Here is a 115,343-nt window from a genome sequence, read left to right as displayed (position 1 = left end):
ACCCGCCACCCAAAAGTGGATGCAGCAGACTTTTATATGTTCCGCAGCTATGAAGCAAACCGCAGTGCCTTTACTACCCTGATCGCCAATTACTCCCCCCTGCAAGATGCTTACGGCGGTCCGAATTATTTTTCCATGGACCCTGATGCGCTGTATGAAATCCATATCGACAATGTCGGTGATGGCAAAGAGCATCTGACTTTCCAGTTCCGCTTCACTAATACCAATAATGATGCCCAATTCACTGTGGGTGGCAAGAAAGTCTCTGTACCGCTGGTGATTAATGGGGGCGCGATTGATGGCGTCAATGCGGCTGGCTTGAACGTGCGTGAAACCTATACCGTCACCATGGTGACAGGTGACCGTCGTACTGGTACTCGTCAGGCCGTCACCAATGCCACGACTGGCTCTACTACCTTTGACAAGCCTGTCGACTACATAGGCAATAAATCCATCCCTGACTATGCCGGCTATGCGGCCAAGCATGTGTTTGCCATCAACATCCCCGGCTGCGCGACGCCAGGCAAGGTCTTTGTTGGTCAACGCAAGGACCCCTTCGTGGTCAACCTCGGTGAGACTTTTGATCTCATCAATATCAAGGCACCTGCCACGGCATTTGATCCCAATGCAGAGAAAGCCGGGCGTGACGACCTGGCCATGAAAAACGTCACCGCGATAGAAATGGAAGTGCCGACGACCTGCCTGACCAATGGCAAGGAAGCCGTCATCGGTGGCTGGACCACGGCCAGCCTGCGTCAGGGTCGCGCCATCAACCCGACACCGAGCAGCACTGGTGCGGCATCCAAGGAAGGCGGTGCATGGACGCAGGTATCCCGTCTTGGCATGCCGCTGGTGAATGAAGTTGTCATTGGCCTTAAGGACAAGGACCAGTTCAATCACAGCAAACCTAGTGGTGATGCGCAGTTCCTGAACTATGTGACAAACCCGACCCTGCCTGCGCTGGTCGAAGTCTTCTTTGGCAGTGCTGGCGCCAAAGCACCGACCAACTTCCCGCGTAATGATCTGGTCGCGACTTTCCTGACCGGTATCAAGGGTGTTAATCAGCCAGCAACGGTCACGCCATCTGAAATGCTGCGCCTGAATACAACGACGCCTGTCAGTGCTACACAAAATCGCCTGGGTGTCATAGGTGGCGACAGCGCCGGTTTCCCTAATGGTCGCCGCCCTGGTGATGACGTAGTCGATATTGCCTTGCGCGTGGTCATGGGCAGATTGTGCACACTCAGCATAGGCTGCGTACCGGCTGATGCACCAGCTGGCAGCCTTGATTTCACTGACGGTGCCTATCTCGACAGCAGCTATACGGACAATGCCTTCCCTTACCTGAAAACCCCTGTGGCCGGTGCACTGAAACGCTAAGCGTTTCGTTCATTTTGCGCAACATACTGAAGGAGTAATCATGAAAGCAAGACATTATTATCTGATCGTCGGCACTGCGCTGACGCTCATGCTGTCCGCTTGCGGAGGCAGCAGCAGCCCTGCGGCCAGCAATGCGGGCACTGGTACTGGTACCGGAACCACGATACCTGTCACTTCTACTATCGATACATTCACGCAATATGTACTGAATTTGTTCAGTACCAGCGCGGATACGGCAGAACCGCAAGCCATCGATGCGGCAATGGTGACTGCGCCAGAAGCTACTGAACCGGTAACCATCAACTAGCAGATTGCAAACCCCGGCCCGACCTATGTCACTCGCTTTGTCGGGCTGGTTCCAAATATTTTGCCATTTATTTATTCTCCGGAACTGAAATGCGCTCACTACTGAAATCAGGCTTTATCTGCATTACTTTTGTGCCCTTGGTTGGAATGCAGGCGCATGCTGGTGGCGTACAAGGCAATACCAGCGACTCGCTGGCGACCGTCATCATCGCAGGCAGTACGGGCACCCAGATAGGCCTGGCTGATTCAGCGAACCAGGGTATGATCACGGCCGCTCAGCTAGAGAACCGGCCGCTGGGACGTACCGCTGAATTACTCGAAGCCGTACCCGGCATGATCGTCACCCAGCATTCTGGAGATGGCAAAGCCAATCAATATTATTTGCGTGGATTCAATCTGGATCACGGCACTGATTTCCGTTCCAGCGTACTCGGCATGCCAGTCAATATGCCCAGCCATGCGCATGGGCAAGGCTATTCCGACCTGAATTTTTTAATACCTGAACTGATCCATACCATACGCTACAAAAAAGGCACCTACTATGCTGAAGAAGGTGATTTCTCGGCTGCCGGTGCCGCCACATTTGACTACAAACGCAGCCTGAAACAAGGCCTGGCCAGCGTGGAATTCGGGCAAAACCGTTATCGCCGCGCATTGCTGGCCAACTCCATCAACACTGGCCCTGGCGTTTTACTGGGTGGGCTGGACATATCAGGCCAGGATGGGCCCTGGATTACGCCAGAAAACTTCAAGCGCATCAATGCCTTGATATCTTACAGTTGGACAAACAATAAAGATGACTTACGGCTGGCAGCCATGGCCATGCAAGCGTCCTGGCGTTCCACCGACCAGATACCGCAACGTGCCGTGAATGCTGGCTTGCTGGATAGATTTGGCAGCATAGATCCTACAGATGGCGGCAAGACAGCCCGTTATAGCCTGTCGATGAACTGGAAACGTCAGCTCGATGGTGGCAGCATCAAGGCAAATGCCTACCTGATACGTTCACATCTCGACTTACACAGCAACTTCACCTATGCGCTGGACGATGCGGAGAATGGTGACCAGTTCCGCCAGACTGAACAACGCACGGTATTTGGCTGGGATGGCGAACGTCAATGGACACACAAGCTGGCAGGTTTTGACTCTGAAACCAGCATAGGAGTGCAATTCAGAGCAGACCGCCTGTCACCAGTGGGTTTGTACAGTACCAAAGCGCAGGAGTTAATTTCTACCACGCGGGAAGATAAGGTCAAACAATCCAGTTCTGCCCTATACATCTCCAACACCACGGTATGGCAACCCTGGTTACGTACGGTGACTGGCCTGCGTGCAGACAGGTATAGCTTTGATGTCAACAGCAATCTGGCCGCCAATTCCGGCAAACTCAATGCGCATATTTTCAGCCCAAAAATGTCGCTCATCTTCAGCCTGAACAAGGATACGGAAATGTATGCCAACTGGGGCCAGGGTTTCCATAGCAATGATGCGCGCGGCACGACGCAAACTGTGAACCCGAAAACTGGCCTGACGACAGATGCAGATGGCAATATTGTAACCAGGGCCAGCCCATTGGTAAAAGCCACGGGCAAGGAATTGGGAGTCCGCCTCAATGGCCTGGCGAAAAATTTGCAAACCTCGCTGTCCTTATGGCAGCTGGATATAGCCTCTGAGCTTTTGTTCACTGGTGATGCCGGCACGACAGAAGCCAGCCGACCCAGCCGCCGCACCGGTATAGAAATCGCCAACTATTACACAGCGTCCCAGGGTCTTATTATCGATGCTGATTTTGCCATCTCGCGCACCCGTTTTCGCGATCATGATATGGCTGGTCAGTATGTACCGGGTTCCATAGAGCGCACGGCGTCTGTGGGCATCAGCATGAATCACGACAAATGGTCATGTGGTTTGCGTCTGCGCTATTTTGGCGGACGCCCTTTAATTGAAGACAATAGCGTGCGTTCTCCCGCTTCTACGCTGGTCAATGCCAAACTGGCATATGCCATCAACAAAAATGTCAAACTGACTGCAGAAGTGCTCAATCTCCTGAATCGCAAGGCTAGCGATGTTGATTATTATTACGCATCGCGGCTACCGGGTGAAGCTGCTGCTGTCAATGATGTACACAGCCATCCGGCAGAGCCGCGCGCGTTGCGTGTTGGACTGACTCTCAACTTTTAACTTCTAATATCTAAATCAGGCGCATCATGCAATTCAATCGCCCCTTATTCGCCTTGCTGCTCCTGTTGAGCCTGAATGTGCAGGCAACGCCTTTTATTCCGGGTAGCGGCAAACAAGTCCTGGAATATCTGCCCTCACGTAGCGATCCGGCGCAACGTGAATTTGCGCAGTTACGCAAACGCCTGAGCAAAGAACCGGGCAATCCAGTGATTGCCAGCGAACTGGCACAAGCCTATATCAACGCTGCGCGTAATGATGGTGACCCGCGTTATCTTGGCTATGCACAGGCAGTACTGAAACCCTGGTGGGGCCTGCAAAATCCCCCTACCAGCGCACTGGTGCTGCGTGCCACCATACGGCAAAGCACGCATCAATTTCCTGAGGCTTTGCTTGATCTGAACAGTGTATTGAAGCAGGACAGGGACAATGCCCAGGCCTGGCTGACACGTGCCACGGTCTTGCAGGTACAAGGCCAGTTTGCCCAGGCCAAAGCCAGTTGCATGCGCCTGTATCCACTAGCGCCTGAACTGATCACCCTGACCTGCCTGCATAATGTCGGCAGCCTGAATGGTGATGCAGAAAACAGCTATGCATCGCTAGGCACGGCTTATAAAAAGTATGAAAAAAATGCAGACAGTGATGCGGCGACAAAAATCTGGGTCATGACACTACTGGCAGAAATGGCGGCAAGACTGGGCGATGTCAAAGCAGCCGAAGCCTGGTATCAGACAGCGTTGGCACTGGCGTCACCAGACAGTTATCTGCTGGGTTCTTACGCTGACTTTTTACTGGATCAGCAAAGACCTGCAGAAGTCGTCAAGCTTTTGAAAGATAAAACCAGGGTAGACGCCTTATTGTTGCGTTATGCCCTCGCCTTGCAGTCACAAAAGTCAACGCTTGCGGATGCACAAATCAACTTGCTGGATCAGCGTTTTGAAGCCGCCATGCTGCGTGGCGACACTGTGCACCAGCGCGAGCAGGCACGCTATGAATTGCACTTAAAAAAACGTCCGGCAATTGCCCTGAAACTGGCGCAATTGAACTGGGCAATACAAAAAGAAACTGCAGACTTGCGCATCTTGCTGGAAGCTGCTGCGGTACATGAGCCTGAGGCTGCAAGCCCGGCCCTGGCATGGTTGAATCAAAATAAATTGCAGGACATGACCTTGAATCCCGTACTCACCAAACTGGGAGTCAAGTCATGATGCTCAGCACCATCCATCGTCTGGCGTGCAGTCTTATGCTGGCAATGCTATTCAGTCTGCCAGCCCATGCCCACAAGCCCAGCGACAGTTACCTGACCCTGCGGGCAGACCAGACCGGCGTTCACGGCCAATGGGATATCGCCTTGCGTGATCTGGACTTTGCCATAGGCCTGGATGAAGATGGCAATGGTGAGCTGACCTGGGATGAAGTGCGCAGCAAACATGCCGACATCGCCGCCTATGCACTGGCCAGGCTGAAGATCACGGCAGGCGACCAGCCGTGCCCTCTAACTGCTGGGCAGCAACTGATAGACCAGCATAGCGATGGTGCCTATACCGTATTGATGTTCGACAGCACCTGCAATGTTGAAAAAATCAAAGTGCAGTACCAGTTATTTTTTGATCTGGACACCCAGCACAAGGGCTTGCTGCGTCTGGTGAACCAGAAGGATGCAACAGCTACCGCCATATTCAGCCCCGAACAGGCCAGCCAGGAATTTGTCGTAGCTGAAGTCAACAAGTGGCAGCAGTTCAGCGATTATATTTTTCATGGCATCTGGCATATCTGGATAGGCTTTGACCACATTCTGTTTTTATTGTCCTTATTGCTGCCTGCCGTACTGGTGCTAAAAATGGGCAAATGGGATGCTGCCAGCAGCTTTAAAGCAGCCGCCATTGATGTCTTGAAAATAGTCACGGCATTTACGCTGGCCCATTCGATTACCCTGACCCTGGCGGCCCTGAATGTATTAACCTTACCCACACGGCTGGTAGAGTCAGCGATTGCTGCATCTGTCATTTTGGCGGCGCTGAATAATCTGTTCCCACTCTTCCAGGGACGGCGCTGGATGGTGGCATTTGCTTTTGGGCTTATCCACGGCTTTGGTTTCGCCAGCGTTTTGGCCGACCTTGGCTTGCCGCAATCAGCATTGGTGCTGGCACTGCTGGGTTTCAACCTGGGCGTCGAGATTGGACAATTGATCATTGTTGCAGGCTTTTTACCCCTGGCTTACCTGTTGCGCCGCCACTGGCTATACCAGCGCGCCATCTTGCAAGTGGGCTCAGGGCTGATCATCCTCATTGCCCTGGTGTGGTTTATTGAACGCGCGTTCAATATGCGCCTTGTTTCCTAAAACTTGTATGCAACCCCTCTGCTGACTACTTTCATTAGCTATTTGGTTATGAGTGCTGAAGAAAACAGCATAATTTGAATATATTGCGGTGCTAGAATGAAGCTTTCCCCGAGCTGACTGCCGGGGCGGCTTATTAAAGTTCAACCAAGGATATTCATGAAAAGCAAACTGAGTCTTCTCTTGCTCGCCGCGCTGAGTGCCAATGCTGGTTCACAAGAAAATTTGAACTATCAAAAACCACCGCAAGCCATACTGGATCTGGCCGACTTCCAGCGCGCCCCTGTCGTGAGCATGGACAGCAACAGGAAGACACTGCTGCTCAGTTATCGCAATACCTATAAATCATTGAATGATTTGAACCAGACAGAAATGCGCCTGGCTGGTTTGCGCATCAATCCTGTCACAAATATTTCCAGCACGCTGACCTACGTCAATAATCTCAAGCTGCGCAAAGTCGATGCAACTGATGAAGTGCAGGTCAAGGGCTTGCCAGAGAACCCGCTGATCAGTCACCTGGTCTGGTCGCCCAATGAAAAGAAAATCGCCTTTACCAATACCGCTGCCAAGGGTGTGGAGCTGTGGGTCATTGACGTGGAAACAGCCACTGCGAAAAAACTGACCGAAGCCAACCTGAATGCCAATCTGGGCACTCCTTTCGACTGGTACAGGGATAGTGAAAGTCTACTCATCAAGGTCTTGCCCAAGAACCGGCCTGCGCTGCTTGATGCCAGCAAGGATTTGCCTGGCGGCCCCATCATTTCCACCTCCAGTGGCGCCACATCGCAGAACCGCACTTATGCAGATCTCTTGAAAAACCAGAATGATGAAAGTAATTTTGTAAACCTGACGACTTCTGAATTGCATAAAATAAACCTGCAAGGCAAGAGCAGCTTGTTCAAAAAAGCAGACATGTTTGCTGAAGTCAGTTTTTCACCTGATGGCAAATATGTGCTGAGCAGCACTCTGCAAAAACCTTTCTCTTACATCGTTCCGTTGCAGCGTTTTCCTTTAAAAACCATTGTCAGCGATATCAATGGCAAGCAACTTAAGGTCGTCAATGAGACACCCTTGAATGAGGTCATTCCCAAGGGTTTTAATGCAGTGGCTGTCGGTAAACGCTATATGGAATGGCGTGCCGATAAACCATCCAGCCTCAGCTATGTACAGGCTCTCGATGGTGGCGACCCGGCCAATAAAGTGGACTACCGCGATGAAGTATTTTCCTGGGATGCACCTTTCGACAAGACTGCCGTATCACTGATAAAAACTGCCCAGCGCTATGTCGGTATCAACTGGGGCAATGACAAGCTGGCCATCGTCACCGATGGCTGGTATGACACGCGCAATACCAAGGCCTATCTGTTCAATCCGTCCAGCCCGGCGGAAGCACCACGTGTCATCTCTGACCGTAATATGCAGGATATCTATTCTGACCCAGGACGTTTTGAAACAAAATTCAACCAGTACCACCGCAAGGTATTGGCCATAGAAGATAACAAAGCTTATTTGCTGGGAGCAGGTCACACCAAAAAAGGTCAGTTCCCTTTCATTGATGAACTCGATTTGGGCAGCCTGAAAAAGACGCGTCTGTATCAGTCCGCTTACACTGACAAGATAGAAAATATCGTCTCTATAGAAGATGTCAAAAAAGGCGATGTGCTGGTGCAGATACAGTCTAAGACTGAGTACCCGAATTATTACTTCCGCAACATCAAAGGTGGCAGCCAGCTCACACCGGTGACGCAATTCAAGAACCCTTTCATGGGCCTAAAGGATGTCTCGAAAGAAGTCATCAAATACAAGCGCAAGGATGGTGTGGAATTGTCAGGCACCTTGTATTTGCCTGCCAACTACGTCAAAAGCAAGAAAGAGAAACTGCCTTTACTGATCTGGGCTTACCCGGCAGAATTCAAGGACAAGGATTCAGCTGGCCAAAGCAAGCATAATGAAAACCAGTTTACTTTCCCAAGCTCTGCATCCTTCATCTATTGGGTAGCGCGCGGTTATGCCGTACTTGATGATGCTGCCTTCCCCATTATTGGTGAAGGCAAGACCGAGCCGAATGACAACTTCATCCCGCAACTGGTCGACAATGCAGAAGCAGCAATAGACGCAGTCGATGCTCTCGGTCACATAGACCGCAAGCGTGTTGCCGTTGGTGGCCATTCTTATGGTGCTTTCATGACGGCAAACCTGCTGACACATTCAAAACTGTTTGCCTGCGGTATCGCGCGCAGTGGTGCCTACAACCGCACACTGACACCTTTTGGCTTCCAGAGTGAGCAGCGCAATTACTGGGAAAGCCCGGAGGTGTACAACAAGATGTCACCCTTCATGAGCGCTGACAAGATGAAGACACCGATGTTGCTGGTACATGGCGAAGCCGACAATAATCCCGGCACATTCACCCTGCAAACCGAGCGTTATTTCCAGGCGTTGAAAGGCCTGGGCGCACCGGTACGTATGGTAATTCTGCCCAAGGAAAGTCATAGCTATGCTGCCAAAGAAAACATCATGCATTTGTTGTGGGAACAAGATCAGTTTTTGGAGAAGTGTCTGAAAAAATAATCAGGATCACTCTGTAGTTGATGCAGGAAAAACCAAAGACAAACTTTGGTTTTTCCCTTGAGGACAGTCGCTGAATCCAAACATTGCTAGTAAGGGCTGGGCACTTTGCTTTGCAGGTAGCTGGCTTTGATCAAGCTCCACAATACGCTTCTGTCGGCACTTTCAGCGACATTAAAAGGGCGAATTTTCTTTGCGCCCGCTTTTTCTGCGTTGATGTTTCTTGGGACATCAATACTCACAATGTTCGGCTGACCAGCTTCAAATACCAATAACTCTTTGGCAGATTGATCGTCATTCACATCTACGGCAATCACACCTTTATCGTGAAGAAAGCTGATTTTGTCGACGATGGTATGTCCCACTACGATATGGCTGGCATTAAACGCTTTCAAGACTTTTCTGACATCTTCAGTCTTTGCGCTTGGAGAGTCCGTGCTACTTGCTGAAAAATAACCCCGATATCGGCTGACGCCAGTTTGGGCCATCACTATGTCAAAACTGAGTTTGCCCGTTGACTTGCCTTGCCAGTAATCCCACATTGTTTGATTAATGTCTTCTACGCTATTGGTGTGTTGCACAAAGGCGGGATTGATACCACCATGCGCAAACAAGACGTTGCCAAACTTGGCGATCACAGTTTGCTTACGCAGCCAGTCACCAATGATGGTGTCGCTTGCATAGATGTTTGTGTATCCACCTAGTTGTTGTGCGCTATACACATGCTCGGGATGTGCGCTCTTGAGCTTACCCAGTAATAAATACTGCTCATGATTGCCCAACAACATATGAACCTTGCCCCCTGCTGCATGCGCTTGCTGTGACAAGGCATATATGCGCCAAAGCACTGCATAGGTATCGCGTCCACGGTCAACTGAGTCACCAACGAAGATAATCTGGTTATTGGCGAAACGCCAGTTGCCCTGATCATCCACAATTTCCATTTTTTTCAAGGCAGCATCCAGGAATGTGAGATTTCCCTCGATATCACTTAGCACCACTAACCTGGCAGGTAATTCATTTTGCGTTTGTGTTGCGGCTATGGCTGGCCCTAAAGGAAATTGATGCTGCTTTCCGGCACACGTGATATCCAGCTTTGCTCCACGCCCTTCTTGAGTATATACCCGGTCTTCGCAGTACCAGCTTGCTGTCCACTTGTCTTCGCCCTGCCGCCTCACAACCGGACCATCGAGATATCCAGGAATGAAAGCCTGATCACCAGAACCTGCGTAATTGCGGATAGCCATATATGCCCCTGTACCGACAGGCATGAGCAAACGTTGATGCACGCCACTGTGACTCAATTCCAGTTTTGCATTGGCCAGAGAAAATCCCAGCAGAATTATCATCAGCAAAACCAGCAGTGACACTATCGTTAGTATGTAAAACCAGAGCTTTCTTTTCATTTGACCAGCTATCCGAATTGTTTTTTGAGGGCAATATGCATGTATGCATAACGCGTGAATGTGTGCCAGTTAGTAAGCTGTCCAACAAAATAGTTCCTGGTATCCGCCGAGTAGCGGGGATAGACTGTCAGCCTGATTTAGGTATGGTCAGCAGACATGAAAATATGCTGTACCACCAAAAACCAAAACCCCTCCAGCCATCAGCCGGAGGGGTTTTGAAAATCAAACTCAAGTTCAACGACAGGCTGGCAGGCACATAATCAACGCTCTATCGCCAGCGCCACGCCCATGCCACCACCGATACACAAACTCGCCAGGCCTTTTTTGGCATCGCGACGTATCATTTCATGGATAAGGCTGACCAAAATGCGCGCACCAGATGCGCCGATAGGGTGACCAATCGCAATCGCACCGCCATTGACGTTGATCTTGCTGGTGTCCCAGCCCATTTCCTTGTTGACGCCGATGGCCTGTGCAGCGAAGGCTTCATTGATTTCCATCAGGTCCAGATCCTGATGCGTCCAGCCAGCTTTTTTCAGGCAGAGCTGGGCGGCAGGTACCGGGCCAATGCCCATGATGGTTGGGTCGATACCGGCAGATGAATAAGCCTTGATACGGGCCAATACTGGCAAACCCAGTTGCTCTGCTCTTTGGGCTGTCATCATGATGACAGCCGCAGCACCGTCGTTGAGGCCGGAGGCATTACCAGCTGTAACTGTGCCATTTTTGTCGAAGGCCGGACGCAGGGATGACAGGGATTCCAGCGTGGTGCCATGCTTGATGAATTCATCGCTGTCAAACACTGTCGTGCCTTTTTTGCTGACCAGCTCAAAAGGAATGATTTCATCCTTGAACTTGCCTGCTTTTTGCGCAGCTTCTGCCTTGTTTTGTGATGCCAGGGCAAACAAGTCTTGTTCTTCACGGGTGACACCGTATTTCTTGGCGACGTTTTCTGCGGTGATGCCCATGTGGTATTGGTTATACACATCCCACAGGCCGTCAACGATCATGGTATCGACCAGTTTTGCATCGCCCATGCGGAAACCGTCGCGCGAACCATTCAGGACGTGTGGCGAAGCACTCATGTTTTCCTGGCCACCAGCGATGATGATGTCAGCATCGCCAGCCTTGATGGCTTGTGCTGCCAGGTGGGTGGCTTTCAGGCCACTACCGCAAACCTTGTTGATAGTGAATGCCGGAACCATATCTGGCAGACCGGCCTTGATGACAGCCTGGCGCGCCGCATTCTGACCCACACCTGCAGTCAATACCTGGCCGAGTATCACTTCATTGATCAGATCGCCACTGAGTCCCGTTTTTGCCAGCAAGGCCTTGATGACATGCGCGCCCAAGTCGGAAGCAGCCGTTTTTGCCAAAGAGCCACCAAATTTGCCTACTGCAGTACGGCCTGCAGCTACGATTACCACGTCTTGCATGTGAATTCTCCTGGTTTTACCCTTGCGAGGGTGTGGGATGGTCAAATGTTTTGCTGCTTTTAGGATACATCCTCTAGCTTACCACTGCTCGCCCCCGCCTGAGTCTGGGCATGTAAAAAAAGATGGTGTTTTGCCATGCTTGCTATTGCAGGGCGAAGTTCAAACCTGAGATAAGCTGTCTGGGCTGATTGACGGGAAGGGAATGGACGGCTTAAAACCGTCATGTGGCAATCAATGCAAAAAAAATCCCCACATGCTTGCATGCGGGGATTTTTTAATTTTACTTCTGCTCAATTTTCATTGAGTCTGAATCTACAATTGCTAAATTACTTCTTTTTAGCAGTTGCTTTTTCAGCAGCTTGTGTGAATTGCTGGGTAGCCTTGGTCAGGTTTTCTTCCAGTGTTTGCACAGCTTGCTTGCTTGTTTTGGACAGTTGCTCGTAACCTGCGTTGATGTTGCCAACAACAGATTTCAACGCTGTTACAGCTTGTTCGGAACCGGCTGGTGCATTTTTTGTCACTTCGTCGATCAGGGAAATCACTTTAGTGTTTGTTTCAGCGATGTGCGCTTCAACTGCCTTAGTGAATTCTTGCTGAGTTGCTGTTGTGATGCTTGCCAGGTGACGGCCATAAGCCAGTGCTTTTTCAGCGTTTGGCTGAGCTTGAGCTGCAGACAAAGTGAAAAATTCTTGTGGGTCTTTGGCGCTCAACAGTTGCTTGGCAGTGGCAGTACCTTCTTCGAAACTTGCCTTGGCAGCATTAACGTTCAGAGCAAACAACTGCTCCAGACCTTCAAATGCTTTTTTGTTCAGGGCAGTCAGGGAAGCAAATTGGGCTTCCAGGTTAGCTTTAGTAGTAGCGATAAATTGTTCTGGTGTATTGGTAGTCATGGCATTCTCCGGTAGATGGAATCAAGTGGCTTTAGTAATCGGCAGCGCTTTCCAGGAATTCTTGAATGGTGCACCGCAACAAATACGATTTTACACGTAGATTTTAAAAGGTCAAGCACTTTTTGTGCGCCGCACCAAAATTAGCTAAATGATATTTTCGAATATCGGTATGCTTTTCCTGAAATTACTTGCCCTGCCTAGTCTTTAGGCACATGCCTGGCATAGGGGGGATCCATCAAGCTTGCCATTTTGAAAATTTTCTTTCCAGCATCAACAGTGCTTCCTTATTCTGTAAACCGCCTGCATAACCAGTCAGTGCGCCGTTGCTGGCGATCACCCGGTGACAGGGGACGATGATTGATAGGGGATTACGGCCATTCGCCGCCCCCACTGCCCTCATCGCCTTGGGCCGGGCTATGCCTTGCGCCAGTGCCAGATAGCTGCTGGTCTGGGCAAAGGGGATACGGCGCAGGGCTGCCCATACTTCTTGCTGGAAATCTGTTCCGGCCGATAAATCCAGTGGCAAATCAAAATCCTGGCGCTGACCAGCAAAGTATTCCTGCAGTTGCTGACGCGCCTTTATCAGGACATGATCAGATTCATCTTCTTGCCAGCCTGCACTACCCTTGAAGTGTTTATGGTTTTCAAAATATACGCCGCTAAGACCAAGCTCACTGACGGCTAAAAGCAATTGCCCTACCGGGCTGCTGTAATTAATGTATTTCATGATATTTCCTTTAGTCCTTGTTTACTCTTTGCTTAATGATTGCCACAGCAATAAAGCGGCGTATGCCCGCCACGGTGCCCAGGGCTGGGCAATAACCAGCAATTGTTTTTCAGTCAGGCGCTCACTTGCCGGTGTCGCCGGGGTTGCCAGTAATGCGGCGGCTTTTTGCAAACCGAGGTCGCCTGCAGGAAATGCGTCTGAGAAACGCAGGGCGCGCATGGCGATGTATTGCGCCGTCCATTCGCCTATCCCTTTGACCGTCTTCAGCTTTGCCACCATCTCATCCGAGCTGGCGGCCAACTGTTTTTGCAATCCACCATCGAGCGCAAACTGGGCGATGTTTTGCAAAGTGGCAGCGCGCGCACCGGGTATGCCTATGCCAGCAAGCGCATCTATCGACAAGCCGACGATGGTTTGCGGACTGGGGAAATGATGGCTGACAGCCGGAAACGGAGTAAGCACTGGCTGACCATAGCGGGTCACCAGGCGGCCAGCCACGGTAGTGGCCCCCGCCACGCTGACTTGCTGGCCCAGCACGGCACGGATAGCCAACTCAAAACTGTCGAAGGCACCCGGCACACGCATACCGGGCGTGCGCAGGATTTGCCCGGCCAGCAAGGGGTCGCTTTGCAAGTGGCCTTGGATCACGGCAGGATTGGCTTCCAGATCAAATTGCTGCCTGACCCTGGCCATCAAGGGCATGAGTACTGGTGCCAATGAAGGTGATACTTGCAGGCTGAGTTGCTGTTTGGCTGGTAAATGCGCGACTTTGAGCCAGCCTTCCAGCCCATCCATCTGCACGCTGCGGACATAGGCTTTGCCACCTTTTTCGTCGATGACAGCTTCCAAACCGGGCATGGCGCGCCCGGCAAGGTAAGTAATCACTGCGTCCCAGGCATAAGGCGGGCGGTAAGCCAGTTTCAGGCTGACGCCTTCGCCACCACTATCTGTCGCACGCCTTATCGATCCTGGTGCCATTTGATAGCGTTCCGAGAACAAGGCGTTAAAGCGCCTGACGCTGCCAAAACCGGCAGCAAATGCGATCTCTGCCATGCCTAGCTGAGTTTCTTGCAACAGTTTTTTGGCAAACAGCAAACGCTGTGTTTGCGCCAGCTCCACCGGGGTGACGCCAAATTCCTGCAACATCACGCGGCGCAACTGACGCGATGACAGGCCGACCTGACTGGAAAAACTTTCTATATCGGTTTCATTCAGGGCACCGTCAGCGATTCTTTGCCAGATGGCATGCGCCAGATTCTGCTGTATCGCATAAGGTGCAAGCTCTGGGCGACAACGCAGGCAGGGACGAAATCCGGCGGCTTCTGCAGCTGCGGCACTGCTATAGAACTCACAAGAGGATTCGCGTGGCGTCTTGACTCCACACACAGGTCGGCAATACACGCCTGTAGTTTTCACGCCAGTAAAAAACACACCGTCAAAACGGCTGTCCTTGGCGGCCAGGGCGCGGTAATAACATTGTTTTTGTGTTAAGCCATCACTGGCTTCATTGAGCATGAGGCTGGTCGCATCTGGCTGTACAACTGCTTGTTGTTTGCCAGGTGTTGTCCGTATCTGCTGTTCCATAGCCGCCACTTTCTTAGGTTGAATCATTTCCGGGATAGCTAAAGTCATGTACCCGTTTTGCAATCTGCATTACTATCCTTAGAAAACGTTATACGCGACTGCGTATCACACTTCTAGCCATTTTCGGACAAACAAATCGGGAATCATGCGCCAGGCGCTGAATTTGAATCGCAATTTACATCGCATCGTCAAGACCGCGCGCAGGCATCCGCGGCTGGCGACTTGCTTGCTTGGCCAATTGAGTCAGCAAGCCTCTGCAGCCGGCCAAACCGGCTTGCAGCTTGACGCTTGTTACCAGCGCTATCTGATACTGGAAAGGCTGGGGCAAGCGCATACCATGCAAAGCGAACTGGACCACGGCTTGCACATCGCCGAGCAACAGCAACTGACACGCCCGGCTGGTCTGATGCTGCTGGCACTGGGACGTATTAACTATACTCAGGGTGCTTACCGCGATGCCCTGATGTATTGGACGCGTTGTGTAGACTTGAGCAAGTTCAACCGTGATCAAGTGACGCTGGTAGAAGCCCATATCGGTTTGGGGCAAATTTACGATGCCCTCGGTGACCGGAAAACTGCAGCCCGCTTTCATACCGATGCAGGCATCTTGCTGGAGCAATTGAATGAGCCTTATTTGCTTTGCAAGCAAATCATCAATCTGGGTGTCAATGAACTCAACACCGGTGAATTGCAGGCAGCAGAAGCCTGTTTTCTAAGAGCGAAATTATTAGCCGAGCAACATGCTATTCATGAGTACCTGGCTGAGACATACTGGTATCTGGGCCAGGTCTGCAGCAGGAATGCGCAACTGGAGACAGCTGAAAGCCATATACGAACCGCGCTGGACCTGGCAGATGCCTGCAACTATGTATGGCTGAAAGGTGCAGTACTGGATACCCTGGCCGACATCCTGCGCGCTGCAGGGCAATTACATGAGGCGCTGGATGCTTATGGCAAGGCACTGACATATTCAGGAAAAGTCGCTTCACGCCGGCAAAAAGTACGCAGCCTGTCGGCACTGTCAGAAATCCATGAACAACAAGGCAACTGGCAGGAAGCGCTGCACTTTGCCCGCCTGCACCAGCAAACCAGCAGTGAACTCAGTGAACTGGGCACGATGGATAAATTCCATGAATTGCGTGCCTATGACTTGTCGCATAAGTCCCCGGTAGAAGTCTTGCTGGAACTTTCCTCCAAGCGCTTGCTGGAGGAAGGCCAGCAGGACGAAGCACTGCAACTGATCGCGAACACTGCCTTGGGCATTCTGAATACCGAACTGGCGGCGGTGTTTCTGATTGATGGCAATGAAGTAGGCTTGCATTGCCATGCCAAGGCCGGTGCACACCAGGCCAGGGTCAAAGCAGAGATGCCTTGCCAGAGCTTGCCGCTCCTGATGCACATGCTACAACAGGATGAAGTGCCGCTGGTGGGACATGATATGCGCCTTCATGTGGTAGCTGCCGAAATGCGGACACTGCTAGGGCAAGAGCATTTGCATTCAGCACTGGAAATTCCTTTGCGCCTGCATGGCAAGAGCGTGGGCCTGATCTGTTTTGCACAAGTCAGTGGTATGAGGAACTGGTCAAGGGAAGATGTCTTGTTTGGCTGCCATCTGGGTAATTTGATACAGCAGGTGCTCAGCCATGCAGAACATGCGCAAACCCAGAAACGACTCGAAGCCGGGGTGCTGGAACGTACTGCGCGCTTGCAATTGCAGACAGAGCAATTGCAGCAGGCACACAAGCATATCTATCAGCTCAGCGAGATAGGCAAGGAAATCACGGCCAGCCTGGATCGCGATATCATCATGGAAATCGTCTACCGCCATGTGCATGAATTAATGGGGGCAGAAGTTTTTGCCGTTGGTATCTACAGGCCAGAACAGGAGACCATAGAATTCCCCTGCAATATCTTGCGCGGCCACCGCATGTTGCCGTACATACGCGACATCAAGGAAAAAGACTTGCTCTCTGTCTGGTGTGTCTCGCATCAACAGCCGATTTTCATCAGCGACATCTATTCCGAATACCAGCATTACATCAGTGAAGCCGGCTTGAACAAGCTGACTGTGGACAGTGCCTATTTTGCCGATCTGGAAAAAATCATCCCGGTCTCGCATATCTATGTGCCCTTGACGATCAAGGGCCGTACCATAGGCTTGATCGCCATCCAGAGCACGCAAAAAAATGCCTTCCAGCGCATGCATCTGGACATTGCCATGATGCTGGCCGCTTACACCGCCATTGCCGTGGAAAATGCCGAGACGTATCAGCAATTGTTAAAGGCCCAGCAAATTCTGATCTCCCAAGAAAAACTGGCGGCCCTGGGTTCGCTGGTGGCCGGTATTGCTCATGAACTCAATACGCCGATAGGCAATAGCCTGCTGACCGCCACCACCTTGCAGGAACAATCAGCCCTATTCTTGCGCAAGTTGGCAGATAACAGTTTAAAGCGTTCTGACCTGAACCAGTTCTCGGCAACGATCAACAATGCCAATGATTTATTACTGCGCAATCTCATGAATGCCAGCGACCTGGTCAGCAGTTTCAAGCAAGTCTCGGTGGACCAGACCAGCCAGAAGCGCCGCACATTTAATTTGCGCAGAACCTCAATGGAGGTCATCCGTACCTTGCACACCCTGATACACAAGCAAGGCCATACACTGGAAATTGATATCCCCGACGATATGGAATTGAACAGTTTCCCTGGCCCCTATGGGCAGATACTGAATAATTTCATCAACAATGCCTTACTGCATGCCTTCGAAAATCGCGAGAATGGCAAGATGATCTTGCGTGCCTACAAAGCGCCGGACAATCAGGTGCAGCTGATTTTTTCTGACAATGGCAAAGGGATAGAGGAGCAGGACTTGCGGCGCATCTTTGACCCTTTCTTTACTACCAAACTGGGCCAGGGCGGTAGTGGCCTGGGTCTGAGCATCGTCCACAATCTGGTGACCACCATCATGCATGGCAGCATCACCGTCGATAGTACACCCGGTCTGGGCACACGCTTTTGCCTGAGCTTGCCGCTCAATCCCTGAATATTTGACTGCCGCCAGAGACCATACCGTCATGGTGTTTTGGGCAGTCCACATGTCGTCCAGGATTGGCATACACTAGAGTTCATTTTTTAATGAGCAAAGCATCTATCGCCATGACTACTCAACGCGCCCCCGATCTGAAAACCGTGCTGCTGGCCAGCGGTGTCGTTATCACCTTGTCCATGGGCGTCAGGCATGGTTTTGGTTTCTGGATGCAACCCATCTCGCAGGAACATGGCTGGACCAGGGAAACCTTTTCCATGGCGATGGCTTTGCAAAACCTGATGTGGGGCGTGTTTGGCCCGCTGGCGGGCATGGTAATTGATCGCGTAGGCACGATGAAGATGATGGTGCTCGGTGCCTTTCTGTATGCCGCCGGCCTGCTGTGGATGGCCATGGTAAATCAGTCTGGCCTGTTCATCCTGGGGACGGGTATCTTGATCGGTGCGGCGCTGGCCTGTACCTCGTTTGGTGCAGTCAGCGGCATCATAGGCCGTACTGCGCCACTGGAAAAGCGCTCCTGGGCTTTTGGTATTTCATCTGCGGCTGGTTCTTTTGGCCAGTTCATCATGATGCCGATAGAACAGCAATTAATCGCCCACGCAGGCTGGCAAAATGCTTTCTATGTGCTGGCAGCCCTGGTCGTGGTACTGATGCTGCCCATGGCCTGGAAGCTTCGTGAGCCAGCGCTGGAGCAAGTCACAGGCCCGCAGCAAAGCATCATGGAAGCCATACGCGAAGCCTTTGCCTATAAACCCTTTTTACTGCTGGTGGCAGGCTATTTCGTGTGCGGCTTCCAGCTGGTTTTCATCGGTGTACACATGCCCGCCTATTTGAAAGACAAGGGTGTCATGGACCCCAGTGTGGCAGTGTATGCGCTGGCATTGATCGGTCTGTTCAATATCTTTGGTTCTTACTATGCTGGCAAACTGGGGGGCATGTTTCCCAAACCGTATCTGTTATCGGCGATCTATCTGGCGCGCAGCATTGTCATAGGCTTATTCTTGCTGGCACCGCTGACGCCATATTCCGTATATCTCTTCGCTGCTGCGCTGGGCTTGTTGTGGCTCTCCACCGTGCCACTCACTAACGGTGTGGTCGCCGGAATCTTTGGCGTCAAGTATTTATCCATGCTGTCGGGCTTTGTATTTTTCTCGCACCAGGTCGGCAGCTTTATTGGCGTCTGGCTGGGTGGTTATATCTATACCAGAACCGGTAGCTATAATATGGTGTGGGGCATAGTGCTGGCTCTGGGTATCTTTGCCGCACTGGTGAATTTACCCATCAGTGAAAAACCCATCACCCGCGTGGCGACCGCCTGAGTAACTTATGTCGAGACCATTTTCCAAAAAACTGCTGCGCCTGCTCTGGGCCGCAATCATGGCAACGGTGCTGGCCCTGGTTTTCATGGCTTATTTGCGCCCGACTTTCATACTTGATCTGGCGAATCGCTTTGTCATTTGCTGAGCACGAACTCACATTAAGAAATAGCGCCTGCCTGGCGCTATTTTTTTGCCAGCAGTGAACGATATTTCCCTGCTATGGTCTGCTACACTGGGTTCCCTTTTGATCAAAGATTTTGGTAAAACTACATGAACAAACATTTATTGCTCATCATGCTGGGTACGGCACTGGTCAATCCTGCCAGCTATGCCACTCCTGTTGTTGCCGAACCAGGCAGCGCCGTCACCCAGCAAAAATCTGCTGGCAAACTGGTCGACAATCCCTTTGCCCATGCCAGCAAACTGGCTTACCAGTATCCGGCTTTTGACCAGATCAAGAATACGCACTACGCCCCAGCCTTTAGCGAGGGCATGCGTCAGCATGGCCTGGAGATCGTCGCGATTGCCAACAATCCTGCGGCACCTACTTTTGAAAATACCGTCATCGCGATGGAACGTGCCGGCCAGATGCTGAACCGTGTCTCCACGGTATTTTTCAGCCTGACTGCTGCCAATACCAACCCCACACTGGAATCCCTGTCACGCGACCTGGCACCAAAACTGGCAGCGCATCAGGACCAGATTTTCTTGAATGCACGCCTGTTCCAGCGCATCAGTAAATTATATGAAGTTCGCCAAGCACTCAAGCTGGATGCAGAATCCCAGCGTTTGCTGGAACGCTATTACACAGACTTTGTGCGCGCTGGTGCCAAACTGGGTGACAAGGACAAGCAAAAACTGAAGAGCCTGAATGCCCAATTGGCCAGCCTGTCCACCAAGTTCAACCAGAATGTGCTGAAAGAAACCAATGCCTCGGCTATCGTCGTCGATAGCAAGGCTGAGTTGCAGGGTTTGTCTGAAGAAGAAATCGCCAGCGCAGCCGAAGCTGCCAAGGCACGCGGTCTGAAAGATAAATTCGTCATTCCACTCATGAATACCACAGGCCAACCCTTTGAAGCCAGCCTGGCAAATCGTGCCCTGCGTCAGCGCCTGCATGAGGCATCCGTCAATCGTGGCAGCCATGGCGGTGAATTTGATAACCGCCAGGTCGCCATTGACCTGGCACGCCTGCGCGCTGACCGGGCCACACTGCTCGGTTATGCCAACCACGCAGCCTACGGCCTGGAAGATGAAACAGCCAAAACCACCACCGCCGTCAATAAGATGCTGAGTGAACTGGCGCCGGCAGCAGTCAATAATGCAAGAGCAGAAGGCGCGGAGCTGCAAAAGATCATTGATGCCCAGCAAGGCAATTTCAAACTGGCAGCATGGGACTGGGCCTTTTACACCGAGCAATTGCGCAAGGCAAAATACAGTTTTGATGACAGCCAGTTGCGCCCCTATTTCGAGCTGAAGAATGTATTGGAAAACGGGGTCTTCTTTGCCGCCACCAAACTGTATGGCATCACCTTCAAAGAAAGAACTGACTTGCCGGTGTATCACCCCAGCGTCAAGGTCTATGAAATATTTGATACTGATGGCAAGAGTATGGCGCTGTTCATTGCCGACATGTATGCCCGAGATACCAAGCGTGGCGGTGCCTGGATGAATGCCTATGTAGAACAATCCAGCCTGTTTGGTACCAAGCCTGTGATTGCCAATCACCTCAACATCCCGCAACCACCGGCAGGCCAGCCTACCCTGCTGACTTTTGATGAAGTGCGCACCGCTTTCCATGAATTTGGTCATGCCCTGCACGGCCTGTTTTCGAATGTGAAGTATCCACGTTTTTCTGGCACCAATGTACCGCGAGACTTTGTTGAGTATCCTTCACAAGTCAATGAGATGTGGGCAACCTGGCCAGAAGTGTTGAAGAACTATGCCAAGCACTATCAGAATACTCAAGTGATACCGCAAAGTCTGGTTGATAAAATCACGGCAGCCAATAAATTCAATCAGGGTTTTGCAACAACGGAATATCTGGCGGCATCCCTGCTAGACCAGCGCTGGCATCAATTGACTCCAGCGCAGATACCAAAAGATGCGCTGGCCTTTGAAGCAGAGGCATTGAAACAGGCAGGCGTCGACTTTGCGCCTGTGCCACCACGCTACCGCAGTACTTATTTCTCCCACATCTTTGGCGGTGGCTATTCAGCTGGTTACTATGCCTATCTGTGGAGTGAAGTGCTGGATGCCGAAAGTGTGGAATGGTTCAAGGAAAACGGTGGCCTGAACCGCAAGAATGGTGACTGGTTCCGCCAGCAATTATTGTCCAAGGGTGGCAGCATGGACCCACTGGAATCTTTCCGCAATTTCCGTGGACGCGAGCCAAAGATTGAACCTTTGCTGATACGACGTGGCTTGCAAAAACAGTAGCCGGTTTATTGAACAAACTGCCGGCTAACTGCACTGCGCTATTCAATTAGCACAGCTTGCCAACTTGCGACAGATGTAAAAAAAGAGGGGACATGATGTCCCCTCTTTTCATTGATGTATCAAATTCCAGCAGTTGTTATTCAAGCTTCCAGACAAAATCAACTTTTGCCCACACTTGATCAGGTTTGCCGTCCTTGGTACCTGGCTTGAACTTGCATTGACTAAGGGCGCCCAATGCCGCTTTGTCCAGGCTCTTGGAACCACTGGATTTCTCGACTTTGGAATCAACCACTTTGCCATCTGCGCCGACCAGAAAACCCATCGATACTGTACCCGTTTCCTCATTCATCAAGGCAGCTTTAGGATATTTAGGTGGCTCACAGGATTTACTGTCCATGACCGGAGCAGTGTCGGCCGCCATGACCGAAGCACTGGCTGCCAGTAACAACGATGAGACAAGGATAGATATTTGAGGTTTCATAGCGATCTTCTTATTCATATTCTATTCAGTATAAAAAATTTCCAACAGATTTCAAGGCTAGACACTATTCGCAACAAATTGCGTTTTACGTACCAGCCATTACTTTTTCATTGAGGCGCAGTGCCTTGAATATTGCGTCAGAACTCTTCCCATTCATCCTTGCTATTGGCAGCGGCAGCAGTTTTCCTGGGTGCTGCTTTGGCAGCTGGCAAAGATTTTACCTGATTAACTCGCGCTTTAGATTTGATTGTGGCCACCGGTTCGACACGGCGTGGCGCGAGCTGCTGTGCAGGCATTTGCTGGGTGCGTTCACCAGCATGCAGTTTGAAGACGCTGACAACTTTCGCCAACTCGGCAGCCTGGTCCTGCAAGCTTTGGGCGGCAGCAGCAGCTTCTTCCACCAGAGCTGCATTTTGCTGGGTCACGCCATCCATTTCTATAATGGCATGGTTGACGTGCTCAATACCCACGCTTTGCTCCTGGCTGGCTGCACTGATTTCGGCAATGATGTCGGTCACATGTTTCACACTGGAGACGACCTGGTCTATCGTGACACCCGCCTGACCAACCAGCTTGGTACCGACTTCGACTTTTTCTACCGAAGTGCCGATCAAAGTCTTGATTTCTTTGGCAGCCGCCGCACTGCGTTGCGCCAGGTTGCGGACTTCAGCGGCAACCACGGCAAAGCCACGGCCTTGCTCGCCGGCGCGGGCAGCTTCCACCGCTGCATTCAGGGCCAGGATATTGGTCTGGAAAGCGATGCCATCAATCACACTGATGATATCGACAATTTTCTTGGAAGATTCGTTAATCGAACCCATGGTATCAACCACCTGGGCCACCACGACACCACCCTGGCGTGCCACTTCAGATGCCGATGCAGCCAGTTGATTGGCTTCACGAGCATTATCGGCATTTTGTTTAACTGTGGTCGTCAATTCTTTCATCGACGAGGTCGTCTTTTCCAGAGAGCTGGCTTGCTGTTCAGTACGGGAAGACAGATCAAGATTACCCGTGGCGATTTCGCTGGATGCCGTAGCTATCGTGTCAGTTCCGGTACGCACTTGGGCAACGATATTCACCAGACTGTCACGCATGTTTTTCATTTCAAACAACAGGCTGTTAGTGTCACCAGACTTCAAATCGATAGGTGAAGTCAAATCGCCAGCAGCAATTTGACCAGCAATGCTGGCTGCATAATCTGGCTCACCACCAAGCTGTTTCAACAAGCTGCGACTAATCGCAAAGGCAGCAAATATGCCGGCCACCAAGGCCAGGCCACCCAGGGTCAGCATCAGCGTCGTCGCTGCCTTGAAGGCAGCACTGGCTTCTTCTGCAGTCTGTGTATTGAGTTTATCTTCCAGCGTGACGAGTTCATCCAGAGTATCCAGCCATTTTTTCTGTACCGGACGCAGTTTTTTGATCAGCGTAATTGTGGCAGCTTCAGCATTGTTAGCCAAACCCAGTTCCTGGGCTTTGGCCGGCAAAGAAGCAGCGGCAGTTTCTGCTTCCTTCAGCTTGCCAAGCAAGCTTTTTTTCTCACCTGAAATTGCTTCCTCTTCGTTCGCCATCTTGCTCAATTTTTCATTTGCGGCAGCATACTGCTTGCTTTGCTCAGCGATTTTTTTCAGTTCTGGTTCCATGTCTGCCGCATCATTCAACAAAGTCAAATTGCGCAACGACACCATGCGGTCGTACACCACAGCACGCATATCCAGTGCCAGACGAGTCTCGGCATTGCTGACATTGACGATCTTTTCCAGACGCCCCTGAATTTGTGCCATTCTCGAAATGCCGACAACGGTTACGGCAATTAAAAACGCTAAAACCAGAGCAAAGCCCAGCCTTAGACGATTACTTACTGTCATTTTTGATAAATTCATTTGCGTGACTGGTGTGAAAAGAGGTTGAAGAGGGAGAGAACTAAAATCTTAACAAATACTACTCTGCTTGTTTGCCCCTGCACCATTAATTGCCACCAGGACACTTATTTTTACAAATGCGTGACGAAGCATACATTTATTGCAAAAAAGCTGGTCATTCAAGGGAAAAGCAAGGAACAAAGTTAGAAATATACTCGATTTTTGCTCAGTAGCAAGGGCTTTTTACTGGTATTCCCCCCTAGCAAAGCGGGATGGGAAAGAAATTATTTGCATTTATACAGCTCAACAAATTTGCCTGTTTTTTACGCAGAAAAACTATACTTGCCCGCCTTGGCGACTGACTAAATTTTGTTCACATTTTCTTCAATTTCTCCATGGCAATATCGTTTTATTGGCAAATGACTCTCTTATCAAATTGCCTAGTGGTCTTATGGATAGGGCAAGAAAAAATATTTTCAGAATTGATGTTTCATTTAAAAAATTTGAAATAATTTCTAACAAAAAACCCGGACGAGTCCGGGTTTTTTGTCTGTTTATAAAATAATGAACAAAATGATCAATATTTATAGGCAGCTGTAAGGTAGAAGGTACGGCCCAGAGGGTCGGTATAGCGACCATCGTAACCAACTTGATTACCACCACCTGTATTGCGGATAGTGAATGGTGGGTCTACATTGAACAGATTACGGATACCACCAGTAATTGTCAGATTTTTGATAGGCTTGGCTTGCAATTGATAATCAAACGTCATGTAGTTGCTGACATCACGTTCCATATCGACCAAACCACCAACTGAACCATCTGCATTCACGGCGCGAACATAGCCATCACCCGCTTTGGCGACTTTGTCGTGATAGCCAGAACGGTAATTCATGGTCAGGCTATGGGTGTATTGCTCGGACACTTTCAGGGACGTCACCAGTCTGGAAATGATACGGAATGTCACATCATCGTAGGAGTCGAAGCGACCCAGACTGCTTTCTACCTTGGCACCCGGTACATCTTTTTCTGCTGTCAGCATATAAGTGCCTGACCAGTTCATGTTCAGTCTGCCGATAGGCGTAGCAGATTTGAAAGTTGCATCCCAGTCAAGACCAGAATAACGTGAGCTGGCCAGATTCACCGGGCTACGATTGGCCACCAGAACTTTGGATTTCTGGATAGGATCATAGTACAGGGAGATATATTGCTCAGCCAGTGCCGGTGTCGTGAAAATCAAATCTTGAGACAACTTCTGAATCTGGTTTTTCAGCTTTACATCCCACCAGTCAAGACCCAGAGACAAGTTGCTGCTTGGTTCCAGGCGGAAACCGAAGGCTGCCTGTTTGGATTCTTCTGCTTTCAAAGCATCCGAGCCTGTGCTTGGATTACCTTTTTTCAACAGACCATATTCAGACGTACCACGGCAATATGGGAAGCGTGGATCTGTTGCTTTGGTGATAGGGCAAGGGAAGAAATTGGAAGAACCATCATTTTTCAATGGATCAGAAATATCGTTCAGTGTCGGTGCCTTGAAACCAGTGCCATACGAACCGCGCAACATCAGATTTTGCATCGGCTGATACCGTGCAGACAATTTATACGTTGCTTTGGACACAGCGATCCCTTGCGTACCAGGCTGGGAAGCGTTGCCATTGACGTCGTAGCTGACGTTGTCTTTCTTGACTGCGTCATAACTGTCATAACGGATAGCTGCTGTAACATCCATGTTTTTGATGACAGGCATCAGCAATTCGCCGAATGTACCCCAGCTCTTGCGAGAAGCAACCAGGCCTTGTGAGCCAGTAGCTCCACCGATGATCACGTCTGTCCAGGCTGGGTGCTGAGGACCAGGACCTTGTACCAGTTCGGACGGTGCATCATCGAATGACTGCTTGGTCATGTCTGCGCCCAGACCCAGTTGCGCCTTGCCGCCTGCCATTTCGAACAATTCTCTTGAAGCGTTGGCTTTCAGTACATCAATCTTGGATTTGGTAACGCTGAGGTTTTCCTTCAATACAGCAGGTGCCAGGATGGAAGCGGCATTCTGATTCACAATATAAGGATTGTAAGCACCCGATTTGACCAATGCATCGAAGCGGTTGGCGCTCATGTAACCGGAAACCGCATCATCTTTCTCGGTATTTTCAGAATGGGTGTAGCTGGCGCTCATATCCCAGCCCATGTAATTGCTGTCCAGACCCAGTACCAGATGACGGGCTTCGGTCTGGTAATCATCTGCGCGACCGCCCGCATCACGCGCGCGGAAATAGAAGAAGGCATCAGTCACGTCATTGGGGTTGATTCCTTGCCCCGCCAACAGTGGTACTACCGATTTGTTGTAAGCACCAATGTAATTCGGGTTGACGACTTTTTGGCCAGTGACCGGATCGGTACTGAAAGTAGTCAAAGGCTGGGCTGGCGCTGCATAACGTGCCTTGTTGGAGAAGTTGGACATGACCAGTTCACCAAACAAAGTTGTGTCCTTGCCCAATTTCAAATTACCTGATGCAAAGAAGCTATCGCGCTTCAACTCTGGCAGGAGTTGGACGGTAGAAGCATAGTCATAGCGACACACGCCGCCACGCTCGAAAGTGTTAGGACCGTTACATTTGCCAGTATTCACCAGATCGACGGAAAAAGTCGCATTATTGCCCAGGGAATCATAGATGTCAGCATTTGCCGGGATGGAATTGATACTGGTTTGCCAGGTGGCAAAATGCTTGCCATCTTTCATAAATCTCAAGACACCTGATTTGGAAAACTCGCGTTGCGATGCTTCCAGGGGTTTTTGCTCATCATGGCTATAGGCGAGCAAGACATTGAAACCATCTTTATCTGGATCACCAAAACCTTTGGAAATAGAGAAGTTGCTACTGCGGCCCCCTTTTTGTTGAGGGCTGGTCAGGGTGGCTTCTACATTCAGGTCTGTCTGATTCTTTTTCAGGATGAAGTTGATAACACCGGCAATCGCATCTGAACCATACAGGGTGGAAGCACCATCGGTCAGAATTTCGACGCGCTCAACTGCGGACAAAGGAATGCTGCCCAGATTGACTGCACTACCTGTGCCATACGGTGCCATACGGCGACCATTCAACAGTACCAATGTATAGTCAGTGCCAATGGCGTGAATGGAGGCAGACTGACGACCAGCACCGCCACCGTTGACCGATGCCGACGCAGTAATAAAACCTTGCATGGCTGGTAAGGCAGCGACCAGGTCGGCCACATTGTTCACACCACTTTGCTCTATGTCTTTACGGCTCAGGGTTTGCACAGGCAATGCGCCTTCTTGTGCAATCCTTTTAATCGAGGAACCGGTAATTTCCACTTTCTGTACTGCGTCTTGCGACATCGCTGGTTGTGCCAGCAATCCCGCACCGACCGCAAAACCGCCAACAAACATCATGCGTACTGATCGGGCCAACATTTTTTCTACCATGACTAAACCCCCAAAAATGGAACTGATGAGCGATACTACCCAGGCAAGATCCTGACTTTCGCCAGAACCCCCTATTTGCCCTGGTAGCAATATTTTCTTTGGGAATTTCTTTACGGAAACTGCAAAAAGTGTACGCGTCAGTACTTTTTTGTAGATTGAATGAATGCTTCTTTTTTGCTTTTTTGTTCCGTAAAAAAATCTCCTTATTTATGGAACCATTTGAAAACTTTGCTGTCAAGCTTCGCTAATATATTTCTTTTTATCTCACGGACACGCTGCAATGCAGATCATTTTTAATGATTCGGAATGTTAATTAAGGCAAGTAGATATGTTGCTAAATTACGTCGCACCAAAACATTTATATTTAATTTAGCTATTTTTTCATGGCCTGAATTATTGAGTCCTTGATAGTTAATTTTCAGTATAAAAATCGGATGATTTTTTTCTCTGCACAAGTTTAGTGATTTCTCGCCGACGTTTATTTGACTTTCAACGCCTGCCCGCCTTGATTGGCAGTTTGTCAAAAAAAATATAGTCCGATTTATTTTTCTGGACGTCACTAAAAAATTGGTATGTACAACTTTTTCACTTGTCTCTTATGCACAACAAGGGCGATCTTGGCCATGCATGGAAAATTGCGTTAATAACATCTCTTTAAGGCTGACTCCAGCAAGAGTTTGCCGCCGTATCTGATATGAAGAGGGCTGGCAAATTTACTCTTACTACGCTCTTGCAGCCTCAACTGTTCATTGCCAGCAACAACACCAGATATGCTACTCGTGCTCTATACCCGTCCCTAAACCGCTATAGACGCTGCTGCGAAACTGCGCAGTTTCATGTACCGAGTGTACCTCTCAGCTAAATCCAGGTTGTACCGCCAGTGTTCTTCCCTCTGCGGCTGCTGAAAGCGCATGAAAAAAGCCCCGCAAGCAAGCTTGCGGGGCTTTCATTCAACATTGCATTGGCAGTGCCTTTGCCGGGACTACGGATCCGGCGAAGGCATTACTTAAACATGCTGTGCCGCTACATCATCAGAATGTGTAACGAGCACCGATGTTCCAGTAACGGCCAACTGCGCCGGACTGATGCAGGGATGGGTTGTAGTTGATACGGCCATAAGTCTGGACGTCCAGCGGTGCCATCTTGTCAAACAAGTTGGTGATGGATGCTGTGAATTCCAGGTTTTTGGACATTTTCCATTTACCGAACACGTCAACTGTCGTGAAGGCAGCAATACGGCAACCGAGGTAAGGATTGTGGTTTGCATCTGTATCCAGGCACTCGCCACCGATTTCATTGGTGCCGCTGATGCTGGATACATGGTTGATGTTACCGGACACTGTCCAAGGACCACGGTCCCAACCCAGGCTCAAACTAACTTTAGTACGCGGTGTACCGCCGTTACCGGACAGGTTGATATCACCGTGAGTACCAGCGAATTCGTGCGTAGTACCATCAGAATCAGTACGCTTGAATTCATGCATGTAAGTCACAACCACGCCGGCATTTAACTTACCGTTGGCGCCCAGGTCAAACTTGCTGCGCATGTCCAGATCCAGACCGGATGTTTGTGTCTTACCAGCGTTCAGGTAAGGCGCTTTAACCATCAGGATAGGACCAGCCAGGCCAGGGAAGTTGGAAGTTGCTTCGCCACGGACAATTTGTGCATCTGGGTAGCCAGCTGGATTGGCAACAATCGCGCTAGGATCAGAACCACCGATTTCGCCGTCACGTTCAATTTTCCACCAGTCCAGGGAGATACTGAAGTTCTTGACTGGCTCTACGACGAAGCCCAAGCTATAGCTCTTGGATGTTTCTGGCTTGATGTTTTTGTTACCAACTGTGATAGCACCAACTTGTTGGGAAGAACAATCGATAGGCAGTTTAGTTACCGGGCAACGGATAGGATCGTTAGGGATATTGGTAAATGCTGCTACAGCGGAATCACCGTTCTCAGCCGCGCTAGGAGCACGGAAACCTTCAGCATAAGTACCGCGTAATGCGAAGGTATTGGTCGGTGTAAATTTGAAGCCAGCTTTTGGTGTAGTCGAGCGACCATAGTCAGAGTATTTGTCTGTACGGGCAGCCAGCTGGAATTCCAGGGATTTCAGTACAGGGATAGCCAACTCAGTATACAGCGCTGTCACATTGCGGGAACCCTTGGAAGCGGAGTAGCCCAAGCCTGCGATGTCATTGATATTAGTGTATGGAGTTGGATCGCTGTTGGTTTCTTCTTTGCGATACTCTGCACCAACCGCAATGCCCATAGCACCACCAGGCAATTGCATCAATTCACGGGTCGCTTTGAAGTCTACCGATGTGCTCTTGGTCACGCCAGAGTTTTGCAAAGTTGGAGAAACCAATGCCAGCACTTCAGGTGTATTCACACGGCCCTGACCAATACGGAAACTACCATTTGCTACTGCTGCTTTCAGAGCAGATTGGCGATAGTAACCGTTTTGTGTCTTGTCTGTTTTGCTTTCAGCATACAGGAAGCCAGCGTCGTAATCCCACTCAGCAACTGTGCCTTTAACACCAGCCAGGAAACGGGTGACTGTAGTTTCCAGATCGGCGCTACGTGGACGTCCAGCATCTACCCAGCGTGGGCGTGCGCGGTTAGCAGCAAACGGATTGTCCGGATGGCCGATAGGCAGCAACAACTGGTCAGGACCAGTATTGGTGTTGTTAACACGGGCGTTGACCAGGTCAAAGCCAGCGCCAGTCAAACCGGAAGGTGTAGTTTGGGTTTTTGCCTTGCTGTTGAACAAACCCAGTTCTGTGTATGCAGTCGTTTTGTCATTGATGGCAAAAGTACCGCGTGCATAGATGTTCAGGTTTTCTGTTTCAGGCTGAATAGTCTGATATTGAACCGGATCCCACAAACAACCGCCCAAGGCGTTGTCGAGTGAAGTACCGCCAACTGGGTCCAGATTTGCAGCAGAGCATGTACCAGGCAATTGTTTGACATTGCCAGCAGCGCCAGTGAGCGTACCACCAGTAGCGTTCACTGGGCGTACTGTACCCAGGAAGTTGGAACCGCCACCGTTACCGCCTGTAATTTGGCCTGCGCGCTGATCGCGGCCACCCCATGGACGTGCATCGGCTTGGCCGATATAGTCGTCACGGTCTTTTTGCCAGATTTTTTCTTGCTTCTTGGCATCAATCGTCATGAAGACATTGTATTTGTCTTGTTGCAGATTACCAAAACCAAGAGCTGCAGAAGCGCTCATCACGCGGCCATCGCCACGGGAAGATTGACCGATATTGGCAGCAACAGACTGACCAACATAGTTTTGACGCAGGATAACGTTAACCACGCCTGCAATAGCGTCGGAGCCGTAGATCGCGGATGCGCCGTCTTTCAGGATCTCGATGCGATCAACTGCATCCAGAGGAATGGAGTTCAAATCGACGAAGCTGCGTTGACCGTCATCACCGAAGCCATAAGGCGCAGTACGGCGACCATTGATCAGCACCAGCGTGGAGCTAACGCTCAGACCACGGAGGGAAACGCCAGAAGCACTACCGGCAAAGCCGTTAGTGAAAGAACCACTGATACTGCCGTTGTTATCTGCAGAAATACTGCGGACTACGTCAGCGATGGAAGTTTTGCCAGTTTGCTCGATGTCTTTACGGCTCAAAATCTGGGTCGTTGCAACACCTTCAGTTTCAGTACGCTTGATACTGGAACCAGTGATTTCAACTTTTTGTACCGCTTCTTGCGCGAAGCTTGGCTGGGCCAGCATACCCATACTCAAAAGCAAACCACTAGAACAGATCAATCGTACCGATCTTGATATCGTTTTTTCTCTTATCATTATTGCGCTCCGTTATATATATGTTCCTAACAAATTTTGTGACAACTAAACAAAGTTTGTTAATTTGCAAAACCACCAAATAAAAATGGAAATTTTTTTCGGCGTGGGGAAAATTTTGAGAAATTTCTTTCAGAAAATTTGCCTCAGCATGAGAACATTTAAGAGATTCCGTTGTCAATATTGATAAAAAACATGCAGCAAAAAAACAACACCTAGCTACAAAAATATGACATTTGCGTAGAGCCCCACTGGGGTTTGACTATGAAATGTCGCCAAAGTTTCAAAAACGGCTTAAAATTTTTGCGCTTGTGCAGGAAGCTAGAATTTATTGCCAGTGAGATATTATTGATTTTTGCGGAGCATTTGCCCACATATAATAAACGCAAACACTTGCGCACCAAAAAGGAGCAAAAATAAATAATGCCGTCATGTCCCTTGTAATAAATACAGGAAAATATGGGCGCAAGCTTGGCAATCCAGGCCCGTAGCAAACAAAAAACCCCGGATTTCCGGGGTTTTTTGTTTGTCTGTTCAGGCAATACTTACTTTGCAGATGCCTCGGCAGAAGCTGCTGCTGCCGGCTTGACTTCAGGCTCCTTGAATTTAGCGCCTGCAGAATTAGCCAAATGCACTACAGCACGGGCCACTTCGATATCGTCCAGGTCAGGGTTGCCGCCTTTGGCAGGCATGGCACGCAAGCCACCTATCGCATTGGCGAGCACTTTGTCGTAGCCCTGCGCAATACGTGGACCCCAGTCAGCGGCATTTCCAAATTTAGGTGCGCTGGCAGCACCAGTGTCGTGACAAGCAGCACAGATGGTTTTATAGACAGCTTCGCCGGATTGCAGGGTTTTAGGGCCGCTGGCATCCTTGAAGTTAAAACCCTGGTCAGCTACCGGGCTGATACGGGTAGCAATTGCTTCAGGTGTGAGTGCAGAAGAACCTGCACCTACTTTTTTGTCATTCGATACATACTGTACCAGCAAGACAATGGCAATAATGGGTACCAGGAATCCGGCGAGAACTGCAACGATTAGTTGCTTAGGGGTCTTGATCGCTGATTCGTGTTCGTCGTGCGCGTCGCTCATGGTTTCCTCAATGCAAATAAATTAGGTACTGAAAGTCGTTAGCCTATGCAGCTCGGCAACCTACCGCGGCAAGTGCCAAAGCTTGGGATTATAGAGCGAAAGCGCCGTGTTTGGAATGAAAAGCAGGCTGTGTGCGCCAAGAATCAGGAAAATCTGCCCGCTTTAACGACAAATTCCCTGCTTTGATGCGCAAGACCCGCTTGAAATTGAGTTAGAATGTTGCCCTTGCATTACTTAAGTCTCACTTATGCATTTCCATGCATAGCCCACGCGCCAGTAGCTCAGTTGGATAGAGTACAGCCCTCCGAAGGCTGGGGTCGCACGTTCGATTCGTGTCTGGCGCGCCATGATTTTTTCTTATCCCTCTTTATCCCTGCACGGCCAGCTATTCGCAAGTTTGCTTGTCGACCTTGCCGCATTTGTACTAAGCTTGTCCACTTTGCAATTATTTCTGGATTGAACCAGAATCTGATTTGCATGGTCACAGCCTGCGTATTATCTGCAGGCGAATACACTGACATTCACCATTTTGCATTTACCTCATCTATAAAGGTCGCTACATGAAATCATCGCGCATGCAACTCAGCAGCTTGAGCCTCTCCCTGGCATTGGCTTTTACTACCCTGGTCCATCTCCCGCCAGCCATCGCGGCTGAAAATGCAGCGACAGCCAAAGCTGCCCTGCCTGCGGGCGTACAGTTTGTGCGCCAGGTAGAGGGAATAGACGAGTACCAGTTGTTGAATGGCATGCGTGTCTTGCTGGTGCAAGATGCCAGCAAACCGACTACCACCGTAAATATTACTTACCGGGTAGGCTCGCGCCATGAAAACTATGGCGAAACTGGCATGGCGCATTTGCTCGAACATCTGATGTTCAAGGGCAGTAAGGCCCATCCACGTCTGTGGGAAGAAATGTCACAGCGCGGCGTGCAATTCAATGGTACGACCTGGCTGGACCGCACCAATTACTATGAAACCTTTGCTGCCAAGCCGGAAACCCTGGCCTGGGCCATCAGTATGGAAGCCGACCGTATGGTCAACTCACGCATCTCCGGCGAAGACCTTAAGACAGAATTCACCGTCGTGCGCAATGAAATGGAAAAAAATGAGAACTCCGGCATCGCCATCCTGATACAGCGCATCATGTCGGCCGCCCATCAATGGCATAACTATGGCAAGGACACCATAGGCGCACGTACAGATGTGGAAAACGTCAACATCCCGCACCTGCAAGCTTTCTGGCGCAAATACTACCAGCCTGACAATGCCACCCTGATCGTAGCTGGTGCCTTTGATGCCAAACAGGCTCTGCAATTGATTGCGACCAAATTTGGCAAAATACCAAAACCAAAACGTGCGCTGGAACCTACGTACACATTAGATCCCGTGCAAGATGGTGAGCGCGATGTCATTGTCCGTCGCGTTGGTGATTCACAAGCCATCGCAGCTTTGTACCACACCGTACCTGCAGCCCACCCTGATTATGCCGCGACTGAGGCGCTGGCCCTGATCCTGGGCGACACACCCAATGGCCGCCTGTACAAGGCCCTGGTTGAAACCAAGAAAACTGCCGATGTATTCCCGTGGGCCGCAAATCTGGAAGAACCAGGTTTCCTGATGCTGGGCGCCAACTTGCGTACTGAGCAAAACCTGCCAGAAGCCAAGAAGATCTTGCTGGAAACCATAGAAGGCTTTGACAAGGTTCCTGTCACAGAAGCAGAACTGACACGTGCCAAGGCCAAGCTGGATTCAGATATCGCGCAGATTTTCAATGATCCTGAAAAATTTGCCGTGGCTCTTTCGGAAAGTATCGCCGCTGGTGACTGGCGTTTGTTCTTCTTGTTCCGCGACCGCGTCAAGGCACTCAAGGCTGAAGATGTACAGCGCGTCGCCACTACCTGGCTGAAGTCAAGCAACCGCACCTCAGGCAGTTTTATCCCGACAGAAAAGCCGGACCGCTCACCTGCCCCGGCCAAAGTTGCTGTGGATGAGCAAATCAAGCAATTAAAACCTGGCGTGGCCATCGCCCAGGCAGAAAATTTTATCGCTTCGGCTGACAATATCGACAAGCGCACTATCACAGGCGCACTCAGCAATGGCATGCAATACGCCTTGCTGCCCAAGACGACACGTGGCAATACTGTTGTGCTGTCGATGATGTTGAATTTTGGCGATGAAAACAGCCTGAAAGGCAAGGCCGGTGCTGCCGAGCTGGCCGCTGCCATGCTCAACCGTGGTACGGAAAAACTCAGCCGTCAACAATTCACCGAAGAATTGGACAAACTCAAGACCAAGTTGCAAATCAGTGGTTCAGTTTCTACCGCCAACGTACAGGTGGAAACCATACGTGACAATCTGCCCAGAGTACTGGAATTATTGCGCGATGCCCTGCGTCAGCCTGCCTTCAATGAAGCCGAGTTCACACAATTGCTCAATTCTCAGTTGGCACAACTGGAAGAGTCACGCAAGGAACCTCAAGCTGTCGCCGTCGATGCAGGCAGGAAAGCACAAAATACCTATCCCAGCGATGACGCCCGCTACTATCGCAGCATAGATGAACAGATTGCCTATCTGAAAACAGCCAAACTGGCAGATGCCAAGGCATTCTGGAAACAGTTTTATGGTGCCAATCATGCAAAACAGGCACAAATTGCTGTCGTCGGCGAATTTGATGCCAACGGCTTGAAAGCAGAATTGCAAAAAACCTTCGGTGACTGGAACACATCACAAAAATTCACCCGTCTCCCCAAACCTTTCCTGGCAACTAAGGCCGATGACAAGCAAATCATCACACCGGACAAAGCGAATGCCTTCTTCTTTGCAACCATGCTGGTACCGGTCGGTAACAAACACCCTGATTATCCGGCACTGGTACTGGGCAATTACCTCATGGGCGGCAGTGCCAATTCACGCATACTGAACCGCATACGTCAAAAAGATGGGGTCAGCTATGGTGGTGGTTCCAGCTTTAGTGGTTCATCGGTAGAAGAAGTGGGGGCCTTCAATGCCGGTGCTATTTACGCACCGCAAAACCGAGTCAAGCTTGAAACTGGCATACGTGAAGAAATGGCCCGCGTACAGACGGAAGGCTTTACAGCAGCGGAACTGGAAGATGGCAAGAAGAGCCTGATCCAGCAATATCAACTCGAACGCAGCCAGGACGCCGCACTGGCCAATAGTCTGGTCAACAACCTCTATCTTGGTCGTAATATGCAATTCCAGGCGGATATAGAAAAGAAGATACAGTCACTGACTGTGGCTCAAGTCAAAGAAGCCATGACTAAACATCTGGGATTTGAAAAAACCTTGCGCGTGTTTGCGGGCGACTTCAAATAAGCTTTTTCAGTAACGGACAGGCTTGCGCAATATGTTGTGCAAGCCTTTTTTATTGTTTTTTTGATTGCTTGCCATGCTTAACACTAAAGCAGAAGCCTACCAGTTACTGTCATGCCTGGGTGCCTCAGAGCGTTTGCTGACCCACGTAAAACTGGTGGGCGAAGCAGCAGAATTATTGATTTCAAACTTTGAAGACATGGATGTGCAGTTCGATGCAAATCTGATACGTCTTGGTACTGCCATCCATGACGCAGGCAAAATCCTGCACCCTCATGAACTGGATGGCCCTGGCTCAATGCATGAACCTGCTGGTGAAAAAATGCTGCTGGCGCAAGGTGTACAAGCCGCAGCGGCAAGGTGTTGCGTGACACACGCGCAATGGCAACATGGCGACCTGAGTCTGGAAGAATTAGCCGTCGCTGCTGCCGACAAATTATGGAAGGGCAAGCGAGAAGCGGAACTGGAGCTCAAACTAATCCAGGCCATTGCGCTACAAAAACAAGTTGATCACTGGGATGTGTTCACCAGGCTGGACGATGTATTTGAAACAATCGCTGCAGATGGCAGTGAAAGATTACAACGCAGCAGGCTTGTAACTATCTCTTAAAATCTGGGCAGCAGACTTGGGCTACACTGAGTTTTTGCCAACGCAAAGCCACCACCATGAGTGTCCGGGTTTTTCGCTCTCTTGTTATTATTGCTAGCTGCCTTTCTGGTAGCGCATCACTGGCGACCGGCAGACCTGTCATGCAACTGGCTTCGCTGGAATGGGCACCGTATGTTGGCAAACATCTGCCTGATGAAGGATTAACTTCGGTCATCGTCAAGGCAGCTGCCTTGCAAGCGGGGATGGATACCCAAATCAGTTACACCCCGTGGAGCCGTGCTGTGCAACTGGGGCAAAAGGACCCTGCTTACGCTGGATATTTCCCGGCCTTTTATTTGAAGGAGCGGGAAAAAACCTGTTATTTTTCCGGCCCGCTGGGGAATAGCATCGTTGGCCTGGCTGCTGTCAAAAACAGGCATTTCGACTGGAAAAATTACGCCGACCTGAAGGGCTTGACCATAGGGGTTGTGCGAGACTATGCCAATGGCGAGGAATTTGATGCCCAGGTTAAAAAAGAACAATTAAAACTGGATGTGGCACCTTCAGACATCAGCAATTTGCGCAAATTGATGGCTGGACGTGTCGACCTGGTGGTCATCAGCAAGGATGTCTTGCGGCAGTTGCTGATTACCGAACCAAGCCTCAAAAGCGGCCAGGAAAGCATTATTTTCCACCCCAAGGAAATCATCAATTTTTCGTTGCACATTTGCTTCCAGCGCAATGAACGTGGGTTGAAATATCAGCAACTCATCAATCCCTATCTGGAAAAACTCAATCTCAGAAGAATAGAAAACCTGTACTTCCAACAAATGCAAAGTGCCCAGCCATAAAGTTCAATTTATGGATCCTCAAACAACATACCCTGGCTCACCTGGCGCTCATTGATGACGTCTGCTTCTCTCACCAGGGCACTGGCCCTGACTCCTAACAAGCGAAAGCGGTTTTCCAGTGCCACCCGACGCAGACATTCCCCGGCTGCCTTGCGTATGATGGCGGGATCGGCAGTTGCTACAGGGATGGTCATGTCGCGTGTCGAAATACGGAAATCCGTGTAACGGATCTTAATGCCTACAGTTTTGCAGCGGTATCCCTTCACTGTCAAATCCTTCGCCAGGCGATAACAAAGATCGGTGAAAATATCGGTCAATACTGCCTTGTCATGAACGGCATGCAAGTCGCGGTCAAACGTGGTTTCCCTGCTGATGACCTTGGGTTCTGACTCAGTTGATATCTCCCTGTCATCAATGCCACGGGCCGCATTGTATAGCCACCCGGCGTAATTACTGCCGAAGGTAGTTTGCAGCAAACCCAGGTCTGCATTTGCCAGCTCGCCAACGGTGTTGATACCCAGGCTCGCCAGGCGCTCAGTTGATTTTGGACCTATCCCATTCACCTTTTTCACAGACAAAGGCCATATACGTGTTGGCACGTCTTCCAAATCCAGGATAGTCAGTCCATCAGGTTTATCCAGATCGGATCCGATTTTTGCCAACAACTTATTTGGTGCAACACAAATGGAGCAGGTCAGGCCAGTTGCTTCATTCACTGCCTGTTTCAAACTGCTTGCCAGGGCGTGGGTTTCTTGCGGATGATCGGTCAGGTCGATATAAATTTCATCTATACCGCGATTTTCAATTTTGGGAGCAATCTTGCCAACTGCTTCTTTAAAAAGACGCGAATAATGACGATAAGACTCAAAATCTGTAGGCAGTAAATACACATCCGGTGCCAGCTTCGCAGCCTTCATGATACCCATTGCGGAAAATATGCCGAGCGCCCGCGCAGCATAGGTCGAAGTGGTTGCAACACCACGCCCGACATAGTCCTTTATCCGTGAAAATTCATGCGTGCCATCGCCTTTTGGAATCGGGCGATGTGAGGAACCCCCACCTATGAGTACGGCTTGCCCCCGTAGCTCTGGATATCTCAATAGTTCCACAGATGCATAAAAGGCATCCATGTCCAGATGAGCAATCCTGCGTGATTTATTATTCATAGCAATCAATAATCGCCATCCGTCGATCATTTTTTTCAAAAGGTCCTGGCAGGTTCACAAGGAAATACACTATTTTATCCTGAAACAGCGAAATAACTGAATATACATACAGCAAAACAAGGTTTGCCGACAACAAGAAATTACAGCCAGATACGGTTTAAGCTAAGATAGACTGACCATGCATGTATTGCTTTTTCTCTTGAATTTTCTGATGGAACGATGATGAAAAAACTGCTTTCCCTGATTTTCACACTGAGTCTGGCATGGCTTATCAACCCGGCCAGCGCCGCTCCACCGCAAGCTTATGACGAAACGGCCGATGCCAAGGCGGCTGTCAGCCAGGCGCTGGCGGAAGCCAGAAAAGTGGATAAAAAAGTCCTGGTCATCTTTGGCGCAAACTGGTGCAAGGATTGCCTGGAACTCGATAAATCCATGCACGGCAAAAACGAGGCCCTGCTCGCCAGCAAGTTCATTACGGTAAAAGTGAATGTAGGCCAGTTTGATAAAAACAAGGAACTGGTCGACTTGTACGGCAACCCCACCAAAAAAGGCATACCGGCGGCGGTCTTGCTACGCCCTGACAATAGTGTGCTGTATGCTTCCAAAGGCGGTGAATTGTCAAATGCGCGCAAGATGAGTGAGCAAGGCGTCTACGATTTCTTTGATGAAATCACAGCGCTGTATCGCTGATTAACAAGTGAACGGGCATGTCTGAAGACCCTGCAATGTCAGCCAAACTAAAGCCGGACGAAAATGATCTGGCAGCATTGCAGCGCAGTCACGCCTTGTTGTCGAATTTTTCGCGCTGCCTGCCCGGTATGTTTTATCAATTCCGGCGCTACCCTGATGGACGGTTTTGCCTGCCCTATGCCAGCGATGCGGTAGAAGCCTTTTTTGGCGTCAAGGCAGAACAATTGCGTGAAGATGCCAGCTTCATGTTTGCCAAAGTCCATCCTGAAGACCTGCCACGGATGGTGGCAACGGTGCGCAAGTCTTTTGCCGAACTCAGCCTCTGGCATCAGGAATACCGCATCATTTCTGACGATGGCCTGGACCGCTGGGTAGTTGGCGATGCCACGCCTGAAGCACTACCGGATGGCAGCGTACTCTGGCATGGTTTCCTGAGTGACAATACCGAACGCAAACTGACCGAGCAAAGATTGCAGGCCGCCGAACGCCAGCGCCGCCTGGTGATGAAGGCCTCAAATCAGGGTTTGTATGACATCAACCTGCAAACTGGTGCAGGTAATTTCAGTGCTGAATATTTGCAGATGCTGGGCTATGAGCCCGGTGATTTTGACCAGCCCCAGCAGTTCTGGGAATATTTCTGGGGAACGGCGGTGCATCCCGATGATGTCGCTCATCTCAAGCGCGCCTATAAAAGCCATGCCGCAACCCAGGGCAACACCGATTACCACGCTGAATTCAGGCAAAAAAACAAGGCAGGTGAGTGGCGCTGGATCATGTCGCTCGGCAGCATCGTCGAATGGGATAGCAAAGGCAAGCCTTTGCGCATGGTAGGTACGCATATCGATATCACCGAACGCAAACAAACCGAGGAAATGCTCAGGCATAACCAGGAGTTGCTCGAAGCTAACAAGAACCGCTACAAGGAGTTAGCCAGGGAACTGGAAATCCTCATCACCAATGCGCCAGTAGGCATCATGTTTGTCAGCGATGGCGCCATCGTCAGGGCCAACAAGGCACTGGCAGAACTCTGCCGCTTCCCTGACGCCCAGGCCATGATAGGTGTGAAGACCACTTTCCTGTATCAGGGACCGGAAGATTACCAGGCTTTTAGCGCCCGGGTTGTCCCCGGCTTGCAGGCGGATGAATTGGTGGAACTGGAATGGCAGTTGCGACGCTTCAATGGCGAATCTTTCACTGGCCGTGTAGCAGGACGCGCCTTGCCGATGGAAAGCTATGTCCGTGGCGCAGTCTGGATGATAGAAGATGTCACCGAACAAAGATTGACGCTGGATGCCTTGCGCACCAGTGAACAACGCCTGCAAAGGTTGATGAATTCCAGCCTGATCGGCATTATCCAGGGCAATGAAGCCGGCCAGATACTGGATGTTAATGATGTGTTTACCCAGTTCAGTGGCTATGACCGCGACTATTTGCTGACCCAGAATACCGCCTGGGACACCCTGCTGTCCCATCAGGATTTGAAAATCTGCCAGCAGGCATATAAGGAATTGATACAGACTGGCACTACCGCGCCTTTCGAAATCATGTTGCAACAGGGTGAGAATGTTGGTGTGCCTATCCTGGTCGGCCTCAGCCACCTGGAAAACTCTGAACGGGGCTGGGTGGCCTTTGCCATGGATATCAGCGACAGGTTGCGCATGAACCGATTGAAGACAGAATTCATTTCTGTCGTCAGCCATGAGTTGCGTACCCCGCTGACCTCGATACGCGGTTCACTGAGCCTGCTGGAATCGGGTGTCAGTGGTGTGCTGCCGAAACAGGCGGAACATCTGATACGCATCGCCCACAATAACAGCAAACGTCTGATTACCCTGGTCAATGATATTCTGGATATGGACAAGCTGGCCAGCGGCAAGATGATTTTCAAATCAGAAGCCATGGACCTGGTGGCCCTGGTCAAAAATTCCCTGGAATCGAATATGGCCTATGCCGCCTCGCTCAAGGTCGGCCTGCAACTGGAACAACATCCCCAGCAAGCCTGGATACTGGCTGACCATGACAGGCTCATGCAAGTCATGGCCAACCTGATCTCGAATGCGGCGAAATTTTCCAAAGAAGGTGAAGCCGTCGTCCTGCGTATACTCAATACCGAATCCCGCTTTCGTGTCGAAGTCAGCGACTGCGGTGCGGGCATTGCACCAGAGTTTCAAGAACACTTGTTTGAACCTTTCACCCAGGCCGATGGTACCGATACCCGGCAAAAAGGTGGCACTGGCCTGGGCTTATCGATTACCAAGGCCATGCTGGAAAAAATGCATGGACAAATTGGATTCACCAGCGCCCCAGGGGAGGGGACAACTTTCTGGTTTGAGTTTGATGTTTATCGTTAAATTGTTGTATAGTCCTGAAAGATAATAATTATCTTTAATACAATTTAATTTCCAGATATGCTACCAGCTCAAATACGCTGCACACACCATTTAGCTTTCTCTTGCCTGCTCATTGCTGTACTGCTGTCTGCCTGTGGTGGAGGGAGCAGTAACACCGCTACTCATGTAGTCAATGACAAACCTGCCAGTGCGATTTCAGTATTTGCAGGCGCAATTGATGCTCCAGGCTACCAGGACGGGGCTGCCAGCAATGCCCGGTTTGCGCACGACTCCCTCTCAGGGATGGCAATCGATATTGCCGGCAATATCTATGTCGCAGATCGTGGCAGCAACACAATACGCAAAATTACCCCAGGTGGTAATGTGACAACGCTGGCAGGTACCGCAGGTATGAGGGAGGGAAAAGACGGCAATGGCGCTGCGGCTGGCTTTTTTGACCCATCTGGAATAGCTGTTGACCGTAGCGGTAACGTCTACGTCGCTGATTTTTCGATTCGTAAAATTACCCCTGACGGCAAGGTAAGCACCTTAGCTGACAGCGGTGCACCGCTGGGCTGGGATGGCATGGGCAACACTTTTGGAACGCCTTACCGCGCCAGAGGTGTCGCTGTTGATAGCAGCGGGAACGTCTATGCCAGCTACACCGGTTACACGAATACCACGATACAAAAAATCAGCCCTACTGGTGTCGTCACTACTTTTGCAGGCATGCTCAAGGCATCTGGCTCAGAAGACGGCACAGGCGCTGCAGCAAGATTTTCAGGCAGCAGTTTTCTGGCCACTGACAATAACGATAATGTGTATGTCGCTGAAACAAATTCCCTACGCAAGATCACTCCTGCCGGAGTGGTGACGACTGTGGCAGGCAGTAGTGGCAATTACGGCACAACTGATGGCACAGGAGCGGCAGCAAGATTCACACGTGTGAACCAGCTGGTGCTGGACAAGGCTGGCAGTATCTATGTCAGTGACGAGAATGTCATACGAAAAATCAGCCCGAATGGGACTGTGACCAATCTGGCAGGTACACGTGGCAACAGCGCTACACAGACAGGCAATTTGCCGGGTTCTTTCCAAAACCTGGGTGGTCTGGCAGTCGGGCCAGACAATCAGTTATATGCCGTGACTACAGGTGCGATCCTGAAAATACCGACTCAATAAAAATGCTGGAAAACAGACTTACTGCTGCCTGAATTCCGAAGGCGTCATATGTACTGCCCGTTTGAACGCACGGCGAAAACTGCGGCTGTCTGAATAATGTAATAGCGCTGCAATATCGTCCAGGCTGATGCTGGTATTGCGCAGAAAATGCTTGGCTTTCTCCATGCGCAGGCTTTCTGCAATTTGAAAATAAGAGCAGCCTTCGCGCACCAGCAGACGGTGCAGGGAACGTTCGCTGATGCCCAGTGCTTGCGCCAGTTCAGGCACGCTGCGGTAATCGCATTGCAGGTTGACCAGCTTGTGCAAGAGGCTTTGCCTGCCTGTCAGACCGACTGCGGCCAGCTCTGCATCACAGCGCATTTTACTATCTGCCGCAAGCTCTGGATCAGGGTTGATCAACAAGGTGGAGAGTGCGCTGTTGTTGACGATGATGCGACTGACATCGGCACCATAGACAACCGGGCAGCCAAAAAAATCTTCGGCAACTGAGCGGCTGGCCTGGTGCTTGCCACGCAACTCTACCCGTTCGATTTGCAGGGCATGGCCACACAGTGCTTGGCTGACATTAATGGCAGTTGCCAGGTGGTCGGTATCGAGGAAATCCTGTAACTCGCTATCATCAAACAGCGGGCGGGCTGTCAGTATCGATGTGCGCTCACCGGGTTCCAGTTGTAATTGCACCATGGCACCGGCGATCAACTGGTATTCCAGGCCGAAGTGCATGGCGTCTGACAGTGTTGCCTGGGCCAGCATGCCGCTGCCCATCGCTCCCAGTGCGGGCAGGGATTTGCGGGCGCCGGACAATATCCCCAGGTCTGCCCCGCCATGATGAAGCGCCCTCAGCAAACTCTCCCTGGCTTGCATGTAGCTGATGCGTACATCGCCGCATGTCTGTCCTTCTGCATCCAGCTCAAGCGCCGGGAATATCTCTTGCAAACGCCAGTCACGCTCGCGACCTATCGCCAGCAAACCCGAGAACGGGTGAGCCGGAAATACCGCATCCTGTACTGAAAGCACCTTGTTGTTCATCCTTGCTTTAGCTGCAACCTGGCAGTATTTGTCCTTACTTTCTGGAGCCTGAAGATTTAATATCTTAAGCTACACCGGAATATAAAATTCGGCAACACTGTAAAAACTAAAAATACTTAAGAGACAATATGACAACAACACCTGACTACATCGTCGTCGGTGGCGGTTCCGGCGCTTGTGCCGTGGCTGGCCGCCTGACGGAAGACCCCGATCTGCATGTGACCGTACTGGAATCCGGTGGCAAGGGTGACAGTTGGGTGGTGAATACACCGGCAGGTGTGGTGGCGATGTTGCCGACCAAGCTGAACAATTGGGCTTTTGAAACCGTGCCGCAGCCCGGCCTGAATGGCAGGCGCGGATACCAGCCGCGCGGCAAGATGCTGGGTGGTTCGTCGGGCATCAATGCCATGGTGTATATCCGTGGCCACAGGCAGGATTATGATCAGTGGGCGGCGCTCGGCAATACTGGCTGGTCTTTCGATGAAGTCTTGCCTTACTTCAAAAAATCAGAAAACAATGAAACCCATGGCGGCCATTATCATGGCCAGTCTGGGCCGCTGCATGTCAGTGAATTGCGCAGCGACAATCCCTACCAGAAAATTTACCTGGAAGCAGCCCGCCAGGCTGGCTTCAATATCAATACCGACTTCAATGGTGAAGAGCAGGAAGGTGTAGGGATCTATCAGGTGACCCAGCACAATGGTGAACGCTGGACAGCCGCACGCGGCTACCTGCACCCACACATGGGCAAGCGCAATAATCTGCAAGTGGAAACTGGCTGTCATGTGACGCGCATTCTGTTTGAAGGCAAGCGTGCCATCGGCGTTGAATACCGGCAAGCTGGGCAAGTCAAGACCCTGAAAGCAGGTAAGGAAGTCTTGCTGGCGGCGGGTGCTTTCCAGACTCCGCAATTACTGATGCTGTCTGGCGTGGGTGATGGCAAGGCTTTGCAAGCGCTGGGGATACCGGTAGTGCATGACCTGCCCGGAGTAGGCCAGAATTTGCAGGATCATCCTGACTTCGTCTTCAAGTACCGCGCCAAGAGCCTGGACTTGCTGGGCGTATCTGCTGGTGGCAGCTTGCGTATGGTGAAAGAATTCAGGCGCTATCAAAGCCAGCGACGTGGTTTGCTGACTTCAAACGGTGCAGAAGGCGGTGGCTTTTTAAAAACTGATCCCAGCCTGACTGCGCCAGATATACAACTGCATTTTGTCCTGGCCATGCTGGATGACCATGCGCGTAAGCTGCATCTGGGTCATGGCTATTCCTGTCATATGTGTTTGTTGCGGCCTAAAAGCGTGGGTGAAGTAACGCTGGCCAGCAAAGACGCCATGGCTGCCCCCTTGATCAATCCGCGCTTCCTGGAACACCCGGACGACATCGAGAACATGGTCAAGGGTTTTAAACTCACGCGCAAACTGATGGATGCACCGGCACTGGTGGCGGCACGCACCAGCGATTTCCAGACTGCCAATGTGCATACCGATGATGAGATACGTGCCGTCTTGCGCCAGACCAGCGACACCGTGTATCACCCCATAGGCACCTGCAAGATGGGTGTGGATGCCATGGCCGTGGTCGACCCGCAATTAAAGGTACATGGCATGACAGGTTTGCGTGTGGTGGATGCCTCCATCATGCCTACCCTGATAGGCGGCAATACCAATGCCCCTACCATGATGATAGGCGAAAAGGCGGCGGATATGATCAGGGCCGGCTTGTAGTTGACAAGACAGCTTAGCTTACTTGGCCGCCGCAGTCGCCGTAGTAGTCAGGCTGGGTGCAGGCAGGGCTGGCCTGGCCTGCTCAAAGGCATAACCCATGTTCAGCAATTTTGCTTCTGACCAGGCACCGGCAAACAGTGACAAACCAACCGGCAAGCCCCGGACCTGGCCCATGGGCACGGTCAGGTGGGGGTAACCGGCAATCGCCGCCGGGCTGCTGGAACTGCCTTCGACAATATCACCAGCCTTATAGTCGATCAGCCAGGCTGTGCCTGTGGTCGGCGCGATCAGGGCGTCGAGCTTGTATTTTTTCAGCACGGCATCTATGCCCTGTTTGCCGGCACGCAGCTTGACGCGAGCGCTGGCCTGGCGGTAGGCGGCGTCGCTGAGCTTGCCTTTGGCCTGCGCCTGCTCCATCAGTTCCTGGGCGAAATAAGGCATGACAGTATCGGCATGCTGCTGGTTGTAGGCAATCACATCAGCCATGCTACGGGTCTTGACGGTTGCGGGCGTCTTGGCCAGATAGGCATCCAGGTCAGCCTTGAATTCATAGAGCAAGACAGTCAGTTCATCCTTGTCAAGTTCTTCGAGATAAGGCAAGTCTATCTGGTCTACTACGGTTGCCCCCTGGGCGATCAGGATAGCCAGGCTTTTGTCGAACAAGGCTTTGGTGTCAACATCATAGCCATCCACCATTTTGCGTACGATGCCCAGACGCTTGCCCTGCAGGGCCGTAGCTTGCAAGCCCGCCGTATAGTCCTTGCTGCGGCGCTGGTCTGCCTGGCGGGTGGCAGCATCTTGCGGGTCACTGCCTGCCATGGCATTCAGGAGCATGGCGGCATCACGGACATTCAGGGTCATGGGCCCGGCGGTATCCTGGCTATGGCTGAGTGGCACTATACCGGTGCGGCTCACCAGGCCCAGGGTGGGTTTCAAGCCAACCAGGCCATTGACTGATGCGGGGCAGACGATCGAGCCATCTGTCTCCGTGCCTATCGCTGCCGGGATCAAACGCGCGGCCACCGCAGCGCCAGAGCCTGAACTGGAACCGCAAGGGCTGCGCTCAGGCGCATAGGGATTGCGGGTTTGTCCACCCGCACTGCTCCAGCCGCTGCTGGACTGGCTGGAACGCAAGTTGGCCCATTCACTGAGATTGGCCTTGCCCATGATAATGGCACCAGCCGCTCGCAAGCGGGCTACCAGCGGAGCATCTTGTGCTGCCCAATTATCTGCCAGCGCCACTGAGCCTGCCGTAGTAACCATGCCCTGGACGGCAATATTGTCTTTCAAGAGCAAAGGCAAACCAGCCAGGCTGCCGTGTGGTGCTTTTTGCTGGTCTGCTGTCTTTGCATCCTGCCTGGCATTCGGATTACGCGTAGTCACCGCCTGTATGCCGGGGTTATAGATATTGATGCGCGCATCATACAAGTCATAAATCTGGCTGGCTGTGGTCTTGCCCGCCTTGATATCTTGCGCCAGCTCATGCAGAGTCTCGCTGGCACAGGCGTGTCCTGGCAGCACAAACAATGCAGACATGACAGCCAGAGTGCTGAAACTGAGAACAGGTGATTTCATGTGCTTGCTTTCCTTCAATCAAAATGGAATTGGCTGGCGGCTCAGGGCCACGCTGATGATATAAATAAAAGTCAGGATGGCGGCGATAAAGGCAGCCATCCGTATGGCCGGGGTCTTGCCGCGCTTGAGGGCCAGGGTGCCAAAAGCGATATAGACCAATAATGCCAGCAGTTTGGCGGTCAGCCAGTTTTGCTGGAAGGGGTATTGCCCGCTCCACCAGGCCAACGCTATGGCACTGCCCAGCAAGACAGTATCGACAATATGCGGCAAGATTTTTACCCAGCGTTGTTGCAGCATGGCTGAGTCTCGTATCTTCCAGAAGCCGCGCAACAGGAACAAGCTGCCGCTCAATCCTACACAGGTCAGATGCACATGTTTGATGGCGAGATAGCTGAGGGACATGTTGGTTTCGATATCTGAGTAATTTTTTTGTGTCTGCAATACTAACCGAAAGCAATTGTTTTTTGTCGTAGCAAATTGATGCTAAAGCAATACCGTTTGCACGACTATCCATTACACTGATGGATATCAACATTTACTGAAAGAAAGCCTGCATGAATTTTCTCAGTCTCCGGTCACAAGACGGTGCTACCGCAAAAATTGCCAGCCAGGGTGCGCATGTATGTTCCTGGATACCTGCCGGTGGAGTGGAGCAATTATTCATGAGTAAAAGCTCGGCTTTTCAGGATGGTGTCGCCATACGTGGCGGTGTGCCGGTGGTGTTCCCACAGTTTTCCAATCAGGGCACCTTACCCAAGCATGGCTTTGCCCGTACCTCGGAATGGAAGCTCTTGCAGTCTGGCCTGGCAGAGCATGGCGCAGCGGTTGCAGTCTATGAACTCAGGGAAAACATTGCCCGCCTGACGATATGGCCGCATGTCTTCCGCGCCCAGTTGCGCATCAGCATACTCGCTAACGCCTTGCAGATGGCACTGGAGGTAGAAAATACCGGCGACACCAATTTCAGCTTTTGCACTGCCCTGCATACCTATCTGGCCGTACAGGATATTACCAGCGTCAGCCTGCACGGGCTGCAGGGCCTGCGTTACCGCGACACTGTCAGCGGCGCAGATCATTGCCTGGAAGCCGATTCTTTCCTGCGCATCAATGGCGAGACTGACCGCATCTACAGCTATGCCCCGGCGCAACTGGAGCTCCATCAGCCACATCAGCGCACCCTCATACGCAGCAATGGTTTTGACGATGCCGTGGTCTGGAACCCTGGTGCTGGTGCATCAAAGATCAATGATCTGCATGCGGGAGGCGAGCAACACATGCTATGCGTAGAAGCAGCAACGATATTGCGCCCTGTCAGCCTGGCACCCGGTGAAAGCTGGGGGGCCACCCAGACACTGGAAGTTGTCGCCACAATTGATTGACAAATAACTACATTTAACAGATAGTGACAATCTAACTTTTTTTGCAGATACGGCGATTATCACCTATCCATATTACAAAATAGCTGCAACTTTCATTATTTCCACCAATCATATCCGTCGGCGCACTCCGCCTGACGGATTTATTATTTTCACAACCTGAAATCATAAAAGGATTTTATGCCTCAACTACGCACCGGTAAGCAGCTTTCACTCAAACCCGTCTTGCGCGCCCTGGTTTTGGGTGGCGTGTTTCTGTTCACTGCGCCGGTTGCGCTGGCAGACAAGCTGCCCAACGGTGTCAGTCAGGTTACCAGCGTGGAAGGGATTACAGAATACCGTTTGCCGAATGGCTTGCGCGTTTTGCTGATGCCGGATGCATCCAAACCTACCGTTACTGTCAATATCACTTATCTGGTTGGTTCACGTCATGAAAGCTATGGTGAAACCGGTATGGCGCATTTGCTTGAGCATTTGCTTTTCAAGGGCACGCCGACCAACCCCAAAATTACTGAAGAATTCAATAAGCGTGGCATGCGCATCAATGGCACCACGTCCATGGACCGCACCAATTATTTTGAATTGTTCCAGGCCAGTGATGACAATCTGAAATGGGCGCTGGAAATGGAAGCCGACCGCATGGTCAATTCCAATATCGCAAAAAAAGATCTCGACACCGAGATGACGGTAGTGCGCAATGAATATGAAAGGGGTGAAAATTCACCCGGCGCAGTGCTGATGAAACGCATGCAGAGCGTGGCCTTTGACTGGCATAACTATGGCAATTCCACCATCGGCAATCGCAGTGATATAGAAAACGTCAAGATAGAAAACCTGCAAGCCTTTTACCGCAACTACTACCAGCCAGACAATGCCGTGCTGTTAGTAGCAGGTAAGTTTGAAGCTGAAAAAGCCTTGCAATGGATTAACGCCTCCTTTGGCAAAATCACCAAGCCAACGCGCAGTCTGCCCCAGTTCTGGACCACTGAGCCAACCCAGGATGGCGAGCGCAGTTTTGTCGTGCGCCGCAAAGGTGATGTACAGATGGTGATGATCGCCTACAAGGTGCCGGCTGGCTTGCACCATGACCGCGATGCGCTGAACTATGCTGGTAGCATACTGGCCAGTGCACCGCATGGTCGCTTGCACAAACAACTGGTGGAAAGTGGCAAACTGGTGCAAGTGTTTTCCACCAGCCTGGGCCATGTTGAACCTGGGCTCGCCATCATCGGTGCCGTCGTCAAGAAAGGTGAATCTGTCGATGCTGCCAGGGATGCCCTGCTGGCAGGTATAGAAGACTTCAAGAATAACCCACCGACAAAGGAAGAACTGGAACGCCTGAAACGCGACAATGCCAACTTCTATGAAAAGCTGTTGAACAACCATGAGTCCATAGGCGTCAGCATGTCTGAATATATCGCCATGGGTGACTGGCGTTATCTGTTCAAGGACAGGGATGATGCAGGCAACGTCAGCTCTGAAGAAGTCACTGCTGCGGTGAAAAAGTATCTGGTGCGCGACAACCGTACTGTCGGTACGTTTATCCCGGAAGACAACCCGCAGCGCGCCGAAGTACCTGTCGCACCAGGCATTGCCGAGGCAATGAAAGACTTCAAACCCAAAGCAGCGACACTGACTGGCGAAGTGTTTGACCCGTCACCGGCAAACATAGACAAGCGTACGAAAATAAGTAATATCGGCAATCTGCAAGTGGCGCTCTTGCCCAAAAAGACCCGTGGCGAAACTGTCAATGTCTCGCTGAATTTGCATTGGGGTGATGAGAAAACCCTGTTTGGCAAATCCACTGTCATGGGCTTTACGGGCGGCTTGCTGAGCACAGGTACCAGCAAATATTCACGCGCCCAGTTGGCAGATGAAATGTCCAAGCTGAAAATGAGCGGGGGCCTGTATTCATTCCAGACCACCAAGGCGAATTTGCCAGCAGCATTGGAACTGGTGGCGCATGTATTGAAAGAAGCCAACTTCCCGGAAAGTGAATTCAAGCAACTGAAAGAAAGAGCTTTGGTCAACACTGAGGCTTCACGCAATGAGCCTTCTGCCGTTGCCAGCCGTGCGATGGCGCAGCATTTCAATACCTATCCAAAAGGCGATGTGCGCGCCTCCATGACGCTGGAAGAAACACTGGATGCCTTGCGCAATGTCAAGCTGGAAGATATCAAGGCTTTCCATAAAGATTTTTATGGTGTTTCCAAGGGTGAATTGTCCATTGTTGGTGATTTTGATGTGGACAGCACCAAACAGACTGTCGCCAAGGTATTTGATGGCTGGGCCAGCAAGGCTCCGTTCAGCCGCCTGGTCAGCAAGCGCGAAGAAATTTCTGCGATACGCAAGACTTTCAACACACCTGACAAGGAAAATGGCGTCTATTCCAGCCGTATGAATCTGAGCTTACGCGAAGATGATGCTGACTTTGCCGCACTGCGTGTGGCCAATTATATTTTTGGTGGTGGCGCAGGCATGAACTCGCGCGTGATGGAGCGCATACGTCAAAAAGATGGTCTGTCTTATGGCGGTGGTTCCAGCCTGACTGCAGGTGAAATTGATCCCGTAGGTAGCTTCAGTATCAGTGCTACGGCAGCACCGCAGAATCTGGAAAAACTGGAAATCGCTGTCAAGGAAGAATTGACACGCGCACTCAAAGAAGGTTTCACTGCCGACGAACTGGCCAAGGCCAAATCCGGACTCTTGCAGCAGCGCGTACAGGGCCGCAGCAGCGATGGTGCGGTTGCCAGCGGCTGGAATAGCAATCTGTATCTGAAACGCACATGGGCCTGGTCACAAGCCATGGATGACAAGATACAGACGCTGACTGTGGAGCAGGTCAATGATGCCTTCCGCCGCTATATAGAGCCGGCCAAAATGAGTGTCTTTATTGCAGCGGATGAAGCCAAGGCCAAAGCTGCTGCAAGCAAATAAGCTGCTTTCCATAAAACCGGAAATCTAAGATTTCCGGTTTTTTTATACCCATTTTTTCAGACATCATGCCTCACATCAAAACCCCGGCTTTAGCGATTGTTCTTGCCATACACCTGCTGTTTTCCAGCAGTCACGCACAGGCAGCAACAAGCTTGCAGGCAAATGTAGAAAAGCTCAGTACCGTAGAAGGTATCAGTGAATATCGTTTGCCAAATGGTTTGAAAGTCTTGTTGATGCCAGACACTTCAAAATCGACGACAACAGTCAATATGACTTATCTGGCAGGTTCAAGGAATGAAGGTGCAGGACAAACCGGTCACGCCCATTTGCTGGAGCACATGCTGAGTAAAGGTAGTAAAAAATACCCGGAAATTTCCAGGCAATTGACTGCAAAAGGCATGCGTTCGAATGCATTTACTTTTCCTGACTATACGCAATATTTTGCCACATTCGAGGCCAATGAGAGTGAGCTCAACTGGGTCTTGAGTATGGAAGCAGACCGCATGCTAAATGCACGCTTCCTGAAGTCTGAGCTTAATACTGAAATGACGGTAGTACGCAACGAACTGGAACTCAGGGAGAATAATGCTTATAACACTTTGGTACGTCGCGTGCAGGCCGTGGCTTTTGACTGGCATGGTTACGGTCATAGTGTGATTGGTGAAAAAAGTGATATCGAGAACGTCAACATAGAGCAATTACAGCAGTTGTGTCGTCAATTCTACCGTCCAGATAATGCCGTGTTGATGGTTGCAGGAAAATTTGATGCCAGCATAGCCTTACAGGCAATCACGCGCCAGTTTGGCGCGATTCCCACACCAAAATCTGCCTTGCCCAAAATACCTACCGTTGAACCTGCACAGCAGGGAGAACGCCTGGTCATCCTCAGGAAAAAAGACAATGCCAATCCGGTGATATTGGCCTATCACAGTCCCTCCTTATTACACCCTGACTATGCTGCCCTGCAATTCGCAGCAAACATGCTGACTTCCGGAAGAGAACTGCGTAGCCAGGCAGGTGACTTACTTCCTGTCAATCAGGGTCTGGGATATCACATTGAAGGCATAGCAGACAATGGCCTCATCTTGTTAGGCTACAGCAATTTGGCTGGAAGTACCGATGAGAATACTCCCAAGGCTGTAGCAAAAGCGATAGAAACTTTTGGAAAACATGCATGGACTGAGCAAGAACTGGATTTATTTAAAAGCAAATATGTGAATGTTTTTTCCAGCGTCATGAACAATCCGCATGCATTGAGCATGAGGATGTCCAGATACATCGCTGCGGGCGACTGGCGTTTGATGTTTCTGGAAAAAGACCGTGTCGCCAGCATGAAAACTGAGCAGATACAACAAGCTGCCCAGCGTTATTTCGTCAGAGAAAACCGCACCACAGGTATCTTGCTGGCAGAACAAAAAAATGTCGACACCAGCATGCCTGCTGAACCTCAAGTCAGTGACATCATGAAGGATTTTTCTCATGTTGATGAATATGCTGCCGTTGCTGAATTTAATACTTCGCCAGAAAATATTCAGCAAAGCACGCGCAGGATCAAGATAGGAAATATAGAAACAGCCTTGCTGGTAAAACCCACGCGCGGCCAGGAAGTCGTAGTTGACCTGGTTTTGCACTGGGGCGATGAAAAATCACTCGCCAACAAGCGCTGGATAGAACGTCTGACCAGGCAAGTCTTGCTCAATGGTACTGGCCGCTATGGCAAGGAAAGCCTGGAAGCAGAACGGGAAAAAGCACGCATGCGAGGTCGCGTCACCAAATTCATCACTGACAAATCACATCTGAAACAAGCGCTGAAACTGATGATGCTGAACTTAAAAGAGCCCAGTTTCGCCCAGGCCACCACCGCGATCACGAGCGAAAGAAACTCCTGGCGAAATGCAGGCAATACCCCAGAGGGTATGGCAAAGGATGCGCTGGCCCGGCATTTCAATAGTTATCCCATGGGCGACATACGTGCGCTGGAAACTTCGCAGCAAGTCATCTCGGAACTGAATGCCATCAAGACGACTGACCTGATTGATTTTCACAAACAGTTTTATGGTGCCAGCAATGGCCACATGGCGATTGTCGGTGATTTTGATATAGAAGAAGTCAAGGCCGTACCGGAAGAAGAATTCAAGGGCTGGGAAAGCAAAGCCGCTTACCAGCCAGCTCCATTCAAATTTGTTGACCGTTCAGCATTGCGTAAATTTCTGGATACGCCTGGTAAAGAAAACGGGTATTTCCTTGGGCAACTGGACTTGCCAGTCGGTATTAACGATGCAGATTTTCTTGCCTTGAACATGGCCAGCTATTTGCTGGGCGGCCATCCCATAGAATCAAGACTGGGCAGGCGAGTACGCCTCAAAGAGGGATGGAGTTATGGCGTGACTTCAAGCCTGTCTCCTTATTCCACCGATGCTGTCAGTAGTTGGGAAATCACGGCAAGTGCTGCCAGCCCAAATATCGACAAGCTCCAGCAGGCGGTGCTGGAAGAAATGCAGTTATTGGCCGCAAATGGCTTTACACAAGGCGAACTGCAAGCTACCAAGTCTGCTTTAAGGCGTTTAAAGCTACAGGCCAGACACAATGATGACTATCTGACGACCGAATGGAATGCCCTCATGCACAAGGGTGTGGACTACTCCTGGCAAATCAGACAGGACCTTGCACTGCAAAACCTGAGCCTGGAACAATTGAACCAGGCGGTCAAAAAATATCTGCAACCTGAACGCTGGAGCATAGTGACGACTGGTGATGCCAGTAAAATCGCCAAAAAACAATAAGCGCCATGTCTGGGGTCTGCCAACCAGGCAGACTCAGCCCTTCCAGCTTCTCTGCAAGCCTGTGTCAGTATGTATCCAGCCACCATTGGCGGTCTGGCGATAATAAAAACCGACGCCGCCCTGACGGAAACTCTGTATCAGTTCACCCAGAATTTCTTCATGCAACTGGGGAATGCGTATGTCGGCGGCCTTGCCTTCCATATGCAGGGATTTGCGGGCTGCTGGTACGCCTTGTTCTATCAGGCGCATATTGGATGCCTGGGTACGGTAGCCGGACAGAATCTCCAGGGGCTTGGTCATGCCCAGGCGCGAAATATAAGCCTGGGTGGCCCACAGGGTTTCCAGCAATTTGGGGTCGATAGGCGCGCTTTGCTTGCCATTCACATCGCGCAGCAAGTGGCATAGTTGCTGGTAAGCTGATTCCAGCACTTCGCCATCTTTCCAGTACAGAAGTTTGCTTCGCTCACCGGTAGCAGGACGTATCAGGTCCAGGGTACGTGGCTTGACCCAGAACTCTATGTCCAGCGCCTGAGAATCAAACAGATCAGGCGGTGGGGTTGGCTGTGCAGGTTTTTCATTGCTGCTATCGGCGGCATGCAGAAGGGTATGCGGAGCAGCCATGCCGGCGGTACCGAGCAAAAGCCCTCTTTTTAATAACTGGCGGCGCGTAGGTATCATTCTTGATTCTGGTTTGTGCGATGAAAACAGCTTAGTGTACATCTTGGCGAAAAACAAATGCTGGCTGTTGCAAAGGCTTACGTTTCATCCGGCAAATTTGCAGTTGATGGCTAGGAAATTACATTCTGTCTTGTAGACCGGTGAAATCCGGATAAAAGAACATTACACTGGGCACCTGTTTACTCTTTCCCATACGATATCATGTTTAAATCATTCGGATACCTTGCACTGGCGACTGTTTTACTTGGCGCTTGTGAGGTCAAGGTTAATAGCGATGCCATCAAGGGCAGTGGCAAACTCCTTACCGAGCAGCGCGCCGTAACTGAATTCGATGCCATAGAAAACTCTGGTTTTTTTGACGTAGTCGTGACGAATGGTGCCACCGCTGCAGTAGAAATCAGCGGTGATGATAATCTGGTGCCGGAAATAGAAACCGTTGTGGAGAACAAGGTCTTGATCATACGCAGCAAGCGCAAGTCGTATAATTTTACCTGGAATGACAGACCCGGCACGGTCAGGGTCACTGCCGCTGGCCTCACTCGTATCAATAATAATGGCAGCGGTGATATGGATGTGCGCAGCGTGCAGGCTGACAGTATGGCACTGAACTTGAATGGTTCTGGTGATGTCAAGCTCAGCGGCAAGGTAGCGGCCTTGAAACTGATCTCGAATGGCAGCAGTGACCTGGATTTGCAGCAACTGCAGGTAGCCAGGGCCGATGTGGAAATTCACGGCTCTGGTGATACCCATATGCACACCATCAGCCAGTCACTTGATGCCAGTCTGAATGGCAGCGGTGGCTTGAGAGCCGACAATTTGCAATCTGCCAGCGTCAAGATGACACAGCATGGGCCCGCCGATGTGAAATTATCGGGCAGCATCAAGGCACTGGAGCTGGATATGTCTGGTTCCGGGGATATCCAGATTGAGGATATCAAGGCTGATCAAGTCACTATCCGCAGCAATGGACCTGGCGAGTTAGTGCTCAGTGGTGAAACAGGCACGCTGGCCATCAACAGTAACGGTTCAGGCGATATCAGTGCAGAACATTTGAAGATCAGGGACCTGCAAGTAGTCAACCACGGGCCGTCCAACCAAAGTTACCGTGGCATCTCTGGCATACTGAAACTGGAGAATTCTGGTTCTGGTGACTTTAGTGCAGAATTGCAATCCGGGGCCGCGCTGGAAATTACCATGAATGGCCCAGGTGCCACCAGTCTGAACGGCAAGGCCAAAAGCCTGAATGCCAAATTGCTGGGCAGCGGTGATTTGCACGCCAAGGAATTATTGCTCGACAGTGCCAGCATCAAGGTCACGGGCCCTGGCGAAGCTGAAGTCAATGTCAAAAAAGCAGGTGGCTCGCGCATAGTCAAAATAGACAGGAATGGTGTGGCGAATTAGTCATCCATCACCACAACAAAAAGGGTTCATGTCAATAAGGCATGAACCCTTTTGTTTTTTTCATATTACCTGACTACGCGTATTTGCCATATTTAACAGAGATTGTGGTGTGTAGACCTGCCTTCACCCGAAGGGCAGCAGCCAAAGCAAGTAAATTGCGCTAAGATAAAGTGACAGATATCAGCCCGGAAATACAATGCTACGCTACTTGCGCTTACTTGCCTGTCTCATGCTAGTAGGCACATGCTGGGCCGGTTTGGCCCATGCGCAGGCCAGGCAAAAAACAGTATTGCTGATGAGTGAAGAACTGGATGGCAGAGGGGCGGTGATTCCCCTGTCAGCAGAAGTCACAGAATTGCTGCGTTACCTGGAACAGCACAGCAAACTCACATTCGAAGTAAGACGGTATCCCTGGAAGCGGGCAGTAGAAAATGCGGCGAATGGTGAAGGCCTGATTTTTGGCATTTCAAAAACCCGCGAACGCCAGCGCCTGTTCAAATTCAGCCTGCCCATTTTTTCCGATCAGGCCTTGCTGGTCACATTATGCAGTGCAAAATTCAGTTATAACACCGTGAATGATTTGAAGGGCAAGACCATAGGCATAGTACGCGGCACCAGCTATGGCGAAGAGTTTGACCGCCTTAGCAATGTCGTGTTCAAGGTCGAGGATGACACCAGCAACAATTTAGGGCGCTTCAGAAAATTATTCCTGCGCCGCATGGATGCCTTTTTGTTGTACAGCTCGGTGGCCAATACCAGCCGGCTGGAAAATTATGTCAATCAACAATATGCTGCAGAAATAGCTGGTAAATCACCAGGCAAATTATTTTGCATATTGCCCAAGCCAGTTTCTTCTGTGGATATCCACATTGCCATAAGCCAGTCTGGCGGGCTTGCTGAGGCGAGCCAGTTGCAAAAAATAGACCAGGCTATCTTGCAAGCACGCCATGATGGTGCGCTGGCGCGAATTTATTCCCCCAGGTGATCAAGCAGTAGCTACCCTGGCACCCTTGTATTGATGCCGCAAAACCAGGCGGCTGCTGGCGATCAGGGTATTCAGACCGAGTATTAACTGTATCAGCACATGTCCAGGCAAACCCCAGACTTGCCCCTTGGGTGGTGTGCTACGGGTGACTGCGGTCAGCACAGGTGCCACCCATTGCGCTTCTTCTGTCAGGTCCAGCAAGACATCGCCATCCGAATTGGTATGCAGGTAAAGCTCGCCGCCATGAACCAGAGTCAGGCAGATGCCCTGGCCAGTCGTCGGCTTGTCCCCCAGGGCTTGCTGCAGTTCTCGATGTTGCAAATCCATCCACGCCTCTACATCAAGCGCGGTTTCCAGGGATATCCATGGGTGCTCTTGCAAATCAGGAGCTGAATCAGATTGCTGGTTTTCATTAAACATTATCTTGCTTGATTACTTTCTTTGCCGCTGAATTTCTTGCACATGCTTTGCTAAAGCCGCATTCTGACACAAATATCCACTCTCCAGCCTGATCAGATAATTTAACCTTGGACAAAATTTCGGCTCATTACGCCTGAATATCTGGCGCGCTTCATGCCTGAGTAAATATTCAATCTCAGCAACCCTGCTGTAGTACAAAAACGACGGCAGGGCTGCTTCAGGTATCTTTCTGTTGCTGGCGCTCTTACGGAGAGCTTACGCAAGCACGATAAAATCACTTTCTTTTACATCAATCGCGCTGCCAATGTTGCGTTTGTAAACTATTCTGCATATTGGTGTCTGGCTCAGCTGCCAAACTCACCAACTGAACAATAGGCAATACGCTGGTATCCATCTTCTCACGACAGGATAATGTCAGCACCCGGCATTGACAGCAACAATGATTTTTTATTCAATTTACTTGGGAATAACATCATGACCACCACTGTCTCCACCCAAAAGGAAACCGTCATCGTCAATCCTTACAGCGGCGATTACAGGGTAGATGTACTCCTGCCCTCGGCCACTGCCCGCTGGAACAATGGCAGCGCCGTCGGCACTGCTGTGGAAGTCACTTACAGCTTCATGAGTGCAGCCCCCAGTTACGCACAAGACGCGGACAAGAAAGGCTTCAGTGTATTCACTGATGAACAAAAAATTGCTTGCAGAAAAATTTTTGATTTGATTTCCCAGCAATTTGGCATCACTTTCAAGGAAGTAACGGACACCGAGAGCAATTACGGCTACATACGCCTGGGCAACAATGCCCAGGGCGAAACCAGCGCTGGCTATGCCTCGTATCCGGATACGACAGACCCCAAGGCCAGCGGAGATGTCTATATCAATAATGAAGCCAGTGACAATCTGAGCAATCTCGTCCCAGGCACCAATAGCTGGGCCACGCTGGTGCATGAAATCGGCCATGCCATAGGACTCAAGCATCCGGGCAATTACAATGCCGGTGAACCGGCATCAACGGCTGCTGACAATTTCCTGGCGGCGGCAGAGGATAGTGAAGCCAATACCGTCATGTCTTATGCGAAGGCCCCGCAAGGCCAGGAAAGGGATTTCTTTGGCAAATATGACTACCTGGCCCTGAAATACTTGTACGGCAGCAAGGCCTATAACGCAGAATCGACAAATTACCTGATCAATGATACGGATGGCCGTTTACTGAAGCTCATCCATGATACCGGCGGTATCGACACCATCAACTTATCTGCACTGAGCATTGCGGCCAGCATCAACCTCAATCCTGGTGCCAATAGTTCAGTCGGGAGACTGGCCAGTGATACGGTATCGCAAAATAATTTATCGCTGAGCTTTGATACCGTCATAGAAAACGTGGTGGGCACACGCTACAGTGATGTCATGACAGGCAATAGCGTCAATAACCGTTTTGACAGCAATGGCGGCGGCGATACGGTGGACGGTGGTGCCGGTTTTGATTTGCTCGTCATCAAGGAAAACCGCGCCACATTCAGCATACAGAAAAACGCTGCTGATGTGAGTTTTCGCAACACGACAAACAGTGAGATCACGTCTGTCGTAAATGTTGAAAGAGTGCAGCTGAATGATGGCATGGTCGCTTTTGACCTCGAAGGCAATGCCGGACAAATGTACAGACTGTACCAGGCAGCTTTTGACCGCAAACCGGATGCGGCAGGACTGGGTTACTGGATCGCAGACATGGACAAGGGTTCTAGCTTGCTGACTGTGGCCGCAGGTTTCTTTCAATCGCCAGAATTCCAAAAACTGTATGGCGCCAACCCATCAACGACGACATTGATCACCAATTTTTACCAGAATGTTTTGCACAGGGCACCAGACCAGGCGGGTTTTGATTACTGGAACAAGGAGCTCAGTTCTGGAGTAAGCACTCCTGCAAGTGCGCTTGCCAGTTTTTGCGAAAGTGCAGAAAACAAGACTCAGGTGCTGGGGTCCATACAAAATGGGATTGAATACACACTTTGGTTAGGGTAAATGAAACCAGAAAAAACGCAGAGATGATACTCTGCGTTTTTTCGATTGAGGCTCTGGATTTATTTGATTTGCCTGACTTCCAGCCCCTGTTTTTCCAGTAATTCGGTAATGCTGTTGGCGCCGGTCAAATGCCCTGCACCTACGACGATGAATAATTTCTTGCCTTCCTCCAGCATGGACAGGATTTTCTTGGTCATGCCCATATTGCGGTCATCCAGCAATAATTTCATCAGCTTTTTCGAACCGGCATCCTTGTTTGCGGCATCTTGCAGGATTTTCGCCAGTCCTTCTGCATCGCCGCCTTTCCAGGCACTGATCATCCCGGCTGTTTCACGCAGGGTGTCACCACTCTTCAAGCCTTCCAGGGTTTGCGCCAACATGGCGTCGCCATCTTCATCAGGCAAGCCGCCAAGTACACTGGCTTGAAATGCCGTGCTTTCCAGTTCGACGATGTCTTTTTTATCCTGCTTGGCGCGCAGGACATAATGCAAGTCCACGCCCTTGGAGGCATCATAGCCCTGCTGCCTGAAGACGCCGATACTGAGTGCCGTGGCAACGATGGTCGGTTTCAGGCTCTGGAATTGTGCGGCAGCCGGGCCAACCAGGGATTGCAAGCTTTCCCAGGTGGTTTTTTTGATGTGATTTTCCAGCTTGTCGGGTGCAGTGTAGACAAAGTAAGGCATGGCTTTTTCGCTGGCCTTGGCATCGGTGGTATCGACTTCCACGACCAGAGTGTCGGCCTGTTTATAGGCTTTTTCGACTGCTTCAGGCAAAGGGTAGAAACTGGCTTTGGCGAGGTGAATCGAGCCAAACAGATAAGCAGTATTTTTTTCTGATTTAACTTCCCACATTACACCTTTGGCCGGAGTTTCCGCCTGGGCAAATGCCTGGCTGGCAGCCAGCGCCAAGCCTAATGCGGTCAGACACTGGAGTGCCAGCTGAGAAAGCGAAGTCTTCAATTTCATTATCAATATTTCCATGTCAATAGTTGGTCTGCCAGCTAAGCTGATGTAGCATCAAGCGGCACAGGATACCAGAAAGTGGCTGTACAAAAGCGTTAATGCAATAGCTTCAATACAGCGTGGCGCGCTGTCTGGCTGGCAATTCGCTATCGTATTTGTCACCGCCGATCTCAGCGTTGCTGAGTGCCGCGAGGATAGTACCGGGACTGGGTAGCTGGGCCAGCTCACCAGCACTGGCGCACTGCCATAACCGGGAACGCAGGATGGCGCGGGCGCACTGAAAATAGACAGTATCGACAGAAATGCGCAACACGCATTTGGGCGCTTTGCCATCCACTGCCAGTCTGTCCAGCAAGGCAGGATCGACAGAAATCGTGGCCCTGCCATTCACGCGCAAGGTCTCACCTATGCCGGGGATGAGGAACAAAAGGCCAACCTGTGGATCAAACAAAATATTACGCAGACTGTCGATGCGGTTATTGCCGCGCCGTTCGGGCAAAAGCAGGGTCTTTTCATCATCAACCACGATGAAGCCGGGGGCATCGCCACGAGGCGAGGCATCCAGGCCATCTGGCCCACGAGTAGCCAGCACCGCAAAAGGCGAGGCCTCGATCATGGCACGGTAATGAGCATGTATATACGGTACTTCCTTCCTGATGGAAGCAGCGCCAACGGCATCAAACATATTTTCCAACTGTTCAGTGCTGGTAATCTGGTGTGGAGATGAAGAGTTTGACATAGGGATAGCTGACGAATTTGATGACAGTGATATGTAGAGCGGCTTATATGCCTGCGATATTAACATTCCCTGCCCTCCTGTTGCTGCCAGCGCCTATTCTCTGGGCTTGCTCAATAATGCTTTTAAACCAGCCAGTCTTTCCTTGGGTGTCATGACTTCGCCTTCGGCAGGTACAGCATCGCCTTCATCAAGTTTCATTTCCTTGATAAAGCGGGAAGGATCGCAATGCACTTGCACACCCGCACGTTTGCGTTTTTTGCACCAGGTAATATGCAGGCTGCGCTGGGCGCGGGTAATGCCTACGTACATCAGACGGCGCTCTTCTTCTATGCGCGCGGCAAAAGTCTCTATTGGCGCATCAGGGTCACCCTTGTGCGGCAAGATACCTTCTTCGACGCCTACCAGAAATACATGAGGATATTCCAGCCCCTTGGATGCATGCAGGGTGGACATGCGCACGGCGTCCGGCTCTTCATCCTTGCCTTCCATCATGGTCATCAGGGCGACCATCTGGGTCAGGTCGAGCAGGCTGCGGTGATCGTCATTGCCGTCCTTGCCGCCACTGCCCTTGGTTTTCAGCCACTGGGTAAAGTCGAGCACATTCTGCCATTTGTTTTGCGCAGCACGGTCTTCAAAACTGTCGTAGAGATAGCCTTCGTAATTGATTTCTTTCATCAAGTCATCCAGCAATTCGCTGGCATGACTTTCCCTGTGGGCATGGGCCTCAACCTGGTTGATGAAAGTACAGAAATTCCGAAGTGGCCTTAACTGTTTATCAGGTAACTTGGCTTCTATGCCGCCTTTGAAAACGGCGGCGAACAGCGAGCATTGCCATTGACCTGCAAATTCGCCCAGCACTTCCAATGTAGCCAGGCCGACACCGCGCTTGGGTGTGGTAATGGCGCGGATGAAAGCCGGATCATCATCTTCATTGGCGATCAGACGCAGGTAGGCAATGATGTCTTTGATTTCAGCGCGGTCAAAGAAACTCTGACCGCCAGAGATAGTGTAAGGAATACGCTCACGCCGTAGCGCCTGCTCAATGACGCGCGCCTGGTGATTGCCACGGTACAAAATCGCATAATCAGAATATTTGGCCTGGCGCTCGAAGCGATGGGCAGAGATCATGATGGCGACTTGTTCAGCTTCCTGTTCATCATCCTGCATGCCCAGTACCTTGACTGGATCACCCAGGCCATGCTCTGACCATAGTGACTTTTCAAACAGCTTGGGATTGTTGCCGATAACGGAGTTCGCTGCCTGCAAGATACGGGTACTGGAACGATAATTCTGTTCCAGCTTGATGATTTCCAGATTGGGGAAATCCACCTGTAAAGTCTTCAGGTTTTCTATGGTGGCGCCACGCCAGGCATAGATAGCCTGGTCATCATCACCCACGGCGGTGAACATGGGCTTCTTACCTATGCCACTCACCAGTAATTTCACCAGTTCATACTGGCAGGTATTGGTATCCTGGTATTCATCGACAAGCAGGTAACGCAGGCGGCGCTGCCATTTGTCACGTACCTGTTCATTGCTGCGGAAGAGTTCTACCGGCAAGCGTATCAAATCATCAAAGTCCACTGCCTGATAGGCTGAGAGGGTGGCGACATAGCTGCGGTAAACCCTGGCGGCAATCGCCTCGTCTTCATCCTGAGCCTGCTTTAATGCTAACTCTGGGTCGATCAGACCATTTTTCCACAGTGACATGGCAGTCTGTATGCGCCGTATCAATTGCTTGTCAGTGGTAATTGCCAGATCCTGCACTAGAGAAAAACAGTCATCGCTATCCATGATGGAAAAGCGGTCTTTGAGGCCCAGGGCTTGCGCCTCCTGCCTGAGTATCTTGACCCCCAGCGAGTGAAAGGTGGACACCGTCAATTGCCTGGCCTGGCGCGGCTCGGCCAGCAGTTTGCCTATGCGCTCCTGCATTTCCAGCGCTGCCTTGTTGGTGAACGTCAGGGCGGCAATATGTTTTGGATCATAGCCATGCAGCTCGATCAGGTTGACGATTTTCTGGGTAATCACGCGCGTCTTGCCCGAGCCAGCCCCGGCCAGCACCAGGCAAGGGCCGTCCATATAATTGACTGCATTACGCTGGGGAGTATTCAGACCATGAGACATAGGGAAGACGGAGCTGATCCGCAAAAACTTGCAGGCGCTATTGTAGCCTGCAATACACAGAGAACCGGAATACGCCGGTGGATAAGTGCATATCCACTGAGATAAACGCGCAACACATCATAGCCTGTGCAAATCCTGATGATTTATCTGTGAAAACAAAGATTTTGTTGCCAAAAAGATAGAAATAAAGGCTAGACAATTGGACAAGCTGGGACTATTCTCTTACTCAGGAGGATGCCTTTTATGAAAGACCAGAAACCTGCTCGTATCCTGCTGGTGGACGACGAAGAAAGAAATATTAGACTGCTGGAAGCGTTGTTACATTCTGAAGGCTATTCTACTCTGAGTGCGAGTAATGGGCGTGATGCCCTCAAAGTTGCAGCTTTCGCGCAACCTGATCTGATTCTGCTCGACATCATGATGCCAGGCATGGATGGTTTTGCCACTGTCGCAGAACTCAAGGCAAATCCCCTGACGCAACCCGTACCGGTCATCATGCTGACGGCGCTGGATGACCGCAACTCCAAACTACGCGCCCTCGAAGCGGGTGCCGAAGAATTTCTGACCAAGCCGATAGACCGTGCTGATCTCAGCGTGCGAGTGCGCAATCTCTTGCGTCTCAAGGAATATGGCGACTTCCTGACTGATCATAACCGCATACTGGAAAGTCAGGTAGTACAGCGTACGGCACAATTGGAAAACGCCTACCGCGATACTGTATTTACCCTGGTGCGCGCCGCCGAGCACAAGGATGAAGAAACTGGGCATCATGTGCGCCGTATCAGCTATTACTGCCGCACCCTGTCTGAAGCCATGGATTTGCCTGCTGATTTTCATGATGCCATCTTCCAGGCCAGCCCGATGCACGACATAGGCAAGATAGGCATACCTGATCATGTGCTGCTGAAACCTGGCAGCTTCAATCTTGATGAGTGGAATATCATGCGCACCCATTGTGCGCTTGGTGCCAGCATACTCTCCAGCGGCACTTCCCCCTATACAGAAATGGGCGCGGAAATTGCCCTGAATCATCATGAACGCTGGGATGGCACAGGCTATCCGAATGGTCTCAAAGGTGCAGCCATTCCCATCGCTGCCAGAGTCATGCAAATCTGCGATGTGTATGATGCCTTGCGCAGTCGCCGTCCGTATAAGCCCCCACTTGATCATGAGCACAGCATGAATATCATCATCGAAGGGGATGGTCGTACCCAGCCTGAACATTTTGATCCTGAAGTATTTTCCTGCTTTGTCGCACAGGCCGGACGTTTTGCTGCTATCTACGACCAGCATACCGATGCCTGATGCCCAACACCCCGGTATTTTGCTGATCGATGATGAACCAGATCTGCAGCAAGCATTAGTGCGTTTACTCAGGCCTTTGCAGCATCCCATGTTCACCGCCAGCAATGCAGGTGAGGCGCATACCCACATGGCTGCGCAACGCATAGGTGTACTAATCTGTGAACCGCGGGATGAACGCCTGGCTGCTTTCCTGATCGCGGCCAGGGAAAAACATCCCGACGTGGTACGCCTGATACTGACAGGCTATCCAGATTTGGGCAGCGTTTTAAGAGCAGTCAACCAGGCTCATCCTTTCAAGTTATTGGTCAAACCCTGGCTGAATGAAGAATTGCTGGCGACAGTTCGTCTGGCACTTGAGCAATATGTATTGAATCACGAACGTGAGCGTTTGCTAAAGGAATACAACGGTATCCTGAACAATGCAGAAGGTGCACATGCTTTCCGCACGCTGGATGCACTCATGCATTCGATACACAAGGACATGGCGGTGGATGCCATACACCATCTTCCCATGGGCGCTTGCCTGCTGGTGAATGGAGTGGTCAGTTTATGTAATGCCAATGCCCATCGCTTTCTCGGGGAACTTGATCAAGTGTCACTCACTACCGGTACTTTAGCGGAGGAATTGCCGGCAGCACTCAAGCCAGCCTATAGCGCAGCACGCAAGCAACGCATACGGTTGCATTTGAATGAACAGCAAAGGCTGGATTATTTTGTTCTGGATCTGAGCATAGGCACCCTGATTGCGTTTGCTCCTGAACCCAAACTCGGCAGGCCGCCGGACCCGGCATAATCATCGCCAAGGCTGTTTCAATTTGCATGTATTCAACAGGAAAATTGCATATGAAAAAACTCAGTACCGAATTCAGACTGCTCGCAGGGCTTATGTTCGGGCTGGCGCTACTTCTCTCAGCTGGCTGGCAACTGTATCGCTCGCTGCAAGACTATCGTGAGAATTCACTTCTGGTGACGCATACTTATCAGGTCCTGGATCAGTTATATGAAGTCAAGTCTGGCGTACTTGAGCTGGAAAGCATACAACGCCTGTACTTTATCACTGGTGACGACGTCTTCACCAGCCAGCGCGACAGCAAATCAGCGCAAATACGTCAGGCAGAAAAAAAGATCGCCGAACTGACGGTGGATAATCCACGCCAACAATTATTATATAAAAATCTGGCACTGAAACTGAACGAGAGATTAATTGCTCTCGACAAAGTCCTGCAAATTTACCAGGCGGAGGGTTACCCGGCGGTGCGCAAGCATCTGGTCAGCGGCACACCACGCATTGTCATGGAAGGTCTGCTGGTGCAAATCAGCAGCATGGAAGAAGAAGAACGAGTCTTGCAGCAACAACGCCGGACCCAGGTGGAAAACAGTTTCGTGCAGGCGCGCCATATAGGCATACTGGTACTCATCATCACCCTGGCTGGCGGTGTCTTGCTATGGTGGCAATTCAGGCGTGACCAGATCCAGCGTGCTGAAGCTGAAACAGCGGTACGCGATAGCGAGTCACTGCTCAAACAAGTTTTGGATATCCTGCCGGTCGGTGTCCTGATTTGCAACCGCGAAGGCTCACTGACCACGATCAATCCTGGTGCCAAGCTCATCTGGGGCGGTAGCCGCCAGGTCAATATGGACCAATATGGCGAATATGCAGGCTGGTGGCCAGATACCGGCAAACGCATAACCTCGGATGAATGGGCGCTGGCACGCACCATGAAAACTGGCGAAACCATACTGGCTGAACTGGCAGACATACGCTGCTTTGATGGCAGCCGCAAAACCATCACCAACAGTACCGCTCCTTTACGCGATGACAATGGCAATATCGTCGGTGGCCTGTCTGTGAATGTGGATGTCACCGAATTCACCATGACAGAGCGCAAACTCAGGACTGCGGCCCATTATGATGATACCCAGGTCAAGGCACAAATCCTGTTCACTGCAAGTTTTGAACGCAACAAGATTTTCGACAGCCTGTTGACCTTGCTGGCAGAACGCCATGGTTACCAGATGTCGGCGCTGTATAGCTTTGATGAATGGTATGCGCGTTTTCGTTGCGAAGCCAGCCATGGTCTGGGGCGGGATATTCCGCGTGAATTTGAACTGGGCGAAGGCTTGCTGGGGCAGGCCGCCCTGACTGGAAAAAGCAATTCCCTGGATACCAGCCGCCTGAGTCTGCAAACCGGACTGGCAGATTTCAGCCCCAAACATGTCTTGATGATACCCGTGATGTATCAGGAACACCGCCTGGCCGTCATGGTGCTGGCCACCACCAATAATGTGATTTCTGGTGAACAGGCATTCCTGGAAAGACTGGCTGGCCAGCTTGGCGTTGCCCTGCACAATCTGCGTCAATACAATGACCTGAAACTACTGGCCGACCAATTACGCACCAGTAGCGACGAAATCGCCGCCAAAAATCAGCAACTGGAACAAGCCAGCCGCATGAAATCAGAATTTTTGGCGAATATGTCGCATGAATTGCGCACACCTTTGAATGCCATCGTCGGTTTTTCAGAAATACTCAAGGATGGTTTGATGGGAAGTTTGTCCAGTCAGCAAAAAGATGCTGCAGTGGATATCTTCAATAGCGGCAAACACTTGCTGGCTTTGATCAATGACATTCTCGATCTGTCCAAGATAGAAGCAGGCAAGATGCAGATCAACCTGGAACCCACCGACATTGCCAGCCTGGTGCAATCCAGCCTGCAAGTCATACGTGAACAGGCGACCCTGCAAAACCTGCAAGTCACTGCCAAAATCCAGGAAGGCATGGGCGAAATCTGGCTGGATGAAGTCAAACTGAAACAAATTATCTACAACCTCTTGTCGAATGCCGTCAAATTCACTCCTGAGGGGGGCAGGGTGCATCTGTCAGCACGCCGCATTGATGGCTATCAGGCGGCGGGGGGGCGCTTTGAACATTATCTGGAAATCACGGTCAGCGACAGCGGCATAGGCATACCGCAAGAGGCACAACCACTATTATTCCAAGCCTTTACCCAGATAGACAGTAGCCTTTCGCGCAAGCATCAGGGCACGGGCCTGGGACTGGCCATGGTAAAACGCATGGCAGAATTGCACGAAGGCAGTGTCAGCATGAGCAGTATCGTTGGCAAGGGTTCGACTTTCTCGATCTTGCTGCCCTGGCGCACTGCCAATCTGCCAGGCAAGTACGGCACTGCGCCAGCGACTCCGTCAGTTGTTAACAGTGTAAGTAGTGACAATAGCCTGGCGAGTGGCGAGTTGCTGGCCCTGATCATCGAAGATGATGACCAGGCTGCTGAAGTCTTGCGCGTACAACTGGAGAGCGAAGGTTTTCGCATTCTGCGAGCCAGCACAGCCGAAGCTGCACTGAACCTGGCCGAAGAAACCCATCCTGACCTGATTACCCTGGATATATTGTTGCCGGGCATGGATGGCTGGGAATTTCTTGAGCGCTTCAAACAACGCCCACTGTTTGCATTTACCCCTGTGGTCATCATTTCCATCGTCGCTGACCGGGGCCGTGGCTTGTCACTGGGTGCTGCCCATGTCATGCAAAAACCCATCGCCAGAGAAAACCTGACCACGGCCTTGACGGTGCTTGGTTTTTGCAACGACCCGAAGGCGACGCAAAAAATTGCCCTGGTCGTCGATGATGATCCCAAAGCAGTGAAACTGGTCACTACCCAGCTCGATTCATTTGGCTATCGCACCCTGGGCGCACTAGGAGGGCAAGAAGGTATAAATATGGCAAGGCAATATACGCCTGATCTCATCGTACTGGACTTGATGATGCCTGAAATCAATGGTTTTGATGTGGTGGAAGCCTTGAAAAGTGATACAGTCACTGCAAGTATTCCGATTATTGTCCTGACTGCAAAACAAGTGACCGCCGAAGACAGGGTACGTCTAAGTGGCGATGTCAAAAAAGTCATGGAAAAATCCGATTTCAATCATGGCAGATTCATCGGCGAAGTCAGACGGGCCATGACCGGCAGGGGTAAATGAAATGACGCGCGTACTGATCATAGAAGACAATCCCGTGAACATGAAGCTGGCCGCATTTCTATTGCAAAATGCTGGCCATGAAGTGCTGCAAGCCGTAGATGCAGAGCTGGGCTTGCAAGTTGCCAGGGAAGAATTACCTGAATTAATCCTGATGGATATGCAGTTGCCAGGCATCGACGGCATCACCGCTACTCGCCAGCTAAAAGCTGACGCAGCAACCAAGCATATCAAGATCGTCGCCCTGACCGCCTTTGCCATGAGCGGCGATGAAGAGCGTTTCCGTGCTGCAGGTTGTGATGCCTATATGGCAAAGCCGATACGCTATCAGGCATTCTTGTCCCTGGTTGAATCCATACTCAAGACTTGAACACCCGCTGACAGCATGTGGTGTGTAGAGTAAACTGACGGCATCAGAACAAAGGTGCTCCATGAAATTTGAACATTTAGTTGAAATCAACGATCTCAGCAATCCCACGATAGAGGTCATCAGCCGCGAACAGTTGTGGCGCGGCCTGGTCTTGCGGGCAGAAATGCCAAAGCTGTTTGTCTCTTACCTGGATGACGCCAGCATCATGGACCGTACTGAGGCAAGCATGACACGCACCCTGAAGTACGGTACGCTGGAAGTCACCGACCGGGTCAGCTTTACCCACCTGGAACACGTGCATTATGATGTAGCAGCCCAGAAGGACATACCCCAGTCTTCCTTGCGCATGAGCATAGAAGAGCCGCAACCAGATGCGCTGTTTGTCCGTTTCGCCTATGACAGTGGCAACGCTGAGCCAGAAGATGCGGAAGCGAAAATGTATAACGAATACCGCAAATCTGCCTATCAGGAAGCCGATGTGGAAACCGTGCGCATCATCCGTGAACTGGCAGAAAGCGGGCGGCTGGATGCACTGCCGTCCTGAACAAGATTAACAAAGGCACAAGGATTGCTGAGCCGCCTGCATTTCGAGGATAATGCGGCTCTGTAATTCCATTCCTCATTTAGCCCATCTATCACTACTCCAAGGTTCCCATGACCAAGCGCACTACTCCTGCTACAAAGAAGCCTGTCCTGGCTGCTCTGGACTTACCTGCTCCGGTACAAACCACACGCTTGAAGCGCAAGCAGTTTGCCAGCACTGGCGACGTGCATATCCAGGGTGATGCCGTGATTGCCACCCAGTTCATCGTCGGCGGTGATTGCCTGATTGATGGCGATTTAGAGGCGGAAGAAGTGTTTTGCCTGGGCAAGCTGACTGTCACTGGTGATATCCGCGTGCAATCCCTGTATGTCGGCCATGCGCTCGACGCCGGTGGCAATATTGACGTGGAATACCTCATCAAGACTGGTTGCAGCGCTGACTGGATGGCCCGCATGCTGGAACTTGACCAGCGCAAACCCGCGGCAGATGGCAGCAGCTATATGGACATACTGGTACATCCCGCCATCCTGGCGCGCTATGACCATCATGATGCCTTTGGCGGCTTTGGCGATATCCAGGCACTGGGTTATGTTGCCTGTGCCGACCTTGATTGCCATGGCAATGTGCAACTCGATGATGTGCTGGAAGTCGGTGAAATCCAGTTTGTTGGCGGCCACTTGTCGGCGGCAGCCATCCATGTTGCGGGTGATTGCAATTGCCAGGGCGAGTTGTTCAGTGAAACCGATATCCAGGTCGAAGGCGCTCTGTTTGCTGCCAACCTGATTTGCCAGGGTAATCTGGATGTGGCCAGTATCCACAGCCAGGGCGACATCAGCAACTGGGGCTATCTGCGTGCCACCGGCGAAATCAGCAGCTTGCGCGGTGAAATCCACAGCGGTCGCTGGATCGCCACCAAGGGCAGCATTTATGCCGCCAAATACATCAAGTCTGGTGAATCCATCGTCGCCGAAAAAGGCATTAGCTGCGGCGCGGATTATGGCATCCTGGCAGCCACCAGCCTGCCACGCTCACGCTGGGCAACTCATGGCTTTGTGTCTGCGGCAAGCAAACCGCGCCTGCTCTTGTCTGGCCAGTTCGTTGAAGGCAAAAAACTCAAGCATATCGATGCACTGGAAAAAAAGCGTGAGACCGAACTCGACTGGGAAGTGCCACGCCGCCTGAAGCGTGAAATGCAGCCCGTTTGAAGCTGATCCTTTGATCAGGTAATGATGAAAAAAGGCGCTGCAAGCAATGGCTTCCAGTGCCTTTTTGGTGAGCACCTACAAACCAGGATCGCTGTCGCTCGCCCACAAGCGTCGCAATAAGTATATTCCCAGAGCGGCAGACAGCAAGGCCGCCATGTAGGCTCCTGCAGTGGGTTGCCAGGCAACATTTCCCCCCTTTGAAACCGTCATTCTGTAAACGCAGATGGCAGCGCCATTAGAAGCCGAATGCAAGATGATGCCCGGCCACAGGGAGCGTGTTTTCTGATACAGCCACGCGCACAATACGCCGACTATCGTGGCACAAAGAAACTGGTAGATATTCATATGTGCCAGGCCAAACAGGCAGGCGGAGCCCAGGATTGCTACCCAGCGCGAATACTGTTGCAGGAAACTGCGCAGGATAAGGCCGCGAAACAGCATCTCTTCCAGCACCGGAGCAACCAGGCAGGCCGTGATGATGGAGTGCACACCATTGGCCATCATGTCGTCGAATATTCTTTGCTGGCTATCAGGCACTGGTTGCCAGGCTTCCAGCCAGCCGCCCAGAACACCCAGCACCATCTCCAACCCCGGCACCAGCAATAGTACCGGCACGATCAATAGTAAGGTCCTGTTCCTGGAAACAGCAGAGGAGTGGAACAATTCTGCATAACTCATGCCCTTGTAGTGCAATACGCCTGTGAACAACACGGCATTGGACAAGACCATGATGACTGCATCGACTTCATCCGGGCTTATGCCGGTCCAGCTGCTGCTGTCCTGTACCAGAAGACCGACCATGAACTCTATCCCCAACAAGAAGACGAGCAATAAGCAGGCTTCCAGCCCTGAAGGGAAATTTTCGTGTTTAGGTGTCATTGCTGTTGGCCAGCTTCATCTGGCCTGGAAACCAGAACAATGCAGACCTGAACTTGAGCCAGCATCGGTACACACAGGCGCATTGTCTTGTCATCAGGGTTCATCAGTTAAGGCCAGGCTTTCATGGGGAGTTCATTATATTCGATGCGCTGGCCTAAGCATTTTCCGCATATTTGCCGCATATCACTTTTTTCAATACGGCAAGATTAATCTTCAGGTTACAATTACTCACATTTTCTGTCCCAGACAACCAAACTGCTTTACTTCCCTGAATTTCATTGAATTTGTGCAAACATTACAAGATTTTTTACAGCGATGGCAGCAGCGAGGGGTCTATACCCGTTTATTCCTCCCCATCTTTGTATTGATCGTCTTAGTCAGTGGCTTGCGGTACTACCTGATGATCAATGCAGAAGTCAGCGATGCCAGACAAAGACTGACTACAGAATTACGCCATACCGCGCACTATCTGATCCCTGTACTCAGCAGCTTGTCCATTCAGGGCAATACGGCTGCGATACACAAACTGCTGGTACAAGAGGTGGAAGTCAGCCCGGCACTCTCACGCATCAGTTGGCAATACAGCCAACATCAAATCCAGGCTGAGGATGCCCGCGCACCGGCATCCGGTGCCCCAGCATGGTTTGTCAAACTTTTATCCTGGGAGGCTGAAAATTCAGCCAGGGAAGTCCGGTTGCAGGATGGGAATATCGCTGTCTTGCATTTAGAAACCAGCATTGCTGGTGAAAACCGGCATGTCTGGCAAAAAGTCATGGACCAGGCAAAAATTTCGCTACTCACCATATTTACGATTTATTTCCTGCTGGGTCTGTTGTTGCGCTCGAATGCTCGCAGCATGCACAGTCTGGCTGAGGCAACTGACAAGTTCAAGAGAGGCCAGCATAGCGTACGTATGGCCATCACCGGTACGGCAGAAGCGCGCGCCCTGGCGAGGACTTTCAACAGTATGGCTGATGAAGTGCAAGCCTTGTTACTGAGCTTGCAACGCAGCCAGCGCGCCAATAGCGAGCAACTCCACTTCACCTGGCAATTGATACATGCCTTGCCGATACCAATTTTTTTTCAGGACCAGTATGGTATTTGCCAGCGCATCAACCACGCCTGGGAAGAACTGTTCGGCTTGCGCGCTGCCGATGTGGTTGGCAAACCCATGCCTGTACTGGCACTGCATGCCAGCAAGCGACCGCAACAAGAAAGCGGGCAAGACAAGCTGGTCATGGAAATGCAGATACAGGCAGCCGGAAAAATTCTGGATGTGATTTACTACCAGGCCAGTTTCACCAATGTCGATGGCAATGCCATAGGCAGCATAGGTGCACTGATTGATATCAGCGAGCGCAACCAGGCACAAGCAACACTGGCTGCGGAAAATGTCAGGGTAGAAACCACCCTGGCATCCATCGGTGATGCTGTTATCAGTACCGACGTGCATGGACGCATACTGATGCTCAACAAGGTTGCTCAGCAGATCTGCGGCTGGAGTCGCAAAGAGGCACAGTCGCACGCACTGGCAGACGTGTTTTCCCTGACAGATAGCCAGCAACGCAGGCAGTTACAAGAATTCTTGCAGCAAATTTGCCAGGGCACCGACATCTTGCAGGCAAATAATCAGATCTTGAGCGCGCGTACAGGTCAGCGATTTGAAGTCGACTTTACGGCAGCGCCAATACGGCAAAAGAATGGCAAGGTCATGGGTTGCGTGCTGGTGTTTCGTGATGTGAGCGAAAAACATCAACTCATGCAACAACTGCGCTGGCAAGCTGGCCATGATGTGCTGACTGGACTGGAAAACCGTGCCGCCCTGAGTGAAAGGTTCAGCGCAGCGATACAAACGGCGCACACTCATCAACAATGGCTGGCTGTATGCCTGCTGGACCTGGATCATTTTCAGGCCATCAATGAAAGCCATGGCCAGGAATTCGCCAACAAATTATTGCAGCAGGTAGCCCGCCGTCTGGAGAGCAGTGCAGGTACTGAGCACCATGTTGCACGCCTGGGTGGTGATGAGTTTGTGGTGCTGCTGCAAAACCAGCAAGATGTCGCAGGCGTGGAATTGAATCTGGCCCTGCTGCTGGCTGAGCTGGCGCAGCCGTATGAGATAGAACTGCAAAGCATCAGTCTGTCTGCCAGCATAGGCGTGGCCATTTATCCACGCGACGATGTCAATGCTGACACCTTGCTGCGCTGTGCCGACCAGGCAATGTACCAGGCCAAACTGAACGGCCGCAATCAATTTCACTTGTTCGATGCCGAGCAAGACCAGCAATTACGCACCCATCATAATCAGCGGGCGCGCATACGCCAAGCCCTGCAACAGGATGAATTGCGGCTGTATTTTCAACCCAAGGTGAATATGCGTCAGGGCCGTATCATAGGCATGGAAGCCCTGTTACGCTGGCAACATCCCGAACAGGGCATCGTCGGGCCGCTGCAATTCTTGCCGCTGATAGAACATACCGATCTGATTATTGACGTCGGTGACTGGGTCCTGCATCAAGCCATGGCACAATTGCGCGCCTGGACCGCCCTGCATGCAGAATGGGTCATCAGCGTGAATATCGCAGCCCGCCATTTTCAGTGCAAGGACTTCGTCGAACGCCTGCGCAAGATACTTGCCGCTTACCCTGATGTTGCACCAGAAAGGCTGGAAATCGAGATACTGGAATCTGCCGCCATCCAGGATATCCAGCATGTACGCGAAGTCATGCTGGCTTGCCAGAAAATCGGCGTCAGCTTTGCCCTCGATGATTTTGGCACTGGCTATTCATCCCTGTCTTACCTGAAGCGCCTGCCTGCCGATACCCTGAAAATCGATCAGAGCTTTGTACGGGATATGCTGGAAGACAAGGATGACCTGGCGGTCATCAGCGCCATCATCGGCCTGGCGGATGCATTCAATCGCGCAGTGATAGCCGAAGGCGTGGAAACTGCAGAACACGGTGTCGCGCTCTTGCGCCTGGGTTGCGACCTGGTACAAGGTTATGGCATAGCCCGCCCCATGCCAGCCACACAGATTGAGGCATGGGCAAAAAATTATGTTGCCCCCACCGTCTGGGACCATGGTAAGGATCTGGAATGGGAAGGTGCGTGACAGCTGGCCAAAGTTAACCTATCGGAGACTTTATGAAAACAATATCCGGGCAATGCAGTTGTGGAGAAATTGCCTATCATTACCCTGCTCCGGCAGTACAAATCGTTGCTTGTCACTGCAGCCTGTGCCGCCGCATGACAGGAGCCGCATTATCTTCTTATGTAGTCGTGAAGTCTGCTGAGCTGGTCTTCACTCAGGGCCAGCAACTGTTGAAAACCTACGCCGTTACCTCACATACCCAGCGCCATTTTTGTACAGCCTGCGGCACATCCATCTATAACACCAATCAGGAAAAATACACTGGCCTGAGCATGCTGTATCTGGGTACTGTGAACCTGCATGAAAGCTTGTCGCCACGCATGGATATTTATTGTGAAAACAAACTATCCTGGTTGAGCATTACAGATAGCAGCCGGCATTTTGAAAACACACCCACCAGGCCTTGAAAAGAAAAAAGCGTATCAGTTGCAGGATACGCTTTTTTTCATGGCTACTGATCGCTTATTTTTCAGGATACCTGATCGTCATTTCCTTCAACAAATTATCGGCATGATCAACTTCTTTCATGACCCATAACATGTAGCGGATATCTACCTGGATAGCGCGTGTGATGGCGGTATCGAAATACCAGTCCTTGGTGATGGACTCATACGTGGAATCAAAATTCAAACCCACCAGTTCACCATTTTTATTCAAGACGGCAGAACCGGAATTACCACCGGTAGTATCTGCACTGGACAAGAAATTGACGGGCACGGTTTGCAAAACTGCGTCCTTGAAGACGCCATAGCGTTTTTCTTTTACTGCAGTCAACAAACTTTCCTGCATATTAAATGGTGACTTGCCGGTGTGCTTCTGGACTATACCTTCGACTGTCGTAAATGGGCCTTTGCTGATGCCGTCACGTGGTGAGTAAGGCGCTACCGTGCCGTAAGTCACGCGCAGGGTGGAATTGGCATCGGGGTACACTGGCTTGCCCAGGGATTTTTTCCACTCGATAACAGCTTGCATATACTGGGGAATGACGCGCTCCAGATTGCCATCAAGTTCCTTGCGACGGTTTTCCAGCGACATTGCAGTGTCATGCAGTTTCACTGCCAAGCGGATGAAGGCGTCATCTGACTGTTCGAACGCTTTACGGTCCTTACTCATCCAGCCCAGGCGTTTCGCGGTTTCATTCAAAGAACTCTGCTGATACAAGCCAGCGACGCTTTCCGGTGTGGGCAACAATACATCCAGGCCTTGTATGTGGGACTTGGCAGCTAATTTATTATATCTTTGCAGCGCAGCAGTGAACCTGGCCTGATCCACATTCGGCAGATACGATTGTTCCAGACGGCTGAGTTTGCCAGCAATGATAGTCATGTCCCGCTGCTGATAGCCGGTATGGCGCTCAGCATCCGGTTTTTCAATTTCAATGGCGAGGCGATACAGGGTACGCGCACTCTTCAGCAACTCACTGGTGCTGGCTACGGACCAGGCGAACTCTTCCTCCGACATGGCCATGTCGGCCGTGATCAGAGTATCGAGTTCCTTGAGCAAATCCTGCTTGCTGCCATGCTGAGCATACCAGCGACGGAATTCAGCATCTTGCCCATCCTTGATGGCAGCAATGTCTTTACGTGCAAAACCATCAAGCAAGCCTTCGGTCTTTTTCAAACCATTGCTGATTCCCTTGACCACACTGGCATAACGCACAGCGGCACCGGCATTGCCTTGGGTCGCTGCGGCGATGACGGCCAAGTCTGCCCTGGATTCTGTTACTTTGGCAGGGTAGCTGACGTCACGGGCAAAGCGTATCTCTGCTGGCAATTTATAGCGGCTGGTACGGCCTGGATAACCGGCCATCAAAATCGGGTCGCCATTTTTTAAGCCCTGGGCAGATACCACCAAAAAGTCTTTTGATTGATAAGGTACATTGTCAGCAGAAGGGTCGGCAGGGCGGCCATCCTTGCCTACATAAGCACGCAGGAAAGAGTAATCACCGGTATGACGCGGCCATTCAAAATTATCGACGTCACCACCAAAATTGCCTATCTTGTCTGACGGCGCATAGACCAGACGCACGTCACGTATCATCATCTGGCGTATGCGGTAATACTCCAGGCCACGGTGAAAACTGGGAACGGAACAACGGTATGCCTTGTCTTGTTCACATTCAGCGACCAGGGCCTTGATGCGACTTTCCACATGTTCTGCCCTGGCACGGCCTGACATGGCAGCAGTCAGGCCCTGGCTCACCAGTTCCGTCACATTTTCGACTTTGTCGGTAATGTACATGCGCGCATCGGGGCCAGCAGGCAATTCCTCAGCCAAGGTTTTCGCCAAAAATCCATTGGCGATGTAATTTTTTTCTGCTGTCGAATTTCTTTGTACCGCACCATAAGCACAATGATGATTGGTCACCACCAGACCGGTACTGGAAACAAAACTTGCCGAACACCCACCCAGCGACACCATGGCAGACATGGGATGCTTGTTCAAGTCTGCCAGTTTTTCTGCTGGCATATTGATGCCTATGCGTTTTAACTCAGCCTTCAGTTGTGGCAATTGATACGGTTGCCACTGACCTTCGTCAGCATGAGCAAATGAAAAAACGCCCGCAAGGGCCACAGGAAAAGCAAGGGTTTTAAACAAAATACACTCCAAAATGAGTTCTGACAGTACGGTATGACATCAGGCCGCAGTATAGCTGCGCCCATCAGGCCAGTCATCGCCAGTGGTGGGATTTTTATGAGATTTCTCTAAAAATTATGCTGGTCTATTGGCTATTTATTATTAATTCAGCACAACTAGGCTTAATTACAGACAAATCTACTGGCAATTAGTTCATGCTGTTTTTCATGGCGGCCACGGATAAGCTTTTTATTATTCCATTTTACGAAATAATCAATTCAACATGAAGGCTATTCTTATATTTCAATGAAAGGCTCAAACTAAGCACTGCGCAATAGGGCGCTTTGAATACTGATACTTAACACTTAGGAAAAATCATGAGCCGCATCAATCTCGTCACTAAAGAAACTGCCAATGCTGAACAACTGGCCTTGCTGGAAGCAATACAAACAAAACTGGGCATGGTCCCAAATTTCTTGAAAGCATTCGCCAATTCACCTGCTGCCTTGCGCGCTTTTCTCGGCTTGCACGGCATCGCTGGTGAAGGTAGCCTGGACCCGCAAACCCGCGAACGTATCGCCCTGGCTGTAGCACAAAAAAATTCCTGTGAATATTGCGTGTCTGCCCATACCGCCATTGGTCGTGGCACGGGCTTGAACAATGAAGAAATGGCGGCCAATCGTGCTGGCAGCAGTCAGGATGCCAAAGCAGCCGTCGCCGTGAAATTCGCCCGTTCGCTAGTCGAGCACGGTGGTGAAGTCACTACAGCAGAAATTCTGGAAATGCGCGACACGGGTTATAGCGATGCAGATATCGTCGAAGTGATCACCCATGTGGGTATGAATATCCTGACAAATATCCTGGGTAAGGCCAGCCGCCTGGAAATCGACTTCCCTAAAGTCAATCTGTAATTGCAGTCAGAAACCCGTCCAGTAACAGCAAGGAGATCACCATGTCACGCGCATTCGCCGATATCAGTTTTACCCCCAGCGTAAAGGCAGCACAAAGCCTGTATGGCAGCCGTGAGGCCAATCGTGGTTTTGAACTGGTGGAAGAAAAACGTGACTACTTGCTGGAACGGGACACGGAATTCATTATTGCCCGCGACAGTTTTTATCAGGCAACAATTTCGGAAAACGGCTGGCCCTATGTACAACACCGTGGTGGCCCAGCCGGCTTTCTCAAAGTCATTGATGAAAAAACCATAGGCTATGCCGATTTTTCGGGCAATGCCCAGTACTTAAGTGTAGGCAACCTGTTTGCCAGCGACAAGATTTCTTTGATACTCATGGATTATGCCAACCGCCGCCGCTTAAAAATTTGGGGCAGGGCGAAAATCGTTCATGAAATTGAAGACCCACGCCTGATCGCCAGGCTGGAAATGTCCAGTTACCGCGCTCGTGTCGAACGTGCCGTGGTCATCACGGTGGAAGCCATAGAATGGAACTGCCCCCAACATATCACACCCAGGTTCACCGACCAGGAAGTACAAGTCATGCTGGCTAGTCTTCAGGCTGAAAACCATTTGTTGCAAGAGCAATTAAAGCAACAGAATGTGCCTGTAAAACCAGCCCGTCTTGGCAATGGCCCATTGGAGCTGGTCATTACTGGCGTGCGCCAGTTGAGCCCGCGCATACGCGCATATGAGCTGCGTGATCCGGCAGGTAAAGACTTGCCTGCCGTGGGTGCTGGAGCACATTTGCGCGTGCCAGTTTTGCTGGCCAATGGACAAGCTGGCACACGCCAATATTCCATCAGCTCCGCCGCGAGCAAGTCTGACGTATATGAAATTGCTGTACTGGCCGAACCTGAGGGCCGCGGTGGTTCGATGGCCGTACATGAACTGTATGGGCTGGGCATGCATCTGTATTGCGATTTACCACGCAATGACTTCGAGCTGCTTGCACATGCGGCACCAACCATACTGATTGCCGGTGGCATAGGCATCACGGCCATCAAGCCCATGGTTGAGCAATTGAAGGCCCAAGGGCAGCCATTCACATTGCATTACGCTGGTCGTCAACGCCAGGCCATGGCATATCGAGCAGAGTTGCAGGAAAATTTGGGCGATGCCTTGCATCTGTATGCGACTGACCATGCCCAACGACTGGATATCCACCGGACGGTGGCTGAAGCCAGCGAAGAAAGCCTGATCTATGTTTGTGGCCCTGCCAGCATGATCGCTGCCGTGCTGAATGCGGCAGCAGCATTGGGCATGGACAGGGAGAGAGTGCGCTATGAAAGATTTGTCGCACAAAAATCAGCAGATGATGAAGAAATTCGGGTGGAGCTGGTGCGCAGTAAAAAAGTTATCCAAGTCCGTGCCGACCAAAGTATCTTGCAAGCAGTACGTGCGCACGGCATCACTGCAGATGCCGAATGTGAAACTGGAAATTGCGGTACATGCGCTGTGAAGCTGCTGGGCGGACAAGCCCAGCACAGGGACTCGGTGTTGACAGAGGCAGAGCAAAAAGACCGCATCTGCATCTGCGTTTCACGCGCACAGGCTGGAGAACTGGTGCTTGACCTGTAAATTTATTCTTGCAGAGATAAGAATATATCGGTCACCATCTGATGTTCAGGCACATCTGGGAAAATACTGATGCGCTGAAAAAACAAGGGGAAGTCACGCAGACTACGCTGGCTTTGCGGCAGCCAGCTGCTATACAAAAAGCGCACAGCGCCAGCCAGTTGCGCATCGCTGCCAGTGTGTCGCAACACAGCGCACTCCCCGGCTGGAATAATTTTGTTGACGATCCCATATTCATTCTCTGCCACTGGCGCAGTGACTGCGGCCGCGAGATCAAAACGAAAATCGGCTGCGGGCGTTTGCTCAGGATCGTCATAGATGAGATTAAAAGTCGCACTGACGCTGGGTGGCAGTTTGTTGAGCTTGCGCCAGGTTATGAAACGCAGAATGCTGTTGGGCAGCAAACCGGGGGCACCGCGATGTTCCAGCACGGCGATACGGGTTTCCGGAAAATTAACGAAGCGTACATCGCTGTTTTGATATGTCATGGGCATATACTGTTCTCTCCAATGGTTGATGGTCAGATTGCTGTTCTGCCAGTTGTCCCACTGAGGCTGTTTCCTGAATTGTGCCGGACTTAGACCCAGGCTTTTTTTAAAAGCGCGTGAAAAAGCTTCGCTGCTTTCATAGCCATTATCCAGGGCAATATTGATGACCTGCTTATGGTGACGAAAAGCCAGTTCATACATGGCCTTCCTGAGTTTCAATAGCTGCACATAGCGAAATGCCGCGACACCAAAGTATTCAGAAAACTGTCTGTGGAAATGAAATTTTGAGAAAGCAGCAACTTCACTTAAACAATCAAGCGTCAAGTCTTCATCCAGATGTGTATCGATGTATTGCAGCACCCTTAGCATACGCGTTTGATAGCAGGACTTGCTCAATGATTTCTCCCTGGCAGGCTGCAGAATAAACAGTCTTGCGTCATTCCGCATGATAGTTCTTGCTCAGTATTGTTCCGCTGTGCTCAGTCATGTTGGTGCCGCATGCGTTCCAGCAAGGCCTGTTCACACAGTTTGAATAGCATATAGGCAGCCATGGCAGCACAGGCTGAAAGTATCAGTTCCAGCAATTGTTGCAAGCCGCCATCGACCATGCCTGCCCAGCCATTGTCGAGCAAGTATTCTGCATTTGCACTGAACAGGTGGACGATATCAAAAGACAGCTTGCCAAACACCACAAAACTCAGCGTCAGTAAAAGAAAGCTGACAAGACTATGCTGACATAGCCAGGTAAACATTTTTCGCTGTCTTGCCATTTTTCATCCTTTCGACAATGCATCCAGATTCGTCTGCTGTGGTTTCCATCGTCTTGTCAGCCATAGCCTGGCACGCATTGCAGGTTCTTCTATGACATGCCATGAGCTAATGGAAAAAATCATGGTAAACGCTGTCGCAAAAACTGTCAGTATCACGACTGGCATCTGTGGCGCAAGGGATAACAGGGCTTGCTGTATGGGGAAGGCATAGATATACACGCCATAAGAGTAATCACCGACTCGGTTATACATGCGCAGTCTGCCTGCCGGTATATAAGCAAGATACAATAAAAGATAGGGCAGGCTCAGATAATAGGCCAGGGTGAATACTTGCGGATTGATATAGTGACTGAGGACGAGTGCAAGCATGGTGCCTATGGCAAATCCATGCTTCAGCTGTATATGTTTACGCAAAAGAAAATACGCGGCACCGGAAAAAAACATAAAGAACATCCGGTCAAATTCAGCCATGTTCAGTAGATAATGATGACGCACGACGTAGATCGCTAATGCAGAAAAAGCCAGCACAAGCACGCGCGCTAACCAGTGTCTGTAGCGCTTCCAGACATAGGCATGCAAGCCCCAAAATACCGCCAGCAAGGCATACATGACCAGTTCATAGAGTAAAGTCCAGAGCGAGCCATTGACAGCAGCAGGGTAGGGATTGTGCTCAAACAAGCCGGGCAGGGTGTACCAAATACCTGTGACGATGCTTGCACACTTGAACAGATATTGATAGGTAGCAGAACTGGAAAAATAACTGGTCGCAGGCAAAGAAGTGAATACCGCACCGAGCGCAAACACGCTCAATAACACCATGCAGATCAAACCAGGAAATATTCTCATTACACGCGCCAGGAAATAATCAGGCAATTTCTGCCGTGTAATGAGGCTACCTGTCACCAGGTAACCGCTGGTGACAAAAAACAGGTCAACCGCAATACTGCCTATGCTCATGCCCAGGCTGGCCCCCAAGGGTTCGGGTTGGCGCAGCAAGGCATAGCTGTGTCCAAACAATACTGCCAGCGCTGCCAGCAGGCGTATCAGGTTGAAATTATTATCTCTGCTTTGGCTAAAGTCAGCCAGATACTTCATTTGTCGCATATTCAAAAAGATTCAGGATTTCTCGACGATGTTTTTCAGACTGAGCAAGCCCTCATCGAACTTTGTACCGACCATCTTATCCATGCTGAAAAACAGGCTCATTAATTTGGACATGAAATTGCAGGGACCGATCATGGCTTGACTGATTATAGTTGTCGCCCCCTTGTCTTCGAGACGGAATTCGATGATGTTTTGTGCTGCAAAAGGCTTGTAGAAATTGATTTGTATGCGTAAACAGCTAAAGGGCTGGATTTCAAGGATTTCCATCCTGCCTTCACCAAGTTGCTTATTGCCATTCCATGCATACACTGCCCCCTTACCCTGCGCGGGGCCGTCATAAGTGCGCCTTACTGCCGGATCGATCTTTTCCCAGGATGACCAGGCTTCCCATTCGTGAAAGTCATTGATCAATGGAAAAATCTGTTCAGGTGTAGCCCGCAATGCCAGGGAACGCTCAACTCGAAACTGATCAGGCAGTGCAGCAACATATAGCAAGAAAGCAGCAAGCAAAAGCACAATGATGGCGATGATCATGGTATTTCTCCTGTAGAGACTCACAGCTTAATTTGCCTGGCGCATATTTGCCACTCCTTATTTGCCAGTAAATCATTGCCCATATAGCAACAACCAAGCACCTCTGGTTCTCGTGTTTGCTGTTTCTCAGGCATTAATTGGCTATACTGGAGCTTATCAGTCTTACTTACGATCATTCTTATGCCATTACCCAGCGATGCAGGTCAAGTTACCGTTTTCAATATCTCAGGCGTCACCCTGATAGACGCCCTGCTGCATGGCATTAAATGGGGAGGGCTGAACGAGGCTGTTGTTACTTACAGTTTTCCATGGACAAATGGGGATTCGTATTTTTATGGCCGTAACAAGTCCAGCGATTACACCTCAGAGAATGAACCCACTGCGGGAACCCACTATGCCCTGAGTACGGAACAGCAAAATGCGACTAAGGCTGCCTTGCAGTCATGGGCCAATGTTGCCGACCTGCAGTTTATCCAGGTTGCAGACAATAGCAGCAGCGCGGGGACTATACGGGTGGGCTGGACTTCGATAGCAGACACCACCTCAACTGGAGGTAAAGCCTGGGGCTGGGCCTACAGACCTAGCAGTGTCAGCCCTTCTGGCGGCGACATCTGGCTTTCTGGCAATGGCAATAAAGCCAATACCAACTGGAATGCAGGTTCCTTCAATTATTCAGCATTGATCCATGAAATTGGACATGCGCTTGGGCTCAAGCATACTTTCGAGGGTGATGTGAGAATGCCCTCGACTTACGATACGGCGCAATATTCCATAATGTCTTACACTGAACAGAGCAATGACTTGTTCAGAACCATTACCTACGATACGTCTGGAAAGCCGATATTCATCTTTAAAAGTATCGTGCCGGAAACACCCATGGTGCTGGATATCGCTGCCATGCAATATGTTTATGGTGTCAATAAAACCTATAGAACTGGCAATGACGTCTACACATTTGACCCAAATACGCCCTTTTTAAAGGCCATCTGGGATGCCGGTGGCAATGATACGATTTCTGTCGCCAATTTTACCCTCGGCTGTATGATAGACCTTACCCCTGGTGCTTATTCTGATATCCGCATGGTCTCAGCGCCAAATCCACCTGGCTATGCCGGTGGCACCGTGCCTACCTATGATGGCCGGGGTAATCTCGGTATCGCTTATGGAGCCTACATAGAGAATGCCATCGGGGGTGCCGGCAGTGACACTTTGTATGGCAACAAGCTCAATAATAGCTTTACCGGCAATGGCGGCAATGATGCGATCGATGGAGATCTGGGCCTTGATACCGCCATCTATAACGGCCTGCACACAAATTACAGCGTCAGCGTCAAAAGCGGCACTGCCGTCGTCGCCGCCAGGAGTGGTACCGAAGGCACAGATACCCTGATCAATGTAGAACGCCTGCATTTCACAGACGAAAACATCGCTCTGGATATCAATGGGATAGCAGGGCAGGCTTATCGCCTGTACCAGGCGGCTTTTGACCGCAAGCCAGACTTGAAAGGACTGGGCTACTGGATCAATGACATGGATCAGGGCTCCAGCCTGACAACGGTTGCCGCTGGCTTCATGTTGTCACCTGAGTTCCAGAAACTGTATGGCACCAAACCAACAAATACCGTGCTGGTGACCAATTTTTATCAAAACGTCTTGCACCGCACCCCGGATCAAGCTGGCTTCAACTATTGGCTGGACCAGCTCAATACCAATAAAATCACTGCTGCCGGCGCACTCGCCAGCTTCTGCGAAAGTGCCGAAAACCAGGCTCTGGTCATAGGTTCTATACAAAATGGCATTGAATATCTGGTCTGGCCTGCATAAATACCTGGTTTCAGTCTTTCCTGCACCAAAGCACGCCACGCTGGCGGCAGCTTACCCTACAATGACGACATATCCGCCAGGCTGCTCAGAAACTAAGCAGCCTGTTGTCGCCATCATCATACAAAAATACACCCCATGTCAGAATCCACCGCCTTCAATACCCTGCCGCTATCCGCGCCCATGCTTGCCAATCTGGACAGCCTGGGCTACAAGGAAATGACGGCGATACAGGCAGCCAGCCTGCCCATCATCCTGCAACAGCAAGATCTGATCGCGCAGGCCAAGACCGGTAGCGGCAAGACTGCGGCCTTTGGCATAGGCATACTAGCCAAGCTCAATCCCACTTACTTTGCAGTGCAGGGCCTGGTGATTTGCCCTACCCGTGAGCTGGCGGATCAGGTCGCCAATGAATTGCGCCGTCTGGCCAGAACCATGCCGAACGTCAAGGTTGTCACTCTGTGCGGTGGCACCCCCATGCGCCCACAGATTGCTTCACTCGAATATGGAGCACATATCGTAGTTGGTACGCCTGGCCGCCTGATCGACCATATCAGCCGTAACACGATCAACCTGAAAACCGTACAAACCCTGGTGCTGGATGAAGCCGACCGCATGGTCGACATGGGCTTTTACGATGATATCTACGACATTGTCGCCGCCACACCAACGCGCAGGCAAACCCTGCTGTTCTCGGCCACCTACCCGGATGATATCCGCCAGGCCAGCGAGCAACTGCTGCGCGACCCGGTTGAGATCAAGGTTGAATCCCAGCATGCAGCCAATCACATAGAGCAATTGTTTTACCTGGTGACACCAGAAGGACGCAATATTGCCGTCGCTACTCTGCTGCATCACTACCAGCCCACATCCACCATTGCCTTTTGCAACACCAAGATTCACTGCCGCGAACTGACAGAAGAATTGCACGCCCAGGGCATCAGCGCCCTGGCCCTGCATGGCGACCTCGAACAGCGCGACCGCGATGAAGTCTTGATACGCTTTGCCAACCAAAGTTGCTCCGTCCTCGTCGCCACCGACGTCGCCGCCCGCGGCCTGGACATACAAACCCTGGGTGCTGTCATCAATGTCGATGTCTCGAAAGACACCGAAGTCCACATCCACCGCATAGGCCGCACTGGCCGCGCTGGCGAAAAAGGCCTGGCACTCAGCCTGGCCACACCCGGCGAAAAAAAGTGGGTGAAACTCATCGAAGAATATCAGGGCGAGCCAGCCCACTGGGGCGACATACACGCACTTGAAGCCGGCCCGGAAAGAGACTTGCAAGCCCCGATGATGACCATTTGTATCATGGGCGGCAAAAAAGACAAACTCCGCCCCGGTGATTTACTCGGCGCACTGACTGCTGACCTGGGTTTGAAGAAAGAACAGGTAGGCAAAATCAATGTCTCGGAATTCGTCACCTACGTCGCCATAGACAGACAAGTTGCAGAAAAGACCGTGGACAGACTGAGCCGTACCAACATCAAGGGCAGGCAATTCAGGATGCGGATTATTGATTGATAGTGACATCATGGAATATCAACAGCAGACGGATTGATGGTGCTGTAGGGTAGGTTTTGACTTTGGGGGTTGCAGTTGCAGTTGATTTTGACTTCCCGCAGTTCCCATGTGTCGATGCCTTTGCTGCAAGGCAGAAAATGGAAAAAGAAAGGTCGATGTTTGAGCGAAGCGAGTTTTCGGACTTTCCCATTTTTTGACTTGCAGCAAAGGGGCCCCCCTTTAGGGGGCAGCGACGCCTGGGTCGCCTTTTTGGCGCACCTTTTTGGCGAAGCAAAAAGGTGTGTAGCCGCCGGTCTACCACCGGCCGGCAATCTTAAATTACGTGTTTAGGTATTTAACTGCACAGACGCATAAAACACAATAAGTCTGAAACTAAGTCACTCGATAGTTTGCCACGAACACCACTAGAGTCCTGCCGAAAGCTCGCAGGAATGACGTTAATGAGTCTGTAAAAGTTTGAAGAAAGTTACGTCCTAAACATGCCTCAAAAATAGCTTGCCAACATCCACATCCCCCGCCAAGCGCATTCCAAAATACTTCAGCAACAAGGCCCTGTATTCACCTTCACCATGTATAGTATGCACATGCCGCCCGTCTCTATCAGTGACTATGCACTTGTTATTCGACATACTGACACGCCCCGCGACAGTCGCGATAGAACAAATCGACTTCTGCGTAAAATGCGATAAAGGCGACGTCTGCTGATACTCACACATTTCAAAAAAATCTTCTATCGCATGAGCTTGCAAACTGAATCGATATTGCGCATGCCCTGTACCACCATCCTTGCCCTGCATGAGCACATAATGCTGCTCACCATCTGCAAGCAGATAATAATGCAGACCGAATTCATGCACACCATCTCCTCCTAATTGCAGAGGGCTACGGAAGCAATCACCAAAACCCACATCGGCCAGATAGTCTTTTCCATCCACATCTACCAGCAACAACATATGGTCAAAGTCTGGCCCAAAGTCCTTGCCATTATGTACGCGCGCCGACAAGCGGCTGACGGTAAATCCCAGTGCTTCCAGCAAGAGCGCAAAAGCCTGGTTCAGCTCATAGCAAAAACCGCCACGGCCCTGCCGCAGTAATTTATCCAGCAAGGCATCCGTCGACAGATCCAGTTTCGTGCCCAGACTGATATCGAGGTTTTCAAAAGCAATCTGCTGCAGATGTGCCTGATGCAAAGCCGTAAGTGTCGCCAGATCCACCGCGCGTGGACCACTGTATTCCAGTCTGTGCAGATAGGCATCGATTTGCGTTTCATTCAGCATTCAAGACCTCCGTAAACCGCTCTATGGCAAGCAGATGCTCGCCATGGATAAATTCATCCTCACAACTTGTATACAGCATGCCCTGATAGGCCATGCCGAGATAATCAAAAGTAAGCTGGAACACTTGCTCAAAACAGGTGGCAGGTATGGCATCTGAACCCGTGCCCAACAACGCCGCCTTCTTGGTACGCAATTGCCGCCCCAGGTCTTTCTCGACCTTCAGCAAGTCAGAAATTCTGTCCATGAAAGTCTTCATGATGGCGCTGGGGGCATACCAATACATGGGGGTCGCCAGTATGATGCGGTCAAAGCTGAGTACCTGCTTCATCAACGCCAGGAAGTCATCGTCCCGATTCTTGAATTCATAATCAAAGGGGGCGATCTGGTATTGATTCAGGTCGATGACGCTGGCCTGGAGTTTGCTGGCAACAGCAAGTGCTAGTTCAGAGGTATTGCCTTTGCTTCTCGAACTGCCAACAATGATGACGGTGCTGAGTTCAGACATGGATACAATGAGCAAGTTAGAAAACCTGAATATACTCCGCTACGGCATTTCTTGCAGATCAGGTCAGCATGGCCTTGTGCAGATTACAATGCTTGGTATCTACGGAAATGAAATGTGTCTTACTTTACCCACTGGAAAAACATGTCCAAGCTCGCATTCGACCCCTCCCAGACCGATTGGAACCTGATACGCAGTTTCGTCGCCGTGGTCGAACATGGTTCACTGACCCGTGCGGCAGAGGCCATGGGCCTGAGCCAGCCCACCCTGTCGCGCCAGATTGCCGAACTGGAAAGCAGTTTAGGGGCAGCCTTGTTTGAAAGAGTAGCCCGCGGCCTGAAGCTGACACCCACGGGTGAAAACCTGGTTGAACCTGCGCGCTACATGATGGCAGCGGCGCGCTCGCTCGGTATGGCTGCAGCCACGCAAAATCATGATATGCACGGCACTGTCAGGATCACCGCCAGTGAAATGGTTTCAGCCTTTGTATTGCCAGCCCTGCTGCGCCAGTTGGCGCAACTGCATCCTGAAATCCAGATAGAACTGGTCGCCAGCAACCAGATCAGTAATTTGCTGGAGCGCGAGGCCGACATCGCCATACGCATGGTCAGGCCAGCCCAGTCTGCCCTGATCGCCCGCCATCTGACCGACTGGCCCATAGCCATCTATGCGCATAGAGATTATCTGGCGGAATTGCCCAGCCGGCCAGAACATGAGCAGGTCACTTCGCTGGCAATGATGCAAAGATTTCGCTGGCTGGGTCTGGATCAGTCCGAACAGTTTATTAGCGGCTTTCGTGCAGCAGGCTTACAGATAGACCGCAGCTTTTTTGATTTCCGTTGCGATAACTACCTGGTCAACTGGCATGCCTTGCAGCAAGGTCTGGGTGTAGGCATTACCATGCGCTGGCTTGCAGAGCGAAGTCCTGACCTGGAACAAATCCTGGTCGAGCAAGACTTACCATCTCTACCTGTATGGCTGACCACCCACAGAGAACTCAAGTCCAGCAAACGTATCAGGACAGTGTTTGATTTTTTGGCTGAGGGCTTGCAGCACCACCGGTTTTAGCAACCGCAGATGCTATATCGATCAATATCAAATATATACCAACGACCGGCTGCATTGACAAAGATCACCCGGTAAGCGGGCTGATCAACGGCGCTATCAAGCCCGGCATTACGGTGCCAGGCTTCAGCTATGGCAAAATCAGCGACGCCATCCTTATCCAGGTCTATGCTGGTCATGCTTGCCTGCGAAAAATGCTCAAAGATATTCCACTTTGCCTTGGTATCGTATTGCAATTTGTATGGTGCTTGCGTAGTCACCTGCGCCGCGCCATTCAATGCAGGCAATTCACCAAGAGTATAAAAATGCAAAACTGCTTCATCTCTCGCTTTAGGCGCCAGCCTTCTCTGCGCCAAACTCTTAACAGGTTCGGTTTGCACATCCAGGCCGACAAAACGAAACCCCTCTTTGCAGTTATCCGTGCCTAAGCTGTATTTCAAATTCGAATTGCTGGATGTGAAGCGACCACTCAACATAAGACTGTGTTTCATGACGGGCTTTTGCAGAAAAACATCGAGCTTGCCCAGATCCCACCAGCCAATGACACCAATACCTGCAGGCTCATACTCATTCCAGTAAGGCCCACCAAGCGGTTTGATCGCGTAGGGAATTTGATACTGCCTGGACAGCTCTTCAGGATTGGCCGAGGGCCTGCCGAGATCAGGCAAAGACTTGAAGTAAGAGGGGGCTGCTGCGGGCAAATTTAGTTGCCGCAACATGACCAGCACACCAGGATAAAACAGGGAGCCATTCAAGTGACTGCTAGCTTCCGTCACTTTTTTGCTGGGCAATTCCTCAGCCTTCGCCAGCTTGAGAATATCATCCCACAAGGCGGGAGGCTTATCATAAGCTGATGCAGGTTCAATGACACCGGCCATCATCAACTGTTTCATCGCTTCAAATTCCGGTATGGGAAAGCGCTTGATGGCTGGCCGCTTGTCCCCATCAGATTTATTATCTGCCGTTTCCAAAGCCTTTTGTTGGGGACTAAGCGTGGTTTCCTGGAAATACAAACCCGCTTCTTGCAAGCGACGGAAACTGGGGGCCATCCAGAAAGTGCGCGCCGGAAAATAATTGCTGCTTTCGCTAGTCCGGTTATAACTATCAACAAAGTCTTCCAATCGCAAAGCCTTGTCACCCAATAAATTGCAGGCAATAAAACCTTGCTGCCCCTGTCCCCAACTGATGGCGCAATATTTGCCACTGGAAGCAGCGACATCCAACTGGACAGGAGTATTCGCCACCAGATGCGTCAGCACCGCTGCATTGACTTCCGGTTTGGCTCTGACATTTACCCAGGAACCGTGGACCCAGCGTGCTGAGCTATCAGCTTGTGCAGCCGGAGAATAGCAAATAAATGTGGCAGTAAATAGTGCAGCCAGGTTCAACGGTGAGGATATTTTTTTCATGAGAAATTCAGGCTGGTAATGACAGCTACTGTAACCTAACAATTATCAAACAAGGTAATTTTTACGCCAGGAGCCTGCATGTGCTGAGCTAGTCTGGCCAGGATTTTTTCCTGAAAATCCGGAAAGTCGTCCAGCCAGTAAGGGCTGCCACACTGCCACCGAATAATTGCGCAACTGGCCACATGGATGCACCGCCACTTTGAACTGGTAATACATATTCAGAAAACAATAGCCATGCCAGCAAACTCGTCCATGGCAAGAAAGCGGCAAGCACAGCAGGAAAATTACCGCGGTAGAAACGGGCAACTGCAAAACCCATGAGTGCTGATGCAGATATGATAATTAGCCACATAAATTATCAAAGTTATTGATCATAAAGAAGTTTGACACATATTTCAGATGCACTAATCAGTGCAAGCACAAATCAGCGCGCAACAATACTTAAGTATGTAAACGTTAAAAGAGCTGCATGATCACTCATGCAGCTCTTTGCATTGACGAGGCTTCAACTCAGCCAGCACCCAGATAAATAAACTTGAACAGGAAAACTGCGGCGATTGCCCAGACGATTACTTTCACTTCTTTGGCACGACCAGTGAACAGTTTCAATGCCGCATAAGAAATGAAACCAAAGGCCACACCATGTGCGATCGAATAAGTGAAAGGCATGAACAGGGCGGTGATACCTGCTGGTATGCTTTCGGAGGTATCGCTCCAGTCTATCTCTACCAGTTCGCGCAGCATCAGGCAGGCAACATAGAACAGGGCTGGTGCTGTTGCATAGGCTGGCACCACCCCAGCTAGTGGCGCAATGAACAGGCAGGCCAGGAACAACAACCCCACCGCCACGGCTGTCAAACCTGTGCGACCACCAGCTTGCACGCCAGCCGCACTTTCTATGTACGCTGTAGTGCTGGAGGTACCCAGGAATGAGCCTGCAACAATCGCCGTACTATCTGCCAGCAAGGCGCGGTTCAGGCGTTCCATCTTACCATTCACCAGCAAACCCGCACGGTTGGCAACGCCCATCAAGGTGCCTGTCGCATCAAACAATTCAACCAGGAAAAACACCAGCACTACGTTCAAAATACCTACTGACAAAGCACCCATGATGTCGAGCTTGAACAGAGTAGGATCAAGAGAGGGTGGCATGGATACCACGCCATTAAAAGTATTCCCTCCAAAGAAAAAACTCAACACCGTTACTGTCAAAATACCGATGAGGATGGAGCCACGTACCTTGTATCTGTCCAGAGTAACGATCAGGAAAAAACCCAGTGCTGCCAGGATAGGTGGCGCCTTGTGCATATCACCTATACCCACCATAGTGGCAGGATTGGCAACCACGATACCTGCATTTTTCAGTGAGATCAAACCGAGAAAAAGCCCTATGCCAACCGTGATGGCCGTGCGTATGGATTGTGGTATGCCATTGACGATCATCTCGCGCAGCTTGAAAATACTAACGGCGATAAACAGGCAACCAGAGATGAAGACCGCACCCAGCGCCGCTTCCCAAGGGACGCCCATGCCCTTGACGACTGCATAGGTGAAGTAGGCATTCAGGCCCATGCCTGGTGCCAGCGCCATAGGGTAGTTGGCATACAGGCCCATGATCATGGTGCCTATCGATGCAGCCAGGCAGGTCGCAACAAAGACAGCATCCTTGGGCATGCCAGCGTCACCCAATATCGACGGGTTGACGAAAATGATATACGCCATGGTCAGGAAGGTGGTCAGCCCTGCCAGTAATTCTGTGCGTACGTCGGTATTGTTTTCTTTCAGTTTAAAAAACCGGTCGAGAAAGGAAAGCTGCATAGGGTTGGCACTGACGGGCCTGGGGGCATCTTTTGCAGCCGGAATTTGCTCGGAAGTTAACACGTTTTGTCTCCTTAATTATGGATAATCCAATTTTTTTTAATTTGTGAAAAGACGATAGCTCAATTATTTCCATATCAAGGCTAAGGAATTTCTATAGATGCTATTTGAATTTGAATATGTGTAGCCACATCCGTCAGTTTTTCAGCCAGTAGTCTGGCTGCGCATAGATGGCTTTCAGGGCATCGATAAAGAAGCGCGTCTTCACCGGCAAATGCCGTTGTTGCGGGTACACAGCGACGATGTCGTACTGCGGCAAGGCATAGTCATCCAGCACGGTAATCAGTTCGCCAGAGATCAGTTGCGCCTGTATCTCCCATGAAGATCGCCAGGCCAGGCCCAGGTCTTCACAGGCCCAGCGGTGTAGCAATTCGCCATCATTGCAATCCAGATTTCCAGCCACCTTGATGGTCACTGGCTTGCCGTTTTGCTGGAAATACCAGCCACGCTGTTGCCCACCCTGCAAATTGAAGGCCAGGCAATTGTGCTGTGCCAGGTCTTCCAGCGTGCGCGGTATGCCATGTCGCTCAAAATAGGCGGGCGTACCACAAACTACGCGGCGGTTGCTGGACAGTTTTACGGCAACAAAATTGGGATCGATATTGCCACCTATGCGTATGCCCAGGTCATAACCTTCCCGTACCAGATCGACCACCCGGTCAGTCAGGTTGAAGGATATCTGTACGGCAGGATTGGCCTTCACGAATTGCGGCGCATGCGGTGCCACATGCTTGCGCCCGAAAGCGGCGGGAGCTGATACGATAAGGTGGCCAGTGGCCTTGTGCCGCCCCTCGGACACCAGTTGATCGGCATAACCAAGGTCAGCCAGCAATTTGCGGCAGTGATCGAGATAGACCGTACCCTGTTCAGTCAGCGTCAGGTGGCGCGTACTGCGGTGCATGAGCTTCACGCCCAGACGCTTTTCCAGGGCGTCTATGCGGCGACCCAGCATGACAGGGGTGATATTCTGGCCCAGTGCGGCGCGTGCCAGGCTGCCTTTTTCAACGACATCGACGAAGGCTTCGATTTGGGTGAGTTTGTCCATGGTTTATCCATGTGAATTTGGCATGAAAACCCCTCACCACAGAGACACAGAGGGGCACAGAGTAAAACTTGAGGCTTATCTATTATTCCATACTTGAAGTATCGAATACAGCGAGAATTTGTCGTCTTATCAGCCATCCATTTTGCCATTAGCATGTGTTTCAACATCTGCATACACACGACTAATAGCAAAACTGGAGAGTAAAATGGCTAAGATGACGGCTGCGCAGGCGGCGGCTTATGTGTTGGAAAAAGAAGGCGTGCATCAGGCGTTTGGGGTGCCAGGTGCTGCGATCAACCCTTTTTATGCTGCGCTCAAGAAGCAGGGAACGATTAAACACATACTGGCGCGCCACGTGGAAGGTGCTTCGCATATGGCGGAAGGCTATACCCGCGCCCAGGCTGGCAACATCGGCGTTTGCATAGGTACCTCCGGCCCAGCGGGCACAGACATGATTACCGGCCTGTATTCTGCCCAGGCAGATTCCATACCCATACTCTGTATTACCGGGCAAGCACCACGGGCACGGCTGTACAAGGAAGATTTCCAGGCTGTGGATATTGAATCCATCGCCAAGCCTGTCACCAAGTGGGCGGTGACTGTGCGTGAACCGGCGCTGGTGCCCATGGTATTTCAGCAAGCTTTTCACATCATGCGTTCTGGCCGCCCTGGCCCGGTACTGATTGATTTGCCATTTGATGTACAGATGGCCGAGATAGAGTTTGACCCCGACACTTACCAGCCGCTGGAAGCGTATAAACCCAAGGCCAGCCGCGCCCAGATAGAAAAAGCCCTGGCCATGCTCAATGATGCGGAGCGTCCATTGATTACCGCTGGAGGCGGCATCATCAATGCCAATGCTGCAAATTTGCTGGTGGAATTTGCCGAGCTAACTGGCGTACCTGTGATACCTACGCTGATGGCCTGGGGTACGATTGCTGATGACCACCCGCTGATGGTAGGCATGGTCGGTCTGCAAACCAGCCACCGTTATGGCAATGCCACCATGCTGGCATCTGACTTTGCACTGGGCATAGGCAATCGCTGGGCCAACCGGCATACGGGTTCCATTGATGTGTTTACCAAGGACAGGAAGTTTGTCCACATCGATATAGAACCCACCCAAATCGGGCGCGTATTTGGCCCTGACTTTGGCATCGTCTCTGATGCAGGCGCCGCTTTAAAACTGCTCATTGATGTCGCGAGGGAGTGGAAGGCGGCAGGCAAGCTCAAAGACCGTTCTGCCTGGGTGGCAGAATGCCAGCAACGCAAACGCACCATGCTGCGCCGCACGCATTTTGATAATGTGCCAGTCAAACCGCAACGCGTCTATGAAGAAATGAACAAGGCCTTTGGCCGCGAAACCTGCTATGTCAGCACCATAGGTCTGTCGCAAATCGCCGCCGCACAATTCCTGCATGTGTATTACCCGCGTCACTGGATCAACTGCGGTCAGGCTGGCCCACTGGGCTGGACCATACCAGCGGCACTGGGCGTTTGCGCGGCTGACCCGCAGCGCCAGGTGGTTGCTATCTCTGGCGATTATGACTTCCAGTTCATGATAGAAGAACTGGCCGTCGGCGCGCAATTCAAGCTGCCTTACCTGCACGTGGTCGTCAACAATTCTTACCTGGGTTTGATACGTCAGTCGCAGCGTGGCTTTGACATGGATTACTGCGTGCAACTGGCGTTTGAAAACATCAATGCACCAGAACTGAATGGTTACGGAGTAGACCATGTTGCCGTCGTCGAAGGCCTGGGCTGCAAGGCCATACGCGTGACGGAGCCTAGTGCCATTGCTGACGCCTTTGCCCAGGCCCAGCGCTGGATGCAAGAGTTCCGCGTACCTGTCGTCGTAGAAATTATTCTGGAACGCGTCACGAATATCGCCATGGGTACCGAGATCAGCAATATCAATGAATTTGAAGAACTGGCGACGGAAGATGCTCATGCACCAACTGCCATTGCCGTGCTCGATTAACTAAAACCGATACAAAACTTTCAGGCACCGGGCCTCCCCGCCCGATGCCCCGTAGACTCCCGTAGCCTGGCTGCGGGAGGCTTACGGTCACTCATCTACAAGGATATGCGATGACCAGACTGGCCGCCAATCTCAGCATGTTGTTTACCGAACATGCATTTCTCGACCGCTTTGCCGCTGCTGCGCAGGCAGGTTTCAAGGCTGTGGAATTTCTGTTCCCCTATGCATTCGAAGTGAAACAGATCGCAGAAAAACTGCAAGAAAACAATCTGCAACTGGTGCTGCACAATCTGCCTGCAGGTAACTGGGAAGCAGGGGAACGTGGTATCGCCTGCCACCCTGACCGTGTCGATGAATTCCGCCAGGGTGTGGATATTGCCATCGCCTATGCCACGGCACTGAAGCTCACACAACTGAATTGCCTGGTCGGCATACGCCCAGCAAATGTCAGCGCAGAACAAGCAGAGCAGACCCTGGTCAGCAACCTGCGTTATGCGGCTGACAAACTGAAGGCAGCGAACATCAGCCTACTCATCGAAGCCATCAATACCTTCGACATACCCGGCTTCTTTTTATCCAGCACACAGCAGGCACTGGGCCTGATACGCGCCACCGGTTCAGACAATATCTTCGTGCAATACGACATCTATCATATGCAGCGCATGGAAGGTGAACTGATCAATACCATCAAGAACAATCTGGCGATGATCAGGCACATACAACTGGCCGACAACCCGGGCCGCTTTGAACCCGGCACGGGTGAAATCAATTACCGCACTATCTTCGCCGCACTTGACGACATGGGCTACCAGGGCTGGGTGGGCTGCGAATACAAACCGCAGAACGGCACTGTCGCTGGACTGGGCTGGATTAAATCGCACGGCCTTTAAATATCGTAAGACCTCTCAACACAGAGACACGGAGACACAGAGAAAGGCATGAGAAAAACTTTATTCTTTCATGCTATCTCAAAAAAATGAATTCTCTCTTTTGTTTTTCCTCTGTGTCTCTGTGTCTCTGTGGTTAATGGTCTTCATTAAACAAAAAAGAAACTATCAGGAACTATCATGGCTAAAATTGGATTTATAGGTTTGGGTATCATGGGCGCACCTATGGCTGGGCATTTGCAGGCGGGTGGACATAAGCTGTATTTGCACGACATCAAGAACCCGCCGTTTGAATTGATAGAGCGCGGTGCCACGGTGTGTACCACGGGTGAAGAAGTTGCCAAGCGTGCTGACATCATCATCATCATGGTGCCGGATACGCCGCATGTGGAAACTGCGCTGTTTGGCGAGAATGGCGTTGCTGCTGGACTCGAAGCTGGCAAGATCGTGGTGGATATGAGTTCCATCTCTCCGATTGCCACCAAGGACTTCGCGAAAAAAATCAATGCCCTGAAATGCGAATACCTGGATGCACCGGTGTCCGGTGGTGAAGTCGGAGCCAAGGCAGCCAGCCTGACCATCATGGTCGGCGGCCCGGAAACTGCTTTCGACAAGGTTAAACCCCTGTTCGAGTTGATGGGCAAGAACATCACTCTGGTCGGTGGCAATGGCGATGGCCAGACCACCAAGGTCGCCAACCAGATCATCGTCGCCCTGAACATACAAGCCGTGGCCGAAGCCTTGTTGTTTGCTTCGAAGGCTGGCGCGGACCCAGCCAGGGTCAGGCAGGCACTGATGGGTGGCTTTGCCGCATCCCGCATACTGGAAGTGCACGGTGAGCGCATGGTGAAACGTACCTTCAACCCTGGCTTCAGGATAGAGCTGCATCAAAAAGATTTGAACCTGGCCTTGCAAGGGGCAAAAGCTTTGGGTGTCTCTTTGCCAAATACCGCAGCGGTGCAGGAATTGATGAATGCCTGTTCGGCGAATGGCATGCGCGGCCTTGATCACTCGGCCCTGTGCCGGGCGATAGAGATTATGTCGAATCATGAGATTGCCAAGGCTTGATCGTACTTAGCCTTCAACGGTGGATGCACGAAAAAGATTCACCTGGCGTAAAGCTGTTTGAAGGCATACTCGAATTTGAAAGAATTTCGATTTGTAGGTTGGGCCGGGCCCAACCTACAAAGTTATATAAGCAACGCAAAGTTTTCAGGAAAGCCCCAAATGACCACCCTAGCCCCACGCCAGTTCTTGCTCGATCTCTACTCCAGCGCCATCGCCGCCGTCAGCGCAGAGAAATGCCTGCCCGAGTTCCTGCCACCACCTCCGGCAAAAGGCCGCACCCTGGTCATTGGTGCCGGTAAAGGCGCAGCAGCCATGGCCAAGGTGGTGGAAGATCACTGGCAGGGTGAGCTCACGGGCCTGGTGGTCACACGTTACGGCCACGGTGCAGACTGCCGCAAGATAGAAGTGGTGGAGGCCGCCCACCCTGTGCCGGACGAAGCAGGCAAGCAGGCAGCAGCACGGATACTGGACATGGTGCAAGGGCTGGGCAAGAATGATCTGGTACTCTGCCTCATCTCTGGCGGCGGCTCAGCCTTGCTGGCCCTGCCTGCAGATGGCATCAGCCTGGAGCAAAAACAGGCCATCAACAAGGCCTTGCTGAAAAGTGGTGCAGCAATTTCAGAAATGAATTGTGTGCGCAAGCATTTGTCGGCCATCAAGGGCGGCCGCCTGGCACTGGCCTGCGCCCCGGCACAGGTAGTGACTTTGCTGATATCGGATGTACCCGGTGATGAACCCGGCATCATCGCCAGCGGCCCTACCTTACCTGATGCCACGACTTGTGCAGAAGCCCTGGCAATCTTGCGCAAATACGAGATCGCTATTCCAGCAGAGATTTTGCAGCATCTGGAAAGCGGGAAAGGCGAAACACCGAAACCGGATGATGCGCGTTTTGAAGGCCATAGCCATCATGTTATCGCCACTGCACAGGAGGCACTGGAAGCCGCCGCAGCTACCGCACGTGCAGCAGGTATCACACCCTATATTTTGTCGGACGGCATAGAGGGCGAAGCACGCGATGTTGCCCTGGTACATGCAGCGTTGGCAAAGCAGGTGGCCAGACATGGCCAGCCATTTGAAAAACCCTGCGTACTGATTTCTGGCGGTGAAACCACAGTCACCGTGCGTGGCACAGGACGCGGTGGCCGCAATGCAGAATTCTTGCTGAGCCTGGCAGTAGCACTCGATGGTCATGCTGATATCCACGCCATCGCCTGCGATACTGATGGCATAGATGGTTCGGAAGATAATGCCGGGGCACTGTATGCGCCAGATTCAATCGCCCGCGCCGCTGCCAGGCAGATACGCTCCCGTAGCCTGCTGGAAAACAATGATGGTTATGGATTCTTTAGCGCACTCGATGACCTGGTCGTCAGTGGCCCGACACGCACCAACGTCAACGACTTCAGGGCCATCCTGATCTTGTAAGACGTAATCCAAATATTCAAAGGCAGCAAGAACACGACGCATCGCGCCGTGATGGCTGCCGCCTATAACAAATGAAAGCATACTATGCACCGCAGCCGCAAAGCTAAAATTGTCGCCACCCTGGGCCCTGCCAGCAGTAGCAAGGAAATGATAAAGGCGCTGTTCAAAGCCGGTGCCGATGTATTCCGTTTCAACTTCAGCCACGGCAGCCATACCGACCATCAACTGCGCTGCAATATCGTGCGTGAGATCGAAGCTGAGTTGGGACGCCCCATCGCCATCCTGGCAGACTTGCAAGGTCCGAAACTGAGAGTAGGGCAATTCAGCGCAGGTCGGGTGATACTGACAGCGGGACAGGATTTCATACTCGACAGCGATAGCACACCTGGCGATGCAAACCGGGTCTGCCTGCCACATCCTGAACTGTTTGCCGTCATCACCGCCGGGCAAGCATTATTGCTCGACGATGGCAAGCTGCGCCTGCAAGTCATGGACAGTGATGCGCACAGCATACGCACCCGCGTCATCAATGGCGGCGCACTGTCGGACCGCAAAGGCGTGAATGTGCCGGATGCCGTCTTGCCCATACCTGCACTGACTGAAAAAGATAAACGCGACCTGGCATTTGCACTCGACATGGGCGCAGACTGGATAGCCCTGTCCTTTGTGCAAAGACCAGAAGACGTGGCAGAAGCCAAAGCCCTGGTAGCAGGACGTGCAGGCGTACTGGCCAAGCTGGAAAAACCGGCCGCACTGGACAGGCTGGAAGAGATCGTCGCGGCGTCAGATGCCATCATGGTGGCACGTGGTGACCTGGGTGTGGAACTGCCACCAGAGCGTGTACCCGGTGTGCAAAAACGCATATTGCGCGTTTGCCGCAGCCATGGCAAACCTATAGTCATTGCCACCCAGATGCTGGAGTCCATGATAGCTGCCCCAGTGCCTACCCGAGCTGAAGCATCTGACGTAGCCAGTGCAATTTATGATGGGGCAGACGCAGTCATGCTGTCGGCAGAATCTGCCAGTGGTGCCTACCCGGTTGCTGCAGTTGAGATCATGGACCGTATCATCAGTGAAGTCGAACGTGATCCCCTGTATAAAAACATGGTCGCCGCCCAGCATGAAGCGCCGCAAAATAATAAGGGCGATGCCATTTGCGCCGCGCTGCGTTCGGTCACGCAAATTGTTGGTGCGGTTGCTACGGTTACCTATACCACGTCTGGCCATACCAGCCTGCGTGCTGCACGTGAAAGGCCAATGGCACCCATACTCAGCATTACCCCAACGATGAATACCGCCCGTCGCCTGGCCCTGGTATGGGGCGTGCATTCCAGTGTCAGCGATGTTGTGTCCAACGAAGACATACTGGTTGCCACCGCCTGCCGTACTGCATGGCAGGAAGGCCTGGCGCAAGTTGGCGAACAGATTGCGATTACAGCAGGTGTACCTTTCGGCCAGCCTGGCTCTACAAATCTATTGAGGATAGCCGAGATCTGGCCGCAACATTAGCAGATAGCCTCATCACTCCCAGACGTTGACATCGCTGGCAGTATGAAAATCTGGCCGCTGGGGATTAACGACGCAAAACCGGTGTCCCGTCGGTGCTTCCATGACGACCCAGTGCTCCATTAGCTTGACGACTTTGGCACCGAGTTTTTCCAGGCGCTGGACCTCAGCTTCCTTGTTATCGGTTTCTATGTCGAGGTGTATGCGGCTTGGGTGCTCAACCTTTTGCAGCAACATTTTCGGGCCAGTAGGTGTTGCCTCAAGGACGACGTATTTGTCATCCGCATCTCCGGCAGGGTAAGCTAAGGCTGCAGCCCAGAAATTGACTCCTGGCTCGATATCATCCACCTGGCAATCAATCACAAAACATGCCAATCTACTTTTATGCATATTGAGCTCCGTTCATTGCGTGGATGTACAGAATATCAAAAAAACAGCTTTAGCGAGTTTATTGCATAAAAAAGGGGCAGGCATTTGCATGCCTGCCCCAACAGCTTGTTACATTTTTCTTATACAGACTGGTTTGCGCTTAGCAAGCAGCCAGTTTGGCTTTATCAGTCATACGTTGCCGACACATTCACACCAGCAAAACTCTGTCTTGCGCTGAGTACGATGTAGTACCAGCGGTTGGCAGTAGGATTGCTGATCGTGACGCTCTCATCATTACCGCTCTTGACGGAAGCATAGTCATAGATACCTGTACTTGGATACTTGTCCACGGATACATACATATCCACATCACCAGTACCACCGCTAGTGGTCAGTTTGAGGTTTTTCGCACCGGCTGGCACCATGATGTAGGCGTAGGTTTGTGTGCTGGATACATAACCGCGTTTCACGCAGTTTTTACCCAGGTAGCTACCGGCTGGACAATCAGGCAAGCTGTTATCAACTGGCAGTGGTGGTTCACCTGCAGTAGTCACCGTAGTAAGCCAGCTTGCAAACTCATTGTCGTAGCGTGTGCCTATATTGTTCATATAAGCTTGGTAACCATCATAATCACCAGCACGGAACTTGGCGAGGACGACATCGACATCACTGCGATGTTTTTCCATCATGAAGCGGGTTGCCATGTAGCCCCAGTTATAGGCACGTGCCACATAATCAGGCATGGAATAAGTGTTGCCAAAAATCTGGCTGAGCTTGTATGCTGTACCTGATCTGGTTGCGTCTATGGCTTTCTGGTTATTGTTTTTCAGGGACAGATATTCGGCAATACCTTCTATCCACCAGACTGTAGGTTTGACTGTACCGTCACCAAAATCGCCTTTCATGTCGTAACGGCCATCAAGGTAATGGACGTATTCATGCTGCAAATTCCAGACATGGAAAGCTGGACGCAGCCAGGAAGCTTCGTGCGCAACAAAGCGCGCCTGGTTACCTGCAACACTAGGGTCACCTTCCAGATACATGCCACCATTATTGGTGTCGATACCGTACAGCAGCGATGCATACTTGCCATAGTTGGTATAGTCATCAAAGACCACCACTTCCAGTGCCGAATTATTGTCAGCAGCTACTGGCTGACGCTTACTTTGCACCATGGTGTGGAAATATGTTTCTTCTGCCGCCAGCATGGCACAAGAATCCTGCATCTGCGCCGTTGTCATGTCCTGAGCACGAATCTTCAAGCTGGGGCTGCAAGTGTAGTTGTTTTTCAGTATGGTATTGGCCAGTGTGGTCTCGTAATTGCAAGTACCGTATTCTGCGCAATTGGCATTGTCATAGTATTTGACTGCAGAGGCTGCATTCAACCACATCATGGCATCTGCACCTGTCATGGTGGAATGACTGAGCTGGTACTTGACCATGGGCTTGACCGTAGACAACTGGTTAGGATATTGCATGAAGCGGAAGGCTTCATTCTCGGTGTCGCTGAGTTGATATTCCCGTGGTGTGCCCAGTAAGGCTGCCTTGTTGTTGACGATAAAATTGTTCAATGTAGTCGCATACGACAAATCATTGCGCAACAATGGCAATGCATCTGGCCTTGAATGACCGTAGAACAGCACCGTCAGCGCAGCTGTAAAGCCATCCGCCACAGTATCGGATTTCAAGGCATCACTCGCTGCTGGATTGGAAGGCGTGTTTGTATAGCGCGTGATGATATTTTTTACGCTCGACAAATAGTAAGCTTCATCATGCAAATTGGTCACCAGCTTCAAAGTCTCTGCTGCTGTGCTTGGTCCTGCGGTATTGATCTTGAACAGTTGATTACCATCGACCAGTTGTTTGATAGGGCCGCGCATGCTGGTCAGCAAGCTGGCAGCCGGTGCCGGGATGGTATTACCGCCAGCCAAATAATAACCGGCGCGCAAGTAAATGATCAGATTGACCAGATTCATATTGGTCGCATTGTAGTTCGACGCTTCTTGTGCAAAGCGGTTAACCACAGCTGTGAAATTTGCGGGAGAATAAACCTTTGCCGCTTCAGTTGCATTCAATGAGAACAAGCCGTAATGGCATTCATAGCTGGGCAAATTAACGATGTAAGTTGCTAGTGCATCGCCGCTGTAGCCAGCCAGGGTCGACATGTTTTTGCAATCAGCCGATGGTGGTGGTGCCATCAGATTTTTCTGCTTGTTGACGATGCCCAGATCCAGGCGTGGTGCATTTGTCGGCGGCAGATTGAATTTCTTTTGTTCTGCTGTCGGCGGCAAACTTTGCCTTTGATGCGGCATCGGTGCTTGCTTCAAGCGCGTATGCTCTTCTGTTTCTGCAGCTTGAACAACTTGCATAAAGCCTGTCAAACTGAGCGCCAGTAGTCCGGCCACGCTTGCGATTTTGTTTGGATATAACATGAATTACGTCTCCCTGATTGTTGAAGAGTTCTAAGCAATACCGCCCCCTTCAGGCTTTTTCATTCGTCAGTTTGTAGACTGACGCCGCCTGAATTTCTTGAAGCAGGTATTTACCGACTCCCTATGTGTGAAAGCAGCAGACATGCATTTGCATGCCGCTGCTTCCTTGTATCAATGCCTGAACAAACCTATTAAAAACATCGCCAGACATTGTTTTTACCAAATGCAAATGTCATCTGGTGGAAATATATTAGTAATATATTTTATAAATATCTAGATCAAATTTCACAAAACCAGAAAATTGGGTGTTTATTAAGCAGGGCGGAATTTTAAGTTTAAAAATCCAAAGCGGAAAGAATAAAGTTTTGAAAAGTTGTAAAAATACGTAACAAAAAAATCCTTAAATTCATCAAGAAATCACATTTCTGTATTTTGATGTTCTTGATTGACAGAAACAGCCAGCGAATTTATGATCAAGCCATGACTACTTTCGCCATATCTTTTCTGCACGCAACTTCACATCAGTCACATCGCTGGCTGGGAGAGCTATTGCTTGGATGAATGTTAAGCCCCATCACTAAGAAAGCCCTCTCAGCCTGCACAGAGGGCTTTTTTATTTCTGCTGACAGCAGGGCCCAGCCCATGCGCAGCAGCTATGTTGCAATGCAATGATGGAGTCAAGTATGGAATTAAGAATAGATGAGCAGTGCCGCGGCGTCCGCATCCTGGTTGGGGAAGAAGTTAAAGAGAGGCGTCGCCTACTGAATGCCCTGATCGGTATCGCCGAAGCGTATGGCTTTAACGAGATCATGCTGCCATCGCTGGAACCAGCGAATATCTATGTCAACAAGGCAGGTACTGAAGTGCTGTCACAGATGTATGTTTTCCCTGATAAAAAAGGCAGATCACTATGCCTGCGCCCCGAAGCTACGGCCACTGTGCAACTGCTCGCTGACAAGCACTTCAAACAAAAAAGAAATCAAAAGCTCTGGTATTTCGAACGCTGCTGGCGTTATGAAAAACCGCAGGAAGGACGCTACCGGGAGTTCTACCAGTTTGGGGTGGAAATCATCAATCCTGATAGCCCTTCCTGTCGGGAAGAACTGCTGTCCATGGCAACACAAATGGTCGCTTTAAAAACGAATGCCTATGAAGTTGCCACCGCTGTCAAACGCGGCCTGGACTACTAGAACTCATTTCATAAATAGGGTGAGTGCGAACAAGACGATTTGGGATGCAGTGCAAGGCGTGACCTGCAGCTAAGGCTCCTGCCTTAGCAAAGGGCGCAACGCTGCAATGCGCCCAAATCGTTAGTTCCCGAAGGGTTTGCCTCATAACGCGTGCTGGACTGCGTTGGACTCGTTATCAATAGCACCGCTATTGACTGCCTCGTCCGCCTTGCCAGCCCACGTTATGAGGCAAACGCATCTCACCCTATTTATGAAATGAGTTCTACACAGAGGCGGGTTTTGAAATCTCTGTCCCTGCCCTGGGTGCGCAAAAGCAGGTAGTCGGTGGCGGCAGTTATAAGCAAGGCATAGGTTTTGGCCTGGGTTTTGACAGACTGATGTTATGTAAAAAATAAAACCTTCTTTTGGAAAAAAGCTTGTTTGCCACTTGCGCAGCGAGCTTCTTCAGGCCAGGACTTGCCTGGTCTCCCATTCATCCTGAAAAACTACCGTTAAACCTGATCAAGTTACTGTTAGTCGCAGCAGACTATTGCCTTATAAGAGTGCCTGCTATTCTGCCTACATGGATGCAGTGAGTCATCCAGCAAACAGGAGAAGAAAATGAGTTCTCAAACTGAAAACACTACTTTGGTCACCGTTGAAACAGAAACTAACAGGAGCGATAACATGAACAACACAAACAACCCTATCCTTGCCTTTGTAAAAAACCTGGCTGATGCATTCAAATATGTAGGCCGCCATGCCTTTACCTGGGTAATGCAGGCTTCATGGAAAAAACTGTTGCTGACTTCTGTCCTGACTTTGATCGCTGGTGGCATTCTGCATCTCTCAGCATTGGCGAATGGCGCAGTGTTTGGCGCTATCATCGTCAAATTGTTTGCCGACAAAGACAAGACTGAAACAAGCCCACAAACTGAATAAGCCGCTTTGACATTTAAGCAGCGAACGGAAAACTAGTATGAAGCATCGCGACGATAACAAGGTACTGAACTTCATCATGGATGTCACCGACACCGTGACCGTAGTCTGGTGGAAGTTCTTTGACTGGCTGGCTGTGGTTCCCTGGTCATCCTTACTGGGCATCTCGCTGGTGGCAATGATCATAGGAGGCGCACTTGGTCTGGGTGGCCTGATGCCCATGCTGGTATTTGCCTCAATCATCATCAAAAGCCTGGCAGGCGGCAAGCGCCGTGCAGAAATCGCCGCCACTGCCGCTGCCACCCGTGCCGATGTCGAAGCGCTGGAAAGAAGAGTGCTGGAAGCAGAAATGGCCGCCTTGCAGGCACAGATAGAACCACATTTCCTGTTCAATACCCTGGCGCTGATCGGCCAGTTAATAGAAACGAATCCGGCACAGGCCACGGTAGTGCACCAGCACTTGATCAAATACCTGCGCTCTGCCATGCCGCAAATGCGCGACAAAGGTAATGGCAAACTGGGCCAGCAAATGGACATGTGCCGCGCCTACCTGAACATCATGCAGGCTCGCATGCAGGAAAGACTGACTTACGATATAGACTTGCCATCTGAACTGGAATTTTTGCCCTTCCCTTCGATGATGATACAAACTCTGGTCGAAAATTCCATCAAACATGGGCTGGAACCCAAGACTACAGGCGGCCACATCAGCATCACGGCCAAGAAAGTAGACGGTCAATTGCTGGTAGAGGTCAACGACAATGGCATGGGCTTTGACCTGCATGCCGACGATGGCATGGGCCTGACGAATATACGGGAACGCCTGAAAGTCCTGTATTCAGGCAAGGCGCAACTCGTCATTGAAGCACCGCAAACTGGTGGCGCTATCGTCGGCATACTCGTGCCTGTAGACACAAAGCAGTAAGAACATTATTCTTACTCATTCCACAATCCAACACCAGGTAAGAGCATGTCCGCCACTGCAATGATAGTCGATGATGAAAGCCCCATGCGCGACCAGTTACGCGCACGCTTGCAACAAGTATGGCCAGATTTGTCCATTATTGCGGAAGCGGCTAATGGCATCGTCGCGATAGAGCAGGCTGAAGAGCTGCGTCCCGACATCATCTTCCTCGACATACGCATGCCCGGCAAGAACGGCATAGAAGCCGCCAGCATGTTGGCTAAACAGGCACTGGTAGTATTTGTCACTGCCTACGATGAATACGCGATACAGGCATTCGAGCGCGGTGCCATGGATTATCTGTTGAAGCCAGTAGAAGCCGACAGGCTGGCTGGCACATGCCAGCGCCTGCAAGAGCGATTACAACAGCGCCAGCAAGAAAAAACAGCGCCAGCCGCCACCAATACCGCCAGCGACCAGGCAAAGCAGGTCGAACAAATGCTGACGCAATTAATGCAGCAGCAAAGCCAGAAACGTGAATACCTGCGCTGGATACAGGCCAGCGTAGGCACCAGCCTGCGCATGGTCAGCACCAAGGAAGTTTTGTTTTTCCGCTCCGACGAAAAATATACCCTGGTGCAGGCTGAGCAGGCTGAATACCTGATACGAAAATCACTGAAAGAGCTGGAAGACGAACTCGATCCCAAAGAGTTCTGGCGCATACACCGCTCCACCCTGGTGCGCGTCTCTGCCATTGCTGAAGTCACCCGCGATTTCCGTGGCCGTCAGTTGATAGGCTTGAAAGGCCATGCAGAGAAACTGGAAGTCAGCCGCAATCACACCCATCTTTTTCAGCAAATGTAGTTCTGCCCTTTGCCCACCTTCACGCGCTGGCAAGGCATGGCCTATCCAGTTGAACAGCAGCGAGGCGGTTTATAATCAGGCACCCGGGCAATCATCTGGTACTTAAGTTGCTCTTGCCACCCATCCTACTATCAAAGCACATTCACCCATGCAAGAGTCAACAGCAAGTTTGAAAGAAAGAATACGTGAAGCAAGCCAGGAAGCTTCGTCGCGCATCAGGGACGCCATAAGGGAAGCCACCACAGGTTTGATCGACCGTGAGCAACTGGCAGAACTGATGATACTGGGCGCGGTGGCACAAGAACATTTGCTGGTCATCGGTCCACCAGGTACGGCAAAAAGCGCGGTTGTGCGTCGTGTTGCACAAAGCCTGGGTGGGCAATATTTTGAATATCTGCTGGGGCGCTTTACTGAACCATCAGAATTGTTTGGCCCCGTCAATCTGACAAAATTGCGTGAAGGCACGGTAGAGACCGATATCGCCGGCATGTTGCCAGAAGCAGAGATTGCCTTCCTCGATGAAGTCTTTCTCGGTTCGACGGCCATTCTCAATACCCTGCTAGGTGTGCTCAATGAGCGCCAGTTCAAGCGCGGCCATACCCGCATCAAATGCCCTTTGCGTATTTGTGTAGGTGCAGCCAATGGCTTGCCGGAAGATGAAGGCCTGGCCGCTTTTGCTGACCGTTTCCTGTTGCATGTGTTTGTAGAGGCAGTGCCAGATGCACGCCTGGAAGACTTGCTGGAAGGGGGCTGGCAAGTCAATCACCGTACTGTAGTACCCAAGGCAGACCTGGGCAGTCTTGATATTTTGAATCGTGCAGTGCCTTTGGTAGACATGGCAGAAGTACGGAGTGACCTGGCACAGGCAATACGCCAATTGCGCGAGTCCAATGTCTTATTGTCCGACCGCCGCATCGTCAAGGCGCAGCAATTGATCGCCGCCGCCACCGTGCTGGCTGGCCGCCAGGTCGCGACCAGGGCAGACTTATGGCCGCTGGTCTACGTCATTCCTACCGCAGCAGGCCAGCGCAATGCCCGCGAAGTATTGCGTGACTTGCTGGCACAGGCCCGCCACCCTTTACTGCAAGCCGTAGTGGAAGAAGCCGTGCAACAGCCGCTGGCACGCATAGCACGCCTGGCAGAAACAGCAGATAGTTTGCTGGCGAATGCTGATAGCGATGATTTCCAGAAATCAGCAGAAGCCTTGCTGCGCGAAATTGATGCCAATTTTGTCAAGACAGGCTTGCCGGCAGAGCTGGAAGAACGACGCGAACAACTGATCGCTGCCCTGGAATCAGACTGATGGCAGTATTGGAATGGGTAGCCAATGAACAAGCGCCCGCACCGGCAGGTCTAATAGCGCTTGCCGGTGTCGCCAGGCAGTTGCTGCACAAGCTGCAAACGCTGGCGGCAAATGAGCTGAGCCGTTTGTCTGTCGTCGCCAGCCGCGACATGCTGGTCGTGCTGGGGCCACCAGATATCTTACCATGGCTGGATGGCGTGCAGTATTGCGCACCGCATCCCCAAGCACGCGACCTCTGGCTGCCTACGCATACTGGTCCCAGTCTCTCTGCTGATCTGGTGCAGGCAGCACTTGCCAGGCGGCTGGGTGCGCACCCCATACTCTTATTGAACCAGCCAGAACAAATCATCCCGCTGGCAGATGCTGTCTACCTGTCTGCTGATTTGCTGCTCTGGCTATTGCAGGAACTTGAATGAACCCGCTTGTCCAGCAAGTTGATTTGCAAGCACAACTACAACCCCAGTTGCCTCTACCCAGGGCGCTGGAACCGTGGCGCGACTGGCTGACGCTATTCCCGCCCGAATTGACCGAAGCTATCGGGCAAATGCTGTTACGCCTTGATCCCTTGGTCGGGCGTCTGAAATTCGCTTCACAACGGACTAATGACGAGCCCGTGGGCATAGGCAACATCGTGCAGCGAGGGAATTATGATCGGCTGCTGATGACAGAGTGGCTGTTTGCCGATGCCGAGCCTGATGAATTCATACGACGTGCAGCAAGTGGTGAATTATTATTCCTGGGAACAGAACCAGATATACGTCTGCGTTCACAAGTTTGCATTGCCTTGTTTGATGCCGGGCCCATGCAATTGGGTGAACCGCGCCTGGCCCATGTTGTACTATTCATTTTGTTGTCACGCCGCGCAGAAGAAGCTGGCGCGCATTTCAAATGGGGGATATTGCAAAACCCCGGCGTCTTGCATGAGACTCAGGGGCGCGAGGCCATCAAGGCTTTGCTGACCAGTAAGAGTTTGCGCAACGCCACAACCACTGAGCTTGATGCCTGGGATACCCTATTAAAAGAACAGGATAAAAATAGCTGCGACTGCTGGCAAATATCAGCTGCCCACACTGCACGCATCAAACGTGCCAGCAGCCTGCTCAATATCAAGCTTGATCTGTTCAACAGCAGGGCAGACAGTAGTTTGCAGCTGCTACAAGTCTTACTCAGCCAGCGCAATAATGAGCGGGAAATCTCGCTGGAGTTGCCCGCCAGCGACGTAGCCATACGCATCTTGCGCGAACCCTTCAAACGCCTGGATGGCCTGGCTCATATAAGAAACGGCAAGAACCGGCCTTCATTAAAACAAGCCCCACGCTTTGCCAGTAAAGGCTGCTGGCTGGCAGTACCGCAACTGGATGGTGGCATCATCATTTACAACGTGCCGCAGTCCGTGCGTGCGGCACCAGGAAAATTTCGCCATGTCAGGTTGCCGTCCAAGGGCAGTATCCTGGCGGCAAGTGTTATGGGGAAGAACCTGGCATACATTGCGGCTGACGGGCTGGAACTAAGTTTTCATGGCTTCCCTAGCCAGCATTTCTCTTCTAAAAAAGTAGTGGTACAAAGACCTGAAATGAAATACTTCAGGGCTTCAATTGGTGGCACGCGCTGGTTGCCAACTTACTTCATGGAATCCAGAAAAAATACACGCAGCGTCGCCAGGGTGTTCGTGCAGGACATAGACCAGCATCTGGTGTGCTGGGAATCACTGATTGAATCAACAAATGTGGTGGGAAGCCGTAAGCTTGAACCCTCAGAGCCACGCTTCAAATCCATAGCCAGCAATGTCATCGGTTCGGATTTTCTTGCTCAACGTCTGTTGTATTCAGTGGCTGAAAATGGCGGTACAAAAATTTTCCGCTGGCACGCTCATGAAGATACGCCTCTATCAGTGGCAACTATCCCTCATGTGGGACAACGCATTTTATTCGGCAATGAATATTCCTGGTCCTATGCCACCAATTTCGAACACGGGCTGCTGGCATTGCAAATCAGTGAAAATGAATGGTGGATAGGGACATCGAATGCCCATGTCGTGAAGACCATTCCTTCTACTCTGGAAGTCGTGGGTGTCACCAGCATGCTGCACCATGGTGAAGATGACTTTGGCCTGGTGGTGTTGAGCCAGGACAAACACAGCATACAATTCATCGGCCAGACCAAACAGTCTGATTTGCATAAGTCAGCCGAAGCTATCGCCAAAATCAGCATGGATGCAGACAGTGGCCGCCTTGCATGGGTCTTGCAAAATACCCTGACTATCAAAGTACGCGGACTGAAAGAAGAAGCGCTGTTACTCAATGTGACAACGGATGGAGTGTTAACATGAAGCCCGCTGTACGGCGCCCCCTGTTTGATGGCACACGCGAATTGCGCGGCATCTGGTTTGACCCTGACCTGATAGGAGAAGACCGGGCACGGTCACGCATCCTGCAACACTGGCAGCCAGGTTCACGACTATATAAAGTATTCAAGGGATATTTCCTCGAATTTCCCCAAAAGCGGTACCTGCATTGTGCCGGGCTGGACGGCCTGGCCATCGCTGAAGTCAATGGGATTTTGACGAGCGCACCTCTGCATGCAGATGAATTTGCGGCGATTTCCAGCAATAGCTTTTGCCTGGTAGCTGGTGCGCAAATTCAAACAACAACACTGACTCTGACTGACAGGATAGATCCGTCTGCATGGCTGGACCTGAGTGCAATTAGCGTGCGCACGCCACTGGCGTTTCCTAAAGCAGGGCAACAATCCACCATCGAAGAGCCAGCACCAGGCAAAGACATACGGGACATACTTGGGGACGCGATTCCACCAGCCAGTGACAAGCAAAAAGCATTTCTGGATGAAACCGCCGAGCTCATTGAAGGAGGAAAGCTACCTGAGGATGCGTATCAAAAAAACCCCTTGTCACAAAGAGTCGGGTCTGTTGCACTCAGTGCGCTGGGCTTGATGGCTAGTTGGTTAAGCAATCTTGTCGATTTCCGCCGAAAAGGAAAAGATCAGGCATGGGGAGCATCTGCCAAGTCAGAAGAGCTGTCCCCTTTGGCACAAAAGCTGGCAGACTTTGCCGAAAAAATAGCAAGCATGTCCAGCATCTCCAAATTGCTGGGGAAACGCCAGGCCAAATTCTTGAGCGAGATGATGGACATGTTTGAGCGCGGCGACTTGAACGAAGCATTGCGTCACGCCATACCACTGGATTCCTTGCAAAAAAAGAATACGCGCCAGGCTTTCGGCATACCCAGAAGGCGCGACAATCTCAGCATCAGCAATGGTAGCGGGATGAGTTCCAGCATCAATTTTGGCGACAGTGTGCAAGAGCATTTGCGGCAATTGTACCGTCGTACTTTCGAGCGCCTGGACAGGGAAGGCAAGATTGATGAAGCAGTATTCGTGCTGGCAGAGCTGCTGAAGTCAGGTACGGAGGCCGTCACTTACCTGGAAAGCAAAGATAGGATAAAGCAAGCCGCAGAACTGGCTGATACGCTGGAACTGGCGGCAGAAATACGCGTGCGCCTGTGGTGGCTGGCAGGTGATTTTGAACGGGCAGCCAGCATTGCCCGTCTATTCAACAGCTTTGCAGAAGCCGTGCATCTGCTGGATAAAAAGCATGCAAAAGAAGGCCGCGAGCTGCGCAAACATTGGGCGCAGGCCGTGGCAGCAAGAGGTGACCTGGCTGATGCCGCTGAGATATTGTGGCCACTGGAAGAAGAGCGCGAGCAAGCACTGTCATGGTTGTCTCAGGCTGAACGGGCGGGTGGCATACTGGGTGTACGTGCACTGACCAGAAAGTTGTCCCTGCAAGTGTCAGACCTGAAACAGAGTGAAGCCAGCATCAGGCACATCCTGGATATGCCAGGCGAATCTGGTGCACAATTGCGCGCCAGGCTGGCACTGGAATTGATGACTCTTAAAGAGCGTTCACCTGCCAGCACCAGGCTGGCGGCTGAAGTCTTGCGTCATGTACTGGCAGAACGTTCTGCTGGCCTGAATCAATTGCAGAAACAGGATATCACCCGTCTGACTGAATTTGCCGACGCCGCTGTTTTGCGTGCCGACCTGCCTGCCCTGAACCTGCCTGTGGATACGGCAACCATAGCCTTCATCGCCAGGAGAGATCCGCTGGAAATGCTGTTTGAAGAACGTGGTCTGATGCGTATCCATGATGCCTGCCGTTTGCCAGATGGCCATTACTTGCTTGCCCTGGGGGAAAGCGGCGTCAGCATAGTCAACCAGGTCGGCAAGCAACTGGCACACTACCCCATCCCGGCACACCACCTGGTATTGTCTGATAATGGACAACGCGCACTGGTGCTGGCGAAACGGGACAGCAGCATGCGCATCAGCCGCATAGACTTGCAGAGCCGCAGCGTCGCTGACTGGCTCAACATGCCGCTGACATTCTGGTCGCGCCGTTATGATGGCCTGCACTGGAACGTGGTGATGAACAATCGCCTGCTGGCGATAGATACCAGTGTCGATAAATTGTATGTGGTCTGGCAAATTGCTGACTTGCCCGGGGAGATATTCGCCTACGCGGAGAACAACCATGCACAAACCCTGCTGATCGGTACAGACGACGGCTTCGAGCAATGGCGTTATCTGCTGCCCAGCCGTCGCCTTAATCAGCGCGATTCATGGGTTTTGCCAGACTCAGATGTATGGCGCATACTGCCAGTCGACAATGCCGACGAGCCCGCCAAAATCTATTTGAAAAGCAATGGTGACAGCAATGCCATCTTGCTGGCGAAATCCAGTCTGGTAGCTGGTTTCGAAGTGAACACGGGTGTTTCACAACAAGCCCCGGAAGTTCATCTGGAAGATGGCATGATCTTTGTCGCATCGACCAATGACGGGATCACGCTCTGGGAAGTAAAAAATCTGGCGTTGGGAAAAACTTTGCTGAAATTAGCTTTACCCTCTGCTGACCATCCTGGCGTACATGTGCAGCGCGACTTCATCATGCTGTTCGACCGTGCGGGACGGCTGGTGGAAATTAACCGTTCAAATGGTCTGGTCAGGGCCATGACGGTTAATTGAAGATGGAGTAGCTCGCCTGCGTTTTATCTGACGAAATAATTTTCGTATACCTTTGTGCGAGTCGTAGGCAAGTTCTTCCACTATTTCTTCGGACAGGACTGCATTCTGGACAAGAATTTCTAACAAATCCCGTCTATGTATAGAGCAATTCATGCTGTAGTACATTGCTTCCAGAGGTGCCTTGCAATCAGTCCCTGGATTAGCTTTAAATATGGCGATGATGCCCTGTACAAGAAGATGCACTTCATCAAAATTCTTTGCTCGTCCTATTACTTCCAGCAAGATTTCTGCATCCCCTGTCTGATAGTTACTAACCAGTAGATGTAAGTACTCACGGGGGATACGCTCTTCCCGAATTTTCTTCAAGGCCAGAGCGCGTATGTCATCTCCAGAAAAATGGCTAAGCGCGAGCACGGCATTATTCACTGCCACAGTCTGATGATTTTTTTTACCGCTCGCAATTTTTAGTAAAGGCGCATAATCAAAAGGAAATTTCGTCGCGTAGAAAAAACGTAGATACTTGAATTTTCTGAGTTTCTCTTTTTCATCCAGAAAATTTCGGGCAACTGTGATTATCTCTTCCGGGTTCATCTTCAAAGTGCGTACACTTCTAAACCCGGCACGTTTATATGGACGATTGATAATTTCCTCCACATCTTTAACCGTGTAGGCTGAAGGCTCTTTCCGGCGTGAGTGTTGGAAAGGCTCTATCGCAGATATCAATTTGAAATAGTTCTGGATGTAGGGATTTTCCTTAGCTGCAGACTCAAATTCTTTAAAGACATCCAGCGCAGGATTAGCGTCCTGAAACTCGTCTATATCCCAGCGATATTCATACCATGCCCATTCTTCTTCAGGGAGCCTGCCTATCTTTTCCGCTAGCTTGAATAATCCCTGCAAACCATCCATCTTCAAGATCCGTTCATTTCCACAAAGCTCATAGCCATCTTCAAAAGATTTCTCGAATCGCTCAAGAAAAATATCGCGTGCATGAAGATTTCCATCCTGATAGAAATGCAGGGCAAGGTCACACAATTGATTCAGATCAGAGACGTCGGATTTTTTCTTTTTGAGTTTTTGAAGTACTGCTTTTTCTATCAAGGCTCTATTCTTAGCCCGCCTGATCATCGGGTATAAATAATCGGCTCTGCTACCTTCAGATTGAGCATCATTTGCGAGATTCTTAACGGATGCCGCAATGAGTTCTTTGGAAAAATCCAGCTGTGGATGTGCTTTCATAAGCAGCATTGCTCTACCTGTACCCAGGTTCAAGGAATGAAAAAACTGCTTTTGCAATTCGGCAATTTCAGGTAATTCTAAATAGCTATTTTTAGCCATGCAGTATCAATATATATTCTGGTTTACAAAGAAATTCGTTCAAAGTTTTGGATGTATAAACCACTCATAAATAAACATCACTAAGCTTTCATTTTTGAACGCGAAAGTTTTATATTACGGGATAATTTTCGTAAATCTTCATCCGCATCATAAGCGAGTTCCTTCACAATTTCCTCTGACAAGACTTCATTTCTATTTAGCAGATCTATCACGCTCCATCTATGGATTGCACAGTTCATGCCATAGTACATGGCTTCCAGCGGTGCCTTGCATTCCGGGTCTGGATTGGCCTCAAAGATATCAATAATACCCGCTACCAGTTCATGCATATGATGGAAATTATCTGAACGCTGTATGATTTCCAGCAGAATTTTTGCATCACCGGTTTGATAATTATTGACCAGTAATCTCAGGTAATCTCTGGGCGTTTTTTCACTGGAAAATTTTTTAAGTGCAAATGCACGGATTTCATCGCCGCTGAAATGGCTGAGAGCATCCACAGCATGCATTATCCTGCGATTTTTTTTACCATTTTTTGCGCTTGCCAATGCCAGCAAGGGAGCGTAGTCAAATGGGAATTTAGTTTGGTCGAAGAAGCGTAAGTATCTATGTTTTCTCTTCTTATCTTTTTCATTGAGAAAACTTCTGGCAACTTGCTCTATATCTGCCTGGCTCATACCTTCAATATGAGATGTCCAAAATCGTATATACCTGCGATCTTTGTTAACAATCTCTTCAACGTCAGCGAATGTATAAGGTTTGATCTTGCCGCGCCTATAATTTTTTCTTGGTTCAACCGATAATATCAAATCGCGAGTTCAAATAAGAAGTGCAACAGAAGCTAAATTGGTTTGAATGGGAAGATGCGGTAGCATCCGAACTTCCAGACCTCCAAGTCAAAGTTGCCCGAAATGACATACACACATCTTACCCAAGAC

Annotated in this window: 84 protein-coding genes and 1 tRNA gene (1 of these 85 running past the window's edge); 50 read left to right on the top strand and 35 right to left on the bottom strand. The window is 50.9% G+C overall.

Annotation, left to right across the window (positions count from 1 at the left end; all coding sequences use genetic code 11):
• The 6 genes from H8L47_RS22225 to H8L47_RS22200 form a co-directional block, all read left to right on the top strand.
• On the top strand, positions 1-1,380 hold the 3' portion of the coding sequence (locus tag H8L47_RS22225; protein ID WP_186955791.1) for a DUF4331 domain-containing protein. It extends 123 nt beyond the left edge of the window; 1,380 of the gene's 1,503 nt are visible here — the last part of the coding sequence; its start codon lies beyond the left edge, outside the window; its stop codon occupies positions 1,378-1,380.
• A gap of 40 nt (positions 1,381-1,420) precedes the next feature.
• The gene (locus H8L47_RS22220; RefSeq protein WP_186955790.1) at positions 1,421-1,687 is read left to right on the top strand and encodes a hypothetical protein; all 267 of its coding nucleotides are present in this window, start codon (positions 1,421-1,423) and stop codon (positions 1,685-1,687) included.
• 89 nt (positions 1,688-1,776) lie between these two features.
• Complete coding sequence (locus tag H8L47_RS22215; protein ID WP_186955789.1) at positions 1,777-3,867, top strand: TonB-dependent receptor; 2,091 nt, start codon at positions 1,777-1,779, stop codon at positions 3,865-3,867.
• Between the two features lie 26 nt (positions 3,868-3,893).
• Entirely contained in the window at positions 3,894-5,072 is a 1,179-nt protein-coding gene (locus tag H8L47_RS22210) for a tetratricopeptide repeat protein (protein ID WP_186955788.1), read from the top strand.
• Complete coding sequence (locus H8L47_RS22205; RefSeq protein ID WP_186955787.1) at positions 5,069-6,205, top strand: HupE/UreJ family protein; 1,137 nt, start codon at positions 5,069-5,071, stop codon at positions 6,203-6,205. Before H8L47_RS22210 ends, H8L47_RS22205 begins: the two co-directional genes overlap by 4 nt.
• A 156-nt stretch (positions 6,206-6,361) precedes the next feature.
• Positions 6,362-8,773 carry an alpha/beta hydrolase family protein gene (locus tag H8L47_RS22200; RefSeq protein ID WP_186955786.1) on the top strand — a complete coding sequence of 804 codons (2,412 nt, stop codon included), beginning with the start codon at positions 6,362-6,364 and terminating at the stop codon, positions 8,771-8,773.
• A gap of 86 nt (positions 8,774-8,859) precedes the next feature.
• Here the strand turns inward: H8L47_RS22200 and H8L47_RS22195 are convergent, their stop codons facing one another.
• The 5 genes from H8L47_RS22195 to H8L47_RS22175 all read right to left on the bottom strand — a co-directional run bounded on the left by H8L47_RS22195 (position 8,860) and on the right by H8L47_RS22175 (position 14,861).
• Positions 8,860-10,176 carry a metallophosphoesterase gene (locus tag H8L47_RS22195; protein WP_186955785.1) on the bottom strand — a complete coding sequence of 439 codons (1,317 nt, stop codon included), beginning with the start codon at positions 10,174-10,176 and terminating at the stop codon, positions 8,860-8,862.
• A gap of 260 nt (positions 10,177-10,436) precedes the next feature.
• A complete protein-coding gene (locus tag H8L47_RS22190; RefSeq protein ID WP_186955784.1) occupies positions 10,437-11,612 on the bottom strand; it encodes an acetyl-CoA C-acetyltransferase in 1,176 nt (391 codons plus the stop codon).
• Positions 11,613-11,938: 326 nt separating this feature from the next.
• Positions 11,939-12,502: a phasin family protein gene (locus H8L47_RS22185; protein ID WP_186955783.1), complete on the bottom strand. Its 564-nt coding sequence runs from the start codon at positions 12,500-12,502 to the stop codon at positions 11,939-11,941.
• A 235-nt stretch (positions 12,503-12,737) separates the two neighbouring features.
• On the bottom strand, positions 12,738-13,229 hold the full coding sequence (locus H8L47_RS22180; protein ID WP_186955782.1) for a methylated-DNA--[protein]-cysteine S-methyltransferase: 492 nt from the start codon (positions 13,227-13,229) through the stop codon (positions 12,738-12,740).
• A gap of 21 nt (positions 13,230-13,250) precedes the next feature.
• The gene (locus H8L47_RS22175) at positions 13,251-14,861 is read right to left on the bottom strand and encodes a DNA-3-methyladenine glycosylase 2 family protein (RefSeq protein ID WP_230413865.1); all 1,611 of its coding nucleotides are present in this window, start codon (positions 14,859-14,861) and stop codon (positions 13,251-13,253) included.
• 115 nt (positions 14,862-14,976) lie between these two features.
• Between H8L47_RS22175 and H8L47_RS22170 the strand changes: the two genes are divergently transcribed.
• From H8L47_RS22170 to H8L47_RS22155, 4 genes are all read left to right on the top strand, one after another.
• Positions 14,977-17,856, top strand: a complete 2,880-nt coding sequence (locus H8L47_RS22170; RefSeq protein WP_186955781.1) for an ATP-binding protein — start codon at positions 14,977-14,979, stop codon at positions 17,854-17,856.
• Between the two features lie 92 nt (positions 17,857-17,948).
• Entirely contained in the window at positions 17,949-19,178 is a 1,230-nt protein-coding gene (locus H8L47_RS22165; RefSeq protein ID WP_230413864.1) for an MFS transporter, read from the top strand.
• A gap of 7 nt (positions 19,179-19,185) precedes the next feature.
• A complete protein-coding gene (locus H8L47_RS22160) occupies positions 19,186-19,323 on the top strand; it encodes a hypothetical protein (RefSeq protein WP_186955780.1) in 138 nt (45 codons plus the stop codon).
• 125 nt (positions 19,324-19,448) lie between these two features.
• Positions 19,449-21,614, top strand: a complete 2,166-nt coding sequence (locus tag H8L47_RS22155; protein ID WP_230413863.1) for a M3 family metallopeptidase — start codon at positions 19,449-19,451, stop codon at positions 21,612-21,614.
• Positions 21,615-21,750: 136 nt separating this feature from the next.
• Here H8L47_RS22155 and H8L47_RS22150 read toward each other — a convergent pair whose 3' ends face one another.
• The 5 genes from H8L47_RS22150 to H8L47_RS22130 all read right to left on the bottom strand — a co-directional run bounded on the left by H8L47_RS22150 (position 21,751) and on the right by H8L47_RS22130 (position 32,308).
• Positions 21,751-22,035 carry an energy transducer TonB gene (locus H8L47_RS22150; protein WP_370868602.1) on the bottom strand — a complete coding sequence of 95 codons (285 nt, stop codon included), beginning with the start codon at positions 22,033-22,035 and terminating at the stop codon, positions 21,751-21,753.
• A 197-nt stretch (positions 22,036-22,232) separates the two neighbouring features.
• Entirely contained in the window at positions 22,233-23,978 is a 1,746-nt protein-coding gene (locus H8L47_RS22145; RefSeq protein WP_230413862.1) for a methyl-accepting chemotaxis protein, read from the bottom strand.
• 556 nt (positions 23,979-24,534) lie between these two features.
• The gene (locus H8L47_RS22140) at positions 24,535-27,390 is read right to left on the bottom strand and encodes a TonB-dependent receptor domain-containing protein (RefSeq protein ID WP_230413861.1); all 2,856 of its coding nucleotides are present in this window, start codon (positions 27,388-27,390) and stop codon (positions 24,535-24,537) included.
• 1,043 nt (positions 27,391-28,433) lie between these two features.
• On the bottom strand, positions 28,434-31,148 hold the full coding sequence (locus H8L47_RS22135; RefSeq protein WP_230413860.1) for a TonB-dependent receptor: 2,715 nt from the start codon (positions 31,146-31,148) through the stop codon (positions 28,434-28,436).
• Between the two features lie 614 nt (positions 31,149-31,762).
• Positions 31,763-32,308: a c-type cytochrome gene (locus H8L47_RS22130; RefSeq protein ID WP_186955777.1), complete on the bottom strand. Its 546-nt coding sequence runs from the start codon at positions 32,306-32,308 to the stop codon at positions 31,763-31,765.
• 270 nt (positions 32,309-32,578) lie between these two features.
• Here H8L47_RS22130 and H8L47_RS22125 point away from each other — a divergent pair.
• The 4 genes from H8L47_RS22125 (at position 32,579) to H8L47_RS22110 (ending at position 37,080) form a co-directional block, all read left to right on the top strand.
• Positions 32,579-32,655: transfer RNA gene (locus H8L47_RS22125), tRNA-Arg, on the top strand.
• A 213-nt stretch (positions 32,656-32,868) separates the two neighbouring features.
• Complete coding sequence (locus H8L47_RS22120; protein WP_186955776.1) at positions 32,869-35,643, top strand: M16 family metallopeptidase; 2,775 nt, start codon at positions 32,869-32,871, stop codon at positions 35,641-35,643.
• A 73-nt stretch (positions 35,644-35,716) separates the two neighbouring features.
• Positions 35,717-36,250 carry an HD domain-containing protein gene (locus H8L47_RS22115; RefSeq protein WP_186955775.1) on the top strand — a complete coding sequence of 178 codons (534 nt, stop codon included), beginning with the start codon at positions 35,717-35,719 and terminating at the stop codon, positions 36,248-36,250.
• 56 nt (positions 36,251-36,306) lie between these two features.
• A complete protein-coding gene (locus tag H8L47_RS22110) occupies positions 36,307-37,080 on the top strand; it encodes a substrate-binding periplasmic protein (RefSeq protein WP_222616647.1) in 774 nt (257 codons plus the stop codon).
• Positions 37,081-37,088: 8 nt separating this feature from the next.
• Here the strand turns inward: H8L47_RS22110 and H8L47_RS22105 are convergent, their stop codons facing one another.
• Positions 37,089-38,246: a DNA polymerase Y family protein gene (locus tag H8L47_RS22105; RefSeq protein ID WP_186955773.1), complete on the bottom strand. Its 1,158-nt coding sequence runs from the start codon at positions 38,244-38,246 to the stop codon at positions 37,089-37,091.
• 222 nt (positions 38,247-38,468) lie between these two features.
• Here H8L47_RS22105 and H8L47_RS22100 point away from each other — a divergent pair, with 222 nt between their 5' ends.
• The 3 genes from H8L47_RS22100 to H8L47_RS22090 are packed head-to-tail and all read left to right on the top strand — an operon-like array spanning position 38,469 to position 42,448.
• Positions 38,469-38,936 carry a thioredoxin family protein gene (locus tag H8L47_RS22100; RefSeq protein ID WP_186955772.1) on the top strand — a complete coding sequence of 156 codons (468 nt, stop codon included), beginning with the start codon at positions 38,469-38,471 and terminating at the stop codon, positions 38,934-38,936.
• A 17-nt stretch (positions 38,937-38,953) separates the two neighbouring features.
• Positions 38,954-41,287 (top strand): PAS domain-containing sensor histidine kinase, encoded by a 2,334-nt coding sequence (locus H8L47_RS22095; RefSeq protein ID WP_186955771.1) that lies wholly within the window; start codon positions 38,954-38,956, stop codon positions 41,285-41,287.
• A 57-nt stretch (positions 41,288-41,344) separates the two neighbouring features.
• Positions 41,345-42,448, top strand: coding sequence for an NHL repeat-containing protein (locus tag H8L47_RS22090; protein WP_186955770.1), 1,104 nt, complete (start codon positions 41,345-41,347; stop codon positions 42,446-42,448).
• Positions 42,449-42,466: 18 nt separating this feature from the next.
• Here H8L47_RS22090 and H8L47_RS22085 read toward each other — a convergent pair whose 3' ends face one another.
• Entirely contained in the window at positions 42,467-43,465 is a 999-nt protein-coding gene (locus H8L47_RS22085; protein ID WP_186955769.1) for a helix-turn-helix transcriptional regulator, read from the bottom strand.
• A 140-nt stretch (positions 43,466-43,605) separates the two neighbouring features.
• On the opposite strand from H8L47_RS22085, the gene H8L47_RS22080 reads away from it, so the two are divergent.
• Positions 43,606-45,201 (top strand): GMC family oxidoreductase, encoded by a 1,596-nt coding sequence (locus H8L47_RS22080; protein WP_186955768.1) that lies wholly within the window; start codon positions 43,606-43,608, stop codon positions 45,199-45,201.
• Positions 45,202-45,219: 18 nt separating this feature from the next.
• Here the strand turns inward: H8L47_RS22080 and H8L47_RS22075 are convergent, their stop codons facing one another.
• Both H8L47_RS22075 and H8L47_RS22070 read right to left on the bottom strand, forming a co-directional pair.
• Complete coding sequence (locus H8L47_RS22075; protein ID WP_186955767.1) at positions 45,220-46,776, bottom strand: amidase; 1,557 nt, start codon at positions 46,774-46,776, stop codon at positions 45,220-45,222.
• A gap of 18 nt (positions 46,777-46,794) precedes the next feature.
• Positions 46,795-47,178: a SirB2 family protein gene (locus tag H8L47_RS22070; RefSeq protein WP_186955766.1), complete on the bottom strand. Its 384-nt coding sequence runs from the start codon at positions 47,176-47,178 to the stop codon at positions 46,795-46,797.
• 152 nt (positions 47,179-47,330) lie between these two features.
• Between H8L47_RS22070 and H8L47_RS22065 the strand changes: the two genes are divergently transcribed.
• The 3 genes from H8L47_RS22065 to H8L47_RS22055 all read left to right on the top strand — a co-directional run bounded on the left by H8L47_RS22065 (position 47,331) and on the right by H8L47_RS22055 (position 53,872).
• Positions 47,331-48,155 carry a D-hexose-6-phosphate mutarotase gene (locus tag H8L47_RS22065; protein ID WP_186955765.1) on the top strand — a complete coding sequence of 275 codons (825 nt, stop codon included), beginning with the start codon at positions 47,331-47,333 and terminating at the stop codon, positions 48,153-48,155.
• Positions 48,156-48,332: 177 nt separating this feature from the next.
• Complete coding sequence (locus tag H8L47_RS22060; protein ID WP_186955764.1) at positions 48,333-51,089, top strand: M16 family metallopeptidase; 2,757 nt, start codon at positions 48,333-48,335, stop codon at positions 51,087-51,089.
• A gap of 65 nt (positions 51,090-51,154) precedes the next feature.
• A complete protein-coding gene (locus H8L47_RS22055) occupies positions 51,155-53,872 on the top strand; it encodes a M16 family metallopeptidase (protein ID WP_186955763.1) in 2,718 nt (905 codons plus the stop codon).
• 33 nt (positions 53,873-53,905) lie between these two features.
• On the opposite strand, the gene H8L47_RS22050 is transcribed toward H8L47_RS22055, so the two are convergent.
• Entirely contained in the window at positions 53,906-54,547 is a 642-nt protein-coding gene (locus H8L47_RS22050; RefSeq protein ID WP_329605482.1) for a YcbK family protein, read from the bottom strand.
• Positions 54,548-54,751: 204 nt separating this feature from the next.
• Here H8L47_RS22050 and H8L47_RS22045 point away from each other — a divergent pair, with 204 nt between their 5' ends.
• Positions 54,752-55,951 (top strand): GIN domain-containing protein, encoded by a 1,200-nt coding sequence (locus H8L47_RS22045; protein ID WP_186955761.1) that lies wholly within the window; start codon positions 54,752-54,754, stop codon positions 55,949-55,951.
• A gap of 229 nt (positions 55,952-56,180) precedes the next feature.
• The gene (locus H8L47_RS22040) at positions 56,181-56,936 is read left to right on the top strand and encodes a substrate-binding periplasmic protein (protein WP_186955760.1); all 756 of its coding nucleotides are present in this window, start codon (positions 56,181-56,183) and stop codon (positions 56,934-56,936) included.
• Here the strand turns inward: H8L47_RS22040 and H8L47_RS22035 are convergent, their stop codons facing one another.
• Positions 56,937-57,356 (bottom strand): hypothetical protein, encoded by a 420-nt coding sequence (locus tag H8L47_RS22035; protein ID WP_186955759.1) that lies wholly within the window; start codon positions 57,354-57,356, stop codon positions 56,937-56,939.
• A gap of 474 nt (positions 57,357-57,830) precedes the next feature.
• On the opposite strand from H8L47_RS22035, the gene H8L47_RS22030 reads away from it, so the two are divergent.
• Positions 57,831-59,378, top strand: coding sequence for a DUF4214 domain-containing protein (locus H8L47_RS22030; protein ID WP_186955758.1), 1,548 nt, complete (start codon positions 57,831-57,833; stop codon positions 59,376-59,378).
• A gap of 59 nt (positions 59,379-59,437) precedes the next feature.
• On the opposite strand, the gene H8L47_RS22025 is transcribed toward H8L47_RS22030, so the two are convergent.
• The 3 genes from H8L47_RS22025 to H8L47_RS22015 all read right to left on the bottom strand — a co-directional run bounded on the left by H8L47_RS22025 (position 59,438) and on the right by H8L47_RS22015 (position 63,203).
• Entirely contained in the window at positions 59,438-60,343 is a 906-nt protein-coding gene (locus H8L47_RS22025; RefSeq protein WP_186955757.1) for a TraB/GumN family protein, read from the bottom strand.
• A gap of 106 nt (positions 60,344-60,449) precedes the next feature.
• Positions 60,450-61,079, bottom strand: coding sequence for a pyridoxamine 5'-phosphate oxidase family protein (locus tag H8L47_RS22020; RefSeq protein WP_186955756.1), 630 nt, complete (start codon positions 61,077-61,079; stop codon positions 60,450-60,452).
• Between the two features lie 93 nt (positions 61,080-61,172).
• Positions 61,173-63,203: a UvrD-helicase domain-containing protein gene (locus tag H8L47_RS22015; RefSeq protein ID WP_186955755.1), complete on the bottom strand. Its 2,031-nt coding sequence runs from the start codon at positions 63,201-63,203 to the stop codon at positions 61,173-61,175.
• A 243-nt stretch (positions 63,204-63,446) separates the two neighbouring features.
• On the opposite strand from H8L47_RS22015, the gene H8L47_RS22010 reads away from it, so the two are divergent.
• The 6 genes from H8L47_RS22010 (at position 63,447) to H8L47_RS21985 (ending at position 70,623) form a co-directional block, all read left to right on the top strand.
• A complete protein-coding gene (locus H8L47_RS22010; protein WP_186955754.1) occupies positions 63,447-64,508 on the top strand; it encodes a response regulator in 1,062 nt (353 codons plus the stop codon).
• Positions 64,501-65,301 carry a response regulator gene (locus H8L47_RS22005; RefSeq protein ID WP_186955753.1) on the top strand — a complete coding sequence of 267 codons (801 nt, stop codon included), beginning with the start codon at positions 64,501-64,503 and terminating at the stop codon, positions 65,299-65,301. Before H8L47_RS22010 ends, H8L47_RS22005 begins: the two co-directional genes overlap by 8 nt.
• Positions 65,302-65,351: 50 nt before the next feature.
• Complete coding sequence (locus H8L47_RS22000; protein ID WP_186955752.1) at positions 65,352-68,507, top strand: response regulator; 3,156 nt, start codon at positions 65,352-65,354, stop codon at positions 68,505-68,507.
• A gap of 1 nt (position 68,508) precedes the next feature.
• Positions 68,509-68,874 carry a response regulator gene (locus tag H8L47_RS21995; RefSeq protein WP_186955751.1) on the top strand — a complete coding sequence of 122 codons (366 nt, stop codon included), beginning with the start codon at positions 68,509-68,511 and terminating at the stop codon, positions 68,872-68,874.
• A 61-nt stretch (positions 68,875-68,935) separates the two neighbouring features.
• Positions 68,936-69,418 carry an SRPBCC family protein gene (locus H8L47_RS21990; RefSeq protein ID WP_186955750.1) on the top strand — a complete coding sequence of 161 codons (483 nt, stop codon included), beginning with the start codon at positions 68,936-68,938 and terminating at the stop codon, positions 69,416-69,418.
• Positions 69,419-69,528: 110 nt separating this feature from the next.
• Positions 69,529-70,623: a hypothetical protein gene (locus H8L47_RS21985; RefSeq protein WP_186955749.1), complete on the top strand. Its 1,095-nt coding sequence runs from the start codon at positions 69,529-69,531 to the stop codon at positions 70,621-70,623.
• 75 nt (positions 70,624-70,698) lie between these two features.
• Here the strand turns inward: H8L47_RS21985 and H8L47_RS21980 are convergent, their stop codons facing one another.
• Positions 70,699-71,502: a CPBP family intramembrane glutamic endopeptidase gene (locus tag H8L47_RS21980; RefSeq protein WP_186955748.1), complete on the bottom strand. Its 804-nt coding sequence runs from the start codon at positions 71,500-71,502 to the stop codon at positions 70,699-70,701.
• Between the two features lie 286 nt (positions 71,503-71,788).
• On the opposite strand from H8L47_RS21980, the gene H8L47_RS21975 reads away from it, so the two are divergent.
• Positions 71,789-74,614 (top strand): bifunctional diguanylate cyclase/phosphodiesterase, encoded by a 2,826-nt coding sequence (locus H8L47_RS21975; RefSeq protein WP_186955747.1) that lies wholly within the window; start codon positions 71,789-71,791, stop codon positions 74,612-74,614.
• A 32-nt stretch (positions 74,615-74,646) separates the two neighbouring features.
• Complete coding sequence (locus tag H8L47_RS21970) at positions 74,647-75,060, top strand: GFA family protein (protein WP_186955746.1); 414 nt, start codon at positions 74,647-74,649, stop codon at positions 75,058-75,060.
• A 55-nt stretch (positions 75,061-75,115) separates the two neighbouring features.
• On the opposite strand, the gene H8L47_RS21965 is transcribed toward H8L47_RS21970, so the two are convergent.
• Positions 75,116-77,251, bottom strand: a complete 2,136-nt coding sequence (locus H8L47_RS21965) for a S46 family peptidase (protein ID WP_186955745.1) — start codon at positions 77,249-77,251, stop codon at positions 75,116-75,118.
• A gap of 356 nt (positions 77,252-77,607) precedes the next feature.
• Here H8L47_RS21965 and H8L47_RS21960 point away from each other — a divergent pair, with 356 nt between their 5' ends.
• A complete protein-coding gene (locus H8L47_RS21960) occupies positions 77,608-78,141 on the top strand; it encodes a carboxymuconolactone decarboxylase family protein (RefSeq protein WP_186955744.1) in 534 nt (177 codons plus the stop codon).
• Positions 78,142-78,182: 41 nt separating this feature from the next.
• A complete protein-coding gene (locus H8L47_RS21955; protein ID WP_186955743.1) occupies positions 78,183-79,763 on the top strand; it encodes a 2Fe-2S iron-sulfur cluster-binding protein in 1,581 nt (526 codons plus the stop codon).
• A 2-nt stretch (positions 79,764-79,765) separates the two neighbouring features.
• Here H8L47_RS21955 and H8L47_RS21950 read toward each other — a convergent pair whose 3' ends face one another.
• The 4 genes from H8L47_RS21950 to H8L47_RS21935 form a co-directional block, all read right to left on the bottom strand.
• Positions 79,766-80,644, bottom strand: a complete 879-nt coding sequence (locus tag H8L47_RS21950; RefSeq protein WP_222616645.1) for an AraC family transcriptional regulator — start codon at positions 80,642-80,644, stop codon at positions 79,766-79,768.
• An 83-nt stretch (positions 80,645-80,727) separates the two neighbouring features.
• Positions 80,728-81,018, bottom strand: a complete 291-nt coding sequence (locus H8L47_RS21945; protein ID WP_186955741.1) for a hypothetical protein — start codon at positions 81,016-81,018, stop codon at positions 80,728-80,730.
• Between the two features lie 3 nt (positions 81,019-81,021).
• The gene (locus tag H8L47_RS21940; protein ID WP_222616644.1) at positions 81,022-82,113 is read right to left on the bottom strand and encodes an acyltransferase family protein; all 1,092 of its coding nucleotides are present in this window, start codon (positions 82,111-82,113) and stop codon (positions 81,022-81,024) included.
• 21 nt (positions 82,114-82,134) lie between these two features.
• Positions 82,135-82,656 carry an SRPBCC family protein gene (locus H8L47_RS21935; protein ID WP_186955739.1) on the bottom strand — a complete coding sequence of 174 codons (522 nt, stop codon included), beginning with the start codon at positions 82,654-82,656 and terminating at the stop codon, positions 82,135-82,137.
• A 180-nt stretch (positions 82,657-82,836) separates the two neighbouring features.
• On the opposite strand from H8L47_RS21935, the gene H8L47_RS21930 reads away from it, so the two are divergent.
• Both H8L47_RS21930 and dbpA read left to right on the top strand, forming a co-directional pair.
• The gene (locus H8L47_RS21930) at positions 82,837-84,480 is read left to right on the top strand and encodes a DUF4214 domain-containing protein (RefSeq protein ID WP_186955738.1); all 1,644 of its coding nucleotides are present in this window, start codon (positions 82,837-82,839) and stop codon (positions 84,478-84,480) included.
• Between the two features lie 135 nt (positions 84,481-84,615).
• Positions 84,616-86,001 (top strand): ATP-dependent RNA helicase DbpA, encoded by a 1,386-nt coding sequence (dbpA, locus tag H8L47_RS21925; RefSeq protein ID WP_186955737.1) that lies wholly within the window; start codon positions 84,616-84,618, stop codon positions 85,999-86,001.
• Positions 86,002-86,474: 473 nt separating this feature from the next.
• Here dbpA and H8L47_RS21920 read toward each other — a convergent pair whose 3' ends face one another.
• Entirely contained in the window at positions 86,475-87,278 is an 804-nt protein-coding gene (locus tag H8L47_RS21920; protein WP_186955736.1) for an arylamine N-acetyltransferase family protein, read from the bottom strand.
• Complete coding sequence (locus tag H8L47_RS21915; RefSeq protein WP_186955735.1) at positions 87,268-87,783, bottom strand: flavodoxin family protein; 516 nt, start codon at positions 87,781-87,783, stop codon at positions 87,268-87,270. Before H8L47_RS21915 ends, H8L47_RS21920 begins: the two co-directional genes overlap by 11 nt.
• 141 nt (positions 87,784-87,924) lie before the next feature.
• Between H8L47_RS21915 and H8L47_RS21910 the strand changes: the two genes are divergently transcribed.
• Positions 87,925-88,848 (top strand): LysR family transcriptional regulator, encoded by a 924-nt coding sequence (locus tag H8L47_RS21910; protein WP_186955734.1) that lies wholly within the window; start codon positions 87,925-87,927, stop codon positions 88,846-88,848.
• On the opposite strand, the gene H8L47_RS21905 is transcribed toward H8L47_RS21910, so the two are convergent.
• From H8L47_RS21905 to H8L47_RS21890, 4 genes are all read right to left on the bottom strand, one after another.
• On the bottom strand, positions 88,845-90,254 hold the full coding sequence (locus H8L47_RS21905; protein WP_186955733.1) for a hypothetical protein: 1,410 nt from the start codon (positions 90,252-90,254) through the stop codon (positions 88,845-88,847). The two genes, H8L47_RS21910 and H8L47_RS21905, sit on opposite strands and share 4 nt — an antisense overlap.
• A gap of 88 nt (positions 90,255-90,342) precedes the next feature.
• Positions 90,343-90,606: a hypothetical protein gene (locus H8L47_RS21900; protein ID WP_186955732.1), complete on the bottom strand. Its 264-nt coding sequence runs from the start codon at positions 90,604-90,606 to the stop codon at positions 90,343-90,345.
• A 158-nt stretch (positions 90,607-90,764) separates the two neighbouring features.
• Positions 90,765-92,072, bottom strand: a complete 1,308-nt coding sequence (locus tag H8L47_RS21895; protein ID WP_186955830.1) for an NCS2 family permease — start codon at positions 92,070-92,072, stop codon at positions 90,765-90,767.
• Between the two features lie 196 nt (positions 92,073-92,268).
• Positions 92,269-93,177, bottom strand: coding sequence for a LysR family transcriptional regulator (locus tag H8L47_RS21890; RefSeq protein ID WP_186955731.1), 909 nt, complete (start codon positions 93,175-93,177; stop codon positions 92,269-92,271).
• A 205-nt stretch (positions 93,178-93,382) separates the two neighbouring features.
• Between H8L47_RS21890 and gcl the strand changes: the two genes are divergently transcribed.
• From gcl to pyk, 5 genes are all read left to right on the top strand, one after another.
• Positions 93,383-95,158, top strand: coding sequence for a glyoxylate carboligase (gene gcl / locus H8L47_RS21885; RefSeq protein ID WP_186955730.1), 1,776 nt, complete (start codon positions 93,383-93,385; stop codon positions 95,156-95,158).
• Between the two features lie 110 nt (positions 95,159-95,268).
• Positions 95,269-96,048 (top strand): hydroxypyruvate isomerase, encoded by a 780-nt coding sequence (gene hyi / locus H8L47_RS21880; protein WP_186955729.1) that lies wholly within the window; start codon positions 95,269-95,271, stop codon positions 96,046-96,048.
• A 177-nt stretch (positions 96,049-96,225) separates the two neighbouring features.
• Entirely contained in the window at positions 96,226-97,113 is an 888-nt protein-coding gene (gene glxR / locus H8L47_RS21875) for a 2-hydroxy-3-oxopropionate reductase (protein ID WP_186955728.1), read from the top strand.
• 159 nt (positions 97,114-97,272) lie between these two features.
• Complete coding sequence (locus H8L47_RS21870; protein ID WP_186955727.1) at positions 97,273-98,541, top strand: glycerate kinase type-2 family protein; 1,269 nt, start codon at positions 97,273-97,275, stop codon at positions 98,539-98,541.
• 84 nt (positions 98,542-98,625) lie between these two features.
• Positions 98,626-100,050: a pyruvate kinase gene (gene pyk, locus H8L47_RS21865; RefSeq protein WP_186955726.1), complete on the top strand. Its 1,425-nt coding sequence runs from the start codon at positions 98,626-98,628 to the stop codon at positions 100,048-100,050.
• A 12-nt stretch (positions 100,051-100,062) separates the two neighbouring features.
• Here the strand turns inward: pyk and H8L47_RS21860 are convergent, their stop codons facing one another.
• On the bottom strand, positions 100,063-100,437 hold the full coding sequence (locus H8L47_RS21860) for a VOC family protein (RefSeq protein ID WP_186955725.1): 375 nt from the start codon (positions 100,435-100,437) through the stop codon (positions 100,063-100,065).
• Between the two features lie 164 nt (positions 100,438-100,601).
• Positions 100,602-102,848, bottom strand: coding sequence for a M9 family metallopeptidase (locus tag H8L47_RS21855; protein WP_186955724.1), 2,247 nt, complete (start codon positions 102,846-102,848; stop codon positions 100,602-100,604).
• Positions 102,849-103,531: 683 nt separating this feature from the next.
• Between H8L47_RS21855 and H8L47_RS21850 the strand changes: the two genes are divergently transcribed.
• The 8 genes from H8L47_RS21850 (at position 103,532) to H8L47_RS21815 (ending at position 113,067) form a co-directional block, all read left to right on the top strand.
• Positions 103,532-104,038, top strand: coding sequence for an ATP phosphoribosyltransferase regulatory subunit (locus tag H8L47_RS21850; RefSeq protein WP_186955723.1), 507 nt, complete (start codon positions 103,532-103,534; stop codon positions 104,036-104,038).
• 666 nt (positions 104,039-104,704) lie between these two features.
• Positions 104,705-104,959 carry a hypothetical protein gene (locus H8L47_RS21845; RefSeq protein WP_186955722.1) on the top strand — a complete coding sequence of 85 codons (255 nt, stop codon included), beginning with the start codon at positions 104,705-104,707 and terminating at the stop codon, positions 104,957-104,959.
• 37 nt (positions 104,960-104,996) lie between these two features.
• Positions 104,997-105,881 carry a sensor histidine kinase gene (locus H8L47_RS21840; protein ID WP_186955721.1) on the top strand — a complete coding sequence of 295 codons (885 nt, stop codon included), beginning with the start codon at positions 104,997-104,999 and terminating at the stop codon, positions 105,879-105,881.
• Between the two features lie 45 nt (positions 105,882-105,926).
• Positions 105,927-106,724: a LytR/AlgR family response regulator transcription factor gene (locus H8L47_RS21835; protein ID WP_186955720.1), complete on the top strand. Its 798-nt coding sequence runs from the start codon at positions 105,927-105,929 to the stop codon at positions 106,722-106,724.
• 148 nt (positions 106,725-106,872) lie between these two features.
• Positions 106,873-108,027 carry an AAA family ATPase gene (locus H8L47_RS21830; RefSeq protein ID WP_186955719.1) on the top strand — a complete coding sequence of 385 codons (1,155 nt, stop codon included), beginning with the start codon at positions 106,873-106,875 and terminating at the stop codon, positions 108,025-108,027.
• Positions 108,027-108,443, top strand: a complete 417-nt coding sequence (locus H8L47_RS21825) for a bpX5 domain-containing protein (RefSeq protein ID WP_186955718.1) — start codon at positions 108,027-108,029, stop codon at positions 108,441-108,443. Before H8L47_RS21830 ends, H8L47_RS21825 begins: the two co-directional genes overlap by 1 nt.
• Positions 108,440-110,356: a hypothetical protein gene (locus H8L47_RS21820; RefSeq protein ID WP_186955717.1), complete on the top strand. Its 1,917-nt coding sequence runs from the start codon at positions 108,440-108,442 to the stop codon at positions 110,354-110,356. The genes H8L47_RS21825 and H8L47_RS21820 overlap by 4 nt, the downstream gene beginning before the upstream one ends.
• Positions 110,353-113,067: a bpX6 domain-containing protein gene (locus H8L47_RS21815; protein ID WP_186955716.1), complete on the top strand. Its 2,715-nt coding sequence runs from the start codon at positions 110,353-110,355 to the stop codon at positions 113,065-113,067. Before H8L47_RS21820 ends, H8L47_RS21815 begins: the two co-directional genes overlap by 4 nt.
• Here H8L47_RS21815 and H8L47_RS21810 read toward each other — a convergent pair.
• Positions 113,032-114,405, bottom strand: a complete 1,374-nt coding sequence (locus tag H8L47_RS21810; RefSeq protein WP_186955715.1) for a hypothetical protein — start codon at positions 114,403-114,405, stop codon at positions 113,032-113,034. The genes H8L47_RS21815 and H8L47_RS21810 overlap by 36 nt on opposite strands.
• Before the next feature lie 80 nt (positions 114,406-114,485).
• Positions 114,486-115,082, bottom strand: coding sequence for a hypothetical protein (locus H8L47_RS21805; RefSeq protein WP_222616643.1), 597 nt, complete (start codon positions 115,080-115,082; stop codon positions 114,486-114,488).
• Between the last annotated feature and the right edge of the window lie 261 nt (positions 115,083-115,343).

This window comes from Undibacterium umbellatum, assembly GCF_014284125.1.
In the GTDB taxonomy this organism is placed as follows: domain Bacteria; phylum Pseudomonadota; class Gammaproteobacteria; order Burkholderiales; family Burkholderiaceae_D; genus Undibacterium; species Undibacterium umbellatum.
This window is presented reverse-complemented; position numbering and strand designations above follow the sequence as displayed.

Bases quoted from the DNA above. Each gene is read 5' to 3' on its own strand.
- H8L47_RS21805 (WP_222616643.1), bottom strand. From the start codon at position 115,082: ATGAGCCAGGCAGATATAGAGCAAGTTGCCAGAAGTTTTCTCAATGAA.
- H8L47_RS22070 (WP_186955766.1), bottom strand. From the start codon at position 47,178: ATGTCCCTCAGCTATCTCGCCATCAAACATGTGCATCTGACCTGTGTA.
- H8L47_RS21920 (WP_186955736.1), bottom strand. From the start codon at position 87,278: ATGCTGAATGAAACGCAAATCGATGCCTATCTGCACAGACTGGAATAC.
- H8L47_RS22165 (WP_230413864.1), top strand. From the start codon at position 17,949: ATGAGCAAAGCATCTATCGCCATGACTACTCAACGCGCCCCCGATCTG.
- H8L47_RS22005 (WP_186955753.1), top strand. From the start codon at position 64,501: ATGCCTGATGCCCAACACCCCGGTATTTTGCTGATCGATGATGAACCA.
- H8L47_RS21860 (WP_186955725.1), bottom strand. From the start codon at position 100,437: ATGCATAAAAGTAGATTGGCATGTTTTGTGATTGATTGCCAGGTGGAT.
- H8L47_RS21840 (WP_186955721.1), top strand. From the start codon at position 104,997: ATGAAGCATCGCGACGATAACAAGGTACTGAACTTCATCATGGATGTC.
- H8L47_RS21810 (WP_186955715.1), bottom strand. From the start codon at position 114,405: ATGGCTAAAAATAGCTATTTAGAATTACCTGAAATTGCCGAATTGCAA.
- H8L47_RS21855 (WP_186955724.1), bottom strand. From the start codon at position 102,848: ATGTTATATCCAAACAAAATCGCAAGCGTGGCCGGACTACTGGCGCTC.
- H8L47_RS21935 (WP_186955739.1), bottom strand. From the start codon at position 82,656: ATGATCATCGCCATCATTGTGCTTTTGCTTGCTGCTTTCTTGCTATAT.
- H8L47_RS21815 (WP_186955716.1), top strand. From the start codon at position 110,353: ATGAAGCCCGCTGTACGGCGCCCCCTGTTTGATGGCACACGCGAATTG.
- H8L47_RS21985 (WP_186955749.1), top strand. From the start codon at position 69,529: ATGACCAAGCGCACTACTCCTGCTACAAAGAAGCCTGTCCTGGCTGCT.
- H8L47_RS22145 (WP_230413862.1), bottom strand. From the start codon at position 23,978: ATGAATTTATCAAAAATGACAGTAAGTAATCGTCTAAGGCTGGGCTTT.
- hyi (WP_186955729.1), top strand. From the start codon at position 95,269: ATGACCAGACTGGCCGCCAATCTCAGCATGTTGTTTACCGAACATGCA.
- H8L47_RS21850 (WP_186955723.1), top strand. From the start codon at position 103,532: ATGGAATTAAGAATAGATGAGCAGTGCCGCGGCGTCCGCATCCTGGTT.
- H8L47_RS21900 (WP_186955732.1), bottom strand. From the start codon at position 90,606: ATGTGGCTAATTATCATATCTGCATCAGCACTCATGGGTTTTGCAGTT.
- H8L47_RS22015 (WP_186955755.1), bottom strand. From the start codon at position 63,203: ATGTCTCATGGTCTGAATACTCCCCAGCGTAATGCAGTCAATTATATG.
- pyk (WP_186955726.1), top strand. From the start codon at position 98,626: ATGCACCGCAGCCGCAAAGCTAAAATTGTCGCCACCCTGGGCCCTGCC.
- H8L47_RS21905 (WP_186955733.1), bottom strand. From the start codon at position 90,254: ATGAAAAAAATATCCTCACCGTTGAACCTGGCTGCACTATTTACTGCC.
- H8L47_RS22220 (WP_186955790.1), top strand. From the start codon at position 1,421: ATGAAAGCAAGACATTATTATCTGATCGTCGGCACTGCGCTGACGCTC.
- H8L47_RS21990 (WP_186955750.1), top strand. From the start codon at position 68,936: ATGAAATTTGAACATTTAGTTGAAATCAACGATCTCAGCAATCCCACG.
- H8L47_RS22185 (WP_186955783.1), bottom strand. From the start codon at position 12,502: ATGACTACCAATACACCAGAACAATTTATCGCTACTACTAAAGCTAAC.
- H8L47_RS21995 (WP_186955751.1), top strand. From the start codon at position 68,509: ATGACGCGCGTACTGATCATAGAAGACAATCCCGTGAACATGAAGCTG.
- H8L47_RS22175 (WP_230413865.1), bottom strand. From the start codon at position 14,861: ATGACTTTAGCTATCCCGGAAATGATTCAACCTAAGAAAGTGGCGGCT.
- H8L47_RS22065 (WP_186955765.1), top strand. From the start codon at position 47,331: ATGAATTTTCTCAGTCTCCGGTCACAAGACGGTGCTACCGCAAAAATT.
- H8L47_RS22020 (WP_186955756.1), bottom strand. From the start codon at position 61,079: ATGTCAAACTCTTCATCTCCACACCAGATTACCAGCACTGAACAGTTG.
- H8L47_RS22200 (WP_186955786.1), top strand. From the start codon at position 6,362: ATGAAAAGCAAACTGAGTCTTCTCTTGCTCGCCGCGCTGAGTGCCAAT.
- H8L47_RS22195 (WP_186955785.1), bottom strand. From the start codon at position 10,176: ATGAAAAGAAAGCTCTGGTTTTACATACTAACGATAGTGTCACTGCTG.
- H8L47_RS21830 (WP_186955719.1), top strand. From the start codon at position 106,873: ATGCAAGAGTCAACAGCAAGTTTGAAAGAAAGAATACGTGAAGCAAGC.
- H8L47_RS21820 (WP_186955717.1), top strand. From the start codon at position 108,440: ATGAACCCGCTTGTCCAGCAAGTTGATTTGCAAGCACAACTACAACCC.
- H8L47_RS22100 (WP_186955772.1), top strand. From the start codon at position 38,469: ATGAAAAAACTGCTTTCCCTGATTTTCACACTGAGTCTGGCATGGCTT.
- H8L47_RS22055 (WP_186955763.1), top strand. From the start codon at position 51,155: ATGCCTCACATCAAAACCCCGGCTTTAGCGATTGTTCTTGCCATACAC.
- H8L47_RS21895 (WP_186955830.1), bottom strand. From the start codon at position 92,072: ATGCAGCTTTCCTTTCTCGACCGGTTTTTTAAACTGAAAGAAAACAAT.
- H8L47_RS21970 (WP_186955746.1), top strand. From the start codon at position 74,647: ATGAAAACAATATCCGGGCAATGCAGTTGTGGAGAAATTGCCTATCAT.
- H8L47_RS22180 (WP_186955782.1), bottom strand. From the start codon at position 13,229: ATGAAATACATTAATTACAGCAGCCCGGTAGGGCAATTGCTTTTAGCC.
- H8L47_RS22095 (WP_186955771.1), top strand. From the start codon at position 38,954: ATGTCTGAAGACCCTGCAATGTCAGCCAAACTAAAGCCGGACGAAAAT.
- H8L47_RS22190 (WP_186955784.1), bottom strand. From the start codon at position 11,612: ATGCAAGACGTGGTAATCGTAGCTGCAGGCCGTACTGCAGTAGGCAAA.
- H8L47_RS22115 (WP_186955775.1), top strand. From the start codon at position 35,717: ATGCTTAACACTAAAGCAGAAGCCTACCAGTTACTGTCATGCCTGGGT.
- H8L47_RS22140 (WP_230413861.1), bottom strand. From the start codon at position 27,390: ATGTTGGCCCGATCAGTACGCATGATGTTTGTTGGCGGTTTTGCGGTC.
- H8L47_RS22040 (WP_186955760.1), top strand. From the start codon at position 56,181: ATGCTAGTAGGCACATGCTGGGCCGGTTTGGCCCATGCGCAGGCCAGG.
- H8L47_RS21940 (WP_222616644.1), bottom strand. From the start codon at position 82,113: ATGAAGTATCTGGCTGACTTTAGCCAAAGCAGAGATAATAATTTCAAC.
- H8L47_RS22160 (WP_186955780.1), top strand. From the start codon at position 19,186: ATGTCGAGACCATTTTCCAAAAAACTGCTGCGCCTGCTCTGGGCCGCA.
- H8L47_RS22135 (WP_230413860.1), bottom strand. From the start codon at position 31,148: ATGCTGGCCCAGCCAAGCTTCGCGCAAGAAGCGGTACAAAAAGTTGAA.
- H8L47_RS22090 (WP_186955770.1), top strand. From the start codon at position 41,345: ATGCTACCAGCTCAAATACGCTGCACACACCATTTAGCTTTCTCTTGC.
- H8L47_RS21910 (WP_186955734.1), top strand. From the start codon at position 87,925: ATGTCCAAGCTCGCATTCGACCCCTCCCAGACCGATTGGAACCTGATA.
- H8L47_RS21945 (WP_186955741.1), bottom strand. From the start codon at position 81,018: ATGGCAAGACAGCGAAAAATGTTTACCTGGCTATGTCAGCATAGTCTT.
- H8L47_RS22150 (WP_370868602.1), bottom strand. From the start codon at position 22,035: ATGGCGGCCGACACTGCTCCGGTCATGGACAGTAAATCCTGTGAGCCA.
- H8L47_RS22030 (WP_186955758.1), top strand. From the start codon at position 57,831: ATGACCACCACTGTCTCCACCCAAAAGGAAACCGTCATCGTCAATCCT.
- H8L47_RS21960 (WP_186955744.1), top strand. From the start codon at position 77,608: ATGAGCCGCATCAATCTCGTCACTAAAGAAACTGCCAATGCTGAACAA.
- H8L47_RS21835 (WP_186955720.1), top strand. From the start codon at position 105,927: ATGTCCGCCACTGCAATGATAGTCGATGATGAAAGCCCCATGCGCGAC.
- H8L47_RS22000 (WP_186955752.1), top strand. From the start codon at position 65,352: ATGAAAAAACTCAGTACCGAATTCAGACTGCTCGCAGGGCTTATGTTC.
- H8L47_RS22110 (WP_222616647.1), top strand. From the start codon at position 36,307: ATGAGTGTCCGGGTTTTTCGCTCTCTTGTTATTATTGCTAGCTGCCTT.
- H8L47_RS21930 (WP_186955738.1), top strand. From the start codon at position 82,837: ATGCCATTACCCAGCGATGCAGGTCAAGTTACCGTTTTCAATATCTCA.
- H8L47_RS22120 (WP_186955776.1), top strand. From the start codon at position 32,869: ATGAAATCATCGCGCATGCAACTCAGCAGCTTGAGCCTCTCCCTGGCA.
- H8L47_RS22075 (WP_186955767.1), bottom strand. From the start codon at position 46,776: ATGAAATCACCTGTTCTCAGTTTCAGCACTCTGGCTGTCATGTCTGCA.
- glxR (WP_186955728.1), top strand. From the start codon at position 96,226: ATGGCTAAAATTGGATTTATAGGTTTGGGTATCATGGGCGCACCTATG.
- H8L47_RS22210 (WP_186955788.1), top strand. From the start codon at position 3,894: ATGCAATTCAATCGCCCCTTATTCGCCTTGCTGCTCCTGTTGAGCCTG.
- H8L47_RS22035 (WP_186955759.1), bottom strand. From the start codon at position 57,356: ATGTTTAATGAAAACCAGCAATCTGATTCAGCTCCTGATTTGCAAGAG.
- H8L47_RS22010 (WP_186955754.1), top strand. From the start codon at position 63,447: ATGAAAGACCAGAAACCTGCTCGTATCCTGCTGGTGGACGACGAAGAA.
- H8L47_RS22205 (WP_186955787.1), top strand. From the start codon at position 5,069: ATGATGCTCAGCACCATCCATCGTCTGGCGTGCAGTCTTATGCTGGCA.
- H8L47_RS22060 (WP_186955764.1), top strand. From the start codon at position 48,333: ATGCCTCAACTACGCACCGGTAAGCAGCTTTCACTCAAACCCGTCTTG.
- H8L47_RS22105 (WP_186955773.1), bottom strand. From the start codon at position 38,246: ATGAATAATAAATCACGCAGGATTGCTCATCTGGACATGGATGCCTTT.
- H8L47_RS21980 (WP_186955748.1), bottom strand. From the start codon at position 71,502: ATGACACCTAAACACGAAAATTTCCCTTCAGGGCTGGAAGCCTGCTTA.
- H8L47_RS21870 (WP_186955727.1), top strand. From the start codon at position 97,273: ATGACCACCCTAGCCCCACGCCAGTTCTTGCTCGATCTCTACTCCAGC.
- dbpA (WP_186955737.1), top strand. From the start codon at position 84,616: ATGTCAGAATCCACCGCCTTCAATACCCTGCCGCTATCCGCGCCCATG.
- H8L47_RS22080 (WP_186955768.1), top strand. From the start codon at position 43,606: ATGACAACAACACCTGACTACATCGTCGTCGGTGGCGGTTCCGGCGCT.
- H8L47_RS21825 (WP_186955718.1), top strand. From the start codon at position 108,027: ATGGCAGTATTGGAATGGGTAGCCAATGAACAAGCGCCCGCACCGGCA.
- H8L47_RS22025 (WP_186955757.1), bottom strand. From the start codon at position 60,343: ATGAAATTGAAGACTTCGCTTTCTCAGCTGGCACTCCAGTGTCTGACC.
- gcl (WP_186955730.1), top strand. From the start codon at position 93,383: ATGGCTAAGATGACGGCTGCGCAGGCGGCGGCTTATGTGTTGGAAAAA.
- H8L47_RS22155 (WP_230413863.1), top strand. From the start codon at position 19,449: ATGAACAAACATTTATTGCTCATCATGCTGGGTACGGCACTGGTCAAT.
- H8L47_RS21890 (WP_186955731.1), bottom strand. From the start codon at position 93,177: ATGGACAAACTCACCCAAATCGAAGCCTTCGTCGATGTCGTTGAAAAA.
- H8L47_RS22130 (WP_186955777.1), bottom strand. From the start codon at position 32,308: ATGAGCGACGCGCACGACGAACACGAATCAGCGATCAAGACCCCTAAG.
- H8L47_RS21845 (WP_186955722.1), top strand. From the start codon at position 104,705: ATGAACAACACAAACAACCCTATCCTTGCCTTTGTAAAAAACCTGGCT.
- H8L47_RS21915 (WP_186955735.1), bottom strand. From the start codon at position 87,783: ATGTCTGAACTCAGCACCGTCATCATTGTTGGCAGTTCGAGAAGCAAA.
- H8L47_RS21955 (WP_186955743.1), top strand. From the start codon at position 78,183: ATGTCACGCGCATTCGCCGATATCAGTTTTACCCCCAGCGTAAAGGCA.
- H8L47_RS22045 (WP_186955761.1), top strand. From the start codon at position 54,752: ATGTTTAAATCATTCGGATACCTTGCACTGGCGACTGTTTTACTTGGC.
- H8L47_RS22215 (WP_186955789.1), top strand. From the start codon at position 1,777: ATGCGCTCACTACTGAAATCAGGCTTTATCTGCATTACTTTTGTGCCC.